At 69.2% G+C, this 112,979-nt stretch carries 105 protein-coding genes (1 of these 105 running past the window's edge); 51 read left to right on the top strand and 54 right to left on the bottom strand.

Annotated elements, in window-relative coordinates; translation table 11 throughout:
* From YU1_RS0113050 to fabI, 4 genes are all read left to right on the top strand, one after another.
* Positions 1 to 304 carry the final stretch of a DUF1217 domain-containing protein gene (locus YU1_RS0113050; RefSeq protein WP_029004459.1) on the top strand. The gene continues 479 nt to the left of window position 1, outside the view, so 304 of the gene's 783 nt are visible here — the last part of the coding sequence; its start codon lies beyond the left edge, outside the window; the stop codon is at positions 302 to 304.
* Positions 305 to 493: 189 nt separating this feature from the next.
* Positions 494 to 1,897 carry a bifunctional enoyl-CoA hydratase/phosphate acetyltransferase gene (locus tag YU1_RS0113045; RefSeq protein ID WP_029004458.1) on the top strand — a complete coding sequence of 468 codons (1,404 nt, stop codon included), beginning with the start codon at positions 494 to 496 and terminating at the stop codon, positions 1,895 to 1,897.
* Positions 1,894 to 3,084 carry an acetate/propionate family kinase gene (locus YU1_RS0113040; protein ID WP_029004457.1) on the top strand — a complete coding sequence of 397 codons (1,191 nt, stop codon included), beginning with the start codon at positions 1,894 to 1,896 and terminating at the stop codon, positions 3,082 to 3,084. Before YU1_RS0113045 ends, YU1_RS0113040 begins: the two co-directional genes overlap by 4 nt.
* Entirely contained in the window at positions 3,084 to 3,857 is a 774-nt protein-coding gene (gene fabI, locus YU1_RS0113035; RefSeq protein ID WP_029004456.1) for an enoyl-ACP reductase FabI, read from the top strand. Before YU1_RS0113040 ends, fabI begins: the two co-directional genes overlap by 1 nt.
* Before the next feature lie 9 nt (positions 3,858 to 3,866).
* Here the strand turns inward: fabI and edd are convergent, their stop codons facing one another.
* The 3 genes from edd to YU1_RS29300 all read right to left on the bottom strand — a co-directional run bounded on the left by edd (position 3,867) and on the right by YU1_RS29300 (position 10,125).
* Positions 3,867 to 5,708, bottom strand: a complete 1,842-nt coding sequence (gene edd / locus YU1_RS0113030; protein WP_029004455.1) for a phosphogluconate dehydratase — start codon at positions 5,706 to 5,708, stop codon at positions 3,867 to 3,869.
* Positions 5,709 to 5,842: 134 nt separating this feature from the next.
* The gene (locus YU1_RS29305) at positions 5,843 to 8,989 is read right to left on the bottom strand and encodes a multidrug efflux RND transporter permease subunit (protein ID WP_051356823.1); all 3,147 of its coding nucleotides are present in this window, start codon (positions 8,987 to 8,989) and stop codon (positions 5,843 to 5,845) included.
* Positions 8,986 to 10,125, bottom strand: a complete 1,140-nt coding sequence (locus YU1_RS29300) for an efflux RND transporter periplasmic adaptor subunit (protein ID WP_245263319.1) — start codon at positions 10,123 to 10,125, stop codon at positions 8,986 to 8,988. The genes YU1_RS29305 and YU1_RS29300 overlap by 4 nt, the downstream gene beginning before the upstream one ends.
* A 334-nt stretch (positions 10,126 to 10,459) precedes the next feature.
* Here YU1_RS29300 and YU1_RS29295 point away from each other — a divergent pair, with 334 nt between their 5' ends.
* The 7 genes from YU1_RS29295 (at position 10,460) to YU1_RS0112985 (ending at position 20,967) form a co-directional block, all read left to right on the top strand.
* Positions 10,460 to 10,978 (top strand): sigma-70 family RNA polymerase sigma factor, encoded by a 519-nt coding sequence (locus YU1_RS29295; RefSeq protein WP_245263318.1) that lies wholly within the window; start codon positions 10,460 to 10,462, stop codon positions 10,976 to 10,978.
* A 3-nt stretch (positions 10,979 to 10,981) separates the two neighbouring features.
* Complete coding sequence (locus YU1_RS0113010; protein WP_029004454.1) at positions 10,982 to 11,488, top strand: hypothetical protein; 507 nt, start codon at positions 10,982 to 10,984, stop codon at positions 11,486 to 11,488.
* The gene (locus YU1_RS0113005; RefSeq protein WP_029004453.1) at positions 11,485 to 11,994 is read left to right on the top strand and encodes a periplasmic heavy metal sensor; all 510 of its coding nucleotides are present in this window, start codon (positions 11,485 to 11,487) and stop codon (positions 11,992 to 11,994) included. The genes YU1_RS0113010 and YU1_RS0113005 overlap by 4 nt, the downstream gene beginning before the upstream one ends.
* A 36-nt stretch (positions 11,995 to 12,030) precedes the next feature.
* The gene (locus YU1_RS29290; RefSeq protein WP_035715243.1) at positions 12,031 to 13,311 is read left to right on the top strand and encodes an MdtA/MuxA family multidrug efflux RND transporter periplasmic adaptor subunit; all 1,281 of its coding nucleotides are present in this window, start codon (positions 12,031 to 12,033) and stop codon (positions 13,309 to 13,311) included.
* On the top strand, positions 13,308 to 16,397 hold the full coding sequence (locus YU1_RS0112995) for an MdtB/MuxB family multidrug efflux RND transporter permease subunit (RefSeq protein ID WP_029004452.1): 3,090 nt from the start codon (positions 13,308 to 13,310) through the stop codon (positions 16,395 to 16,397). Before YU1_RS29290 ends, YU1_RS0112995 begins: the two co-directional genes overlap by 4 nt.
* The gene (locus YU1_RS0112990) at positions 16,394 to 19,639 is read left to right on the top strand and encodes an efflux RND transporter permease subunit (RefSeq protein WP_029004451.1); all 3,246 of its coding nucleotides are present in this window, start codon (positions 16,394 to 16,396) and stop codon (positions 19,637 to 19,639) included. The genes YU1_RS0112995 and YU1_RS0112990 overlap by 4 nt, the downstream gene beginning before the upstream one ends.
* Before the next feature lie 122 nt (positions 19,640 to 19,761).
* Positions 19,762 to 20,967 carry a M14 family metallopeptidase gene (locus YU1_RS0112985; RefSeq protein WP_029004450.1) on the top strand — a complete coding sequence of 402 codons (1,206 nt, stop codon included), beginning with the start codon at positions 19,762 to 19,764 and terminating at the stop codon, positions 20,965 to 20,967.
* Between the two features lie 19 nt (positions 20,968 to 20,986).
* Here YU1_RS0112985 and YU1_RS0112980 read toward each other — a convergent pair whose 3' ends face one another.
* A complete protein-coding gene (locus YU1_RS0112980) occupies positions 20,987 to 21,547 on the bottom strand; it encodes a TspO/MBR family protein (protein ID WP_084539842.1) in 561 nt (186 codons plus the stop codon).
* 116 nt (positions 21,548 to 21,663) lie between these two features.
* On the opposite strand from YU1_RS0112980, the gene YU1_RS0112975 reads away from it, so the two are divergent.
* Entirely contained in the window at positions 21,664 to 22,080 is a 417-nt protein-coding gene (locus YU1_RS0112975; protein ID WP_029004448.1) for a DUF2177 family protein, read from the top strand.
* On the opposite strand, the gene YU1_RS0112970 is transcribed toward YU1_RS0112975, so the two are convergent.
* Positions 22,059 to 22,877 carry a DUF1295 domain-containing protein gene (locus YU1_RS0112970; RefSeq protein ID WP_029004447.1) on the bottom strand — a complete coding sequence of 273 codons (819 nt, stop codon included), beginning with the start codon at positions 22,875 to 22,877 and terminating at the stop codon, positions 22,059 to 22,061. The two genes, YU1_RS0112975 and YU1_RS0112970, sit on opposite strands and share 22 nt — an antisense overlap.
* 22 nt (positions 22,878 to 22,899) lie before the next feature.
* Positions 22,900 to 23,580: a ChrR family anti-sigma-E factor gene (locus YU1_RS0112965; protein WP_029004446.1), complete on the bottom strand. Its 681-nt coding sequence runs from the start codon at positions 23,578 to 23,580 to the stop codon at positions 22,900 to 22,902.
* Positions 23,581 to 23,785: 205 nt separating this feature from the next.
* On the opposite strand from YU1_RS0112965, the gene YU1_RS29285 reads away from it, so the two are divergent.
* Genes YU1_RS29285 through YU1_RS29280 form a run of 3 tightly spaced genes read left to right on the top strand, consistent with a single transcriptional unit; the run spans position 23,786 to position 27,163 of the window.
* The gene (locus tag YU1_RS29285) at positions 23,786 to 25,141 is read left to right on the top strand and encodes an NAD(P)/FAD-dependent oxidoreductase (RefSeq protein ID WP_051356822.1); all 1,356 of its coding nucleotides are present in this window, start codon (positions 23,786 to 23,788) and stop codon (positions 25,139 to 25,141) included.
* Complete coding sequence (locus YU1_RS0112955; protein ID WP_029004445.1) at positions 25,138 to 25,920, top strand: DUF1365 domain-containing protein; 783 nt, start codon at positions 25,138 to 25,140, stop codon at positions 25,918 to 25,920. Before YU1_RS29285 ends, YU1_RS0112955 begins: the two co-directional genes overlap by 4 nt.
* A gap of 13 nt (positions 25,921 to 25,933) precedes the next feature.
* Complete coding sequence (locus YU1_RS29280) at positions 25,934 to 27,163, top strand: SAM-dependent methyltransferase (RefSeq protein ID WP_084539841.1); 1,230 nt, start codon at positions 25,934 to 25,936, stop codon at positions 27,161 to 27,163.
* 111 nt (positions 27,164 to 27,274) lie between these two features.
* Here the strand turns inward: YU1_RS29280 and YU1_RS0112945 are convergent, their stop codons facing one another.
* The 6 genes from YU1_RS0112945 to YU1_RS0112920 form a co-directional block, all read right to left on the bottom strand.
* Positions 27,275 to 28,243 carry a cupin domain-containing protein gene (locus YU1_RS0112945; RefSeq protein WP_029004444.1) on the bottom strand — a complete coding sequence of 323 codons (969 nt, stop codon included), beginning with the start codon at positions 28,241 to 28,243 and terminating at the stop codon, positions 27,275 to 27,277.
* A complete protein-coding gene (locus YU1_RS0112940; RefSeq protein WP_035715300.1) occupies positions 28,240 to 29,511 on the bottom strand; it encodes a Zn-dependent hydrolase in 1,272 nt (423 codons plus the stop codon). The genes YU1_RS0112945 and YU1_RS0112940 overlap by 4 nt, the downstream gene beginning before the upstream one ends.
* Before the next feature lie 5 nt (positions 29,512 to 29,516).
* Positions 29,517 to 30,395 (bottom strand): alpha/beta fold hydrolase, encoded by an 879-nt coding sequence (locus YU1_RS0112935; protein ID WP_029004442.1) that lies wholly within the window; start codon positions 30,393 to 30,395, stop codon positions 29,517 to 29,519.
* Positions 30,396 to 30,488: 93 nt separating this feature from the next.
* The gene (locus tag YU1_RS0112930; protein ID WP_029004441.1) at positions 30,489 to 31,622 is read right to left on the bottom strand and encodes a pyridoxal phosphate-dependent aminotransferase; all 1,134 of its coding nucleotides are present in this window, start codon (positions 31,620 to 31,622) and stop codon (positions 30,489 to 30,491) included.
* Positions 31,623 to 31,691: 69 nt separating this feature from the next.
* On the bottom strand, positions 31,692 to 32,471 hold the full coding sequence (locus YU1_RS0112925; RefSeq protein WP_029004440.1) for an SDR family oxidoreductase: 780 nt from the start codon (positions 32,469 to 32,471) through the stop codon (positions 31,692 to 31,694).
* 69 nt (positions 32,472 to 32,540) lie between these two features.
* A complete protein-coding gene (locus YU1_RS0112920) occupies positions 32,541 to 33,254 on the bottom strand; it encodes a GntR family transcriptional regulator (protein ID WP_084539840.1) in 714 nt (237 codons plus the stop codon).
* A gap of 257 nt (positions 33,255 to 33,511) precedes the next feature.
* On the opposite strand from YU1_RS0112920, the gene YU1_RS29275 reads away from it, so the two are divergent.
* The 6 genes from YU1_RS29275 to YU1_RS0112890 are packed head-to-tail and all read left to right on the top strand — an operon-like array spanning position 33,512 to position 39,149.
* Positions 33,512 to 34,411 (top strand): ABC transporter ATP-binding protein, encoded by a 900-nt coding sequence (locus tag YU1_RS29275; protein WP_245263317.1) that lies wholly within the window; start codon positions 33,512 to 33,514, stop codon positions 34,409 to 34,411.
* A 38-nt stretch (positions 34,412 to 34,449) separates the two neighbouring features.
* Positions 34,450 to 35,196: a class II aldolase/adducin family protein gene (locus YU1_RS0112910; protein ID WP_035715239.1), complete on the top strand. Its 747-nt coding sequence runs from the start codon at positions 34,450 to 34,452 to the stop codon at positions 35,194 to 35,196.
* Between the two features lie 36 nt (positions 35,197 to 35,232).
* The gene (locus YU1_RS0112905) at positions 35,233 to 36,249 is read left to right on the top strand and encodes an ABC transporter substrate-binding protein (RefSeq protein WP_029004437.1); all 1,017 of its coding nucleotides are present in this window, start codon (positions 35,233 to 35,235) and stop codon (positions 36,247 to 36,249) included.
* A complete protein-coding gene (locus tag YU1_RS0112900; RefSeq protein WP_029004436.1) occupies positions 36,246 to 37,061 on the top strand; it encodes an ABC transporter permease in 816 nt (271 codons plus the stop codon). The genes YU1_RS0112905 and YU1_RS0112900 overlap by 4 nt, the downstream gene beginning before the upstream one ends.
* The gene (locus tag YU1_RS0112895; protein WP_156922106.1) at positions 37,058 to 37,837 is read left to right on the top strand and encodes an ABC transporter permease; all 780 of its coding nucleotides are present in this window, start codon (positions 37,058 to 37,060) and stop codon (positions 37,835 to 37,837) included. Before YU1_RS0112900 ends, YU1_RS0112895 begins: the two co-directional genes overlap by 4 nt.
* Positions 37,838 to 37,841: 4 nt before the next feature.
* Positions 37,842 to 39,149 carry an LLM class flavin-dependent oxidoreductase gene (locus YU1_RS0112890; protein WP_029004434.1) on the top strand — a complete coding sequence of 436 codons (1,308 nt, stop codon included), beginning with the start codon at positions 37,842 to 37,844 and terminating at the stop codon, positions 39,147 to 39,149.
* A gap of 6 nt (positions 39,150 to 39,155) precedes the next feature.
* Here the strand turns inward: YU1_RS0112890 and YU1_RS0112885 are convergent, their stop codons facing one another.
* The 16 genes from YU1_RS0112885 to YU1_RS0112810 all read right to left on the bottom strand — a co-directional run bounded on the left by YU1_RS0112885 (position 39,156) and on the right by YU1_RS0112810 (position 53,048).
* Entirely contained in the window at positions 39,156 to 39,947 is a 792-nt protein-coding gene (locus YU1_RS0112885; protein ID WP_029004433.1) for a VOC family protein, read from the bottom strand.
* Positions 39,948 to 40,091: 144 nt separating this feature from the next.
* On the bottom strand, positions 40,092 to 40,895 hold the full coding sequence (locus YU1_RS0112880) for a transporter substrate-binding domain-containing protein (protein WP_029004432.1): 804 nt from the start codon (positions 40,893 to 40,895) through the stop codon (positions 40,092 to 40,094).
* 83 nt (positions 40,896 to 40,978) lie between these two features.
* Positions 40,979 to 41,707, bottom strand: a complete 729-nt coding sequence (locus YU1_RS0112875) for an amino acid ABC transporter ATP-binding protein (RefSeq protein ID WP_029004431.1) — start codon at positions 41,705 to 41,707, stop codon at positions 40,979 to 40,981.
* Positions 41,691 to 42,344, bottom strand: coding sequence for an amino acid ABC transporter permease (locus YU1_RS0112870; RefSeq protein ID WP_029004430.1), 654 nt, complete (start codon positions 42,342 to 42,344; stop codon positions 41,691 to 41,693). The genes YU1_RS0112875 and YU1_RS0112870 overlap by 17 nt, the downstream gene beginning before the upstream one ends.
* Before the next feature lie 9 nt (positions 42,345 to 42,353).
* The gene (locus tag YU1_RS0112865) at positions 42,354 to 43,037 is read right to left on the bottom strand and encodes an amino acid ABC transporter permease (RefSeq protein WP_029004429.1); all 684 of its coding nucleotides are present in this window, start codon (positions 43,035 to 43,037) and stop codon (positions 42,354 to 42,356) included.
* Positions 43,034 to 43,798 carry a GntR family transcriptional regulator gene (locus tag YU1_RS29270; RefSeq protein WP_245263316.1) on the bottom strand — a complete coding sequence of 255 codons (765 nt, stop codon included), beginning with the start codon at positions 43,796 to 43,798 and terminating at the stop codon, positions 43,034 to 43,036. The genes YU1_RS0112865 and YU1_RS29270 overlap by 4 nt, the downstream gene beginning before the upstream one ends.
* Before the next feature lie 146 nt (positions 43,799 to 43,944).
* On the bottom strand, positions 43,945 to 44,745 hold the full coding sequence (locus tag YU1_RS0112855; protein WP_029004428.1) for an ABC transporter permease: 801 nt from the start codon (positions 44,743 to 44,745) through the stop codon (positions 43,945 to 43,947).
* Positions 44,745 to 45,602, bottom strand: coding sequence for an ABC transporter permease (locus tag YU1_RS0112850; RefSeq protein WP_029004427.1), 858 nt, complete (start codon positions 45,600 to 45,602; stop codon positions 44,745 to 44,747). Before YU1_RS0112850 ends, YU1_RS0112855 begins: the two co-directional genes overlap by 1 nt.
* Before the next feature lie 14 nt (positions 45,603 to 45,616).
* Positions 45,617 to 46,684 (bottom strand): ABC transporter substrate-binding protein, encoded by a 1,068-nt coding sequence (locus tag YU1_RS0112845; RefSeq protein ID WP_029004426.1) that lies wholly within the window; start codon positions 46,682 to 46,684, stop codon positions 45,617 to 45,619.
* A gap of 81 nt (positions 46,685 to 46,765) precedes the next feature.
* Entirely contained in the window at positions 46,766 to 47,296 is a 531-nt protein-coding gene (locus YU1_RS0112840) for a 4-vinyl reductase (RefSeq protein WP_029004425.1), read from the bottom strand.
* A 70-nt stretch (positions 47,297 to 47,366) separates the two neighbouring features.
* Positions 47,367 to 48,341: a dipeptidase gene (locus tag YU1_RS0112835; protein WP_029004424.1), complete on the bottom strand. Its 975-nt coding sequence runs from the start codon at positions 48,339 to 48,341 to the stop codon at positions 47,367 to 47,369.
* Between the two features lie 50 nt (positions 48,342 to 48,391).
* Positions 48,392 to 49,444: an ABC transporter ATP-binding protein gene (locus YU1_RS0112830; RefSeq protein WP_029004423.1), complete on the bottom strand. Its 1,053-nt coding sequence runs from the start codon at positions 49,442 to 49,444 to the stop codon at positions 48,392 to 48,394.
* 29 nt (positions 49,445 to 49,473) lie between these two features.
* Complete coding sequence (locus YU1_RS0112825) at positions 49,474 to 50,280, bottom strand: ABC transporter permease (RefSeq protein WP_029004422.1); 807 nt, start codon at positions 50,278 to 50,280, stop codon at positions 49,474 to 49,476.
* Entirely contained in the window at positions 50,280 to 51,209 is a 930-nt protein-coding gene (locus YU1_RS0112820; RefSeq protein WP_084539839.1) for an ABC transporter permease, read from the bottom strand. Before YU1_RS0112820 ends, YU1_RS0112825 begins: the two co-directional genes overlap by 1 nt.
* Before the next feature lie 11 nt (positions 51,210 to 51,220).
* Positions 51,221 to 52,294: an ABC transporter substrate-binding protein gene (locus YU1_RS0112815; protein ID WP_029004420.1), complete on the bottom strand. Its 1,074-nt coding sequence runs from the start codon at positions 52,292 to 52,294 to the stop codon at positions 51,221 to 51,223.
* A 49-nt stretch (positions 52,295 to 52,343) separates the two neighbouring features.
* Entirely contained in the window at positions 52,344 to 53,048 is a 705-nt protein-coding gene (locus YU1_RS0112810; RefSeq protein ID WP_029004419.1) for an isochorismatase family protein, read from the bottom strand.
* Positions 53,049 to 53,175: 127 nt separating this feature from the next.
* Between YU1_RS0112810 and YU1_RS0112805 the strand changes: the two genes are divergently transcribed.
* Positions 53,176 to 54,081, top strand: coding sequence for a LysR family transcriptional regulator (locus YU1_RS0112805; RefSeq protein WP_029004418.1), 906 nt, complete (start codon positions 53,176 to 53,178; stop codon positions 54,079 to 54,081).
* 80 nt (positions 54,082 to 54,161) lie between these two features.
* Here the strand turns inward: YU1_RS0112805 and YU1_RS0112800 are convergent, their stop codons facing one another.
* The 7 genes from YU1_RS0112800 to YU1_RS0112770 all read right to left on the bottom strand — a co-directional run bounded on the left by YU1_RS0112800 (position 54,162) and on the right by YU1_RS0112770 (position 62,907).
* Entirely contained in the window at positions 54,162 to 56,246 is a 2,085-nt protein-coding gene (locus tag YU1_RS0112800; protein ID WP_029004417.1) for a methyl-accepting chemotaxis protein, read from the bottom strand.
* A gap of 191 nt (positions 56,247 to 56,437) precedes the next feature.
* Positions 56,438 to 58,498 carry a phosphonate metabolism protein/1,5-bisphosphokinase (PRPP-forming) PhnN gene (gene phnN / locus YU1_RS29265; protein ID WP_051356820.1) on the bottom strand — a complete coding sequence of 687 codons (2,061 nt, stop codon included), beginning with the start codon at positions 58,496 to 58,498 and terminating at the stop codon, positions 56,438 to 56,440.
* A 4-nt stretch (positions 58,499 to 58,502) separates the two neighbouring features.
* Entirely contained in the window at positions 58,503 to 59,390 is an 888-nt protein-coding gene (nadC, locus tag YU1_RS0112790) for a carboxylating nicotinate-nucleotide diphosphorylase (protein ID WP_245263315.1), read from the bottom strand.
* Between the two features lie 101 nt (positions 59,391 to 59,491).
* The gene (locus YU1_RS0112785) at positions 59,492 to 60,223 is read right to left on the bottom strand and encodes an ABC transporter permease (protein ID WP_198018919.1); all 732 of its coding nucleotides are present in this window, start codon (positions 60,221 to 60,223) and stop codon (positions 59,492 to 59,494) included.
* A gap of 1 nt (position 60,224) precedes the next feature.
* Positions 60,225 to 61,001, bottom strand: coding sequence for an ABC transporter permease (locus tag YU1_RS0112780; protein ID WP_051356819.1), 777 nt, complete (start codon positions 60,999 to 61,001; stop codon positions 60,225 to 60,227).
* Positions 61,002 to 61,015: 14 nt separating this feature from the next.
* Positions 61,016 to 61,843 (bottom strand): ABC transporter ATP-binding protein, encoded by an 828-nt coding sequence (locus tag YU1_RS0112775; protein WP_029004413.1) that lies wholly within the window; start codon positions 61,841 to 61,843, stop codon positions 61,016 to 61,018.
* On the bottom strand, positions 61,840 to 62,907 hold the full coding sequence (locus YU1_RS0112770) for an ABC transporter substrate-binding protein (protein ID WP_198018917.1): 1,068 nt from the start codon (positions 62,905 to 62,907) through the stop codon (positions 61,840 to 61,842). Before YU1_RS0112770 ends, YU1_RS0112775 begins: the two co-directional genes overlap by 4 nt.
* Positions 62,908 to 63,253: 346 nt before the next feature.
* Between YU1_RS0112770 and YU1_RS0112765 the strand changes: the two genes are divergently transcribed.
* The 9 genes from YU1_RS0112765 (at position 63,254) to YU1_RS0112725 (ending at position 73,131) form a co-directional block, all read left to right on the top strand.
* Positions 63,254 to 63,685, top strand: a complete 432-nt coding sequence (locus YU1_RS0112765) for a MarR family winged helix-turn-helix transcriptional regulator (protein WP_035715234.1) — start codon at positions 63,254 to 63,256, stop codon at positions 63,683 to 63,685.
* A 178-nt stretch (positions 63,686 to 63,863) separates the two neighbouring features.
* Complete coding sequence (locus YU1_RS0112760) at positions 63,864 to 65,285, top strand: FAD-binding oxidoreductase (RefSeq protein WP_245263314.1); 1,422 nt, start codon at positions 63,864 to 63,866, stop codon at positions 65,283 to 65,285.
* Between the two features lie 50 nt (positions 65,286 to 65,335).
* Entirely contained in the window at positions 65,336 to 66,421 is a 1,086-nt protein-coding gene (locus tag YU1_RS0112755) for an ABC transporter substrate-binding protein (RefSeq protein ID WP_029004409.1), read from the top strand.
* Positions 66,422 to 66,608: 187 nt separating this feature from the next.
* Positions 66,609 to 67,709: an ABC transporter ATP-binding protein gene (locus tag YU1_RS0112750; protein ID WP_029004408.1), complete on the top strand. Its 1,101-nt coding sequence runs from the start codon at positions 66,609 to 66,611 to the stop codon at positions 67,707 to 67,709.
* 78 nt (positions 67,710 to 67,787) lie between these two features.
* Complete coding sequence (locus tag YU1_RS0112745; RefSeq protein WP_245263313.1) at positions 67,788 to 69,494, top strand: ABC transporter permease subunit; 1,707 nt, start codon at positions 67,788 to 67,790, stop codon at positions 69,492 to 69,494.
* 37 nt (positions 69,495 to 69,531) lie between these two features.
* Positions 69,532 to 70,452 (top strand): 4-hydroxy-tetrahydrodipicolinate synthase, encoded by a 921-nt coding sequence (gene dapA / locus YU1_RS0112740; protein ID WP_029004406.1) that lies wholly within the window; start codon positions 69,532 to 69,534, stop codon positions 70,450 to 70,452.
* Between the two features lie 194 nt (positions 70,453 to 70,646).
* A complete protein-coding gene (locus YU1_RS0112735; RefSeq protein ID WP_156922110.1) occupies positions 70,647 to 71,453 on the top strand; it encodes an IclR family transcriptional regulator in 807 nt (268 codons plus the stop codon).
* A gap of 94 nt (positions 71,454 to 71,547) precedes the next feature.
* On the top strand, positions 71,548 to 72,519 hold the full coding sequence (locus YU1_RS29260; protein WP_084539837.1) for a formyltransferase family protein: 972 nt from the start codon (positions 71,548 to 71,550) through the stop codon (positions 72,517 to 72,519).
* A 117-nt stretch (positions 72,520 to 72,636) separates the two neighbouring features.
* Positions 72,637 to 73,131 carry a YciE/YciF ferroxidase family protein gene (locus YU1_RS0112725; RefSeq protein ID WP_029004404.1) on the top strand — a complete coding sequence of 165 codons (495 nt, stop codon included), beginning with the start codon at positions 72,637 to 72,639 and terminating at the stop codon, positions 73,129 to 73,131.
* Positions 73,132 to 73,239: 108 nt separating this feature from the next.
* On the opposite strand, the gene YU1_RS0112720 is transcribed toward YU1_RS0112725, so the two are convergent.
* The 3 genes from YU1_RS0112720 to YU1_RS0112710 all read right to left on the bottom strand — a co-directional run bounded on the left by YU1_RS0112720 (position 73,240) and on the right by YU1_RS0112710 (position 75,737).
* Complete coding sequence (locus YU1_RS0112720) at positions 73,240 to 74,250, bottom strand: 3'-5' exonuclease (RefSeq protein ID WP_029004403.1); 1,011 nt, start codon at positions 74,248 to 74,250, stop codon at positions 73,240 to 73,242.
* Positions 74,251 to 74,319: 69 nt separating this feature from the next.
* On the bottom strand, positions 74,320 to 74,988 hold the full coding sequence (locus tag YU1_RS0112715; protein ID WP_029004402.1) for a spermidine synthase family protein: 669 nt from the start codon (positions 74,986 to 74,988) through the stop codon (positions 74,320 to 74,322).
* Between the two features lie 65 nt (positions 74,989 to 75,053).
* On the bottom strand, positions 75,054 to 75,737 hold the full coding sequence (locus YU1_RS0112710) for a GntR family transcriptional regulator (RefSeq protein WP_051356817.1): 684 nt from the start codon (positions 75,735 to 75,737) through the stop codon (positions 75,054 to 75,056).
* 237 nt (positions 75,738 to 75,974) lie between these two features.
* On the opposite strand from YU1_RS0112710, the gene YU1_RS0112700 reads away from it, so the two are divergent.
* The 6 genes from YU1_RS0112700 (at position 75,975) to YU1_RS0112675 (ending at position 80,670) form a co-directional block, all read left to right on the top strand.
* Complete coding sequence (locus YU1_RS0112700) at positions 75,975 to 76,790, top strand: transporter substrate-binding domain-containing protein (RefSeq protein WP_198018915.1); 816 nt, start codon at positions 75,975 to 75,977, stop codon at positions 76,788 to 76,790.
* A gap of 116 nt (positions 76,791 to 76,906) precedes the next feature.
* The gene (locus YU1_RS0112695) at positions 76,907 to 77,632 is read left to right on the top strand and encodes an amino acid ABC transporter ATP-binding protein (protein ID WP_029004399.1); all 726 of its coding nucleotides are present in this window, start codon (positions 76,907 to 76,909) and stop codon (positions 77,630 to 77,632) included.
* Positions 77,633 to 77,639: 7 nt separating this feature from the next.
* Positions 77,640 to 78,323 carry an amino acid ABC transporter permease gene (locus YU1_RS0112690; RefSeq protein WP_029004398.1) on the top strand — a complete coding sequence of 228 codons (684 nt, stop codon included), beginning with the start codon at positions 77,640 to 77,642 and terminating at the stop codon, positions 78,321 to 78,323.
* Positions 78,323 to 78,988, top strand: coding sequence for an amino acid ABC transporter permease (locus YU1_RS0112685; protein WP_029004397.1), 666 nt, complete (start codon positions 78,323 to 78,325; stop codon positions 78,986 to 78,988). The genes YU1_RS0112690 and YU1_RS0112685 overlap by 1 nt, the downstream gene beginning before the upstream one ends.
* A 58-nt stretch (positions 78,989 to 79,046) precedes the next feature.
* Positions 79,047 to 79,979, top strand: a complete 933-nt coding sequence (locus YU1_RS0112680; protein WP_029004396.1) for an N-carbamoyl-D-amino-acid hydrolase — start codon at positions 79,047 to 79,049, stop codon at positions 79,977 to 79,979.
* Positions 79,980 to 80,013: 34 nt separating this feature from the next.
* A complete protein-coding gene (locus YU1_RS0112675; RefSeq protein WP_029004395.1) occupies positions 80,014 to 80,670 on the top strand; it encodes a flavin reductase family protein in 657 nt (218 codons plus the stop codon).
* 20 nt (positions 80,671 to 80,690) lie between these two features.
* Here YU1_RS0112675 and YU1_RS0112670 read toward each other — a convergent pair whose 3' ends face one another.
* Positions 80,691 to 81,353 (bottom strand): aspartate/glutamate racemase family protein, encoded by a 663-nt coding sequence (locus tag YU1_RS0112670; RefSeq protein ID WP_029004394.1) that lies wholly within the window; start codon positions 81,351 to 81,353, stop codon positions 80,691 to 80,693.
* 55 nt (positions 81,354 to 81,408) lie between these two features.
* Here YU1_RS0112670 and hydA point away from each other — a divergent pair, with 55 nt between their 5' ends.
* The 11 genes from hydA (at position 81,409) to YU1_RS29250 (ending at position 92,555) form a co-directional block, all read left to right on the top strand.
* Positions 81,409 to 82,875: a dihydropyrimidinase gene (gene hydA / locus YU1_RS0112665; RefSeq protein ID WP_029004393.1), complete on the top strand. Its 1,467-nt coding sequence runs from the start codon at positions 81,409 to 81,411 to the stop codon at positions 82,873 to 82,875.
* Positions 82,876 to 82,960: 85 nt separating this feature from the next.
* Positions 82,961 to 83,848: a LysR family transcriptional regulator gene (locus tag YU1_RS0112660; protein ID WP_029004392.1), complete on the top strand. Its 888-nt coding sequence runs from the start codon at positions 82,961 to 82,963 to the stop codon at positions 83,846 to 83,848.
* A gap of 88 nt (positions 83,849 to 83,936) precedes the next feature.
* Positions 83,937 to 85,208, top strand: coding sequence for an amidase family protein (locus YU1_RS31980; protein WP_051356816.1), 1,272 nt, complete (start codon positions 83,937 to 83,939; stop codon positions 85,206 to 85,208).
* Between the two features lie 11 nt (positions 85,209 to 85,219).
* Positions 85,220 to 86,413 (top strand): CaiB/BaiF CoA transferase family protein, encoded by a 1,194-nt coding sequence (locus YU1_RS0112650; RefSeq protein ID WP_029004391.1) that lies wholly within the window; start codon positions 85,220 to 85,222, stop codon positions 86,411 to 86,413.
* Entirely contained in the window at positions 86,410 to 87,198 is a 789-nt protein-coding gene (locus YU1_RS0112645; RefSeq protein ID WP_029004390.1) for an enoyl-CoA hydratase, read from the top strand. The genes YU1_RS0112650 and YU1_RS0112645 overlap by 4 nt, the downstream gene beginning before the upstream one ends.
* A 56-nt stretch (positions 87,199 to 87,254) precedes the next feature.
* Positions 87,255 to 88,235, top strand: a complete 981-nt coding sequence (locus YU1_RS0112640; protein ID WP_029004389.1) for an ABC transporter substrate-binding protein — start codon at positions 87,255 to 87,257, stop codon at positions 88,233 to 88,235.
* 148 nt (positions 88,236 to 88,383) lie between these two features.
* Positions 88,384 to 89,238: an ABC transporter permease gene (locus YU1_RS0112635; RefSeq protein ID WP_051356815.1), complete on the top strand. Its 855-nt coding sequence runs from the start codon at positions 88,384 to 88,386 to the stop codon at positions 89,236 to 89,238.
* 8 nt (positions 89,239 to 89,246) lie between these two features.
* A complete protein-coding gene (locus YU1_RS0112630) occupies positions 89,247 to 90,002 on the top strand; it encodes an ABC transporter ATP-binding protein (RefSeq protein ID WP_029004387.1) in 756 nt (251 codons plus the stop codon).
* A 13-nt stretch (positions 90,003 to 90,015) separates the two neighbouring features.
* Positions 90,016 to 90,909 carry a polysaccharide deacetylase family protein gene (locus YU1_RS0112625; protein ID WP_029004386.1) on the top strand — a complete coding sequence of 298 codons (894 nt, stop codon included), beginning with the start codon at positions 90,016 to 90,018 and terminating at the stop codon, positions 90,907 to 90,909.
* Between the two features lie 3 nt (positions 90,910 to 90,912).
* Entirely contained in the window at positions 90,913 to 91,668 is a 756-nt protein-coding gene (locus YU1_RS0112620) for a short-chain dehydrogenase/reductase (protein WP_029004385.1), read from the top strand.
* Between the two features lie 83 nt (positions 91,669 to 91,751).
* On the top strand, positions 91,752 to 92,555 hold the full coding sequence (locus tag YU1_RS29250) for an EAL domain-containing protein (protein ID WP_245263311.1): 804 nt from the start codon (positions 91,752 to 91,754) through the stop codon (positions 92,553 to 92,555).
* Between the two features lie 18 nt (positions 92,556 to 92,573).
* On the opposite strand, the gene YU1_RS0112610 is transcribed toward YU1_RS29250, so the two are convergent.
* From YU1_RS0112610 to argC, 4 genes are all read right to left on the bottom strand, one after another.
* The gene (locus tag YU1_RS0112610) at positions 92,574 to 93,425 is read right to left on the bottom strand and encodes an HTD2 family dehydratase (protein WP_029004384.1); all 852 of its coding nucleotides are present in this window, start codon (positions 93,423 to 93,425) and stop codon (positions 92,574 to 92,576) included.
* Between the two features lie 11 nt (positions 93,426 to 93,436).
* A complete protein-coding gene (locus YU1_RS0112605; RefSeq protein WP_029004383.1) occupies positions 93,437 to 94,615 on the bottom strand; it encodes an acyl-CoA dehydrogenase family protein in 1,179 nt (392 codons plus the stop codon).
* Positions 94,616 to 94,759: 144 nt separating this feature from the next.
* On the bottom strand, positions 94,760 to 96,151 hold the full coding sequence (locus YU1_RS0112600; protein WP_029004382.1) for a GntP family permease: 1,392 nt from the start codon (positions 96,149 to 96,151) through the stop codon (positions 94,760 to 94,762).
* A 388-nt stretch (positions 96,152 to 96,539) separates the two neighbouring features.
* The gene (gene argC, locus YU1_RS0112595) at positions 96,540 to 97,592 is read right to left on the bottom strand and encodes an N-acetyl-gamma-glutamyl-phosphate reductase (RefSeq protein WP_029004381.1); all 1,053 of its coding nucleotides are present in this window, start codon (positions 97,590 to 97,592) and stop codon (positions 96,540 to 96,542) included.
* A 232-nt stretch (positions 97,593 to 97,824) separates the two neighbouring features.
* On the opposite strand from argC, the gene parE reads away from it, so the two are divergent.
* The gene (gene parE / locus YU1_RS0112590) at positions 97,825 to 99,855 is read left to right on the top strand and encodes a DNA topoisomerase IV subunit B (protein WP_029004380.1); all 2,031 of its coding nucleotides are present in this window, start codon (positions 97,825 to 97,827) and stop codon (positions 99,853 to 99,855) included.
* Between the two features lie 28 nt (positions 99,856 to 99,883).
* On the opposite strand, the gene YU1_RS29245 is transcribed toward parE, so the two are convergent.
* Positions 99,884 to 101,092 (bottom strand): MFS transporter, encoded by a 1,209-nt coding sequence (locus YU1_RS29245; protein WP_084539835.1) that lies wholly within the window; start codon positions 101,090 to 101,092, stop codon positions 99,884 to 99,886.
* 278 nt (positions 101,093 to 101,370) lie between these two features.
* On the opposite strand from YU1_RS29245, the gene YU1_RS0112580 reads away from it, so the two are divergent.
* On the top strand, positions 101,371 to 102,960 hold the full coding sequence (locus YU1_RS0112580) for a DEAD/DEAH box helicase (RefSeq protein ID WP_029004379.1): 1,590 nt from the start codon (positions 101,371 to 101,373) through the stop codon (positions 102,958 to 102,960).
* 127 nt (positions 102,961 to 103,087) lie between these two features.
* Here YU1_RS0112580 and YU1_RS31975 read toward each other — a convergent pair whose 3' ends face one another.
* The 10 genes from YU1_RS31975 to YU1_RS29230 form a co-directional block, all read right to left on the bottom strand.
* A complete protein-coding gene (locus YU1_RS31975; RefSeq protein WP_051356813.1) occupies positions 103,088 to 103,588 on the bottom strand; it encodes a TfoX/Sxy family protein in 501 nt (166 codons plus the stop codon).
* 30 nt (positions 103,589 to 103,618) lie between these two features.
* Entirely contained in the window at positions 103,619 to 104,395 is a 777-nt protein-coding gene (locus YU1_RS0112570; protein ID WP_029004378.1) for an ATP12 family chaperone protein, read from the bottom strand.
* A 16-nt stretch (positions 104,396 to 104,411) separates the two neighbouring features.
* Positions 104,412 to 105,131 carry an HAD-IA family hydrolase gene (locus YU1_RS0112565; protein ID WP_051356812.1) on the bottom strand — a complete coding sequence of 240 codons (720 nt, stop codon included), beginning with the start codon at positions 105,129 to 105,131 and terminating at the stop codon, positions 104,412 to 104,414.
* Positions 105,128 to 105,805: a zinc ribbon domain-containing protein gene (locus YU1_RS33995; protein ID WP_029004376.1), complete on the bottom strand. Its 678-nt coding sequence runs from the start codon at positions 105,803 to 105,805 to the stop codon at positions 105,128 to 105,130. The genes YU1_RS0112565 and YU1_RS33995 overlap by 4 nt, the downstream gene beginning before the upstream one ends.
* A gap of 205 nt (positions 105,806 to 106,010) precedes the next feature.
* The gene (locus tag YU1_RS0112555; protein WP_035715266.1) at positions 106,011 to 107,825 is read right to left on the bottom strand and encodes a TRAP transporter large permease; all 1,815 of its coding nucleotides are present in this window, start codon (positions 107,823 to 107,825) and stop codon (positions 106,011 to 106,013) included.
* Between the two features lie 136 nt (positions 107,826 to 107,961).
* Entirely contained in the window at positions 107,962 to 108,582 is a 621-nt protein-coding gene (locus YU1_RS0112550) for a TRAP transporter small permease subunit (RefSeq protein WP_029004374.1), read from the bottom strand.
* 302 nt (positions 108,583 to 108,884) lie between these two features.
* Complete coding sequence (locus YU1_RS0112545; protein ID WP_029004373.1) at positions 108,885 to 109,970, bottom strand: RluA family pseudouridine synthase; 1,086 nt, start codon at positions 109,968 to 109,970, stop codon at positions 108,885 to 108,887.
* 108 nt (positions 109,971 to 110,078) lie between these two features.
* Complete coding sequence (gene crcB / locus YU1_RS0112540; RefSeq protein ID WP_035715225.1) at positions 110,079 to 110,477, bottom strand: fluoride efflux transporter CrcB; 399 nt, start codon at positions 110,475 to 110,477, stop codon at positions 110,079 to 110,081.
* 82 nt (positions 110,478 to 110,559) lie between these two features.
* Positions 110,560 to 111,867 carry a replication-associated recombination protein A gene (locus YU1_RS0112535; RefSeq protein WP_029004371.1) on the bottom strand — a complete coding sequence of 436 codons (1,308 nt, stop codon included), beginning with the start codon at positions 111,865 to 111,867 and terminating at the stop codon, positions 110,560 to 110,562.
* A gap of 73 nt (positions 111,868 to 111,940) precedes the next feature.
* Positions 111,941 to 112,687 (bottom strand): PDZ domain-containing protein, encoded by a 747-nt coding sequence (locus YU1_RS29230; protein ID WP_084539848.1) that lies wholly within the window; start codon positions 112,685 to 112,687, stop codon positions 111,941 to 111,943.
* A 78-nt stretch (positions 112,688 to 112,765) separates the two neighbouring features.
* On the opposite strand from YU1_RS29230, the gene YU1_RS29225 reads away from it, so the two are divergent.
* Positions 112,766 to 112,979 (top strand): transposase (locus YU1_RS29225; protein WP_035713436.1); only part of this gene is annotated, 214 nt, incomplete at its 3' end.

Here is a 112,979-nt window from a genome sequence, read left to right as displayed (position 1 = left end):
CGCCTACGACATTCTGGCGGATACCGCGATGAGCCAGGTGGTCAAGACCGTGCTCGGGCTGCCGGACGAGCTCTCCAATGCCGACATCGAGGCCCAGGCCAAGGCCATCACGGAGCGGCTGGACGTCACCGATCTCCAGGACAGCGACAAGGTGGACAGCCTGCTGAAGCGCTTCACGGTGATGTGGGACGTGCAGAACAACAGCTCCACCGACCCGGTGCTGCAATTATTCGACAGCTCGTCGAGCGATTCCGTCAGCGCCGACACGCTCATGAGCATCGTCTCGCTGAAATACGGCGGCTGACGCCGCGCGCACGCCCGCTGCCGGGCCGGGAGTCTTCCGGTCCGGCAGCGCCGCCTGCGCGCCACTCCTTTCCGGCCGAAAGTGTTTTTGCCCTGGCGCAAGGCGTCACATGGCGCTTGTATCCACTGTTGTGCATCGCGGTAGAGTGCCCGGCGGCATTCGGGGCGACCATCGGTGGCGAGCGTGGTGATGACGAGCAACGTCCTGCAAAACAAGACCTTCGACGAACTCGCCATCGGCGACGCCGCATCGGTGACGCGCACCGTCAGCGAGGACGACATCAAGCTGTTCGCCGCCGTCTCCGGCGATGTGAACCCCGCCCATCTCGACGCCGCATATGCCGCCACCGACATGTTCGGCCATGTGGTCATCCACGGCATGTGGACCGGCGCGCTGATCTCCAGCATCCTCGGCACCGAGCTGCCGGGACCGGGCACCATCTATCTCGACCAGAACCTGCATTTCCGCCGTCCCGTCGCCCCCGGCGACACCATCACCGGCACGGTGACGGTCACCGAGAAGCGGCCCGACAAGAAGATCGTGATCTTCGACACGCGCTGCACCAACCAGGCCGGCGTCGAAGTGCTGACCGGCACGGCGACGGTGATCGCGCCCAGCGAGAAGCTCCGGCTGCCGCGCATGGCGGTGCCCGAGGTGGCGCTGCGCCCGCACAGCCGCTACGAGCAGTTCATCGCCGAGGCCCGCGCTTTGCCCACCATGGTGGTGGGCGTGGTGCATCCCTGCAACGCGGAGGCCATCCAGGCGGCCATCGAGGCCCGCGACGAGGGCCTGATCGAGCCGGTCCTGATCGGCCCGGAGCGCAAGATCCGCGATGCGGCGGAAAAAGCCGGAGTGTCGCTGGCCGGGCTGCGCATCGAGCCGGCCGAGCACAGCCATGCTTCCGCCGCGCGCGGCGTGGAACTGGCCACCAGCGGCCGGGTGACGGCGCTGATGAAGGGCAGCCTGCATACCGACGAACTGCTGGGCGCGGTGGTGGGCTCGGGCTCCGGCCTGCGCACCGAGCGGCGCATCAGCCACGTCTATGCCCTCGACGTGCCGACCTATCCGAAATCCCTGCTGGTGACGGACGCGGCCATCAACATCGCCCCCACCCTCGCCCAGAAGCGCGACATCTGCCAGAACGCCATCGACCTGCTGCACCGCCTGGGCGTCGCCGAGCCGCTGGTCGCGGTGCTGGCGGCGGTGGAGACGGTGAATGCCGACATGCCGGCGACGCTGGATGCCGCCGCGCTCAGCGTCATGGCCCGGCGCGGCCAGATCACCGGCGCCAAGGTGGACGGGCCGCTGGCCTTCGACAACGCCGTCAGCTTCGCCGCCGCCCGCATCAAGGAGATCGTCTCCCCCGTCGCCGGCCAGGCGGACATCCTGCTGGTGCCGAATCTTGAGGCGGGCAACCTGCTGGCCAAGCAGATGATCTATCTGGCGGGCGCGGATGCCGCCGGCCTCGTGCTCGGCGCGCGGGTGCCGATCATCCTCACCAGCCGGGCGGATTCGCTGCGGGTGCGGCTGGCCTCGGTGGCGCTCGCCAAGCTGTCCATCGCCGGCGGCGCCGCCGTGGCGGTGCCGGCATGAGCGGCCACATCCTGCTCACCTTCAATCCCGGCTCCTCCACCATCAAGCTCGGCCTGTTCTCGGCCGATGCGGATGCGGTGCGGCGGATCGGCAAGGGCGTCATCGACCTCAGGCACCGGCCGCTGGTGCTGAACATCGTCGAGGGCAGCAAGAATGCCGAGATCCCGCTGAAGGCCACCGTCACCGAGGACCTGCACGAGGTCATCGAGGAGACGCTGAGCTGGCTCGCCCACCATTTCGAGGTGAGCGAGCTGACCGCCGTCGGCCACCGCGTGGTGCATGGCGGCGATCATTTCGCCGAGCCGGTGCGCATCACCCCGGAGGTGGCCACGGCCATCGCCGACCTGGTGCCGCTGGCGCCGCTGCACCAGCCGCACAGCGTCCGGCTGATCGCGGCCATCAATGCCCTGCGCCCCCACCTGCCGCAGGTGGCCTCGTTCGATACCGCCTTCCACCGCACCCAGGCTGACCTGGTGCGCCGCTTCGCCTTGCCGCGCGACCTGTTCGACGCCGGCGTCAAGCGCTACGGCTTCCACGGCCTGTCCTACAAATACATCGCCTCCGCTTTGCCCGGCATCGCGCCGGAGGCGGCGAAAGGCCGGGTGGTCGCGGCCCATCTCGGCAGCGGCGCCAGCCTGTGCGCGCTGAAGGGCGGCCTCAGCGCCGACACCAGCATGGGCTTCTCCACCCTCGACGGCATTCCCATGGCGACGCGCTGCGGCGCGCTCGATCCGGGGGTGCTGCTGCACCTCCAGGGGCAGATGGGCCTGCCGCTCGGCGAGGTGGAGGACATGCTCTACCACCGCTCCGGCCTGCTCGGCCTGTCCGGCCTCAGCGCCGACAGCCGCGATCTTCTCGCCAGCGCGGCGCCGGAAGCCCGCGAGGCGCTGGACATCTTCGCCTTCCGCATCGCCCGCGAGGTCGCGGCCTTGGCCACCAGCATCGGCGGCCTCGACGCCGTGGTGTTCACCGCCGGCATCGGCGAGCACCAGCCCCGCGTCCGCGCCGCCGTCTGCGCGCACCTGGCCTGGCTGGGCGTCGCGCTCGACGACGCGGCCAATGCCGCCGACGCGCCGCGCATCAGCACGCCGGACAGCCGGGTCGGCGTGTTCGTCCTGCCCACCGACGAGGAACAGGTGATCGCCGACGAGACCTTCGGCGTCCTTCACAGCGCGGAGCAGGGCTGATGAACGCGGTGGTCAATCTCAAGGGAAAGCGCGGCCTCGTCATCGGCATCGCCAATGACAGCTCCATCGCCTACGGCAGCGCGAAAATGCTGCGGCAGGCCGGCGCCGAACTCGCCGTCACCTATCTGAACGCCAAGGCGGACCCCTATGTCCGTCCCCTGGCGGAAGCCCTGGACGCCAGCATCATCGTGCCCTGCGACGTGCGGGTGCCGGGCGAGCTGGAGGCGGTGTTCGAGACCATCGCCGCGCAATGGGGCACGCTGGACTTCGTGTTCCACTCCATCGCCTTCGCCCCGCGCGACGACCTGCACGCCAAGCTCATCGACTGCTCGGCGGAGGGCTTCGCCCAGGCCATGGACGTGTCCTGCCATTCCTTCGTCCGGGTGGCGAAGCTCGCCGCCCCGCTGATGACGACGGGCGGCAGCCTGCAGACGGTCAGCTTCTACGGCGCCGACCGGGTGGTGGAGCACTACAATCTCATGGGGCCGGTGAAGGCGGCGCTGGAGGCGGTGGTGCGCTATCTGGCGGTGGACCTCGCGCCGCAGGGCATCCGTGTTCACGCCCTCTCCGCCGGGCCGGTGAAGACGCGGGCGGCCTCGGGCATCGACCGCTTCGACGAATTGCTCGACCGGGTGCGCGAGCGCACCCCGGCCCACCAGCTTCTTACCGTGGAGGAGGTCGGCCGCGTGGCCGCCATGCTGGCGAGCGAGGCGGGCGCCCCGCTCACCGGCTCCGTGGTCTATGCCGACCACGGCTTCCACATCGTCGCCTGAGGTCTGCGCTCAGGCCGCGGTGCGGTCGAAGATGCTGGCGCCGCGATCGGCGCTGCCCACGGCGGCCCGCAGGGGGGCGAACAACTCGCGGCCGACGCCCACATGCGAGGCGGACAGGTCCTGCTGCGCCAGCGGCCGGGCCGCCCATTCGTCCGGGTCCACCAGCACGGTGAGATGGCCGTTCACGCCGTCGACCCGGATCCTGTCGCCGTCGCGGATCTTGGCGATGGCCCCGCCGTTGGCGGCCTCCGGGGTCACATGGATGGCCGAGGGCACCTTGCCCGAGGCGCCGGACATGCGCCCGTCGGTGACGAGGGCCACCTTCTGCCCGCGATCCTGCAACACGCCCAGCGGCGGCATCAGCTTGTGCAACTCGGGCATGCCGTTGGCCTTCGGCCCCTGGAAGCGCACCACGGCGACGAAATCGCCGGTCAGGCTGCCGGCCTTGAAGGCGGCCTGCAAGGCTTCCTGGGAATGGAACACCCGCGCTGGCGCCTCGATGATGTGGCGCTCGGGCGCCACCGCCGAGGTCTTGCTCACCGCCCGGCCGAGGTTGCCGTCCAGCACCTTGAGCCCGCCGGTGGCCTGGAACGGCCGGGCGGCCGAGCGCAGCAGCGCCTCGTCGCCGGAGGCCTCCGGCCCGTCGCGCCAGGCGAGGTTGCCCGCCCCGTCGAGCATCGGCTCGGCGGTGTAGCCGGAAAGGCCGGTGCCCCACACCGTCTCCACGTCCTCATGCAGCAGGCCGGCGCCGAGCAGTTCGCGGATCACGAAGGACATGCCGCCGGCGGCATGGAAATGGTTCACGTCGGCCTTGCCGTTGGGATAGACGCGGGCGAGCAGCGGCACCACCTCGGCGAGATCGGAGAAATCGTCCCAGGTCAGCGTGATGCCCGCCGCCGCCGCCATGGCGACGAGGTGCAGCGTGTGGTTGGTGGAGCCGCCGGTGGCGTGCAGGCCGACCACGCCGTTGACGAACGCCTTCTCGTCCAGCATGCGGCCGATGGGGGTGTAGTGGTTGCCCAGCGCGCTGATGGCCAGGGCCCGCTTGGCGCCCTCGCGGGTCAGGGCATCGCGCAGCGGCGTGTTGGGATTGACGAAGGAGGCGCCGGGCAGGTGCACGCCCATGATCTCCATCATCATCTGGTTGGTGTTGGCGGTGCCGTAGAAGGTGCAGGTGCCGGGGCCGTGGTAGGACTGGGACTCCGCTTCCAGCAGCGCGTCGCGCGTCACCTTGCCCTCGGCGAAGAGCTGGCGGATGCGGGTCTTCTCGTCATTGGGCAGGCCCGAGGTCATGGGACCGCCGGGCAGGAACACCGCCGGCAGATGGCCGAAGGACAAGGCGCCGATGACGAGGCCGGGCACGATCTTGTCGCAGATGCCGAGGAAAACGGCGGCGTCGAAGGTCTGGTGCGACAAGGCGACGGCGGTGGAAAGCGCGATCACCTCGCGGGAGAACAGCGACAGCTCCATGCCCGCCTCGCCCTGGGTGACGCCGTCGCACATGGCGGGCACGCCGCCCGCCACCTGGGCGACGCCGCCGGCGTCGCGGGCCGCGGCGCGGATCAGGTCGGGGAAGCGCTCATAGGGCTGGTGGGCGCTCAGCATGTCGTTATAGGCGGTGACGATGGCGAGGTTCCCGCCCTCCCCCGCGCGCAGTTCCAGCTTGTCGCCGGGGCCGCAGGCGGCAAAGCCGTGCGCCTGGTTGGCGCAGCCGAGCGCCCGGCGCCGGGGACCGGCCTCGCCGGCCGCCGCGATCAGGTCGAGATAGCGCCGGCGCGCGCCTTCGCTGCGCCGCGCGATGCGCGCCGTGACCTCGCCGACGCGGGCATTGAGTGTGGCTTGGATGGCCATGGGGGTGCCTCCTGGCTGATGCGTTCGCCGGACCCTACCCCCCGCCGCGCGGCCGGGCCAGAGCCCGCGCCGCACCGATTGAAACGATTTGAGGCGGCCGCCCGTTCCCGCCTGCGCGCACCATCGCCGCCGCGCTATTCGGCGGCGGCCGAATGCACCGTCACCGGCTCGGCCGCCGCCGGGGCGGGCTTGCCCTCCCCGGTGCGCCAGCGGCCGATGGCGCGGCTGAGCCGGCCCATGGCGAGATACACCACCGGCGTGGTGTAAAGCGTCAGCATCTGGCTGACGATCAGCCCGCCGACGATGGCGTAGCCGAGCGGCTGGCGCAGCTCCGAGCCGGTGCCGGAGCCGAGCATCAAGGGCACGCCGCCGAGCAGCGCGGCCATGGTGGTCATCATGATCGGGCGGAAGCGGGTGAGGCAGGCCTCGTAGATGGACTGCTCCGGCGCCATGCCCTCCTCGCGCTCCCGCTGGAGCGCGAAGTCGATCATCATGATGGCGTTCTTCTTCACGATGCCGATCAGCAGCAGGATGCCGATCAGCGCGATGACGCTGAGGTCGTAGCCCGCCACATAGAGGATCAGCAGCGCCCCGAGCCCCGCCGACGGCAGGGTCGAGAGGATGGTCAGCGGGTGGATGAAGCTCTCGTAGAGGATGCCGAGGATGATGTAGACGGCGATGATCGCCGCCAGGATGAGATAGGGCTGGGTGCGCAGGGAATCCTGGAACGCCTGCGCCGTGCCCTGGAAGGTGCCGATGAGGGTGATGGGCTTGCCCATCTCCAGCTCCGCCTTCTGGATCGCCACCACCGCCTGCCCGAGGGCGATGCCCGGCGACAGGTTGAAGCTCAGCGTCACCGCCGGGAACTGGCCCTGGTGGCTGATGGAGAGGTAGGCGGTCTTCGAGGTGTCCACCTTCACGAAGGCGGACAGCGGGATCATCTCGCCGGTGCGCGGCGACTTCACATAGATCTTGTCCAGCGCGGTGGCGTCCTGCTGGAGCTTGGGATCCACCTCCAGCACCACGTGATATTGCGACAGCTGGGTGAAGTATTGCGCCACCTGGCGCTGGCCGAAGGCGTCGTACAGCGTGTCGTCGATCACCTGCGGCTGGATGCCGAAGCGGGCGGCGGTGTCGCGGTCGATGGTCAGCGACACGGTGGGCGCGCTGGTCTGCTGGTCGGTGGCCACGTCCTGGAGCTCGGGCAGCGCCTTGAGCTTGGCCAGGATGCGCGGCGCCCAGCTGTTCAGCTCGGCGAGGTTGGCGTCCTGCAAGGTGTATTGATACTGCGTGCGGGAGGCGCGGCCGCCCACGTTGATGTCCTGCGCCGCCTGGAGGAACAGGTTGACGCCGGTGACCTTGGCCGTCTGCGGCCGCAGCCGGTTGATGATCTGCGTGGCGCTGGCGGCGCGCTCGTCGCGCGGCTTGAGGTTGATCCACATGCGCCCGGTGTTCACCGTCTGCGAGCCGCCGGTGGCGCCCACCGCCGCCGAGACGCTCTCCACGTCCGGGTCCTTGGCGACGATGGCCATCAGCGCCTGCTGCTTCTGCGACATGGCGGCGAACGAGATGTCCTGCGCCGCCTCGGTGAAGCCGGTGATGAAGCCGGTGTCCTGCTGCGGGAAGAAGCCCTTGGGGATCAGCGCATAGAGCGTGCCGGTGGCGGCGATGGTGAGGAACAGGACGCACAGCGTCACGGTCTGGTGGCGCAGCACCCATTTCAGACCGGTGTCATAGGCATGCAGCATGCCGTCGAAGAAGCGCTCGGCGGCCATGTAGGCGCGGCCGTGCTTCACCCCGTGCTCGTTCTTGAGGAACAGCGAGCACATCATCGGCGTCAGCGTCAGCGACACCACCACCGAAACCAGGATGGTGATGGTGACGGTGACCGCGAACTCGCGCAGCAGGCGGCCGACGATGCCGCCCATCAGCAGCACCGGGATGAACACCGCGATCAGCGACACGCTGATGGAGATGATGGTGAAGCCGATCTCGCCCGCGCCCTTGATGGCCGCGTCCATGGGCGAGAGGCCCTCCTCGATGTGGCGGTAGATGTTCTCCAGCATGACGATGGCGTCGTCGACCACGAAGCCCACCGCGATGGTAAGGCCCATCAGCGAGAGATTGTCCAGGCTGTAGCCCAGCAGGTACATCACCGCGAAGGTGCCGATCAGCGCCATGGGCACGGTGATGCTGGGGATGACGGTGGCCCAGACGTTGCGCAGGAAGGCGAAGATCACCGCCACCACGAGGGCGATGGTGAGCAGCATGGTGAGCTGCACGTCGTCCACCGAGGCGCGGATGGTCTGGGTGCGGTCGGTGATGAGGTCGACATTGATGCCCGGCGGCAGCGAGGCTTCCAGGCGCGGGATCATCGCCCGCACCCGGTCCACCGTCTCGATCACATTGGCGCCGGGCTGCTTGAAGACGATCAGCTGGATGCCGCGCTTGCCCCTCTGCCAGGACGCGAGGCGCTGGTTCTCCGGCCCGTCCACGGCGGCGCCGATATCGCGGATGCGGACCGGCGCGCCGTTCTTGTAGGAGATGATGACGTCGTTCCACGGCTGCGAGGCCAGCAACTGGTCGTCCGCATAGATGGTGAAGCTCTGCGTCGGGCCGTCGAAGCTGCCCTTGGGCGAATCCACCGTGGCGCTGGCCAGCACCGTGCGCACGTCCTCCAGGCTCATGCCCAGCGCCGCGAGCTTGGCCGGGTCCACCTGCACCCGCACCGCCGGCTTCTGCTCGCCGGTGATCGCCACCTGGGCGATGCCGGGGATCTGGCTGATCTGCTGCGCCAGGATGGTGTCGGCCAGATCATCCAGCTTGATCAGCGGATAGAGGTCCGACTGCACGGCGATGATGAGGATGGGCGAATCCGCCGGATTGACCTTACGGAAGGTCGGCGGACTGGGGAGGTTCTTGGGCAATTGGCCCGAGGCGGCGGTGATGGCCGACTGCACGTCCTGCGCCGCCGCGTCGATGTTGCGGTTGAGGTCGAACTGGATGGTGATGGAGACGACGCCGAGCGCGCTCGACGAGGTCATCTGCGTCACGCCGGCGATCTGGCTGAACTGGCGCTCCAGGGGCGTCGCCACCGAGGAGGCCATGGTCTCCGGGCTGGCGCCGGGCAGGCTGGCGGACACCTGGATGGTGGGAAAGTCCACCTGCGGCAGCGGCGCCACCGGCAGCAGCGGATAGGCCACCGCGCCGATCAGCACCATGGCCACCATCAGCAGCGTGGTGGCGATGGGGCGGCGGATGAAGGGGGTGGAGATGCTCATGCCCGCTTCTCGCCATTCTCGGCGGTGGTCGCGGCGGGCGGGACCGCCGGCGGCGGCGCGCCCGGCGTCAGGGAGACGCGGGCGCCGGGGGTGAGCCGGAGCTGGCCGTCCACCACCACCTGCTCGCCGCTCTTCAGGCCGCTGGCGATCACGGTGCTCGGCCCGAGCGCCGAGGCCACGGTGACGGTGCGCTTCTCCACCGTATTGTCCGGCTTCACCACATAGACGTACAGGCTGTCCGGCCCGCGCTGCACCACCTGGGACGGCACGGTGACGGCGTCGTGCAGCGTGTCCACCAGCACCTTCACGTTCACGAACGCGCCGGGCCAGAGCTTCTCGTCGTCATTGGGAAACGTCGCCTTGATGCGCAGCGTGCCGGTGTCGGTGTTGATCTGGTTGTCGATCAATTCGACCTTGCCCTCGCCCAGCCGGGTCACGCCGTCGCGCCGGAACGCCAGCACCGGCACCGGGCCGCGGGCCATGGCGGCGATCACGTCGTCCAGGCGGTCCTGCGGCAAAGCGAAGATCACCGAGACCGGCTTCAGCTGGGTGATGACCACCAGCCCGGTGGTGTCGGTGGCGTGGACGATGTTGCCCTGGTCCACCTGCCGCACGCCGGTGCGCCCGGAAATGGGGGCGCGGATCGTGGTGTAGCCGAGCTGCACCTCGGCATTGTCGATGGAGGCCTGGTCGCCCTGCACCGCCGCCTCATACTGCGCCACCAGCGCCTTCTGGGTGTCGAGGGTTTGCCGCGAGACGGCGTTCTTTTCCACCAGCGTGGTGTAGCGGTCCTGGTCCATCCTGGCGTTGGCGAGCTGGGCCTCGTCCTTGGCCTTGGCCGCCTTGGCCTGGGCGAGCGTCGCCTGATAGGTGCGCGGGTCGATCTGGGCGATGACGTCGCCGGCCTTGACCTCCTGCCCCTCGGTGAACAGCACCTTCTGCAACTCGCCGTCCACCCGCACCTTCACGGTGACGGAATTGAACGCCTGCACCGCGCCGATGCCGTTGGCATAGACCGGCACGTCCTGCACGCCGGCCGGGGCGGCCACCACCGGGATCGGTACGCTGGGGGCCTTGGCACTTGCCGCCGGCGTGGGGGCCGCGACGCCGAACCGCCACGCCAGACCGCCTGCCACCACGACCACCGCGGCCAGAACCCATAAAAAACGGCGCATACCGATCGACCCCGGAAGAGGAACCCACCCGTTCAACACCCGCGCGCGCGAAACCCTGCGCGGCCTGCGGCAGGTTCACGCATCCGTGATCACCTTCCCCAGCGCAGGGTTTCCGCCCGAGCCGGGTTAAAGGGGGTGCGGAAGGTCGAGAGGCCGATCCGCCAAAGAGCCGCCCACGTGGCGAAAATGAACCGGGGCGGACCGACGGGATTGAGGAGGAATGCGCCATGGTGCCATTCTGCGACCAGATGTGGCGTCGAGTTTGCGGATGCGAGAGCCAAGCGACGAAGATCTCATGGCGCGCATCGCGGACGGCAACGAGGCGGCGTTCCGCATGCTGTGCGATCGGCACGCCGCCCGCGCGGCCGCCCTCGCGCGGCGCTATCTCGGCAGCGATGCCGACGCCGAGGAGGTGGCCCAGGAAGCCTTCCTGCGGGTTTGGCGCGCGGCGCCCCGCTGGCAGCCCACGGCCAGCTTCCGCACCTGGTTCCACCGCATCGTCGTCAATCTCTGCCTCAACCACCGCCGCCGTGTGCCCCATGCCGCGCTCGACGAGGCGGGTGATCCGGCCGACCCCGGGCCCGACGCCGAAGCCGAACTGGTGGCGCGGCACGAGCGCGCCCGGCTCACGGCGGCCATCACCGCCTTGCCCGACCGGCAGCGCGCCGTGGTGCTGCTCACCTATTGGGAAGGACTGTCCAACAGCCGCGCCGCCGAGGTGCTGGGCACCACGGTGGGCGGGGTCGAGACCCTGCTGGTCCGCGCCCGCAAGGCCCTGCGGGCCCGCCTCGCGCCTCCGGCAGATGGGAGCTAGATCATGACCCTTTCACCCCGCTCCGGCCGCCCGCTGTCCCTGGCGAAACTGGAACATGCGCTGGCCTTGCACGGGCCGGACCTGGCCGACTGGCCGGCGGACCTGCGCGCGAGCGCCGAGCTGACCCTGGCGCGGGACACGGCGGCGCGGGCGCTGCTCGCCGACGCCGAGCGCACCGAGGCGCTGCTCCGCCGGCACCTGACCGGGGCGCTGACGCGCGAGGACGAGGCGTTCGGCCGCCGGGTGGCGGCGCGCCTCGCGACCCTTCCCCTGCCCGCGCAGGACCGCTCCTGGGCGCAGCGGATCGAAAGCTGGCTCGCGGCGGCGGAACTGCGCCCGGCCTGGCCCGGCGTCGCGGCCTTCGCCGCCATGGCGCTGCTCGGCTTCATCATGGGCTCGCATGTGGTGGACGCAGGCTTTTCCTACCGGCCGACGGTGCCCGCCGTGGCCGTGGCGGATGTCAGCGCCATCATGTTCGAACCCGATCCGATCGCGGAGAACGGCCTATGAGCGAGATGTCCCGGCCCAGCGGGCGGCGGGCGCCGTGGCGCCTGCTGCTCGTCGTGTCCCTGGCCTTGAACCTGTTCTTCCTCGGCGCCGCCGTCGCCCTGGTGATCCACAAGTCCGGCCGGCCCGGCCCCATGTCCGCCGAACGGAACCCCGCCGACCGCAGCCCGGCCGCGCGCATCGACCGCCTTGCCGCAACTTTGCCGCCACAGGATGCCAAGGAGGTCCAGGCCCAGTTCACGGCGGTGGAAGCCACCGTCGAGGCGGGCCGGCGTGCGTCCCGCGAGGCGCAGGAGGCGGTGCGCCGGGCGCTGAAGGCCGAGCCCTTCGACCCCGCCGCCGCCGATACGGCCCTGAACGCCCTGCGCGATGCCCGCAGGTCGATCTGGGCCGCCCTGCACGGCGCGGTGATGAAGGCGGCGGTCAACATGAGCCCGGAAGGCCGGGCGCGGCTCGCGGATTGGATTCCGCCGGATGATCCGGTGCGTCCGAAACCCGCGTCGCGCTGACGGCCAACCGAACCATCGTTCAATCAGGTACATCCCATGAATGACCCTCGCCCCCTCCGGGATTTGCAGGGAGAGCCGATTACCCTAGGGGAAGAAAAGCCGCCCCGCCGGCGCTTTCCATGGTCCGCGCTGATCTGCGCCGCGCTCATCGCCCTGGTGGCGGCGGGCTGGTGGATCCGCCCGCAGGAGGCAACCCCGCCGGGCGGCCGGCGGGCCTTCACCGGCCCGGTGCCGGTGGCCACCGCCACGGCCATCTCCGGCAGCCTGCCGGTGACGCTGACCGCGCTCGGCACGGTGACGCCGCTGACCACGGTGACGGTGCGCACCCAGATCTCCGGCCGCCTGACCAAGATCTTCTTCAAGGAAGGCCAGGACGTCAAAGCCGGCGATCCCCTGGCCGAGGTGGACCCGCGCCCCTACGAGGCCGCGCTCAAGCAGGCGCAGGGCCAGTTGGCGCGCGACCAGGCGCAATTGCGCAATGCCGAGCTGGACCTCACCCGCTTCAAGACGCTGGTGTTGAAGAATGCCGCCTCGCAGCAGTCGGTGGATACGCAGGACGCCCTGGTGCAGCAATATCAGGGCACGGTGGAGATGGACCAGGCGCAGGTGCGCACCGCCGAGCTGAACCTGGAATATTGCCACATCGTCGCCCCGGTCTCCGGCCGCCTCGGCATCCGCCTCGTGGACGTGGGCAACTATGTCCAGGGCGGCGACAGCACCGGCCTCGTGGTCATCGCCCAGCTGCGGCCGATCACCGTGGTGTTCTCCCTGCCGGAGGACGTGGTGCCCGCCGTCATGCGCCGCATGAGCGGCGGGGCCGAGCTTCCGGTCACCGTCTATGACCGCAACCGCCGGGCCAAGATCGCCACCGGCAAGCTCACCACCGTCGACAATCAGGTGGACGTGACCACCGGCACGGTGAAGCTGAAGGCCGAGTTCGACAATGAGGACGGCAGCCTGTTCCCCAACCAGTTCGTCAACGTGGACCTCTTGGTGAACACGCTGGACAGCATCGTGGTGATCCCCACCGCCGCCGTGCAGCGCGGCGCGCCGGGCACCTATGTCTATCTGGTCGGGCCGGACAATACGGTCACCGTCCGCAAGGTGACGCTCGGCCCGTCGGCCGGGGACAAGGTGGCAGTGAACGCGGGCCTTGCCGCCGGCGACAAGGTGGTGGTGGACGGCGCCGACAAGCTGCGCGAAGGCTCCAAGATCAGCGAGCCCGACGCGCCGGGCGCCCAGCCGCCGGCCGCCCGGCCGGCGCGCGACGGCGCGGGTGCGGCCGCGCCCCGCCGCCCGCAGGCGAGCGCGCCGTGAACATCTCCCGCCCCTTCATCGAGCGCCCGGTCGCCACATCGCTGCTGATGGCGGCGCTGCTGCTGGTGGGCATCGTGGCGTTCCGCTTCCTGCCGCTCTCGGCGCTGCCGGAGGTGGACTATCCGACCATCGCGGTGCGCACCTTCTATCCCGGCGCCAGCCCCGAGGTGATGACCTCGGCGGTGACCGCGCCGCTGGAGCGCCAGCTCGGGCAGATGCCGAATCTCAAGCAGATGAGCTCGGTGTCCTCGGCGGGGGCCTCCATCATCACCCTCCAGTTCGGCCTCGACCTGACGCTGGACGTGGCCGAGCAGGAAGTGCAGGCGGCGATCAACGCCGCCGGCAACCTCTTGCCCAGCGATCTGCCCGCCCCGCCCATCTATGCCAAGGTCAATCCCGCCGACGCGCCGATCCTGACGCTGGCGGTGACCTCCAAGACGCTGAGCCTGTCGGCGCTGGAGGATCTGGCCGACACCCGCGTCGCGCAGAAGCTGTCGCAGGTGCAGGGCGTCGGCCTCGTCAGCGTCGGCGGCGGGCAGCGGCCGGCGGTGCGCATCCGCGCCAACCTTCCGGCGCTGGCCGCCTATGGCCTCAATATCGACGACCTGCGCTCGACCATCTCCAACGCCAACGTCAACACGCCGAAAGGCAGCTTCGACGGGCCGATGCGCGCCTACACGGTGAGCGCCAACGACCAGATCAAGGACCCGGCGATCTATCGCGACCTCGTGGTGGCCTATCGCAAAGGCGCGCCGGTGCGGCTCGGGCAGGTGGCCGAGGTGGTGGACGGGGCGGAGAACGAGAAGCTCGCCGCCTGGATGGACACCACGCCGGCCATCATCCTCAACGTCCAGCGCCAGCCAGGGGCCAACGTCATCGCGGTGGCCAACGAGGTGAAGGCGCTGCTGCCGGAGCTGACCTCCAACCTGCCGGCGGCGGTGCAGGTGCAGGTGCTGATCGACCGCACCACCACCATCCGCGCCTCGGTGCTGGATACCGAATTCGAGCTGGTGTTCGCCGTCGGCCTCGTGGTGCTGGTGATCTTCCTGTTCCTGCGCAACGTGCCGGCCACGGTCATCCCCAGCCTGTCGGTGCCTTTGTCCATCGTCGGCACCTTCGCGGTGATGTATCTGGCCGGCTTCAGCCTCAACAACCTCTCGCTCATGGCGCTGACCATCGCCACCGGCTTCGTGGTGGACGACGCCATCGTCATGATCGAGAACATCTCGCGCTACGTGGAAGAGGGCATGAAGCCCTATGAGGCGGCGCTGAAGGGCTCCGAGCAGATCGGCTTCACCATCGTCTCGCTCACCGTCTCGCTGATCGCGGTGCTCATTCCCCTGCTGTTCATGGCCGACGTGGTGGGGCGCCTGTTCCGCGAGTTCGCCATCACGCTGGCCGTCACCATCCTGATCTCGGCCGTGGTGTCGTTGACGCTGGTGCCCATGCTGTGCGCCCGCCTCCTGAAGCCGCACGCGCCGGCGCAGGCGGAGCGCAAGCCGGGCTGGTTCGACCGGCTGGTGGCGTTCTACGGGCGCATGCTCACCGTGGTGCTGCGCCATCAGGCGGCGACCCTGATGATCGCAATCGCCACCCTGGCGCTCACCGCCGCGCTCTATGTGGGCATCCCCAAGGGCTTCTTCCCGGTGCAGGACACCAGCCTGATCCAGGGCGTGACGGAGGCCTCGCAGTCCATCTCCTTCTCCGCCATGTCCGAGCGCCAGCAGGCGCTGGTGTCGCAGATCCTGAAGGACCCGGACGTGGTCTCCGTCACCTCCTTCGTCGGCTCGGACGGCACCAACGCCACCTTGAACAGCGGCCGGCTCCAGATCGCGCTCAAGCCGCGCGACGATCGCGCCTCCGGCGTGCTGGAGATCATCCGCCGCCTCAACGACCAGGCCGCAGCGGTGCGCGGCATCGCGCTCTACATGCAGCCGGTGCAGGACCTCACCGTGGACGCCACCGTGGGGCGCGGCCAGTACCAATTCGTGCTGTCCGACACCGACGCCGGCGAACTGGCGAAATGGGTGCCGCGCCTGGTGGACGCGCTCGCCGCCCGGCCGGAGCTGGCGGACGTGTCCAGCAACCTCCTGGACAAGGGCCTCGCGGTGGACATCACCCTCGACCGCGACACCGCCGCCCGCTTCGGCATCACCACCGCCACGGTGGACAATGCGCTGTACGACAGTTTCGGCCAGCGCATCATCTCCACCATCTTCACCCAGACCAACCAGTACCGGGTGATCCTGGAGGCGGACCCGGCACTCCAGGCCAGCCTGAAGTCGCTGGAGCAGGTCTATGTGCCCGCCTCCGGCGGCGGGCAGGTGCCGCTCTCCGCCATCGCCACCATCACCGAGCGCACCGCGCCGCTCCAGGTGAGCCACCTCAGCCAGTTCCCGGCCATCACCTTATCGTTCAACCTCGCTCCCGGCGTGGCGCTGGGCGACGCCGTGCAGGCGGTCGAGCAGGTGGAGGCCGAGATCGGCCTGCCGCGCAGCATCACCACCTCGTTCCAGGGCGCGGCGCTGGCCTTCCAGGGGGCGCTGTCGAACCAATTGCTGCTGATCCTGGCGGCGCTGGTCACGGTCTATGTGGTGCTGGGCGTGCTCTATGAGAGCTACATCCACCCCATCACCATCCTCTCCACTTTGCCCTCCGCCAGCGTCGGCGCGCTGCTGGCGCTGCTCGGCACCGGCAACGAGCTCGACATCATCGGCATCATCGGCATCATCCTGCTGATCGGCATCGTGAAGAAGAACGCGATCATGATGATCGACTTCGCGCTGGACGCGGAGCGCACCCAGGGCCTCAGCCCGCGCGACGCCATCTACCAGGCCTGCCTGCTGCGCTTCCGGCCGATCCTGATGACCACCATGGCCGCCATCCTCGGCGCGGTGCCGCTGGTGCTGGGCGCCGGCGAGGGCTCGGAGCTGCGCGCCCCGCTCGGCATCGCCATCATCGGCGGACTGGTGGCAAGCCAGATCCTGACCCTGTTTACCACGCCGGTGATCTACTTGGCCTTCGACGGCCTCGCCAAGCGGATCGCCCGCTGGAGCGGCCTCAAGCCCGGCCAGGCGCTGCGGTGAACATCTCGGCGCCCTTCATCCGCCGCTCGGTGGCCACCACGCTGCTGACCATGGGCCTCGCGCTCGCCGGGGCGCTGGCCTTCTTCAAGCTGCCGGTGGCGCCGCTGCCGCAGGTGGACATCCCGACCATCATGGTCACCGCCTCCATGCCCGGCGCCAGCCCGGACACCATGGCGGCCACCGTGGCCACCCCGCTGGAGCGCCACCTCGGGCAGATCGCCGACGTCAGCGAGATCACCTCCAGCTCGACGCTGGGCCAGACCCGCATCACCCTGCAATTCGGCCTCAGCCGCGACATCGACGGCGCGGCGCGCGACGTGCAGGCGGCGATCAACGCGGCACGGGCGGACCTGCCGGTGGCGCTGCGCAGCAATCCCACCTATCGCAAGGTGAACCCGGCCGACGCGCCGATCATGGTGCTGGCGCTGACCTCCGACACGCTGAGCCGGGGCCAGCTCTATGACAGCGCCGCCACCGTGCTCCAGCAGAAGCTCTCCCAGGTGAAGGGCATCGGCCAGGTGACCATCGGCGGCTCCTCGCTGCCGGCGGTGCGGGTGGAGATCAACCCGCACGCTTTGTCGCAATACGGCATCGGCCTGGAGGACGTGCGCGCCGCGCTCGCCGCCGCCAACGCCAACGCCCCCAAGGGCGCCATCGAGGCGGGCGAGCAGCGCTGGCAGATCTACACCAACGACCAGGCCAAGGAGGCGGCGGCCTATCGCTCGCTGGTCATCGCCTATCGCAACAAGGCCCCGGTGCGCCTGTCCGACGTGGCGAACGTGGAGGATTCGGTCGAGAACCTGCGCAACGAGGGCCTGTCCGACGGCCGCCCCTCGGTGCTGATCCTGTTGTCGCGCGAGCCCGGCGCCAACATCATCGAGACCGTGGACCGGGTGAAGGACCTGCTGCCGGAGCTCAAGGCCTCGGTCCCCGCCGACATCGACATCACCCTCGCCCAGGACCGCACCGCCACCATCCGCGCCTCGGTGCGGGACGTGGAGCACGCCCTCGTCATCGCCGTGGTGCTGGTGGTGGTGGTGGTGTTCGCCTTCCTGCGCGACGCGCGGGCCGCGCTCATTCCGTGCGTCGCCGTGCCGGTGTCGCTGCTGGGCAGCTTCGCGGCCATGTACCTGCTCGGCTACAGCCTGGACAACTTCTCCCTCATGGCGCTGACCATCGCCACCGGCTTCGTGGTGGACGACGCCATCGTGGTGCTGGAGAACGTGACCCGCCACATGGAGGCGGGCAAGTCGCGCATGGAGGCCGCCCTGATCGGCGCGCGCGAGGTCGGCTTCACCGTGCTGTCCATGACGCTGTCGCTGATCGCCGTCTTCATTCCCATGCTGCTCATGGGCGGCATCGTCGGGCGCTTCTTCCGCGAATTCTCCGTCACTTTGTCGGTGACCATCCTGGTCTCCCTGGCCGTGTCGCTGACCACCACGCCGATGATGTGCGCCTACCTGCTGCGCGAGCGGCGGGCGGAGCGCGCACCGGGCCGGCTGGCGCGGGCCTCGGAACGGGTGTTCGCCGGGGTGATGAAGGGCTACGCGGTCTCGCTCGACTGGGCGCTCCGGCATTCGCTCTTCATCCTGCTGCTGCTCGGTGGCATCGTCGCCCTCAACGTCCACCTGTTCACGGTGGTGCCGAAGGGCTTCTTCCCGCAGCAGGACACCGGCCAGATCGTCGGCGGCATCCAGGCCGACCAGAGCATCTCCTTCCAGCTCATGCGCCAGAAGCTCGCCCGCTTCGTCGCCATCATCAAGGCCGACCCGGCGGTGGCCAGCGTGGTGGGCTATACCGGCGGCGGCCAGACCAATTCCGGCTATGTCTTCGTGGCGCTTAAGCCGCTGGAGGAGCGCGACGCCAGCGCCGACCAGGTGATCGCCCGGCTGCGCGGCAAGCTCACCAGCGTGCCCGGCGCCACCCTGTTCCTCCAGGCCATGCAGGACGTGCGCGCCGGCGGGCGCCAGTCCAACGCGCAATACCAGTTCACGCTGCAAAGCGACGACCTGGAGACGCTGCGGCTGTGGACGCCCAGGATCACCGAGGCGCTCAAGCGCATTCCCGAGGTGGTGGACGTCAATTCCGACACCCAGGAAAAGGGCCTGGAGGTGGATCTCGACATCAACCGCGACACCGCCGCCAAGCTGGGGCTCACCATGAGCCAGATCAGCAACACGCTCTACGACGCCTTCGGCCAGCGGCAGGTGTCCACCATCTATGCGCCGCTGAACCAGTATCACGTCATCATGGAGGTGGCCCCGGCCTATTGGCAGGACCCGCGCACGCTGGACGACATCCGCATCTCCACCAGCGGCGCGGCGCTGGCCGGCAGCGCCTCCACCGCCGCCATCGCCAATGTCACCGGCGTGGCCGACACCACCACGGATGCGGTGCGCAACGCCAATACCAACCGCATCGCCAACACCACGCGCTCGGGCACCTCCACCGGGGCGGCGGTGAGCACGCGCTTTTCACCCTCCGTGCCGCTGTCCGCCTTCGCCAGCTTCGGGCCGGGCTCGACGCCGCTGGCGGTGAACCACCAGGGCCTGTTCGCCGCCACCACGCTGTCGTTCAACCTGCCGGAGGGCAAGACGCTGGGCGATGCGGTGGAGGCCATCCACCGCACCATGGCGGAGATCGGCGTGCCGTCCACCGTGCACGGCACCTTCCAGGGCACGGCGCGGCTGTTCCAGCAGTCGCTGTCCAGCCAGCCCATGCTGATCCTGCTGGCGCTCGCCACCGTCTATGTGGTGCTGGGCATCCTGTACGAGAGCTACATCCACCCCATCACCATCCTCTCCACTTTGCCCTCCGCCGGCATCGGCGCCATCCTGGCGCTGATCGTGTTCAAGACCGAGTTCAGCCTGATCGCCATGATCGGCGTGATCCTGCTGATCGGCATCGTGAAGAAGAACGCCATCATGATGGTGGACTTCGCGCTGGACGCGGAGCGCAACCGGGGCCTCGCCCCGCGCGAGGCGATCCGCGAGGCCTGCATGCAGCGCTTCCGGCCGATCCTCATGACCACGCTCGCCGCCATCTTCGGCGCGCTGCCGCTGGCGCTGGCCACCGGCACCGGGGCGGAGATGCGCCAGCCGCTGGGCATCTCCATCATCGGCGGCCTGCTGGTGAGCCAGGTGCTGACGCTCTATTCGACCCCGGTGGTCTATCTCTGGCTCGACCGCCTGCGCCGGCGCGACCGCCGCGCGCCCGCGCTGGCCCGGCTCATGGGCAGCTAGGGACCGCGCGGAAGGCGGGCGCGCGCGGCGCGCCCTTATGCGTGAAGGGGAAGCGATCTATAGTCGGGGCGCAGGCCGCGGTCTGAACACGGCTTCTTTTTCGCACAGCGAGGGCCTCCGCCATGCCGAACGGACCCGAAGACCGCCTCGACCGCCGCGACTTCATGATGGCGTCATTTGCGACGGTGGGCGCATCGGCGGCCCTGGTGGCCAATGCGGCGTCCGCCAACGCCCAGGCGGCCGCGACGCCTTCCGCCGGCCCGGCGGCGGGCGGATCGTCGGCGACGGTCTATACCGGCGACACGATTGAGGGGAAGAAGGTCGTCAGCGCCCTCGACGTCAACGACCTGGAGGCCGGGCGGAAGCACCTGCTGTATTTCCAGGGCGTGGAGATGCCCGGCGGGCAGCACTGGTACGTGTCCGTGACGGTCGCCAAGGGGGCACGGCCCGGCAAGCGCGTCGTGCTGGTGAGCGGCGTGCATGGCGACGAGATGAGTTCCATCCATACGGTCCAGAGCGTGATGAACCAGCTCGATCCGGCGCGGATGGCGGGGACGGTGATGGCGGTCACGGACGTGGCCCGCCCGGCCCTTGAAGGCATGCAGCGCCGATGGCCCAATTCCGGCCGGGGCAACGATCTGATCGACATGAACCGGGAATGGCCGGGCAACGAGACCGGCGCGACCGCGCCCAGCCGCCACGCCGGGCTCCTGTTCAACCGGCTGCTGCGGCCCAATGCCGACGTGGCGATCGATTTCCATACCGGCACCACCGGCTTCGACGTCAGCGCGTTCAATATCGCCGGCATGGACGTGGCCGCAGTCAAGGCGATGGTGGAGCTGTATCCGGTCGGCCAGATCTTCGACAATCACGTCTATCCCGGCGTGCTGCACAATGCGTTCGTGGACGCCGGCATCCCCTCCTTCTGCGCGGAGGTCGGCGCGGCGCGCAGTCTCGACCTGGAGATGATCCAGCTGTTCGTGGAAGGCACCCTGAACGTCCTCAAGCACCACGGCATCCTGGCCGGGCCGATGGGGCGCACGGGCAAGGACGTGGCCGTCTTCGTCGGCAACAGCGCGTTCCCGATCCTCGCCACCCACGGCGGGCTGGTTGAGCATCTGGTCAGGTTGAACGACAAGGTCACGGCCGGACAGAAGGTGGCCATCCAGCGCAACGGCTTCGGCGAGGTGGTCGCGGAGTATACCAGCGGCGTCGCCGGCGAGGTCACCGGCCAGCGCAGCGACGCCCTGGCCGAGCCCGGCAATCCGCTGGTGTTCATCCTGTTCCATGCGGCGGCGCCGGGCGGCAGCGAGACCTACCCAGAGTGACGCTGCGCGGGCGCGCTGTTCAGCCGTTCAGCCGCCAGATGCCGAAGTTCAGCAGGCTGGCGAAGGCCACCCAGGCGGCGAGCGGCACCAGGCACCAGGCGGCGGGCCGGTCCACGCGGCGGAAGGCGGCGATGGTGGCGAGGATGAGCAGCCATTGCGGGATGATGTTCACCAGCCCGAGCAGCGGGCTGTGCAGGTGGAAGAACATCCACGACCAAGCGGCGTTGAACGCCAGTTGCACGAAGAACAGCACCAGCGCCGCCGCCCGCCCCGGCGTGCCGGCAGGCAGGCGCAGGATGCGCCACGCCGCATAGGCCATGAGCGCGAACAGCAGCGTCCATGCCGGGCCGAACGCCCAGTTGGGCGGGTTGTAGGCGGGCTTGGCCAATCCCGCGTACCAGGGCGCGAGATTGGGAAGGGTGGCGACCTGCCCGACGATGGAGGTCGCCGCCACCGGCACGATGGCCAGCGCCAAGGCACGCAGGCCCGCCAGGGACAGCAGCCCCGCCGGCTCGGCTGCCCCGTGCTCCGGTCGCGCGGGGTCCGGGGTCGCGCGCCCGTGGGCGTCCGGTTCGGTCATGGCTCGGATACTCCGTGGTTTCGTGCTTGAACGCCGCCGCCGCGCCGCTTGATCCGCAAGGCGCGCGGCGCCGTACCAAGGGCGTGGCGCGCGCCGCGGGCGCGGAAGGAGGACGAATGGGCATCTATGCGCTCGCTTATGCCGCGACGGCCGTCGTGTTCCTCGCCGCCGACGCGCTCTGGCTCACCGTCATGGGCGCGCGCTTCTACAAGCCGCTGATGGGCGACATGGTGCTGGAGGCGTTCCGGCCGGCACCGGCTGTCGCCTTCTATCTGATCTATGTGGCCGGAATCGTGGTGTTCGCCATCGCGCCCGCCCTCGGCAGCGGCCGCTGGACCACGGCGCTGCTCAACGGCGCGCTGCTCGGCCTGTCCGCCTATGCCACCTATGACCTGACCAACCAGGCGACGCTGAAGACCTGGCCGCTGGCCCTCACATTGGTGGACATGGCCTGGGGCACGGCGCTGACCGCCACCGCCGCCAGCCTCGGCTTCCTCATCGCCCGGGCGCTTCATCGGCTGCTGCCCGGCTGACGGGGCGGACCGGGGAAGAAGGCGTTGACCCGGGCCTGATAGGCGCGGAACGCATCGCCCCGCGCGCGCAGCATGTGCGCCTCCAGCGGCGGAATGCCGGAGACATGCACCAGCAGCACATACATGAAGGCCGGGCCGGACAGGGCGACGAGCCCGTAGGGATAGTGTGCGAGGCCCTGGAGCGCGATCGCCGCATAGCCCAGCCAGCCGAGCCACTGGAAGACATAGTTGGGGTGGCGGGACCAGGCCCACAGGCCGGTGTCGCACACCTGCCCGCGCCGGGCGGGATCGGCCCGGAAACGGGCGAGCTGGCGATCGGCGAGGCCCTCGCCGAGGATCGCGGCCAGCAGGATGAGGGTGCCGGCGGCGTCGAACGGCCCGAGGCCGGGCGCGGGGTTGCGCGCCGCCGCGAGGATGCTCAGCGCCAGCAGGACCGCGCTCGCCGCCTGGACCTGGAGGAACAGGAACAGCTGGCTGCGCGCCTGCGCGCCCCATGTGGCGCGCAGGTGCGCATAGCGCGGGTCGTCGCCCCCGCCATGGGTGCGGCGGGCGATGTGCAGGCCGAGCCGCAGCGACCACAGCGCCACCAGGGCGGCGACCAGCAGCTGGCGTTCCGTCATCGGCCCCGCCCCCGCCACCGGCGCCAGCGCGGCGGCGAGCCCGGCGGCGCCCAGGGCGAAGCTCCAGATGCTGTCGATCCAGCCGGAGCGGCCGCTCGCCAGCGCCACCGCCCAGGCCGCCGCCATGGCGAGGGAGAGGGCGAGCGCCAGCAGCAGGATCAGCAGCGGATAGGTCATGCCTGCCCCTTTCGCGCCCGGCTCACAGCCCGCCGAACGGCGCCGTCAGGCGCCCCAGCAGGCCGTGGAAGCGCATGCGCCCCTCCAGCGCGGTGACGCAGATGCAGTCCACGCCGGGATCGCTGATCGGCTGGTGGTCCACCTCGCCGTCCGCCTCGGAGAAGTCGCCCGGCAGGAAGCGGTCGTGGCCGTCGCAGAAGGAGCCGTGCAGCACCAGGGTGAATTCCGCGCCGCTGTGGCCGTGCTCGGGGATCTTGCATCCGGGGGCGATGCGCAGCAGGCGGGCGGTGGCGCGGGGCTGGGCGGGGACGATGATGCGGCAGGAGCGCACCCCCGGGCCCAGCCACATCCAGCGGCCGAACTCATAGGCCTTCAGCGAGGCCGGCAGGACGATGTCGCGCGGCTGGCGGCGCGGGAGCCGCCGGGCGGGCCGGGCCGGGGCCGGCAAGGCGGCAAGCGCGGCGCAATGTTCGAGCGCCTCGCCCGCCAAGGGGGTGGGCGGGAGCGCGTCGAGGATCGCCCCGCCGGCGGCGCGGAAGGCGGCGAGCCGGGCGCGGCACGGCGCGCACAGGGCAAGGTGGCTCTCCGTCACCACCGCAGGTCCCGCCGCGAGGCTGCCGGCGGCATAGGCCAGGAGGGTCTCCTCGCTCGGATGATGACGGCGCGGCGCGGTCTCGCCCGCCGTTCTGGCCTGCTGCTGCATGTCTCGCTTCGCGCCCTTGCGTGCCGGACGGCTGCCCGCCCCGCCCGGCGCAACCACCCGTTCTTACGCAGCCGCACTGCCGCTGGATCAAAGCCGGGCACAGGTGATCCGCGCGCGGCATGGTGCCGTAGGATGATGCGAGGCCGTTGCATCGCCGGCCCCGCCCGTCCGGGTGGAAGCGTTCTTCACATCAGAAGGCTGTGGCATGACCTTGGCGTCCTTCCCGGTGCCGACCGGCCCCGTTCTGCGCGTCGCGGTGGTCGGCAGCGGCATCTCGGGCCTCGCCGCCGCCTGGCTGCTGGCGCAGCGCCACGAGGTGACGCTGTTCGAGGCGGACGCCCGCGTCGGCGGCCACAGCCACACGGTGGACACCGCCGCCGGGCCGGTGGACACCGGCTTCATCGTCTATAACGAAGCCACCTACCCCAATTTGACGGCGCTGTTCGCCCATCTCGGCGTGCCGACCAAGGCCTCGAACATGTCGCTGGGCGTATCGCTGGACGGCGGGCGGCTGGAATATTCCGGCGACGGCCTCGCCAGCCTGTTCGCCCAGCGGCGCAACCTCGCGAGCCCGCGCTTCTGGCGGATGCTGCGCGACCTCGCCCGCTTCTACCGCGAGGCCCCGGCCCATGCCGGCCAGTTGGAGGAGACCACGCTCGACGACTATCTGTTCGCCGAGGGCTACGGCAAGGCGTTCCGCGACGACCATCTCTACCCCATGGCGGCGGCGATCTGGTCCACGCCGGCGGCGGCCATCGGCAGCTATCCGGCGGCGGCCTTCATCCGCTTCTGCGTCAATCACGGCCTGCTCCAGATCCGCGACCGGCCGGTCTGGCGCACCGTGGCGGGCGGCAGCCGCGCCTATGTGGAGCGGATCACCCGGCCGTTCGCCGACCGCATCCAGCTGAACCGCCCGGTGCGCGCGGTGCGGCGGGCGGCGGGGATGGTGGAGCTGGTGGACGGCGCCGGCACGACGCAGCGGTTCGACCATGTGGTCATCGCCACCCATGCGGACCAGGCGCTGCGCATGCTGAGCGACCCGACGCCGGCCGAGCGCGGTCTGCTGGGCGCCTTCCGCTACACCGGCAACGAAGCGATCCTGCACGGCGACCCGACGCTGATGCCGAAGCGCCGCAACGTCTGGTCGAGCTGGAACTACCTGTCGCAGACCCAGGGCGACCACAAGCTGCTGTCGGTGACCTACTGGATGAACCGCCTCCAGGGCCTCCCGGACGCGACGCCGCTGTTCGTGACCCTGAACCCGGCGCACGAGCCGGAACCGGCGTCGGTGCTGCACCGGGGCGACTATGCGCACCTCATGTTCAACAGCGCCGCCCTCGCCGCGCAGAAGCGCCTGTGGTCGCTCCAGGGGGTGCGCAACACCTGGTATTGCGGCGCCCATTTCGGCGCCGGCTTCCACGAGGACGGCCTCCAGGCGGGCCTTGCGGTCGCCGAGGCGCTCGGCGGCGTGCGCCGGCCCTGGCGGGTGCGGGACGAATCCGGGCGCATCTCGCTCCCGCCGCCCGCAGCCCCCGCCCGCGCGCTGGAGCCGCTGGCATGACCGGCGCCGCCTCCGCGCTCTATGCGGGCGCGGTCATCCACCACCGGCTGCGGCCGCGTGTGCACCGGCTCAATTACCGCATGTTCTCGCTGCTGCTCGATCTCGACGAGATCGACGGCCTCGCCGCCCGGCTGCGGCTGTTCTCGCGCAACCGCTTCAACCTGTTCTCCTTCCGCGACGCCGATTATGGCGACCGTTCCGGCGCGCCGCTGCGCGGGCAGGTGGAGGCGCACCTGCGCGCCGCCGGGCTGGAGGCCGCGGGCGGCGCGATCCGTCTGCTGACCATGCCGCGCATCCTCGGCTATGCGTTCAATCCGCTCAGCGTCTATTTCTGCCATCGCCGCGACGGCGCGCTCCAGGCCATCCTCTATGAGGTGAGCAACACGTTCGGCGAGCGGCACGGCTATCTCATCCCGGTCGGCGACCCCGACGCCGTGCCCATCCGCCAGACCACGGCCAAATGCTTCTACGTCTCGCCCTTCCTGGACATGGGGCTGACCTACAGCTTCCGCGTGGTGCCGCCGGGCGGGCGCGTGGGCATCGCCATCGCGGTGCGCGACCGGGACGGGCTGCTGCTCTCCGCCGCGCTGGCCTCCACCCGCGCCGAATTGTCCGACCGCGCGCTGGCCCGCGCCTTCCTCGCGTTTCCCCTGCTGACGCTGAAGGTTATCGGCGGTATCCATTGGGAGGCGCTACGCTTGTTCCTGAAGGGAATCGGCCTGCGCCGCCGCCCTGCCCCACCCGATCACCCGGTGACCATTTCCCGTCCCGAGACCTAGGAGGTCTGACAGTATGTCCGTCAACAGCGACAGCCGCCATGTCGAGGTGTCCGAGCCCAGCGGCCGGATGGCGCGGGGCATCGGTCCCTACGTCCTCAAGCGCCTGCTGTCGCGGCTGGAAAGTGGCAGCCTGACGGTGGTGTTTCCCTCCGGCGCCCGCCTGGAGCACCGCACCGCGCGCCCCGGCCCCGAGGCGACGCTGGCGATCCATGACTGGCGGGCGTTCCGCCGCTTCGCGGCGCGCGGCGGAGTGGGCTTCGCGGAAGCCTACATGGCGCAGGAATGGACCAGCCCGGACGTGGCGGCGCTGATCGAACTGGCGGGGGCCAACGTGGCGCGGCTGGAGGAGGCGTTCGGCGGCTCGCTGCCGGTGCGCCTGTTCCGCCGCATCGGCCACGCCCTGAAGGCCAACACCAAGGCCGGCAGCCGCCGCAACATCGCCTTCCATTACGATCTGGGCAACGACTTCTACCGCCTGTGGCTCGACCCCAGCATGACCTATTCCAGCGCGCTCTACGCCGCGCCGGACCAGTCGCTGGAGGACGCCCAGCAGGCCAAGCTCACGCGCATCGCCGAGTTGCTGGAGCTCGGCGGCGGGTCGCAGCGGGTGCTGGAGATCGGCTGCGGCTGGGGCGCGCTCGCCAGCCGCCTCGCCCGCGCGGGGGCCCATGTGACCGGGCTCACCCTATCGCAGGAGCAGCTCGCCTATGCCCGCGCGCTGGTGGCCGAGCAGGGCCTCGCGGAGCGCGTGGACCTGCGGTTGCAGGATTATCGCGACGTGGATGGCACCTTCGACCGCATCGTCTCCATCGAGATGCTGGAGGCGGTGGGCGAGCAATACTGGCCGGCCTATTTCGAGACGCTGAAGGCCCGCCTCGCCCCCGGCGGCGTGGCCGTGCTCCAGGTCATCACCATCGACGAGGCGCGCTACGAGGACTATCGCATCAGTCCGGACTTCATCCAGCACTACGTCTTTCCCGGCGGCATGCTGCCGACCAAGGCGATCATGGCCGAGCAGGTGGCACGGGCGGGACTGCGCCTGGAGGCGGTCGAGCCGTTCGGCGCCAGCTATGCGCTGACCCTGGCTGAATGGCGGCGGCGGTTCCACGCCGCCTGGCCGGAGGTGGAACGCCTCGGCTTCAACGCCACCTTCCGCCGGCTGTGGGACTATTACCTCGCCTATTGCGAGGGCGGCTTCCGGTCTGGGGTGATCGACGTCGCCCTGTACAAGATCCGCGCCTGAGCGCCCGCCGAGGCGAAGCGGGGCGGGGCTGGCGCCCTGCCCCCTTGCGGGGGAGGGAGGGCGCCGCGCGGGGCTGGGGGTGACCCTCTCTCTTGCGAAAGAGCCTGCCGCTCACTCCAGGAAGGCGAACCCCATGGTCCGGGCGTGATAGTGCAGGCCGCCGTCCTGGACGATGAGGAACAACGCCCGGCTGTCCCCGCCGTTGTGGTGCGAATGCGGCGCGCCCGGCGGCGTCACCAGGGTGGCGAAGGGCGACCACGGGCAGCGCTCGCCGCCCACCATGGAATAGCTGTCGTCGCCGTTCAGCACCAAGGTGATCGCCGCTGAATTGTGCCGGTGCGCCTTCTGGTGGCTGGCCGGCGGCAGGGTGTTCAGCGACAAGGTGAGCGTCGGCAGGATGTTGCGCGCCGCCTGCTGCCGGTCGGACGAGAAGATCAAGGCCACGCCCGACTGGCCCTCGGCGGGCTGGTGGCGATAGATGATCTCGATCTGCCGGGCGATCTCAGCGGCCGGATAGTGCACCATGTCCACCGGGCGCCGCGCGTCGTCCGGCGGCAGGTCGCCGTCGAAGGCCAGCTGCGGCTCGTTGCTGACGCCCCAGAGCACCGTGCGGCTGGTGGCGAAGAGCGTGGCGGGCGTTCCCGTCAGCAGGAAGACGTCGCCGGCGGAAAAGCCTATGGCCTCATCACCTTGCCGGGCCGTTCCGCTGCCGGAGATCACGTACCAGATGGAGCCGGTGGCGCGGAAATCGGCGGCCAGCGTCTCGCCCGCCGCGATCACCGCATAGCGCGCCAGCATCAGCGGCGTGGTGGCCGGGAACGGGCAATCCATGGCCGCCGACTGGTCGCAGGCGATGAAGCCGGTGGGTGCGTCGGGGGCGAGCGCCGCCGCCGGCTGCTGCGTGAACACGCCGCCGGGCACCGGCGGCAGCTTGATGTTGAAGGCGTTGCCCGAATTGAAATAGCGCGCCCGCGCCTGGGCGGCGTCGGCCGGGGCCAGCGCCTCCTGGGCGGGAAGGTCCGCCATGTCCATGGGTCGCGCGTCCACGGGCGACGTGGGGGATTTCGCGGCGGCGGTCATCTCGGGCCTCCTTCGGGAAAGGGAATGCCCGGCACGGCGTCGAGCAGTTCGGCCAGCACGTCGGCCAGCGCCTGGGCGCCCGCCGCCACATGGGCCGGCTCCGCCCACTCGCTCTCCGCATGGCTGACGCCGTCGCGGCAGGGAATGAAGATCATGGCGCTGGGCGCCAGTTTCTCCATGTGGCGGGCGTCGTGCCCGGCGAACGACAGGATCGGCATGGACGGGAAACCGTGCCGATCGGCGGCGGCGCCGATGCGGTCCATCAGGGCCGGGGAGAAGCTGTTGGAGGGAGCATCCGCCAGCAGGTCCGCCACCACCTCGCACGGCCCGGCGGCGGCCGCGCAGATGGCGCGGATGCGCTCCGCCAGCAGGTCCAGCACGGTGTTTTCCGGATGCCGCAGGTCGATGCTGAACACCACCTTGCCGGGGATGACCGAGGGGGCGTTCGGCTCGACACGCAGGCGGCCGATGGTGAACTTGATCACCGGGTCATGCCCGCCCACTGTCTCGTACAGCTCCACCGCCATGCGCGAGAAGGCGGCGAGCGCATCGTGCCGCTCGGCCATGGCCAGCGTGCCGGCATGGCCTTCCGCGCCGGTGATGGTGATCTGGAAGGTCTTCTTGCCCTGCATGCCGGTGACGATGCCGATGACCTTGCCTTCGGCCTCCAGGATCGGGCCCTGCTCGATATGCAGTTCCACATAGGCGCCGAGGGGAAAGCCCAGCGGGCGGCGCGGCAAATCCGGGAAGGTGGCGTGCAGGCGGTCCAGATCCGTGCCGACGCTGATGCCGGCGGGGTCGGTGCGGGCGCGGATGGCGTCCAGCGTGCGCCCGCCGGCGAAGGCCTCCGAGCCCATCATGCCGGGGGCGAAGCGGCTGCCTTCCTCGTTCAGCCACGCCACCACGGTGAGGTCGCGGGCGCGCGACAGGCCGGAGGCGGCCAGCGTCACCGCCGCCTCAAGGGCGGTGAGCACCCCGGCGGCGCCGTCGAACTTGCCGCCGGTGGGCTGGGTGTCCAGATGGCTGCCGGCCAGCACCGGCGGCAGGCTGCGGTCGGCGCCGGGAAGGGTGAGGAACAGGTTGCCGACCGGGTCGGTGCTGGGCTCAAGGCCGGCGGCCCGCGCCCAGCCGATCACCAGCCGCCAGGCGTCGAGCTCGCCCGGGGTGAGCGCCTGGCGGTCCACGCCGCCGTGCGGCAGGGCGCCGATCTGCGCCAATTCCATCAGGCGGTCCCACAGCCGCCCGGCATCGATGAGGGGATAGGTCATGGCGCTCAGCTCGTCCGCATGATCTGGCCGGGAATGGCGCGCGGATCGCGCGGCAGCCATTGGCCCGCCTCCACCTGGGCGATGAACTCCGCCAGTTGGGCGTTGAAGGCGGCGGGCTCCTCCAGGTTGAGCGTGTGGCCGGTCTTGGGGAACACGCTGAGGCCGGAGGCGGGAATGGTCTTCTTGAGGAAGATGCCGGGCTGGAGGCAATGGTCGTCCTCGTCGCCCACCATGATCAGGGTGGGCACAGTCATCGCCTTGAGGCCATCTTCCAGGTCCCAGAAGGACGGCCGGCGGGCCTGGACGCCGCGCATGGTCATGGCCGCGCCCAGGTCCGAATGGGTGGCGAGGCGCTCGGCGAACTCCTGCCAGCCCCGCGGGTCCTTGTTCTGGAACTGCACCCGGCTGGCACCGAGCGCATAGATCTTGGAGAATTCCTTGGCCCCGAGGCGCTGGAAATTGTCCGCCACCTCGCGGGAGACGCCCTTGAAATAGTCCTCGAACTCCTTCTCGCAGCCATAGCCGGCGCCGGCGATGGTGAGCGAGAGGGCGCGCTCGGGCGTGCGCAGGCCGAAATGCACCGTAGCGAAGCCGCCCATGGACAGGCCGACGATATGCGCCTTCTCGATGCCGAGGCCGTCGAGCACGGCCACCGCGTCGTCGGCGGCCAGCGCCTGGGAATAGCTCTCCATGTCGGAGGGGATGTCGGAGGGGGCATAGCCGCGCGCGGCATAGGTGATGCAGCGGTGGCGGCGGGCGAAGAAGCGCATCTGCGGCTCCCAGCTCGCATGGTTGCCGCCGAACTCATGGACGAAGAGGATGGGCGTGCCCTGCCCGGCCTCTTCCACATACAGGCGGATGCCGTCCTTCGTCGTCACGTGCATGTCTGGCCTCTGGTCGTGTCTGCCCGGTCCGCTGGCGGGACCGGCGCGGGGCGTGCTGAGCGGCCGATGAGCAAGGCCCACCGGCCGCGGGGTTCAGAACTGGGCGCCGATGTCGTTGAGGGTGCGGGCCTGCGCCACCAGGGCGGGCAGGCGGTCGCAGAAGGTGTCCACCCAGGCTTCCGGCACCGAGGTGGAGACCTTCACGAAGCGGTCACCGAAGCGCTCGGTGTGATAGGTGCCCTGGCGGATCATCATGTTCTCGCGGCGGGCGGCCTCCACCAGCGCCTCCGGCTTGATGCCGGCGCCGATGGTCTCCACCACCAGGAAGTTGCCGTGCGAGGGATAGATCGGCAGCGCCAGCCCCTCGATGCGGCTGGCGGCGTCCTTGATCTTGGCCTTGTTGGCGCGATCGATGCGGCGCACCTCGGCCATCCATTCCGGCTTCACCTGGAGCCCCGCCTGCGCCGCCCTTTGGGCGATGACGCTGGCGCCGAGCACGCTGGTGGCGGCCTCCGCGCAGCGGTCCAGGATCTTCGGGCAGGCGACCAAAGCGCCGATGCGCAGGCCGGCGAGGCCGAGCCATTTGGAGAAGGACAGGGATACCACCGCGCCCTCGGGGGCGGCGTGGAGGGCGGGATAGTGGCCGTCCGCGAAATCGCGATACGTACAATCATGTACCAAAAGCGCGCCACAGTCGCGGGCGATGGCGGCGAACGCCTCGATTTCCTCGCGGGTGTAGCGGATGCCGAGCGGATTGTTGGGGTCTACCAGATAGATGACGGCGGTGCGCTCATCCACCGCCGCCTTCAGCGCCTCGGGTGTCAGGCGGTAATGGCACGCGGTGTCGTAAATGGGGATTTCAATGACCAAAGCCCCCGCCTGACGGGCGAACAGGCAGGGCCACTTCCAGGTCGGGTCGGTGGTGACGAAGGTGGTGCCCGGCTTGCAGTAGGCCCGGCACACCATGGCCAGGGCCGACACCCCGCCCTCGGTGACCAGCGCCTCCGCCCCCGGCGTGCCGAGGTCGGCGACGATCGCCGAACGCAATGCCTCGAACCCCAGCGGAGGCGCATAGGCGTTGAATTCCCCGGCCTCGATGGCGGCGATCATGGCGGCCTTGACCGCCGGATGGGCGGGGATGTGATTGGTGTTCTGCCCCAGCCACATCAGGCCGGGCGTGGTGGAAAGCGCATCGAAATAGCGGTTGCGCTGGCGTGCGGAAGACATGGGGCGATCCTCAGGAGCAGGCCACCGACCACGCAGGGCGCCGGTCGGTGGAAGGCGGCCGGTGCGGCCTCAGATGACCGAGCCGCGGGCGGAGATGCCGCCGTCGATGGTCACGTTGGTGCCGGTGATGTAGCCCGCCCGCGGAGAGGCGAGAAACGCAACCAGATCAGCCACTTCCTCGGAGGTGGCGGGGCGCTTGCCGGGATATTTGTCGAACAGCTCTTCCCAGCGAGCCTCATCGCCGAGCATGTCGATGGCCTTGCGCTTCATGATCTTGAGCATGCGGTCGGTGGCCACCGGGCCGGGGTTGACGCCGACCACCCGCACCCCCTCGTTCAGGCTGGCGCCGCCCAATGCCTTGGTGAAGGACATGAGCGCGGCATTGCCGGTGGAGCCGGCGATATAGCTGGCATCCCAGTTCTCGCCGGAATTGCCGATGACGTTGACGATCACGCCGTCCTTGCCGCGCATCTTCTTATAGAAGGCGCGGGCCAGGGTGATGTAGCCGAACACCTTGAGGTCGAAGCCCCGGCGCCAGGCGGCGTCGTCCACCACCTCCAGCGAGCCGGCGGGGATGTCGCCGGCATTGTTCACCAGGATGTCCACATGGCCGACGGTTTCGGCCAGCTGTTCCATGGCTTCGGTGGACGACAGGTCCAGCGCATGCACGCTGACGCGCACCCCATGGGCGGCTTCCAGCTCGCGCTTGGCCTGCTCCATGGCCTCGCCATTGCGGGCGGCGAGGTGAAGATGGCAGCCCTCGGCGGCGAAGACCTGCGCCACGGCAAGGCCGATGCCCTTCGAAGCGCCGGTGATGAGAGCGGTTTTGTTCGTGAGGTCCAACTTCAAGGCTCGGTCTCCAGGGCCGGTTCGATATACAATTGCTAGCAATTTGCATACCAACTCGACTGCACGGGGTCAGCCGAAGGCCGCGAGGAAGTCCAAGAGATTGTCTCCCAGCAGGCTCACATGGTCGCGCATGGCCTTGTGGGCGCGCTCCGCATCATGCTGCTCCACCGCCTGGATGACGGCGGCATGCTCGCGCAGCGTGTCGGAAATGCGTGTGGGCATGCGGGTGACGCGGCGCCGATAGGCGGCCACCTGATTGCGCAGCCGGCGGGTCTGGTCGGCGAGGAAAGCGTTGCAGGACGCCTCATAGAGCGCCTCGTGGAACTCCTGGTTCACGTCATAGAACAGGTCCACGTCGCGCAGGGTCGCCACTTGTTCCAGCTTCTCGTGAATGGCGCGCAGCTTGTCCATCTGCTCGGGCGTGGCGCGCCGGGCCGCGAGGCGGGCGCACAGGCCCTCAAGCTCGGCCATCACCTGGAACATCTCGATCAGCGCATGGGCGCCGATGGAGCGCACGACCGCCCCCTGGCGGCCGCGCAGTTCCACCAGATTGCTGGCCGCCAGCAGCCGGAAGGCCTCGCGGACCGGCGTGCGCGACACGCCGAAGCGGGCGGCGATCTCCTGTTCGTCCAGCCGGCTGCCCGGCTCCAGGCGGCCGGCGGCGATGGCCGCCTCCAGTTCGCGGCGGAGGCGCTCGGCGAGGGTGAGGCCGGCGCCGCGAGCGGCGCTTTCCTGCTCAATCGGCGGGCACGCTGCCTCGCTTTGTGCACGAAAAATGTCCATACGCGCACCTAGATCCCATTCTCAGTATACATGACACGCGATCCGGTTCGCAGTCCGGCCGCTTCGTGTTCGGAACGTTGCAAGTCGCGGGCCGCCCGCCGCGCCAGACGTTGCGTCGCGCTCGGGCAGGCGCCGGAGGACGATGAGGCCCGGTTGTCGTCCCGATTGGCACGTCGATTGCTTTTCATAGCGAACCATACCCGCCTTCAGCGCATGCTGAATCCGGCTCTGATTATACATGCTGGGAAGGATTCCGTTTGACCATTGGACACAGCGGCCTGGCGCGCCTCGCGGCGGCCCCGGATGCCGCCTCCGCATCATCGGCACCGGCGGGGCCCTACCTGCTGGAGATGAAGGGCCTGTCGAAGCGGTTCGGGTCGGTGACCGCGGTCAGCGGGTTCGACGCCTCCATCGCGCCGGGCGAGTTCGTCACCGTGGTCGGTCCCTCGGGCTGCGGCAAGAGCACCCTGTTCAACATCGTCGCCGGCCTGGAAGAGCCCGACGCCGGCTCCATCCTGCGGTTCGAGGGCAAGGGCTGCCATGCCCATGAGCTGCTGGGCAAGGTGTCCTTCATGCCGCAGCGCGACCTGCTGCTGCCCTGGCGCACGGTGATCGACAATGCGGTCATCGCCATGGAAATCGAGGGCCGCTCCCGCAAGGCGTCCCGCGCCGAGGCGCGCGACATGCTGCCCGAGTTCGGCCTCGCCGGCTTCGGCGACCAGTATCCCCACCAGCTTTCCGGCGGCATGCGCCAGCGCGTGGCGCTGATGCGCACCTTCATGTTCAAGCGCGAGCTGATGCTGCTGGACGAGCCGTTCGGCGCGCTCGACGCCCTCACCCGCACCATGATGCAGCGCTGGCTGCTGGACGTGTGGCGCCAGCATAAGCGCACCATCCTGTTCATCACCCACGACGTGGACGAGGCGCTGTTCCTGGGCGACCGGGTGATCGTCATGTCCGCCCGCCCCGGCCGCGTGAAGCTGGAGTTGAAGGTGGACCTGCCGCGCCCGCGCTCGGCCGAGCTGGTCACCTCGCCCGAATTCATCCGCCTCAAGCGCATCGTGCTGGAGGCCATCGAGGAAGAGGCCATGAAGTCCTTCCTCGCCTCCGGCGCCGCCGCCCCGCAAACCGACGCCATGCCAGAGGTTCAGCCGTGACCGCCCAAAGCCTTGCAACTCCTGCCATTCCCGCCGGCATGGACGCCGCCGAATGGGACGTGCGGGTCAAGCTCGCCGCCTGCTACCGCATGGTGGCCAGGCTCGGCCTCGACGATTTGATCTACAACCACATCTCCGCCCGCGTGCCCGGCCATGAGGGCCAGTTCCTCATCAATCCCTACGGCCTGCTGTTCAGCGAGATCACCGCTTCCAGCCTGGTGAAGATCGATACCGAGGGGCGCAAGCTCCAGGACACCCCCTATGAGGTGAACCTCGCCGCCTTCGTGATCCATGCGGCGATCCACAAGACCAGCCACGACGCCGCCTGCGTGCTGCATACCCATTCGGACGCCAGCGTCGCCGTCTCGGGCCAGGAAGAAGGCCTGCTGCCGCTCAGCCAGTTCGCCATGCGCTTCTACAACCGGCAGGCGTTCCACGATTACGAGGGCGTCGCCATCGACCTCGACGAGCAGGAGCGGCTCGTGCGCGACCTCGGCGCGCACAAGGTGATGCTGATGCGCAACCACGGCATCCTCACCGTCGGCCGCACGCCGGGCGAGGCCTTCATGCTGCTGTATTATTTCGAGCGGGCGGCGAAGATCCAGCTGGCCATGCAGGCGGCCTGCGCCTCAGGCGTGAAGCTGGTCATCCCGCCGCACGAGGTCAATGAGCGCGCCGCCCGGCAGTTCTGGGAGCAGCATGGCGACATCCTCATCGCCGGCGAGCGGGAATGGCCCGCTCTGATGCGACAGCTCGACCGCGAAGACCCCTCCTACCGCCAATAAGAACACCAACCCGCCTTCCTTCCGGAGACACAGCTGATGACCAACAGACGTAATGTGCTTGCAGCGCTCGCCGCCGGCGTGGCGCTGCTCGGCGGCGCGGTCACCGCGGCGCCCGCCGCCGACCTCACCAAGGCGACGCTGCGCCTGAAGTGGCTGCCGCAAACCCAGTTCGCCGGCTTCTACGTCGCCGCCGCCAAGGGCTATTACAAGGACGAGGGCATCGACCTCACCATCAATCCGGGCGGCCCGAACCTTCTGGCGGAAAATCTGGTGGCCACCGGCGCCGACACTTTCGGCCTGTCGGGCGGGCTCGACAGCGTGTTCGCCGCCCGCGACAAGAACCTGCCCATCGTCTGCATCGGCATCGCCCACCAGATGACGCCGTTCGTGTTCGTCGCCCGCGCCGACGGCCCGATCAAGACCATCCAGGACTTCAAGGGCAAGACGGTCACCACCTGGTTCACCGGCGCCAACCACGTCCTCAACGCCATCCTGGCCAAGAACGGCATCGACCCCGCGCTCGTCACCATCCAGCCGCAGCAGGTCAGCGTGACGCCGTTCGTCGACGGCCAGGTCGATGTCATCACCGCCACCCGCTACAATGAGTACTACACGATCAAAACCCGCATGGGCGAAGAGAAGTTGCGCACCTTCGTCGCCGAGGACAGCGGCATCACCTTCCCGCGTGACACGCTGATCGTCTCCGAGACCACCGCGAAGGAGAAGCCCGAGCTGGTGAAGGCCTTCCTGCGTGCTTCCATGAAGGGCTGGAAGGACGCCTTCAACGATCCCAAGGGCGCCGTGGACACCGTGATGGCCATCGCCCCGACCCTGGACCGCGCCCACCAGGAATTCCAGCTGGCCGAGGCCAAGAAGCTGATGGTGGCCGGCAAGGTGCCTGAGAAAGGCCTGTTCTGGATCGACATGGACGCGGTGAAGGTCACCCAGCAGTTGTTCGTGGACGCCAAGGTGATCTCCAAGCCGGTGGACCTCGCCGCCACCTTCAACACCAGCTTCCTGGAAGCCATTCCGCTGGCGGATCGCAAGCCGTGAGCGCATCCCCCCTCACCCACCCGGCGGTTACGCCGGGTGGTTCCGCCGCGCTGCGCCTGCTCGGCCCCCTGGGCCGTCTGGCGCGCGGGCTCGCCATCCTCCTGGCGGTGTTCGCCGCCTGGGAGGCCCTGGTGGTGCTGTTCGGCATCCGCCCCTACTACCTGCCGCGCCCGACGGTCATCCTCGCCGCGCTGGTGCAGACGCCGGCGCCCTACATCCAGGGCTTCCTGCGCACCCTGAGCGAGACGCTGATCGGCTTTGCCTCCGGTGCCCTGTTCGGCATCGGCATGGGCCTCCTGTTCTTCCGCGCCCGCGCGTTGCGGGAGCTGGTCTTCCCGCTGTTCATCGTGTCGCAGACCATTCCGGTCATCGCCTTCGGCGCGCTGGTGGTGCTGTGGTTCGGCAACACGCTGTTCGCCAAGGCGGCCATCGCCTTCTACCTCACCTTCTTCCCGGTGACGGTGAACACCCTGCTGGGGCTGGAAAGCGTGGACCCGCGCCAGGAAGCGCTGCTGCGCTCGTTCGGCGCCAGCCCGCTCCAGCTCATGACGCGCCTGCAGTTTCCCACCGCTCTGCCGCAGATCTTCGTGGCGCTGCGCCTCGCCTCCTCGCTGGCCCTGGTGGGCGCGATCGTGGGCGAGTGGTTCGGCGACACGGTCGGGCTCGGCGTCCTGCTGCTGCAGGGCATGTATACGGAGAATGTGGTGAGCATCTGGGCCACCCTGCTGGTCTCCGCCCTTCTGGGCACGGGCTTCTATGCCGCCGTGGCCGGGGCCGAGCGCGTCCTCGTCTTCTGGGGGGCGGAACAATGAGCGCCGCTCCAGAGGTGATCGCCGCCGCCCCGCGCGCCGGCGGGTGCGCGCTCCAGCGCGGCGTGCTCGGCATCGTGCTGTTCGTGCTGGCCTGGGAAGGGATCGCGCGCGGCTTCCATCTGCCGTCCTATACGCTGCCGGCGGTGAGCGACATTCTTGCCAGCATCTATGCCAAGCGGTCGATCCTGTTCACCGCCGCCGGCTTCACCCTCACCGAGGCCGTGGTCGGCTATGTGATCGGCGCGCTGATCGGCGTCACGCTCGCCGTCGTCATCACCCTCGTCCCGCCCACGCGCGCGGTGCTGCTGCCGGCGGCCACCGCGATCAATTCCGTGCCGGTGGTGGCCTATTCGCCGTTGATCCTGCTGTGGTTCGGCATCGGCATGCCGTCCAAGTTCGTCATGGTGGCGCTGGCGGTGAGCTTCACCGTCTTCCTCTCCACCTTGGCCGGCTTCGACCGGGTGGACCGGCGCTCCGTCGACCTGCTGCGCAGCTTCGGCGCCGGGCGGCTCGCCATCTTGTGGCGGCTGCGCCTGCCGACCGCGCTGCCGCTGATGGCGGCGGGCCTCAGGGTCTCCACCGTGCGGGCGATCATCGTCGCCATCGTCACCGAGATGCTGGGCGCCTATGGCGGGCTCGGCTGGGTGATCTACCAGGCGGTGCTGCAGATCGATTTCGTCCAGGTGTGGGGCGCCATCTTTGTCGCCTCCGCCGCCAGCCTCGCCTTCTTCGGCCTCGTCGGCTTCGCCGAACGGCGCATCATCTTCTGGAAGTGATCCCATGACGCGGCAGATGCATCTCGGCCTGTTCCTCCTCGGCACGGGCAGCCACATCGCGGGCTGGCGCATGCCCGGCGCCGTGGACAGCTTCCAGGACATCGACGCGGTATGCGAGATCGCCCGCACCGCCGAGCGCGGCAAGTTCGACCTGATCTTCATGGGCGACAACCTGAATGCCGACCCCGCCGCCCACCCCTCCTACACCGCCCGGCTCGAACCGCTGACCCTTCTCTCGGCGGTGGCGCGGGCGACGAGCCGCATCGGGCTCGGCGCCACCGTCTCCACCACCTATTCGGACCCGTTCACCGTGGCCCGGGCCTTCGCCTCGCTCGACCATATCAGCCACGGCCGCGCCGCCTGGAACGCGGTGACCACCGCCGCCCCGGCCGCCGCGGCCAATTTCGGCACGCTGCACCCCGACCATGCCCGGCGCTATGAGATCGCCGGCGAGTTCCTCGACGTGGTGAAGGGGCTGTGGGACTGCTGGGCGGACGATGCCATCGTCGCCGACCGCGCCTCCGGCCGCTATATCGATCCCGCCAAGGTCAAGCCGCTCGACCATGAGGGCGCCTTCTTCAAGGTGAAGGGGCCGATCAACATCGGCCGCGCGCCGCAGGGTCATCCGGTCATCTCGCAGGCCGGCGGCTCGGAGCCCGGCCAGCAGTTGGCCGCCCGCACCGCCGATCTGGTGTTCGCCGTGGTGCAGGACATCGACGAGGCCCGCGCCGGCTATGCGGCGCTGAAAGCCCGCCTGCCTGCGCTCGGCCGCCGCCCGGAGGACGTCTGCGTGCTGCCGGGCGTGATGCCGGTGGTGGGCCGTACCGACCGGGAGGCGCGGGACAAGCTCAACGCGCTGATGAGCCATGTGAATTCCAGCAACGCCCTCGGCATGCTGTCGGAGCGCTTCGGCGTGGACATGAGCGCCTATGAGCTCGACGGCCCGATCCCGGAACTGCCGAAGGCCGACACCTATCATTCCTTCACCGGGGTGATGCTGGCCAAGGCCCGGCGCGAGCAGATGACGCTGCGCGATCTCTACAATCTGGTCGCCGCCGCGCGCGGCCACTGGGTGCTGTGCGGCTCGGCGGAAAGCATCGCCGACACGTTGCAGGACTGGTTCGAGACCGGGGCGGCGGACGGCTTCAACGTGATGCCGCCCTATTTCCACCAGGGATTCGAGGATTTCGTCGACCTCGTGGTGCCGATCCTCCAACAGCGCGGGCTGTTCCGCACCGACTATGCCGGCACCACGCTACGCGATCATCTCGGGCTGGCGCGTCCCGCCAACCCGAATTTCGCGGCGGCCTGAGCCGGTTCAGGCGGCGCAGCCGGCACCGGCCGGCGGCGCGACCACGGCGAACATCGCGCCCTGCGGGTCCCTCGCCTGGACGATCCAGGCGCCGCCGGGGACTTCCGTAGGCCCGGTCATGATGGCGCCGCCGGCGGCCGTGATGGCCTTGACCGCCGCATCGATGGCGGGCACCTGCGCGTAAAAGAGCCAGAATGGCGCCGGCACCGCCGGCGGCTTGGTGAACATGCCGCCGATGGACTGGCCGTCATGGTTGAAGAGCTGGTAGGTGCCCATGGGGCCCATGTCCATCGCCTCGCCCTTGGTCCAGCCGAACAGCTCCGCATAGAAGGGGAAGACGGCCTGCCAGTCGGTCGCCATCAGTTCGTGCCAGCCCACCGCGCCCATGGTTCCGGGCGCGGTCACCGGCGGCCCCTTGCCGTCGAACCAGCGGATCAGCGCGAAGACGGCGCCCTGCGGATCGGCGAGGACCGCGAAGCGGCCGACGTCGGGAATATCGTGGGCCTCGGCGTGGATCGTGGCGCCGAGGGAGGCGGCCTTCGCGGTGGAGGCATCCACGTCGTCCACCTCCACATACCCCATCCAGTGCGGCGGCACGCCGGCCTGCGCCAGCTCCGCCGAGAGGGTCATCATGCCGCCCACGTCGACGCCCTTCGCGGCCAGCAGGGTGTAGGACAGGTCGCCGACGCCGGCGTCGCGGCCGGTCCATCCGACCACGGTCTCATAGAAGGTGCCGGCGGCTTGCGTGTCGGTGGTGGCGAGTTGGTACCAGGCGAACCTGCCATGGGTCGGCGACATGGGCTTCCTCCCTGCTGGGCTTACGTCACGGAGGACGCACGGCCGAGCGGCATTCCGACATGGTTCGATGTATTTTTGAAGAAGCCCCCGTCAAAGAGACGGCGGCTCCGGGCCGAGCCCGGAGCCGCGCATTGTTCTGGGCGTTCAGTTCACCACGCGGTCGGCCAGGTCCTTCGGCAGTTCGCGGCCGTGGAACTTGGCGAACATGGTCGGCAGAGCACCGTTCGCCATGTTCTTGCGGATCCAGTCGTCGAGCCAGGCCTTCAGCTTCGGCTCGCCCTGCGGCAGGGCGATGCCCAGGTTCAGCTCGCGCATGACGAACTTGGTCTTGAGCGGGCGGTCGGGGCGCTTCTCGTTCATCAGCGCCACCAGCGGCGGCTGGGTGGAGACGATGTCCACCTGCCCCGACACCGCCGCCGAGATCAGCGTCGCATCGTCCTCGAAGCGGACGATCTCCGCGCCCTTGGCATTGGCGGTCACGAGTTGGTCGTTCACCGTGGCGCGGGTGAGGCCGACGCGCTTGCCGGTCAGGTCCGCATAATCCTTGATGGCCGCGCCTTCGGGCGCGGCGACGATGATGTCCAGCGTGGCGTAGGGGATGGAGAAGTCCACCACCTTCTTGCGTTCGGGGGTAATGCCGAGGCTGGCCACCAGGATGTCGGCCTTGCCGGTCTGGATGGTGGGCACGCGGGCGGCGGTGGTGATTTCCACCCATTCCACCTCGACGCCCATGTCCTTGGCCAGCATGCGGGCGGTTTCCACGTCCGAGCCGGTGGGCTTCAGATCCGGCCCGGCGAAGGAGAAGAGCGGCGTGCCGAGCACCACGGCGACGCGGATCTTCTTGGCCTTCAGGATGTCGTCCAGCTGGTCGGCCCGGGCGGCGGGCGCCACGCCGAGCATGAGGCTTGCGGCGGCAAGAGCGACGGCACCGAATTTCAAAAGTCGCATGGGATATCCTCCTTCTGTTTACCTTCCCTGGGTCCCGGTCTGCGCCGGGTTTGCGCATGTGCGCGAAAACGGAACGCGCCGGATCAGAGGTCGTGGGACATGAAGGCGCGCAATTCCGGGGTCTGCGGATTGGCGAGCATGGTGCCGTCGCCCACCTCCCACACCCGCCCCTGGTGCATGTAGACGATGCGGTCGGCGACCCGGCGGGCGAAGCCCATCTCGTGGGTCACCACCAGCATGGTCATGCCGCCCTTGGCCAGATCCTCCATGACGCGGAGCACCTCGCCGGTCAGTTCCGGATCGAGCGCCGAGGTCACCTCGTCGAACAGCATCACCTGCGGTTGCATGGCGAGCGAGCGCGCTATGGCGACGCGCTGCTGCTGTCCGCCGGACAATTGCTCGGGATAGGCCTGCGCCTTCTCCGCCAGCCCAACCCGCGCCAGGGCCTCGGCGGTCAGGTCCCGGGCCTGCGCCTTGCGTAGCTTCTTCACCGTCACCGGGGCGAGCATGATGTTCTCTTCCACCGTCAGGTGCGGGAAGAGGTTGTAGCTCTGGAACACGATGCCCACGTCCAGCCGCAGCTTGCGCACGTCGAGCCTGGGATCGTGCACCGGATGGCCGCACACGGTGATCTCGCCGGACTGGATGGTCTCCAGCCGGTTGACGCAGCGCAGCGCCGTGGACTTGCCCGACCCCGAACGGCCGATGACCGCGATGGCCTCGCCGCGCGCGACGCTCAGTGAGACGCCCTTGAGCACCTCCACCAGGCCGAAGCTCTTGTGAACGTCCTTCAGCTCAATGACGGCCGACATGGAGCTTCCTTTCGAGCACGCGGCTCCAGGCGCTCAGGGGCCAGCACACCGCGAAATAGAGCGCGCCGGCGATCCCGAACACGAGGAACGGCTGGAAGGTGGAATTGTTGATGATCTGGGCCGCGCGGGTCAGCTCGACGAAGCCCACCACGGAAGCGAGCGAGGTGCTCTTCACCACCTGCACCATGAAGCCCACGGTGGGCGGCGTGGCGAGGCGCAAAGCCTGGGGCAGGATCACCTTGGTGAGCGCCTCCCAGCGGGTCAGCGCGAGGCATTCGGCGGCCTCGAACTGGGTGCGCGGCACCGCCTCCACGCAGCCGCGCCAGATCTCGGCGAGGAAGGCGGCGGAATAGATCATCATGGCGATGCCCGCGGCGGCGAGCGGGGGCACCTGGATGCCGAAGATGCCGAGACCGAAATAGACCGCGAACAGGATCACCAGCAGCGGGATGCCCTGGATGATCTGCACCACCACGAAGGCGCCGAGCCGCACCGCGCGGAAGCGCGAGATGCGCAGCAGCATGACGCCGAAGGCGGCGACGCCTCCGAGCGCGAAGGCCAGCGCGGACAGGATGACCGTCCAGAGCAGGCCATCGAGCATGTAGCCGATATGGGCGAGGGTGAAGGGCTGGGCCATGGCGCGCTCCTAAAGGCTCGTGCCAAGGCGCCGGCGCCGCGTGAAGAGCGCGAGGCCGAGCAGCCAGAAGGCCAGTTTCAGGATCAGCGTCAGCACCAGATAGATCACCGCCACCACGATGAAGGTCTCGAACGAGCGGAAGGTGTTGGACTGGACGTTGTTGGCGATGCCGGTGAGTTCCTCCACCGAGATCTGCGAGGTCACCGAGGTGGCCAGCATCATCAGGATGTATTGCGCGGTGAGCGCGGGATAGACCCGCTCCAGGGCGGGCCGCAGGACGATGTGCCAGTAGATCTGCGGCGTGGACATGCCGAGGCTGTCCGCCGCCTCCAGCTGGCCGCGCGGCGTCGCATCCATGCCGGCGCGCACGATCTCCGCCGTATAGGCGGCGACGTTGAACACCATGGCTATGACCGCCGCCACGAACACCGGCAGCCGCAGCCCCGCCGAGGCGAGGCCGAAATAGATGAAGAACAGCTGGATGAGGAACGGCGTGTTGCGCACCGTCTCCACGTAGGCCCCGCACAACCGCGACAAAGCGCGGTTGTGCGAGCGCCGGCCGATGGCCACCAGCGTGCCGAAGGCCAGGCCGGACACGGTGGAGATGGCGGTCATCTCCAGCGTCACCAGCGCACCGTCTAGGAGCTGGGGCCAGTATTCGACCAGGGCGCCGAAGTCGAACTTGTACTTCATGGGCGAAGCCGGTCGGCTGCCGGCATGGACATGCCGGCCTCGCTGACGTCACCGTCGAAGAAGCCCGGATTGACGTCGCGCATCTCTCCCAGGCTGGCGCGCAGTCCCTCCACATGGCGGCGCATGGCGGCGGCGGCCCCATCCGGGTCGTGGGCGGCGATGGCATCCACCACGGCCCGGTGCTCCTCGATCACCCGGCCCATGCGGCCCGGCTGCGGCAAGGTGAGGTGGCGGAAGCGGTCCACCTGCGTCTTGAGCTGCTGCACCATGCGCCAGATGCCGGGATAGCGGGCGGCATCCGCGACAGCTTGGTGGAAAGCCTCGTCCGCGTCGTGGAAGCCGGCATGATCTTCGGCGGCGGCCACCTCCGCCTGGCGCTCCAGGATGGCGCGCAGGCCCGAGACGGCGCTGCCGCTGGCGTTGAGCGCGGCGGTGCGGGCGGTGACTTCCTCCAGCGCCATGCGGGCGACGATGGCCTCGGGCAACGCGCCGACGGGAATGCGGGAGACGAAGGTGCCTGATTTCGGCGCGATTTCCACCAGCCCCTCGTCGGCAAGACGCAGCAGCGCCTCGCGCACGGGGGTGCGGCTCACGCCATGGGCGGCGGCGATGTCCTTCTCGGAGATCACCGCGCCGGGCGCGCGGCGCAGCGAGACGATCTCGTCCCGCAGGTGCTGATGGATGATGTTGGCCGCGGTCAGCCCGCGGCTCCCCTCGCCGCCCCAGGTCATGGGGAGGCCAGCGGGTAGCCGGCGTCGCATGGTCGTTTCCTCACGCTCGCCGGGACGATCCGCCAGCCTGTGCCGGTCGCCGTCCCGTGTCGATGCGCAACTGGTATATCAGATATGTAAGCGGCGCAACCGGGGTTTCGACACCAACCCGGCGCTGTGCCGCTCGGTCCTGGCCGTCAGGCGATGGCGCCCTTCCCCGTCATCCCGCCTCGGAGGATGAGCACGCCCGAAAGGGCGGCGGTGATGACGAGGGTCAGCCCGGAGACCGCCGCGATGGACGGCTCCAGCTGGTAGGACAGGCTGGAGAAGATCTGGATCGGCGCGGTGGTCTGCCGGCTCGCCAGGAAGTAGGTGACGATGAATTCGTCGAACGAGGTGATGAAGGCGAACACCGCGCCGCCGACGATGCCCGGGCGGATCAGCGGCAGCGTCACCCGCCACAGCGCCACGCCAAGCGGCGCGCCGAGGCTGGCGGCCGCCTGCTCCAGCGTGCGGTCGAACGCCTGGAGACTCGCCCCCACGGTCACGATCACATAAGGGATGCAGAGCACCAGATGGGCAGCCATAAAGCCGCCCAGCGTGTCGTCGAAGCGCAGCGGCAGGAACACGCGGTAGATGGCCATGCCCAGCACCACATGGGGCAGGACCATGGGCGAGACGAGAGCGGTGCGCATGGCCTTGCGCACCAGCACCGGCCCGCGATCGAGGCCGATGGCGGCGGCGGTACCGAAGACCAGCGCCAGCGGCGTCACCACCCCGGCCACCAGCAGGCTGGTGCCCAGCGCCTTGCGCCAGGTGGGGTCCTCGAAGATGAAGGCATACCAGCGCAGGCCATAGGCCCGCGGCGGAAAGGACAGGTAATCCTCCGCCGTGAACGACTGCACCAGCAGGATGAGCTGGGGCAGGATCAGGAACGCCATCACGAGCACCGCGACCACGCTGACGATGAGGCCGAGCGGCCGTTTGTTATCCGGCATCACATCCCCTCCCCGCGCATGCGCTCGATCCGTCGTTCCGCCCGGCTGGACAGGCCCAGAACCAAGGCGATGAAGGCCAGCAGGACGATGGCGAACGCCGCCGCCCGGGGCCAGTCGAACTGGTTGCGCACCAGATCGGTCATCACCATGGGCAAGGTGGTGACGAAGCTGCCGCCCATGATCACCGGCGTCAGGTAGACGCCCATGGACAGGACGAACACCAGCGTCGTCCCGGCGATCAGGCCGGGAAAGCTCAGCGGCAGGGTCACCCGCCAGAACACCGTGGTGCGCGACGCGCCGAGGCTGGCGGCGGCATCCTCCAGGGACGGGTCGATGGACAGGAGAGAGGAGAACACCGGCATCACCAGGAAGGCGAGGTAGACGTGGGTGACGCCGACCACAACGCCGAAGGTGTTGTAGAGCAGCGGCAAGGGGGCATCGATCAGTCCGGCCTGGCGCAGCAGCGTGTTCACCATGCCTTCCCGCCCCAGCACCAGCAGCCAGGCGACGTTGCGCACCACGACGCTGGTGAGCAGCGGCGAGACCACAACGGCGAGCGCGACCAGGCGCAGCGCCGGCCCCGCCCGCCGCATGAACAGCGCCAGCGGATAGCCCAGCAGCACGCAGGCGAGCGTGATGAGCAGCGACAGGCGCACGGTGCGCAGGAAGATGCCCAGGGTCACGCCGTCGCTGAAGAAGGCACTATAATTGACGCCCGAGAGCGGCCCGTCCGAGCCGGCCCGCAGGCTTTCCCCCACCAGCACCCCGAGCGGGACGAAGAAGATCAGGGCATAGAGCAGCACGGTGGGGACCAGCAGCCCCCACCACGACAATCGCCGGCCCGCACGGAGCGCCATGGGGGTTCTCCGCCTCAGCTCTGCTTCCAGGCGTCCCAGCGCCGGCGCCAGTCCGGCAGGTTGTCGACGATCAGCTCGTAATTCTCCGGCACGGCGCGGGCCAGTTCCTCCGGCGTCGACACCACCACGCGCTTGGCGATCTCAGGCGAATAGACCACCTTCTTGTTGGGCGAGGCGTAGAACAGCTTCTCCGCCAGCGCCTGCTGCGGGGCGACCGTGCAGGAGAAGTCGATGAAGGCCTTGGCGAGATCCGGATTGCGCGCGCCGCGCGGGATGCAGAATGGATCGGCGCGGGTGAAAAAGCCTTCCTGCGGGCTGACGAAATCGATCGGCACGCCCTGGTCCTTCAGCGGATAGACCCTCCCGTTCCACACCGGCATGATCCAGACCTCGCCGGAGCGGATAAGCTGCTCGGCCTGGGCCCCCGTGGTCCACAGCGTCGCAAGGTTGGGACGCAGCTTGGTGAGATAGGCGAAGGTCTCGTCGTCCACCGGCAGCGGCTTGCCCTTGGCGACGAGGTTGACCATCTCCAGCGCCTGGTCGAACAGCGCCTCGTTGAGCGCCGCCTTGCCCTTGTACTGCGGGTCCCACAGGTCCGCCCACTTGGTCGGCGCCGTCTTGATCTTGTCGGTGTTGTAGGCGAGCCCGTAGCTCCAGAGCACCAGCTTCGGCCCATGCGGCGTGATGTAGCTGGGGTACAGGTTGGCGTATTCGGGAATGTCCTTGGCGTCGATGGTCTGGAACAGGTTGTTCCGCACGCCGAACACATAGTCCGTCATCTGCATGGGGATGACGTCGGCGTCGGGGCGGCCCGCATCCACCTGCGCCTTGATCTTGGCCATGGGAGGAGAGGAGCCTTGCATAGTCAGGACCTCGACCTTCACGCCCGCCTTCTGCGCGAACGGATCGATCCAGTGGTCCTTGATGACCTTGCCCAGCAGGCCATCGAAATTATAGACCACCAGCGTCTCGCCCGCCGCCAGCGAGCGGGTGATCACCGCCGGCGCGGCGAGCGGCGCGGCGGCGAGAGCGCCGAGGCCCCGGAGGGCGGCGCGGCGTGAAATGCGGACCTGATCCGTCATCGTCTGTTCCCCTGTTGGATGGAAGGCGTCGTGCGCGCCTTGAGGCGCGTTCTGGGACTTGGGCCTGGAAGGATCTGGAGGTCACGCCGCCTGGGGCGTGACCTCGAACAGGCAGAAGGCATGGCCTTCCGCCGCGCACTGCACTTCCTGCGATTGCAGCTTTCTCGGCGCACCGGCCTGCTCGCAGACGAATTCCAGCGCGCCCGCCAGCCAGGGGGCGAACATGTAGCAGAGCTTCCGGCCGGCGCTGCGGGTCTCGTCGGTGACGAATGAGGAATGGTTGAGCCGCACGGTCGCCGTGCCCGCCACCGGGTCGATGGCGAGGATGGAGAACTTGCCCCAGCCGCGCTGCGACAGGCGCTTCATGTAGTGGGCGAAGACGTCCACGCCGTCGAGCCCGTACACTTCGCTCTGCTTCTTGCACCAGACATAGGCCGACTTGTGCCCGGCCGGCGCGAGGGCGGAATTGAACGCTTCCGCCCCGAGCGCGCCCTCGATGGCGAAGTGGTTGTTGTTGTAGAAGTGCTGCGGCACCAGGATCATCGGCATCTGGTCGGCGTACCAGCGCCCAGTGTCGGGATCGACGTCGAGTTCGATTTCAGGCTTGGCCAAGAGACGGCTCCTTGCTTACAGGGACAGGTGGACCACGCCCTTGGTCAGGGCGCGGTCGAGCGTGCGGGGCTCAGCGGCCCCACACGTCCTTCAGCAGTTGCAGCCAGTTCCCGCCCATCACCTTCTCGATGCGCGCCGTGGACCAGCCGCGCTGCTCCATGGCGGCGGTGAGGTTCGGGAAGTCGCCGATCTCGCGGAAGCCTTCCGGATTGATGACCGCGCCGAAGTCCGTGAGCTTGCGGCCGAAGCCCTTGTCGTGGGTGATCCAGTCGAAGAAGGGCTTGTCGAAGCCCTGCGTGAAGTCGGTGCCCACGCCGACGATGTCCTCGCCCACGAGGTTGATGACGTATTCCATCGCCTCCACATAATCGGCGACGGTGGCGTTCGGCCCCTTCTTCAGGAAGGGCGGGAACATGGTCACGCCGACGAAGCCGCCCTTCTCCGCGATGAAGCGCAACTGCTCATCGCTCTTGTTGCGCTTGTGCTCCTTGAGGCCCGCCGGCAGGCAATGGGAATAGGCCACGCGCTGCTTGGAGGCGCGGATCACGTCCTCCGAGGTCTTCGGGCCGACGTGCGAGAGGTCGCACAGGATGCCGAGGCGGTTCATCTCGGCGACGACGTCATGGCCGAAATCGGAGAGCCCGCTGTCGGTGCTCTCATAGCAGCCGGAACCGACAAAATTCTGCGTGTTGTAGGTCATCTGGATGATCCGGATGCCCAACTCGTGGAACAGTTCGAGATACTCGATATGATCCTCGATGCCGCTGGTGTTCTGCCAGCCGAGGATGATGCCGGTCTTGTTCTCGGCCTTGGCCTTGAGGATGTCCGCGGTGGTGTAGACCTGCGAGATCAGGTCGCCATGAGCACGGAAATGCTCCTTCCACTTGGCGACATTACGCATGGTCTCGGTGAAGTTCTCCCACACGCAGCAGGTGCAGTTGGCGGCGGTCAGCCCGCCCTTGCGCATGTCCTCGAACACCGGGCGGCCGAAGTCGGAGATGATGAGGCCGTCGATGACGACCAGTCTGTCATGGAGCGTGGACACGGGAACACTTCCTTTTGTGAAAACGCGGGATGGAACGGGAGAAGGGATATTCAGAGCGGCACCAGGACGGCCGCCTCGGGCCGCCAGGACACGCGGACCATGTCCCCGGCGCTGAGCTGACGAGGGCCGCCGGCGGCGGGGGACGGGCAGCGGGCGGTGAGCGTCAGGCCGGACGGCGCGCGCACCTGATAGTCGATGACGAGGCCGCGATAGGTGGCAAGCTCGATGCGGCCCGCAAGGCCGCCCTCCCCGCCTTCGCCGGGCGCAAGCGCGATGCGCTCCGGGCGCACCGCGAGCGCCTGCTCGCCACCATTGTCCGCGACGCGCACCGGCACCACCTCGCCGCTGGCGAGGCGGAAGCCGCCCGCTTCCGGACGGCCGGCCAAGAGATTGGTCACGCCCATGAACTCGGCGACGAAATGCGAGCGCGGCGTGGCGAACACCTCGTCCGGCGTGCCCTCCTGCTCGATGCGGCCGGCGCGCATCACCACCACGCGGTCGGCCACCGAGAGGGCCTCGTCCTGATCGTGCGTCACGAAGATGGTGGTGATGCCCAGCGACTGCTGGATCTGCCGGATCTCCAGCTTCATCTCCTGGCGGAGCTGGGCATCGAGATTGGACAGCGGCTCGTCCAACAGCAGCACGTCGGGCTCGATCACCAGGGCGCGGGCGAGCGCCACGCGCTGCTGCTGCCCGCCGGACAGCTGCTTGGGCAGGCGCTCGGCGAGATGACCGAGACGGACCCGGTCCAGCGCGATCCTGACCTTCGCAGCGATGTCGGCCTTCGACAGCTTGCGCATCTCCAGCCCGAAGGCAACGTTCTGCGCCACGGTCATGTGCGGGAACAGCGCGTAGTTCTGGAAGCCGAAGCCCATGTTGCGCTTATGAGGCGGCAGGTGCGTGACATCGCGCCCGCCGACCGTGATGCGCCCCTCGGTGACGGGCACGAAGCCGCCGACCATGCGCAGCGTCGTGGTCTTGCCGCAGCCGGACGGGCCGAGCAGCGCCACCAATTCCCCCTGGCCGATGGACAGCGAGACATGGTCCACCGCCACCATGTGTTCGTAGCGCTTGACGATGGCGTTAAGGACAACCTCGGACATGGATGCACCCGCGTTCGGGGCCCGGACGCTCAAAAGGCGCGGGCGAGTTTGGCGTAGCGGTCGCTGACGATGAGCAGCGTGCCGATGATGAGGATCTGCACGGCGGCGACCGCCGCCACCGTGGAATCGAGGTTCCACTCCAGATAGGAGACCAGCGCGATCTGGAGGGTGGTACGGCCCGGCCCCACCAGGAAGATCGACTTCTCCAGATCGATGAAGGAGATGACGAAGGAGAACAGCGCCGCCGCCACGATGGCGGGGCGGATCATCGGCAGCGTGACCCGCCAGAACACCAGGAGCGGCGCCGCCCCGAGGGACGCGGCCGCCTCCTCGCAGGAGCGGTTGGCCCCGGCAAGGCCGGCGGTGACGAGCCGCACCGTCCAGGGCAGCGCGATGAGCCCGTGGGCGATCAGCAGCCCGCCCAGCGTGCCGGACACATCCATGTCCAGCAGCACCTCCAGCTCGATGAAGGCGATGAACAGGGCGGCGCCGCCGACGATGCCCGGCACGATCATGGGCGCCAGCAGCAGGGTCTGGATGGCATCGCGGCCGGGGAAGCGATAGCGCACCAGGGCGAGGCTCGCGGGCACGCCGAGCGCCAGCGAGATGGCGACCGCGCACAGCGCCGTCTCCACGCTGGTGAGGAAGCCGTTGCGGAACGCCTCCTGCTCCCAGGCCCGGACATACCAGGACAGGGAATAGCCGGTGGGCGGGAAGGACAGGATGCGGTTCTCGAAGAAGCTCACCCAGACGATCACGACCAGCGGGAGGAGCACGAAGCCCAGCACCAGGACGGAGATGCCCGCGTAGAGCCGGCGGATGGCGAGATGTCCCATCATTCGCTCCAGCGCCGGTAGCGCCGCTGCACCAGCACATTGGCGGTGGTGGTCAGCACCAGGGTGACAGCCATCAGCACGAAGGCCAGCGCCGCGCCGAACGGCCAGTTCATCGCCTTGGCGACCTGCTGGTAGACGGTGGGCGCCATCATGTGGAAGCTCGGGCCGCCGATCAGCACCGGCGTCGCATAAGCGTTCATGGACAGGATGAAGCAAAGCATGGTGCCGGCCAGGATGCCCGGCAGCGCCAGCGGCAGCACGACTCTGCGCAGAACGACGCCGTGGCTGGCGCCAAGGCTGGCGGCCGCGGATTCCAGGTTCTCGTCGATGCCCTCGATCACGCTCTGCAGCGTCACGATCATGAACGGCAGCATCACCGACACGAGGCCGATGACCACGGCGGTCGGGGTGTACATGAGCTTGAGCGGCGACAGGCCGAGGACCTGGAGACTGGCGTTGAACAGCCCCTTGTCGCCCAGGATCACCATCCAGGCGGCGGTGCGCACCGCATTGCCCATGAGCAGCGGCAGGATGATGAGGATGAGCAGGCGCGGCTTCCACTTCGGCCCCGTGTGCCGCACCAGCAGATAGGCGACGGGAAACCCCGCCAGCAGGCACAGCGCCGTGGACAGAGCCGACACCCACACCGTGGTGCCCAGCACCTCCTGGTAGAAGCTGTCGGTGAAGAACTTCTGGTAATTGGCGAGGGTCAGCGCCTCGACCATGAGCTGTCCCGGCACGAAGCGGTTGAGGCTGTAGCGGAACATCAGGGCGAGCGGCGCGACCAGGGCCAGCAGCACGAACAGCGTCGCCGGCCCGGCCAGCCCGACGGCGGGCGAGACGCGCCGGCCTGCCCGCGCGCGGGGCGCGGGCAGCTCCAGGTCCAACGGGACCTTGTCCGATGGGGCTTTGACGGTGGAGGCGGACATGGCGCGCGGACTCAGCGGGCGATGTTCTTGTTCCACCATTCCAGCCATTCGGCCGTGTTCTTGGCCACGTGCTCGTAATCGGGGAATTTCAGCGCCGCCGCTTCCGCCGCCGTGAAGTCGATCTTCGCCTTGAGCTCGGGGGAGAGGTCCGCCTTGGCATTGGCGGGCGCATAGAAGCTCGCGCCGGCAAGGCCGGCCATGGCCTTGGGGTCCAGCATGGCGTTGAAATAGATGTAGGCAAGGTCCGGGCTCGGCGCCCGCTTCGGCAGAGCCGCGCCGAACATCACGGCGATGGCGCCTTCGCCGGGATACTGGATCGCCAGCGGCGCGCCGTCATTAGCCCACTGCAGGCCACGCGCCTTGTAATTGACCGCGATGTCCACCTCGCCGGTGGCAAGGCCCGCCGCCAGTTGCTGGTGGGCGGCATAGAGGCGGGGCTGGGTGAGCTCCTTCAGCTCGATCAGCCGCTTCTTGCCTTCCTCGGTGTTGGTGACGGTGCCGCCCTTAATCAGACCAGCCATCATGATGTAGTTGAAATAGAGCTGGTTGGTGAGGCCGATCTTGCCGGCCCACTTCTTGTCCCACAGCTCCGCATAGGACTTGGGCGGGTTCAGCACCTTGTCCTTGTTGTAGATGATGGACACGCCGCTATAGAGCCACGGCACGAAGAAGGGCTTGGACTTCAGCGCCGGCACCACGTCGGTGTAATTGGGCACCTTGGCGAAATCGATGTCGGCCAGCACGTCCTGGCTGTTCAGTTCGACGCTGTCGCCCTCATTGATATGGATGACATCGATGCTGCCGCGGCGCAGGCGCTTCTCCGCGATCAGCTTGGCCTTGCGCTCCGGCTCCATGCCGAGGTCGCGCACGATCTTGATGCCCTGGCTTTCGACCAGCGGCGCCTCGACGAACTTGATGGTGCGCTCGTTCCAGTCTCCGCCCCAGTTGGAGACCACCAGCGTGCCTTCGGCGGCACCGGCGAGGCGCGGCGCGCCGAGGAACGCGGCACCGGCCCCGAGGCCGAGGCCCGCAAGGACGGCGCGGCGCGAGGGAGTGCCGAACAGAGTATCGTTGGTTTTCGTCATATCCGCCTCTGGATTATTTTATTGGGTGGACTGGCGTACGCGGGACGGGTCAGGCGGCTGCGCGCGTGCCCACCTCGTCCAGATAGGAAATGCAACGGGAGAGCGGTTCCACGTCGGCGAACTTGGCGTCGATGTCGAACAGGTTCCAGGCCACCGCGCCCGGCACGCGATCCCCGATGCATTCCTTCACCGCGATGGTGCGGAAGCCCTCGGCGAGACCGTCGCACAGCGTGGTGCGCACGCAGGCCGAGGCGGTGACGCCGGTGACGAGGATGGTGTCCACGTTGTTGGCGCGCAGGAAGCCGGCGAGATAGGTGCCGTGGAAGGCGGACGCCCGCTTCTTGATCAGCACCTGCTCGCCGGGAACGGGCTCGATGCGGCTGTCGATGGCCCAGAGCTCGGGCTTGTCCTGCGCCACCACCTCGACCGGGATCTTCTCGTGCCACAGGCCCATGTCCGTGGCGTCGCTGTCGCGGTCGGTCACCTGGTAGCAGGTGGTCACATGCACCACCGGGTGCCCGTTCCGCCGGCAGGCCGCCAGCAGCGCCTGCACGCCGGGAATGATCTCCTCGTCGATCTTCTCGCAGGTGAACGGATTGCCGGGCCGGGTCCAGGCGTTGGCGAGGTCCACGTTGATGAGCGCCGGGCGGCGGCCGAAGCCCACGCGCCGCTGGAAGCCGTTGCGCTGATAGAGTGCGCTGGCCTGGGCAAAGGCAGCCGAAAGGGCTGCGTCGAGTTCCGCGTCGAATGCCATCTCTGTCGTCCCCGTTTGGTGGGCGCGCTTTGCGTGCAGCGCTTGACCGCAACGATGGGGCCTGCGGATAGAGAAGGTGAAATTCTTATTTCGATGCTATTCATATCGTTCGTGATATGAATTATCGATGCGCTTCGATCTCCGCCACGTCCGCAGCTTCATCACTTTGGCCGAGGTGCTGCACTTCAGCCGCGCCGCCGATCGTTTGAACATGACTCAGCCGGGCATGAGCCGGCTGATCGGCGAGCTGGAACGGGAAGTGGGCGTGCCGCTGTTCCGCCGCACCACCCGGTCGGTGGAGCTGACCGAGGCGGGCAAGGCGTTCCTCGCCGAGGCGCGCCTCGCCCTTGAGCGGCTGGAGCGCGCCGTTTCGCTTGCGCGGCGTACCGCCAGCGGGGAAACCGGCGTGCTGCGCATCGGCTACATGGATTTCGCCATCAACGGCCGATTGCCGGAGTTCCTGCGCTCCTTCAGCCGCCTGCGTCCCGACATCCGGCTCGAACTGTCATTCATCGCAACGCTGAAGCAGCACGAGGCGCTGCTGGCGGACCGGATCGACATCGGCTTCATGATCGGTCCCGTGGACCAGCCGGGCATGGCGAGCTACACGTTCGACAGTGACCGCTACGTGGCGCTGCTGCCTATCACCCACCCGCTCTCCAACGTGCGCAGCCTCAAGCTGGCGGACCTTGCCGGCGAGCCGTTCGTGTTGGGCTCGGGCGAGAACTGGGGCGCGTTCCGCAACCAGTTCTTCTCGCTGTGCCACCGTGCCGGCTTCACGCCGGACATCGTGCAGGAAGCCTCCTCCTCCGAAGGCATCTTCGGGCTGGTCGCGGCGGGCGCCGGGGTGAGCGTCTATGCCAGTTGCGTGCGCAACGTGCAGCGGCGCGGCATCGTCATTCGCGAATTGGAGGACGTCTCCGGCAAGCTGCTCACGTGCGCGGCCTGGGTCACGCCGGTCCAGTCCCCGAGCGTCGAGGTCTTCACCAGCTATCTGTCGCAGATCTGGGGCGGTCAGCCCGCCGTCGGCTGACGGGTCCGCGCAGAAGAGATACGCACAAACAAAAAAGGGCGGCCCTGGGGCCGCCCTCCGGATGTGTCGAGCCGTGAGCCTCAGGCCGCGCGGACGGTGGCGAGGAAGCGCTCCATCTCCGTGCTCAGCGCGTCGGCCTGGGCAGACAGGTTTGTGGAGAGCGAGAGCACCTCGCCCGCCGCCACGCCGACGCTCTGGGCGGTCTGGGCGACGCTGGTGATGTTGCCCGTCACTTCGCTCGTGCCGGCCGAGGCCTGCGCCACGCTGCGCACGATCTCGCCGGTGGCCGAGCCCTGCTCTGCCACCGCGGCGGCGATCGCGTTGGAGTAGGTGTTCATCTCCTGGATGGTTGAGGCGATGGAGCTGATGGCCTCCACGGCCTTGCCGGTCGAGGACTGGATGGCACCCACCTGGCCGGAGATTTCCGCCGTCGCCTTGGCGGTCTGGTCGGCGAGTTCCTTCACTTCGGCCGCGACCACCGCAAAGCCGCGCCCGGCCTCGCCGGCCCGGGCCGCCTCGATGGTGGCGTTGAGCGCCAGGAGGTTGGTCTGGCCGGCGATGTTGGAGATCAGGCTCAGGATGTTGCTGATCTTGTTGGCGGCGTAGGACAATTCCTGGACGATCTCGCCGGTGGAGCGGGCCTCGTCGACGGCAGTCAGCGACACGGCCGCCGCCTGCTCCACCTGCCGGCCGATCTCCTGCACGGAGCTGCCGAGTTCCTCGGCCGAGGACGCGACGACGTTGACGTTCACCGCCGCTTCTTCCGCCGCCGCCGCCACGGTGTTGGAGCGGCCGGCGGTGTCGTCCGCGCTGCGGGCGAGCACATTGGACGAGGCCTTCAGGGCCTCGGCGGACGAACCGACCGCGCTGACGATGCCGCCGACGGTCTGTTCGAACATGTCCGCCAGTTCGTGCATGGCCTTGCGCCGCTCGGCCTCGGCCCGCTCGCGGGCGGCGACCGTCTCCGCCTCCAGCGCCGCGTTGCGGATGAGACTGTCCTTGAACACCTGGACCGAGGTGGCCATGGCGCCGATCTCGTCCTTGCGACCGACGCTCGGGATGACGGTGTCGAGCTGGCCATCGGCGAGGTGGCCCACCGCCTGCGTCATCTCCACCAGCGGCTTGATCGCCCGGCGGGAGACCAGAGCCAGCACGCCGGCCACGACCACCACAACCGCGACGAGACCGACGATGGCCCAGGTCAGATTGGTCCGCGCCGTGCTCTGGGCGACGTCGATGGCGGCATCGGCGCTGTCCAGCGCCGCGTCGCGCAGCTCGATCACCGGCCCCCAGATGCGGAAGGTCTTCTCGCGGAAGGCGGCGCCGTCGAGGGGAAAGTCGCCGCTTTCGAAATAGGGCATCATCTCGCGGCGCATGGTGGCGGCGAACTCGATATTTTCGCGCGCAACCTTCTCCAGCGCGGGGAGGAAGGCGGGCGAGCCATTGGTGACCGTGCGCAATTCCCACAATCCGCCCCAGACCTGCTCCACCCGGCCCTGAAGGACCAGGAAGTCGGTGCGGATCTCCGGGGTGACGGGCTTGTGCGCGGCGACGATGTTCTGCAGCAGGCCGGCGAGACGCCCGCCCTGGTCGCGCAGCTCGAGGACGTTGGCCGCGACGCTGCCCCAGGCATAGGCAAGACCGTTGGCGCCGGCGAGCAGACGCATCTGCGTGCCCATGGAGCGGGTCGCGATGCTGTTGATCGTGCCGGCGCTCTGCGTGACGACGGCGGTGGCGTTGCCGCGCTGGGCCACCGGCTGCGCCAGGCTCGCGTCGGCTGCGTCCCGCAGCGCTTTGTAGGCCCTCCGCAGTTCCTCGGCGGTGGTCACCATGGCATCCGCATCAGCCAGTTCACCGCGCGCCGCATTGGCTTCCGCGAGGATCTTGGCAAAGCCCTTCTCCGTCGCCGCGCGATAGTCGGCGAGATCCTTGCGGGTGCTCGCCTGCTCGGCGGTCATGGTGCCGAGGACCAGCACGGTCAGGCCGCGCTCCGCATTCATCAGCGGGGGGACGTCGGCCAGGGCGCGGATATATTGCAGGCGAAGGTCCGCCTGGTTCACCAGCGTCAGCCGGCCGTACTGGCCGATGGCCATGTTGAGCGATAGCGCGCAAGCGATTGCGGCGATGAGAAAGATGGAAAGCGATAGCAAACGTTTGATGGTCACGCGCATGGTCTCCGGTGCAGCGCCTTTCGGCGGTATGCAGGAACGGCATTTTCGCGTTGTGCGCCCGTAGACTTGCGCGGAGGTTGCGACCAATAGTGTCCGCGAGGAAATCTGCACCATCTGCCGGTGGATCGAACACAAAAAACCCGCCCCGAATACCTTCGGAGCGGGTTCGATTCGGGGCTTCGCTCTCAGCGGGAAGCTGCGCTTTCCCGGCCTGCGTCGAAGGTGAAGCCGTCGAAGGTGGCGGCCTGAGCCGCGGCGGCGTCCAGATCCGCCGCGGAGGATGCGTGGATCACGAACAACGGGTCGCCCGCACGCAGGTGATCGCCGCTGCGCGCCTTGAGATCGATGCCCGCGCCCTTGTCCTGCGGCGCGCCGGCGAGGCGGGCAATTCCAGCCACCGCGAAGCCGTCGATGTTCGTGATTGTGCCGGTGGTCGCGGCCACCACGGTGCGGGTGAGACGGGCCGGCCGCACCGGCTCGCTCCAACGGCCCTGGGCCTCGCAGATGCGCTCCAGCGCCGCCCGTGCCGCGCCGGAGGCCAGCAGCGCCTCGGCCCGGGCCCTGGCATTGGCCGGTCCGACGGCGGGGTCCCAGGCCAGGATGCGGCTGGCGAAGAATAGCGCCTTCTCGCGCAAGTCCGGCGGCGCGTCGGGATGCCCCTCCAGCACCCACAACACATCGCGCACCTCCAGCGCCGGGCCGATACCGCGCCCGATGGGCCCGCTGCCATCGGTGGGAATGGCCTCCACCGTCAGGCCGAGCCCTGCGCCCACCTGCTCGAACAGGCGCGCCATCTCTGCGGCTTCCGCCGCGCTCTTCACCCGGGCGCGGGCGCCGAACGGCAAGTCGATCACCACGTGAGTGGAGCCGGCGGCAAGTTTCTTGGACAGGATGGAAGCCACCGACCAGCGGGTCGAATCGAGCCCCAGCGGCCGGGTGATGGCGTTCATCACGTCATCCAGAGCGGAATGGCTGAGCCGGCCGTTCCAGGCGATGCAGCCGCGCGCCCGCTCCACCGTCCGGCGCACCTCGGCGGCGTCCAGATCGACCCGCGCCAGGGTCTCCATGGCATCCGCCGTGCCGGCGGCGGAAGTGATGGCGCGCGACGAGGTCTTCGGAATGGCAAGGCCGTGGGCGGCGACGATGGGCACCACGATCATGGTGATGCGCGAGCCGGGAATGCCGCCCATGGAGTGCTTGTCCACCACCATGGGCTCGCCCCAGACGATACGGTTGGCGAAGCTGGCCCGCACCTTGGCCAGTGCCAGAACCTCCCCGTCGGTCAGCCCGCGGTCGGCCGCCACCAGGAAGCCGGCCACCTCGCTGTCGGGATAGCGGCCCTCCACGATGTCGCCCACCACCTGGACATAGGCAGGTTCATCCAGCGCCTCGCCCCGGATCTTGCGGCGCAGGGCCGCGCGGCTCTCGGGAACGGGCGTGCGGGTCAGCACCAGTTCGGCGCCTTCCGGCAGGCCGAGGGCGGCGAAGGTCTCCTGCGAGAGGCCCACAGCGTCGTGTGCCAGCAGGCTGTCGGACACCAGGGCGATCTCGGCGCGGATGGAGCGTCTCTCCCCTGCCAGATCCACCCGGCCGGGGCCGAGATAGTCCGGCGCGGCGACGACGGTGCAGCCGCGCGCAAGAAAGGCGACGTTGCGCCGGCCGGTCTCGATGGGCATGCGCACCAGGCGCAGACGGGCAGCCTGCCCCTCCAGCGCGGCGACGAAGCGCTCGACACCGGCGCGCGGCGTGCTGTCGTTGGCCACCTGGATCACGGCGACGCCCGCGGGAAACGGCGGCACCTTGCGATCCAGCCGCGCCGCGATGTTCTCCGCCGCCTCCCGGCCGCGGCCAGTCAGGCGTTGCGCCAGCACCTCCGCCGGGGCGGTGATCTCCACCACCACGAGGTGGGGCACGTGGGCCGCCAATTCCGCCACCATGGCGCGGGAGCCGTTGGCCACCACGTGCCGGCCTGCCGCCATCTCGTCGAGAAGGTCGGCGCGCAAGCCGTAGCGCAGGCCATGGGCCTGCCACTGAAGGAGGAAGCCGCGAGCGGCGCTCACCGCTTCGAACTGGTCGACGCTCAGGGCCTCGTGCGCTTCCCCGCCCGCATCGGCGGGCCGGGTGATGGCCCGGCGCGCGAAAACGTAGCGGCCGGAGGGACCGAGAGCCGCCTTCGCCCCTTCGATCAGGGTGTCCTTGCCGGAGCCACTCGGCCCGACGACGAAGAAGAAGAGTCCCGATCCCATGACGTCACTCCGCCTCGTCGAGGCCGATATCCACCGCCGGCGCGGACTGGGTGATCTTGCTGGTGGAGATGTAGGTCACGCCGGTCTGGGCGATCGGGCCGATGGTGTCGAGGCGAATGCCGCCGGAGGCTTCCAGCGGCACGCGCCCGGCCACCAGTTCCACCGCCGCCTTCATGTCGGGAATGGACATGTTGTCGAGCATGATGACGTCGGCCCCGGCGGCGAGCGCCTCGCCCACCTGGTCGAGCCGGTCGCATTCCACCTCGATCTTGGTCAGCGTGGGCAGGCGCTTGCGGGCGCGGGCGACGGCGGGGGCGATGCCGCCGCAGACCGCGATATGGTTGTCCTTGATCATCACGCCATTATCGAGGCCGAGGCGATGGTTGAGGCCGCCGCCGCAGGTCACCGCGTGCTTCTCCACCATGCGCAGGCCGGGCGTGGTCTTGCGGGTGTCGATGAGGCGCGCCTTGGTACCCGCAACGGCGGCGACGTATTTCGCGGTCTCGGTGGCGATGCCGGACATGCGCTGCACGATGTTGAGCGCCGTGCGCTCGGCGGTGAGGATGCCGCGCGCCGGGCCACGGACGGTGAGCAGGATTGCGCCCTTCCCCACCACGTCGCCGTCCTTCACCTTGGTCTCCACCTCCAGGCGGCGGTCGTAGCGGGCGAACACGGCCGCCGCGATGTCGATGCCGGCGATGGTCATGGGCTCGCGGGCATTCATGTAGAAATGCCCCTGTTCGTCGGGCTCGATCATGACCTGAACGGTCAGATCGCAATAGCCGATGTCTTCGGCGAGCCAGAGGTCGATCAGCCGGTCAATCTGGAAAGGATCATACATCTTGGGCTTCTCCCATTGAGGCGAGCGGTGCTTGCGGGCGCGCGCAGACATGGCCGTCCTCGTGGACGGTCCCACGGGTCACCGGCGGGCATCTTTGTGTTCAGGCCGTACGGATCGACGGCGGCGGGCGGTTCAGCAGGCACACCTCCGCATCAGGGCTGCCTCGATCGGTCGAGGGCGAGGAGCAGGCCGTTCGCCGCCAGGGCGACGGCGGCGATGATCAGGGCTACCGCCAGGACGGTCGGCATGTCGCCGCGCTCCATGGCATGGGTGACCATGTAGCCGAGCCCGTTGCGGGCGGCGAACATCTCGCCGATCAGGACGCCGAGCAGGCAGAGCGAGACGCCGAGCCGGGCGCCGGTGATGACCTGCGGCAGGATGGCGGGCAGCACCACGCGCAACGCCGTCTGCCAGGAGGTGAGGCCCATCACCGCCGCGCTCCGGCGATAGACCGGCTTGAGCTGGAGGATGGCGTTCATGGTGAACAGGGTGAGCGGGATCAGCCCGTGCATGATGCCGAAGGCGATGCGGGCCGAGATGCCGAGGCCGAAGATCAGCAGCACCACGGGATAGAGCGTGACCTTGGGCAGGGAGTAGAGGTTGACCAGGATCGGCTCGGCCACCTGGCCGGCCAGCCGCTTCATGCCCAGCAGCACCCCGAGCGCGATGCCACCGACGGTGGAGAGCACCACCGCCACCGCAAACGCCTGCGCGGTCTGGGCCGCCTGCTTCCAGAAGTCCGGGTCGCGCAGCAGCACGCCCATTTCGACGAAGGTGGCGAGCGGCGAAGGCAGGCTGGAATTGGCCACCAGCAGATGCAGCACTTCCCAGGCCAGCAGGCCGCAGAGGATGACGAGGACGGGACCTAGGATGTGCCGCATCATCTCAGCGCCTCAGTCGCGCTTGCAGGCGGCGGTCGATCATGTCGAGGCCGGTGTTGATGAGCGTCACAGCCAGCACGATCAGCAGCATCAGGCCGTACATGGAGCGGTTGTTGAAGTTGTTGTAGGCATAGGCGATCGCGTAGCCGATGCCGGCACCGGAGAGGATGAATTCCGAAGCGATCACGCCGATGAAGGCATAGGCGACCGACAGCTTCACCCCGGTGAACAGGTAGGGCAGCGCCGCCGGCAGGCTGATCTTGAGCGCCCGCTCCACGGGACCCATGCGGAAGATGCGCGCGGTCTTGGACAGCACGGGAGGGATGCGGTCGACGCCGTTCAGGGTGGCGGTGATCATGGCCACGATGGCGAGCAGGACCGCGATGGCGATGATCGCCCCGCTGCCGACGCCGAACAGGATGATGAACACCGGATAGAACATGAAGGTCGGCACGGCGTAATAGCTCGCCAGCAGCGGTTCCACGGCGCTGCGCACCGCCGGCAGAGCATGCAGGATCGCGCCGATGAGGAAGCCGAGCCCGACGGCCAGCAATGCGGCCAACGCCACGTTGGAGAAGCTCACCAGGATGTCGCGGCTATAGGCGCCGCTGGCCAGGAGCTCCACGAGGCTCGCCGCCATGACGGAGGGCGGCAGGACGATGGTCATCGGCACCCAGCCGATGCGGCAGGCCAGCTCCAGCGCGCCGACCGCGCCGGCGATCACCGCGAGACGCAGCCACATGGCGTAGGTGGAGGCGGTGAACAGCGAGGCTAGGGCCATGTCTCCCGATCCCCCTAGCTGCCGCGCAGATGCTTGAGGGATTCCGCGCGCAGCTTCTCCCACAGATGGGCGGTCAGCTCGCCGAAGCGCGGATGCGAGACGATGCGGCTGTCGCGGTCGCGGGGCCAGCCGGTGTCGAGCACGTCGATGAACAGGCCGGGGCGTGCGGACATCACGCCCACCCGGTCGGACAGCATGGCCGCCTCGTCGAGGGCGTGGGTGATGAGCAGGACGGTGGCGCTGGTCTCGCGCCAGAGGCGCAGCAGCTCGTCGCCCATCAGCAGGCGGGTCTGCTGGTCGAGCGCGCCGAACGGCTCGTCGAGCAGGATGAGGCGCGGCTGCATCACCAGCGTGCGGGCGATGCACACGCGCTGGCGCATGCCGCCGGACAATTGCGCCGGATAGGCCTTGGCGAAGGCCTTCAGACCCATGAAGCCGAGCGCATAGTCCACGCGGCGGGCGATCTCCGCCCCGTCGACGCCAGAGCGGCGCAGGCCGAAGGCGACATTGTCCTCGACGCTGAGCCAAGGGAAGGACGCATCCTCCTGGAACACCACGCCCACGCCGGCCGGCACGCCGGTGATGGGCTTGCCCTCGAATTCCGCGGTGCCGGCAGTGGGGAAGGACAGCCCCGCCAGCACGTCAAGCAAGGTGGACTTGCCACAGCCGGACGGGCCGACCACGGAGAAGAACTCGCCCCGGCGCAAATCCAGATCCACCGGGCCCAGGGCGTGGACCCCCGTCCCGTTGCGGGGGCCGAAGATCCGGGTCACGCCGCGCAGGCGGGCATGGTGGTCATCGGGCGCCACGACCGGCACCTGGGCGAGGGCTGCCGCGCTCATTTCACCGCCTGGAGCGCCGGAGGCAGGTAGGAGGGATCAAGCAGCTTCGACCAGTCCACGTCGGCGGTGACCTCGCCGATCAGCTTCAGCCCGTCCACGGTGCGGTTCAGCTCGGGAATGGAGAACTCGCCCAGGCTCCACATGCGCGGGGCGATCATGTTCTCCACCGCGATCTTGGCGATCGGCGGATCGAGCTTGAAATCCTTGGCGATGATGGTCGCCGCTTTGGCCGGATCGGCGTAGAGCGCCTCCACGCCGGCGGCGCGCCCGGCGATGATGGCCTTCAGCTTGGCCGGATTGGCCTTGGCAAAGGCCCGGGTGGTGATGCCGACCGAAGTGGTCATGGGCGCCAGAACCTTGCCGTAATTCACCACCGTCCGGTACTTGTCGGCGCGGATGATGGACAGCGGCTCGATCAGCACGGCAGCGGCGACCGCGCCCTGCTCCAGCATGGTGAGGCCATTCACGTAGCCGCCGGAGGCGACGCGCTCGACCTTGGAGGCATCCACGCCCTGCTCTTTCAGGGCCATCAGCAGCAGCATCTCCGAGACGCCCTTGGGCGAGGTGATGGCGACCTTCTTGCCTTCCAGGTCCTTCAGCGACTTCACCGACGAGTCCGGCATGGTCACCAGCGAGGCCTCCGCCACCGAGCGGGTGCCGGTGTTGACGATGACGACATCGAGCCCCTGGCGCTGCGCCGCCAGCGCGGCGGCGATGGCCACCTCGCCATAGGGCGTATCGCTGGCCAGCAGGTTGCGCACGGTGGTGCCGCCGCCGCCCGAGCCGATGATGCTGGTGATGTCGACGCCGGCCTTCTTGAACAGGCCGTCGGCCATCGCCACCGCATAGGGCGCGCCATAGAGGCTGGTGCCCCATTGGGTGACAGAAATCTCGTCCGCCTTCGCCCCGCACAGGGACGCCCCGGCCACGGCGGCGGCGAGAACCAGCGATCGCAACGACTGATGGAACGACATGAAGCTCACCCCGCGATTATGGCCCTCGGCGCTGCGGGCGCCGGGCGGCAGATGACTGACGGCGGACGCCGTGGCTGGCGGGCCGTACATGGCTTGCTCTGCAACTACTCAAAATAGAGTACACACTTCTTATTTCGTCAACGTCCAATCTTCGACGCACCACCTCCCGCGTCAGATATAATTTGTGCAATGCATGGTCATTTCAGGTGCAGTGCGGCTAATTTTTCGCCGCCGACGATCTTCCCACGTTCTCCCTGTTGCAGATAACGTAGTGTGTGCACTACGATTACTGGATAAGGACGCCGAGCGGACCCTGACGGGACGTTCGTGGCAGGCTTGGCGCCCCCTGTCCACTGCATCGGTGACGCCCATCGTGCCGGCCACTCCCCTTCACGATCAACCTGCCGACGGGCCCGCCGAAGCCGCTGCCGGCACGATGGCCTATGACTTCCGCGAGCAGGTCGGCCACCTCCTGCGGCGGACCTACCAGCGCCACGTGTCCATCTTCCAGCACACCGCCTCCGACCCCAACCTGACCACCGTGCAGTTCGTGACCCTGTGCGCCATCCGCGATCATGGCCCGAGCTCGCAGAGCGAGCTGGTCCGCGCCACGGCGGTCGATCAGGGCACCATCCGCGGCATCATGGAGCGGCTGAAGGGGCGCGGGCTGATCTCGCTGTCCACCGACCCGCAGGACCGGCGCAAGGTCATCGCGACTCTCACCGAGAAGGGCAGCCGCACGCTCGACGAGATGGTGCCCTGCGCGCAGGCGATCACCGAACTGACGCTGCAGAACCTCAACGCCGCCGAGCGCGTGGCATTGATGTTCCTGCTGCGCAAGATGCTCGGCCCCGACGGCGAAGCCTGATCGACCGCGCCCCTCCTTGCCCGTCCGTCGCATGCACAGTTTGTACCCAGAAGCGGTGGCGCCTGCCTGCGCATGCAGCTTGTGTGCGGGGAAAAACGTATGTAGCGTATCCCAATCATTGTAATCGTATTGCGATTATTGAGACGGAATCACGATGATGCACGGTACGAGCTTGGACGTGACGGACGCACTGCGGGCCAGCCTCGGCGCCGACAGCGTGCTGACGGAACCGGCCGATCTCGCCGCTTATGTCCATGACTGGCGCGAGCGCTACACCGGGCCGGCAGCCTGCGTGGTTCTCCCGCGCAGCACGCAGGACGTCGCCGCCGCGGTGCGCATCTGCCGCGACTTCCAGGTTCCGGTCCTGCCTCAGGGCGGCAACACCAGCCTGTGCGGCGGCGCCGTGCCCGGCACGGAGGGCAAGCCGCCGGTGATCATCGCCCTCGCCCGCCTGCGCCGCGTGCGCTCGGTGGATGCGGCCAACAACACCATGGTGGTGGATGGCGGCTGCGTGCTGGCCACGGTGCAGGAGGCGGCGCGCGCCGCCGGCCGGCTCTATCCCATCAGCCTGGGCGCCGAGGGGTCCTGCCACATCGCCGGCACCATCGCCACCAATGCCGGCGGCACTGCTGTCCTGCGCTACGGCAACACGCGCGAGAACGTGCTCGGCCTGGAAGTGGTACTGCCCGACGGCTCCATCTGGGACGGGCTGAAGGCCTTGCGCAAGAACAACACCGGCTACGACCTGAAGCACCTCTTCATCGGCTCGGAAGGCACGCTCGGCATCGTCACCGGCGCGACGCTGAAGCTGCACCCGCTGCCCACCGCCCACGCCGTCGCCTGGATCGGCCTTGCGGATCCGCAGGCCGCCCTGGAGTTGCTCGGGCGCTTCCAGACCGCGTGCGGCTCCCGCCTTTCGGGCTTCGAGCTGATCAACCAGCTTCAGCTCGACCTGGTGCTCACCCGCGTCCCCGATCGCCGCAATCCGCTCGCCGGCAGCCATCCCTGGCACCTGCTGGTGGAACTGGCGGACAGCGGCGAGGCGGAGGAACTCTCGTCGGCTTTGAACCGCGTGCTGGAGGCCGCCCTGGAAGCCGGCCTCGTACAGGATGCCGTGGTGGCAGCGAGCGAGGCGCAGCGCGCCGCGCTGTGGGAGATCCGCCACTCCGTCTCCGAGGCGAACAAAAAGGCCGGCGTCGGCCTGACCACCGATTGCGCCGTGCCGGTCTCGGCCGTGCCAACCTTCATCGCGCAGGCCACGCACGCGGTCCGTGAGCTGGTGCCGGGCCTGCCGGTGATCGTTGTCGCGCACATGGGCGACGGGAATGTCCATTTCATTCCCTTCTTCTCGTGGGAGCAGTGGGGCGCCATCTCCGACCCGGACGCCATGGCCCGCCGGGTGCGCCATGTGGTGAACGAGGTCTCCCATGGGCTCGGCGGCACCTTCAGCGCCGAGCACGGCATCGGCCGGACGCTGGTGGGCGAGATGGCGCACTACAAGTCGCCGGTTGAGCTGGCGCTCATGCAGGCCATCAAGGCCACCATCGATCCCGATGGCCGCTTCAACCCCGGCCGGCTGCTGCCGCCGCGGGTCGCCTAGGTTTTCCGCGTCAGTCCCATCATCAACAACAACCTTCGAGGGGTCCTGTCATGACTGATCTTCCCGGTTCCGGCGCCTCCCGCCGCACGCTTCTGAAGGGCGCCGCTCTCGGCGCGGCCGCCGTCATGATGCCGGCGGTGTGGTCCCCCTCCCGCGCGGCGGGCAAACGCATCGTCGTGCGCGACGACGGCGGCATCTACACCAAGGCCTATGGCGCGGTGTTCTACAAGCCATTCACCGAGAAGACCGGCATCGAAGTGGTCGGCGTCCAGGCCAGCGCCGAGCCTACCGCCCAGATCAAGAGCATGGTGGAGACCAAGAACTACACCTGGGACATGGCCAAGATCAGCAAGCCGGCCATCCTGATGCTCACCACCGGCGACACGCTGTATCTGGAGAAGCACGGCCTGGAGTCCGACCCGGTCATCGCCACCATTCCGCAGCAATACATGTCGCCCTATGGTGTCGGCACCAACGTCTATACGACGGTGCTCGCGTATCGCACCGACGCCTTCAAAGGCAAGGCGGCGCCCAGCTCCTGGGCCGACTTCTGGAACGTGAAGGACTTCCCCGGCCGCCGCTCGGTGCGCAAGCATCCGTTCGACACCATCGAGGAGGCCATCATGGCCACCGGCGTGCCGACCAGCCAGGTCTACCCCTGCGACGTGGACAAGGCCTTCGCCAAGCTCGACGCCATCAAGCCGTATGTGGCGGTGTGGTGGACCTCCGGCGCGCTGGTCGAGCAGGTGCTGGCCAGCGGCGAAGTGGACATGATCCCCACCTGGGTCTCGCGTGCCCAGGCGGCGCAGGCCAAGGGCGCCCCGGTGGAGATCATCTGGAACCAGGGCATCTGGGGCGGCGACCACTGGTCGATCCTCGCCGGCACGCCCAATGCCGACGCCTGCCGCGAGTTCATCAAGTTTGCCTCGGACCCGAAGCGCATGGCGGCGCTGACCGAGTTTTTCCCCGCCGGCGTCACCCAGCCCGCGGCGTTCGACTACATCAAGCCCGAGATCGCCAAGAGCTGCCCGACCTATCCGGCGAACATCGCCAGCGGCCTGCAGATCGACGCCGCATATTGGCTGAAGAACCAGGCGGCGGTGATCGAGCGCTTCAACAGCTGGATCCTGAGCTGACCCCTCGCGGCGCCTGCTTCCCCAAGGCGCCGCGCTCCCGTACCGGCCGGATACCCCTATCCGGCCGGTACGGCCCCTGGTGGCTTCGCGTGTGTGCGGGTCCCCCTCATGCGGCGACGGCACCGGAACGTGGCGCGCCCGCCGTGCGCAGTCGCCCCCCTGTCGTTTCCTCGCCGGAGCAGGCCTGATGTCGTCGTCCAGTCTCACCGTCCACGGGCTTGCCAAGCGCTACGGCGAGTTCGTCGCCCTGGCCCCGACCAGCCTCGACGTGCCGGCGGGCGAGTTCCTGACCCTGCTTGGCCCCTCCGGCTCGGGCAAGACCACGCTGCTCAGCCTCATCGCCGGCCTCGCCACGCCGGACGAGGGCGAGGTGCGCATCGGCGGCGCCGACGTCACCTATCGCCCGCCCTATGAGCGCGATCTCGGCATGGTGTTCCAGAACTACGCCCTGTTCCCGCACATGACCATCGAGGACAACATCGCCTTCCCGCTCAAGATGCGGAAGGTGGGGGCGGCGGAGGCCCGCAAGCGCGCGGCGGAGGCGCTGGAAATGGTGCGCCTCCCGCATGTGGCCAAGCGCTTCCCGCGCGAATTGTCCGGCGGCCAGCAGCAGCGCATCGCGCTCGCCCGCTGCCTCGTCTACCGGCCCTCCATCATCCTCATGGACGAGCCCCTGGGCGCGCTCGACAAGAAGCTGCGCGAGCAGATGCAGTTGGAGATCAAGCGCATCCATCGCGAGCTTGCCACCACCATCATCTATGTGACGCACGACCAGGAAGAGGCGATGACCATGTCGGATCGCATCTGCCTGATGAATGCCGGCCGCATCGAGCAACTCGGCGCGCCGGGCGACCTCTATTTCCGCCCGCGCACGGTCTTCGTCGCCGACTTCCTCGGCGAATCCAACCTGCTGCCGGCCCGCATCTCCGCCACGGCCGGCGAGACCCTCGACATCGCGCTGGCCGCGGGCGCTGGCACGGGGCAGGCCATCAGCAACGGCGCGCCCCTCGCCGCCGGAGCGGACGTCACCGTGATGGTGCGCCCGCAGAACATCACCGTGCGGGCGCCGGTGGACGGCTCCGGCAAGCTGAAGGGCCGCCTCGCGGACGTGATGGTCACGGGCAGCCTCACCAAGCTCTATCTGGATGCGGTGACGCCCGGCCTGCCGCCGCTGATCGCCGCCTATCCCACCCGCAGCCTGTCGGACGAGCACCGGATCGGCGACCTGCTGGAACTGGATTGGCAGGCGGCGGACGCCGTCGCCATCGCCGATGCCGGGGCGCACTGAGCGATGGCCGCCCTCCCCCCGTCTTCCTCCGCGCGGGCCCGCGCCGCCGCGCGCAAGAAACGCCTCGGGCGCGCCCTTATGGCCGCGCCGCTGGTGGTGCTGCTCCTGGCCTTCCTGGTCTATCCCGTCGGCCAGCTCCTGGCGCTCAGCGTCTGGGGCAAGGCAGGCTTCAGCCTCGCCGCCTACCAGCAGCTGTTCGCCTCGCCGCTCTATTTCAACGTGATGCTCATCACGCTGAAGATCTCCTTCTTCACCACCGTCCTGTCCGTCGTCGGCGGCTATCCCATCGCCTATCTGATTTCCGTGGCAAGCCCGGAGCGCAAGGCGACGCTGCTGTTCTGGGTGCTGCTGTCGTTCTGGACCAGCTTCCTGGTGCGCGCCTTCGCCTGGATCGTCATCCTCGGCCGGCGCGGGGTGCTGAACCACCTGCTCACCTCGCTCGGCATCATCGATACACCGGCGGACCTGCTCTATAATTTCGGCAGCGTTCTGGTGGGCATGGTGCACGCGCTGATGCCGCTCGCCATCCTCACCATGCTGGCGGTGATGGAGAATATCGACCGCACCCTGCCCCGCGCCGCCTCGACCCTCGGCGCCCGGCCCGGCACGGCGTTCTGGAAGATCTATTTCCCGCTCTCGCTGCCCGGCGTGGCGGCCGCCGCCATCATGGTGTTCGTCACCGCCATCGGCTTCTTCATCGTTCCCGCGCTGCTGGGCGGACGGCGCGAGACCATGATCACCCAGCTCATCATCGACCAGGTGCTCCAGACGCTGAACTGGGGCTTTGCCGGCGCCATCTCCGTGCTGCTCCTGCTCGTGGTGCTGGTGGTGTTCGTGCTCTACGACAAGCTGCTCGGCCTCTCCTCCATGACCGGCACGTCCGCGCCGCGCGCCGCCACCGCCAGGCCCCAGGGTTTCGGCCATCGGATCGGGGATGCCATCCTGACCCTGCTGGGCGATGTCAGCGACCGGATCATCGCGGTGTTCCCGCGCGGCCGACGCGACGGCGCCAAGCCGCCCCGTCCGCTGGTGGCGTTCGTCTGGATCGTGCTCGTCCTCATGAGCCTGCCGGCGGTGCTGATGATCCCGCTGTCGTTCGGCTCGGGGGGCCTCAACTGGCCGCCGCAGGGCTTTACCTTGCAGTGGTACCGGGAAATGCTCGACTCTCCGGTCTGGGCGCAGGCGCTCACCCGCTCGCTGCTGGTCGGCCTCGGCACCGGCGTGCTGTCGATGCTCATCGGCACGCCCGCCGCCTTCCTGCTGGTCCGCGGCGACATGCGCGGCAAGGGTGCCATGCTGGCCTTCGTGCTGTCGCCCATCGTGGTGCCGCGCATGATCATCGCGGTGGGGCTGTTCTACATGTTCGCCCGCATCGGCCTCGTGGGCACCGCGCTCGGCCTCGTCCTCGGCCACACCGTGGTCGCCGTGCCCTATGTGGTGATGACCATGATGGCGGTGCTGCGCAACTACGACACCCGCCTCGACCTCGCCGCCCAGAGCCTCGGCGCGCGGCCGCTGGCGACGCTGCGCTACGTGACGCTGCCCATCCTCGGGGCGGGAATGATGTCGTCCTTCCTGTTCGCCTTCGCCACCTCGTTCGACGAATTGACCATCGCGCTGTTCGCCTCCGGCGGCCTCAACGCCACCTTGCCCAAGCAGTTCTGGGACGAGGTGACGCTTCAGGTCTCCCCCGTGATCGCGGCGGTGTCCACCTGCCTGTTCGTGTTCATCGCGGTGCTGATCTTCGCGGCCGACCGGCTCCGCCGGCGCAGCGTCGCGTCCTGACCGCCTCACCCGACCTCATGACAAGGTTCCTCGTTCCATGCTGACTGCCCCCCAATTGCGCGGCATCCTGCCGGCCACCCCGACGCCGGTGAACGCCGACGACACCATCAACGTGCCGGCCTCCAAGGCGCTGTTCTCCTGGCTGCTCCAGCAGGGCATCGACGGGCTGGTGCCGCTGGGCGGCACGGGCGAATACGGCGCGCTGGCGCGCTCCGAGCGCATCAGGTTCGCCGGCCTTGCCGCCGAGGCGATGGCCGGAAAGGTGCCGGTGATCGCCGGCGTGCTCGACACCGGCTTCCATGACGCCCTCCAGGCGGGACGCGAGTTCGGCGCGGCGGGCGTCGACGGCCTGCTGGTGCTGACCCCCTACTACACCAACCCCACCCAGGCCGGCATCCGGGACTATTTCCTGCGCTATGCGGACGCCTCGCCGGTGCCGATCCTGATCTATGAGATCCCCTACCGCACCCGCATCGCCATCCAGCCCGAGATCCTGCACGAATTGTCCCGGCACGAGCGGATCATCGGCATGAAGGCCTGCAATACCGACATGTACCACTTCCTCCAGACGGTGGCGGGGGTCGGCCCCGATTTCACCGTGCTGAGCGGTGAGGACAGCCTGTTTCCGCTGCATGTGGCGGCGGGCGCCAAGGGCGGCATCGTGGTGACCGCCAACCTGCTGCCGCGCGCCTGGCGCAAGATCTTCGACCTTGCCGCCGCCGGCCGCACCCAGGATGCGCTGGCGCTGCATCGCCAGTTCATCCCGATGATGAACATGGCCTTCGCCGAGACCAACCCCGGCCCGATGAAGGCGGTGATGGACCTCGTCGGCGTCGATGCCCCCCGCCTGCTGGCGCCGCTGGTACCGCCCGCCCCCGCGCTCGCCGCCCGGCTGCGCGAGGAGGTGAAGCGCCTGCTGCCGCAGTTCGAGGGCCAGCCCAGCGCCCTCGCCTCCTGACCCCTCCCCGGCCGGTTCGTGCGGACCGGCCGGGCCCGCGACGCGGCGCCCGTCGATGGAGATTGACGGACGCCCGGCTGAGCCCACAGAAAGAGCGTATGCGCAAGCCCACCCGGACCGCCGCTTCGAGCCCCTCGCCCAAGCCCCCCAAGAGCCCGGGCCGCATCGCAGCGCCTGCGCCGAAGGCCGCTGCCATGGACGCCGCCATGGATACGGGCGCGGACAAGCGCCGTTCCTCGCTGTTCGTCGGTTCGACGGAAAAGGCCTTCCAGGTGCTGCATGCCTTCGACGGGCCGCAGCGCTTCATGACGCTGGCCGATATCGCCCGTGCCTCCGGCCTCGACCGCAGCGCGGCGCAGCGCCTGGTGCATACGCTGGAGACGCTGGGCTACATCAAGCGCGTGCCCGACACGCGCAACTATGCGCTGACCTCCAAGGTGCTTCAGTTCTCCTACAGCTACCTGCGCGCCAACGAACTGATCGACCGGGCGCTGCCCTATCTGCTCGACATCAGCCGGCGCCTCGGCGAGACCACCAATCTGCAGGAGCTGGACGGGCCGGACATCGTCTTCGTCGCGCGCTTCCCCGGCCAGCACATGGCCCATATCGACATCGTCGTCGGCAGCCGGCTGCCCACCTTTTTCACCGCGTCCGGCACCGCCATGCTCTCGCGCATGAGCGAGGCGGAGCAGCGCGAGATCCTCGCCCGCACCGACCTCGCGCCGCTCACCCCCTTTACCGAGACCGACCCCGAGGCACTGCTGGAGCGGGTGCGGCGGGCGGGCGAGCGCGGCTATGCGGTGACGGTCAACGAGGCGGTGATGGGCGACATCTCGGTGGGCGCCGCCATCACCGACGAGCACGGCCGGCCGGTGGCGGCGATCAACATCTCCGTTCCCACCAGCCGCTGGACCCCACAGCGGGCCGAAGCGGAGCTGGCGCAGGAGGTGCAGGTGGCCGCCACCTCCATCTCCAAACCGAAGGTGCGCCTGCCCTCCTGAGCGATGCATCACCCCACGCCCGGTTTGATCGCGCTTGCTTTACCGCATGGTGGCAACCCGCTAGCTCCGGAGCGTCCCACCTTCCGGCAGGCCCATGACCGACAGTCCACCCCATGCCGATCTCCCGCCCGTACTGGCCGCCTCACGGCCGATGAACGACCGGCTCGCCGCCCATGCGGGACGCCGCTTCCTGTCGGTGGAGGGGGCGCGCTGGGGCGAGCTGATCCTGCCCGCGCCGGACGAGACATGCACCACCGCCGGCGGCCTGCGCGTGGTGCTGTTCGCCAGCTTCGAATATGGCTATCTGGCCCTGGACGCGGTGAAGGCCTATGCGGCGCGCTTCCCTGGGCGGATCACGCTGGCGGGCCTTGCCACCGACGACGCGGCGAACGCCAGCGCCCGCATCGGTCTCAAGAAACGCATCTGGAAATATGTCGACACGGACGAGCGTGTCGCCATGGAGACCGCCATGGCCGAGGCGGCGCTCAGGGCCGGCGCGCCGGCCTTCACCGGCGAGATCAAGACCGAAGGCTTCCGGCGCATCCTGCGGGAGGACTGGCGGCCCGACGTCATCATCAGTTGCGTCTTCGGACAGGTGATCGGGCCGAAGATCATCGCCATGCCCACCTGCGGCATCTACAATTTCCACCCCTCCGACCTGCTGCACGGCCATGGCGCGGGCCCTGCGCCCGACGAGGATCTGGACGCGCGCGGCGCGCGCACGACGGTGTGGAGCATCCACCAGGTTTCGCCGGAGATCGACACCGGCCCGGTCGTCGCCGTGTCCCCGCCCATCACCGTGCGCGACGCGCAAGGGCGGCTGCCGGAGAACCGCCTCGTGCTTTACGACAAGCTGCTGGAGCCGGTGGGAGCGCTGGCGGCTGGACTCACCGACGCGCTCTGGCGACGGCATGCGACGGGCGCGCGCGGCCCGCTCGACAGGCTGGACATCGCCCCGGCGCTGCCGCCGGACCTCGCCGCGCGCATGCTGGAGCCGGTGCATGCCGGCGCCCACGACGAGAGCCTGCCCGCGTTCGATGCCGCGATCCTTGAGCGCTACGCCTGAGCCGGCCCGGACCGCTGCCCGTCATTTATTTCACCCAAGCTCAAGCGCATCCCGGAACGAAGCCGCAGTCCCAAGGTTTTACCGGCAGACCCCTGCGGAACAACCGAGGAAGCGCAGATGACGAGCAAGACCAAAGACCTGACGGCCCTGTTCCACGAGACGCTCAAGGACATCTATTTCGCGGAGAAACAGATTCTCCGGGCGCTGCCGAAGATGGCGAAGGCGGCGCAGACGGACGCTCTTCGCCAGGCCTTCGAGCATCATCGCGACGAAACCCAGGGCCAGATCGAACGCCTGGAACAGGTGTTCGAACTGCTGGGCAAGTCGCCGCGCGGCAAGGCCTGCGACGCCATCGTCGGCATCATCGACGAAGGCAAGGAGATCATGGAGGACTTCTCCGATACCGAGGCGCTTGATCCCGGCCTGCTCGCCGCCGCGCAGGCGGTGGAGCATTACGAGATCAGCCGCTACGGCACGCTGAAGACCTGGGCGACGCAACTCGGCCTTCCCGATGCCGCCAAGCTGCTGGACGCGACGCTGCAGGAGGAGATGAAGACCGACAAGCTGCTGACGCAGCTCGCCCTGCAATCCGTCAACCGCAAGGCGGCCTGAGCGGCGGCGCCGCCAGCCGAAAGTTCGCGCTTTCCAGACCCGCGCTTCCGAGCGCGGGTTTTGCCATGCGCGACACGGCTCGGGTGCTGATCCTGATCCCCTTGCGCGTCAGGCCTTGTAGCGGTCGAAGGCGGTCATCTTCTGCACATAGGGCTCCACGTCGCGCAGATAGATTTCCTGCTGGAGGAAGCTGATCTCGGCCTCCAGCGCCTCGTCCTCCACCTCGCGCCACCAGGATTTCGGGCGGCCGTCCGAGCCGTCGTTCCAGCGGTAGCCGCGGGCTTTCAGCGCATCCTTCATCTCGAACGGGCTGCTCTCGGCCCACACCCGATGGCGCGGCCGGCGGGCGGTCTCCAGCAGGCGGGCGAAGGCGGTGCCGGGCGCCTCCTTCAGCGGCGCCGCGAGCACCTCCAGCAGCGCGTGGCAGTCGTCCACGGCGCGGTGGCCGTTGTGGAACATGCCGCACTGGCCGATGAGATAGCCGAGCTTCACGCCCTCGAAGCCGAAATCGCCCCACGGCACCTCCGCCACCGAGCAGGCCCAAGCTTTGCCGTCGAAGCCCTCCGCCAGATGCTCGCAGAACGGCCGGTCGAAGCGCGCGTTATGGGCGATCACCAGCGAGGCCGGCGCCATGAAGCGCGCCACGGCGTCGAGATCGATGGCATGGCCGGCCACCATCTCCGACGTGATGCCGGTGAGCTTGGTGATGGTGGCGCTGATGGGCACGGACGGCTCGCGCAGGGCGCTGAACGTATCGATGACGTCGCCGATGGCGCCATCTTCCCGATAGGTGAAGGCGACCATGCCGAGCTCGATCACCTCGTCCTTGGCATGGTCGAGGCCGGTGGTCTCGGTATCCACGATCACCGCCAGCTTCTCGCCGAGTTCCAGGGCGCGGGGCACCACCGTGCGCGGCTGGAGCTTGCGCAGCACACGGTAGCGGCCGGTGGCCTCCAGTTCGCAGGCATAGGCTTCGTGGTGCGCATCATAGGCGACGTCCGGGCCGGTCTTCGCCGGGCCCTTGGCCCGCACCTTGCGGCGGGGCTTCGCCAGGGCGGCCAGCTCCTCGACCGCCTCGTCCACCGTGAGCAATGCGAAGAAATCGGCCTGTTGTGCCATGCCGTGCCTCTGCCGACTCAGTGCGCCCGACGGGATCATACGCGAGCGGTGGCCAGAAATTGCGACAGCTCAGGCTGTGGCACACCAGATCATGTGCCTGGCACCCCGGTTGCGGCCAGTGGCGCGCACCGGCACTTCCTCGACGCGGAAGCCGGCGCGACGCAGCCGCTGGGTGAAGCGCGGATCGGGTGCCGAGGACCACACCGCCAGCACGCCGCCCGGCGTGAGCGCCGCGCGGGCCGCGCCGAGCCCGCGCGCATCATAGAGCCGGTCGTTCTCCGGCACGGTGAGCCCATCCGGCCCGTTGTCCACATCCAGCAGGATGGCGTCGAAACGGGCACGGGCCCCGCCGATCAGCGCCGCCACGTCGCCAGTGTGGACAGCGACGCGCGGGTCGTCCAGGCAGCCGCCGAACACCTCCGCCATGGGGCCGCGCGCCCAGTCGACGACGGCCGGCACCAGTTCCGCCACCAGGATCTCCGCCGCGGGCGGGGCGACGGCGAGCGCCGCGCGCAGGGTGAAGCCCATGCCCAGCCCGCCGATCAGCAGGCGCGGCGCCGGCCGCTCCGCGAGGCGCGCACAGGCGAGCCGCGCCAGCGCCTCCTCCGAGCCGCTGAGACGGCTGTTCATCAGTTCGGTCGCGCCGAGCATGATGGAGAATTCGGCGCCCCGCCGCTTGAGGCGCAGGTCGCCGCCGCCGGGCAAGGGGGCGGTGTCGATGAGGGTCCAGGGGATCACGGGCGGTCTTCCGGCATGCGGGCGCCACCATACACGGCAGCGCCCGGGGGCAAAGTCCCCGTCGCTCAGCCGCGCGGCGCGAAGATGCGCTGCTTGAGGTCCTCGATCACATTGGTCAGATGCCGTTCCATCGCCGCGCCCGCCGCCGCGCTCCGGCCCTCGGCCAGGGCATCGATGATGGCGAGATGTTCGGCGCTGATCTCGCGGATGCGCCGCGGCCGCCGCTCAAGGCCGAACAGGCGCGAGCGCTGCCGCACCTGCCGGATCAGTTCCGCCAGCAGCGGGTTGCCGCTCGCCTGCGCGATGGCCTCATGCAGGATGTCGTCCACCGCGTCGAGCTCGGCCCGGCTGAGCGGCTCCGCATCCGACGCTTCCGCGGCATGCAGGATGGCCTCCATGCGGGCCCGCAGCGGCGCCAGCGTGGCGGCGGGCACATGGCCGGCGGCGAGGCGGGCGGCCTCGCTCTCCAGCGTGACGCGCACCCGCAGCGCGTGGCTGTAGTCCTCCAGCGTCACGGTCTTCACCTGGAGCGCGCCTTCGCCACGGCGGATCAGCAGCCCCTCGCCTTCCAGGCGGAACAGGGCATCGCGCAGCGGCGTGCGCGAGACATCCAGCGCCTTCGCCAGCTTGCGCTCCTGCACCACCGCCCCCGCCTCCAGCTCGCCGCCGAGGATCATGTCGAGCAGCCGGCGATAGGCCACCTCGGTCAGGCGTGGGGTCGCGGGGCCCGCGTCTGCGTCCGTGACCATGACCAAGGTCTCCTGCCGGTTTTGAGGCATGGCCTGCTCAACAATTGCGCATGCCATGTAATTGACCGAAGTGGAATACCACCGGCATACTCATTCCCGCAACCCTTGCGAAGCCACGCCGCGCAAGGCGTGGCCGACCCGGCGGGGCAGGATGGGCATGGTCCGTTCGCCCCTGTCCACGCACAGGACGATCCATCGATGCGCCATCTCCTTTCCCTAACCCGGGCCGTCGCCGTAATGGCCACCCTGGCCGTGCTGCCGCTCTCTGCCGCCTCCGCGCAGGACGCGGGCCTCAAGACCGGCGTGGACGGCACCTTCGCCCCGCATGCCATGCCCAACCTCTCCGGCGGCGTGCAGGGCTTCAACATCGACCTCGCCAACGAGCTGGCGAAGCGGCTCGGCAGCAAGATCACCATCGACGCCACGCAATTCTCGGGCCTCGTCCCCGGCCTCCAGGCCGGCACCTATGATTTCATCGCCGCGCCGGTGACCGTGAACAAGGATCGCGCCGAGCAGCTTCTCTTCACCGAGGGCTACCTCAACACCGACTTCCAGTTCGTGGTGAAGAAGGACACGCCGGACATCACCAAGCTTGAGGACCTGAAGGGCAAGGTCATCGCGGTGAACAAGGGCTCGGCCTATGATTCCTGGGCGCGCGATCTGGCCGACAAGATCGGCTGGACGGTCGAATCCTACGGCACCAATTCCGACGCCATCCAGGCCGTGCTGACCGGCCGCGCCTATGCCAATGTCGCCGGCAACACGGTCTCGGCCTGGGCGGTGAAGAACAACCCGGCGATCAAGCTGTCCTACCTGCATTCCACCGGCCTGGTGTGGGCGGTGCCGGTGCGCAAGGACAATGTGGCGCTGCGCAACAAGCTCGATGCCGCGCTCGAATGCATGAAGAAGGACGGCACGCTCGCCGCCATGCACGAGAAGTGGTTCGGCGCCAAGCCGGCGCCCGGCTCGGCCGCCGCCACCATCTTCCCCGGCTACGGCGTGCCCGACATGCCCGGCTACGACAAGGCCGAGCACCCGCTCTCCTGTTCCTGACGCTTCCTTACTCCTGACGCCTGCGGCGCGGGGCGAGACCCCGCGCCTGTCCTGTCTGACGATCGGCATTCACAGTGGCTGAACCTCTTCCCTCCGCCTCCCCGCGCGCCGAGCCCATGCTCGACATCCGCGCGCTGCGCAAAACCTTCGGCGCGGCGGAGGTGCTCAAGGGCATCGACCTGAAGGTGGCGCGGCAGGAACTGGTGTTCATCATCGGCCCGTCCGGCTCCGGCAAGAGCACCTTCCTGCGCTGCATGAACCGCCTGGAGGAGCCGAGCGACGGCTCCATCTATGTGGACGGCATCGACCTCCTGAGCCCCAAGACCGACATCAACGCCATGCGCCGGCGCATCGGCATGGTGTTCCAGTCGTTCAACCTCTATCCGCACATGAGCGCGCTCGGCAACGTGACGCTGGCCCTGCGCAAGGTGCTCGGCCGCGGCGCGGCGGAGGCCGACGCCATCGGCCTCGCGGCCCTGGAGCGCGTCGGCCTCGCCGAGAAGGCGCGTTCCTATCCGAGCCAGCTCTCCGGCGGCCAGCAGCAGCGCGTCGCCATCGCCCGCGCCATCGCGCTGGAGCCGAAGGTGATGCTGTTCGACGAACCCACCTCCGCGCTCGACCCTGAGCTGGCAGGCAGCGTGCTGGCGGTGATGCGCGACCTCAAGATCGCCGGCATGACCATGGTGGTGGTGAGCCACGAGATGCGCTTCGCCCGCGACGCCGCCGACCGCGTGGTGTTCATGGAAGCCGGCGAGGTCGTGGAGCAAGGCCCGCCCGAGCACCTGTTCGGCGCCGATGCCCACCCGCGGGTGCGGGCCTTCCTCACCGAAATCACCCGCTGAGCCGCCCATGACCAGCGGCGAGCTCTTTCTCGAAACCTTCTTCAACCCGGTCATCATCGTCCGCTACCTGCCCGCCATCCTGAAGGGCATGGTGGTGACGGTGGAGGTGGCGGCCTGCGTCATCGTCACCGGCATCGCGCTCGGGCTGGCGCTCGCCGTCATCCGCAGCTTCCGCTGGCGGACGGTGAATTTCCTCCTCGTCGTGTGCGTGGACATGCTGCGGGCGCTGCCGCCGCTGGTCATCGTGCTGCTGGTCTATTTCGGCCTGCCCAACATCGGCCTCACCTTGCCGAGCTTCGCCGTGCTGTGGCTGGTGCTCTCCCTGGTGCTGGGCGCCTTCGCGGAGGAGGTGTTCTGGGCCGGCATCGTCTCGGTGCGCAAGGGCCAGTGGGAGGCCGGGCGCTGCACCGGGCTCACCGAATTCCAGACCCTGCGCTGGATCGTGCTGCCACAGGCCATCCGCCTCACCGTGCCGCCGCTGACCAACCGCACCATCGCCATCACCAAGAACACCGCGCTCGGCACCGTCATCGGCGTGCCGGAGATCCTCAACCAGGCCACCACGGCGCAGAGCTTCTCCGGCAGCGCCACGCCGCTGATGATGGGCGCGCTCGCCTATCTGGTGCTGTTCGTGCCGGTGGTCATCGCCGGGCGCTACATCGAGGCCCGCTTCACCTGGAGGCGTGCCTGATGGACGCGATCCTCCAGCAGTTCTTCAATCTCGACATCATGCGGCAGGCCGCGCCGCTGGTGTTCCAGGGCCTCGGCATGACGCTCCTGGTCTGCCTCGCCGTGGTGCCGCTCGGCCTCATCGGCGGGCTGTTGGTGGCGCTGGGCAGCCGGGCGCGCTCACGCCTCGCCAGGGCCCTTCTCGCCGGCTTCATCGACGTGCTGCGGGCGTTGCCGCCGCTGGTGCTGCTGATCGCCATTTCCGCCGGCCTGCCGTTCGCCGGCATCCGCCTGTCGCCCTTCGTCTGCGTGTGCCTGGCGCTGTTCCTCAACACCTCCGCCTATTATGGCGAGGTCTATCGCGCCGGCCTCGACAGCGTGTCGCACGGCCAGTGGGAGGCGGCGCGCTGCACCGGGCTGAACGCGTTCCAGACCATGGCCCATGTCATCATTCCGCAGGCGGTGCGCAACGTGCTGCCCGACCTCGTCTCCAACACGGTGGAGGTGGTGAAGCTCACCTCCCTGGCGAGCGTCGTGGCACTGCCGGAACTGCTCTATTCCGCCGACATGGCCCGCTCCGTGACCTTCAATTCGTCGCCCATCGTGCTGGCGGCGCTCATCTATCTCGTCCTGTTGTGGCCCGTGGTGCGGCTCATGAGCCGCCTTGAACACAAGCTGGGGACGTGACCCGTTCCGACCGAAGAGACGCGCGGCGGTTTTCGGCGCCGCGCCAGGAGTGACGTTGATGCGTGAAATCAAGGTTGCGGCGGCCCAGCTCGGCCCCATCCAGAAGGCCGAGGGGCGCGACGTGGTCGTCGCCCGCATGCTGGCGCTCATGCGCCAGGCCAAGGCGGAGGGCTGCACCCTCATCGTCTATCCCGAGCTGGCGCTCACCACCTTCTTCCCGCGCTGGTACCACGAGGACCGCGCCGAGGCGGACGGCTGGTTCGAGGCCGAGATGCCGGGCGCGCAGACGCAGCCCCTGTTCGACGCCGCCCGCGAAATGGGCATGGCCATGAGCTTCGGCTATGCCGAGCTCACCCCGGACGGACACCATTTCAACACCTCCATCCTGGTGGACACCCAAGGCGCCATCGTCGGCAAGTATCGCAAGATCCATTTGCCGGGCCATGTGGAGTACGACCACGACCGGACCCACCAGCATCTGGAGAAGCGCTATTTCGAGCCCGGCGACCTGGGCTTCCCGGTGTGGCGCACCATGGGCGGCATCTTCGGCATGGCCATCTGCAACGATCGCCGCTGGCCGGAGACCTATCGCGAGATGGGGCTGCAGGGCGTGGAGATGATCGTGCTCGGCTTCAACACCCCCTCCGTCAACGGCCAGAAGGGCACCGAGGGCCTCGCCCAGCGCCTGTTCCACCACAAGCTCTCGGTGCAGGCCGGCGCCTACCAGAACTCCACCTGGGTGGTAGCCGTGGCCAAGGCCGGCGACGAGGACGGCCATCACCTGATGGGCGGCACGCTGATCGTGAACCCGGACGGCGAGATCGTCGCGGAATCCAAGACCGAGGGCGACGAACTGGTCATCCATGCCTGCGACCTCGACGATACGGTGTTCGGCAAGCAGACCATCTTCGATTTCGCCCGCCACCGCCGCATCGAGCACTACGGCCGCATCACCGCCCAGACCGGCGTGATCCTGCCGCCCGAAGACTGAGCCTTTCCTGCCTATCCCGACAAGGACGCGACCCATGACGACGGCGGACCTGAGCTTCGATTTCGCGGACGTTCACCCGGACACACGCTACAAGCTGCTCACCGGCCTCGTCGTGCCGCGGCCCATCGCCTGGGTGGTCACCAAGTCGACGGAGGGCGTGGTGAATGCCGCGCCCTTCTCATTGTTCAACGTCATCTCGGAGGACCCGCCGCTGGTGGTGTTCAGCGTGGATACCAAGCCCGGCGACCGGGTGAAGGACACGCTGGTCAACGTCCATGCCACCCGCGCGTTCGTGGTGAATCTCGTGGACGCGGCCACCGCCCAGGCCATGAACAATTGCGCCATTCCCTTCCCGCCGGAGGAAGGCGAGCCGGAGGCGCTGGGCATCCCGCTGGTGCCGGGCACCCACGGCCCGGTGCCGCGCCTCGCCATCGCCCCGGTGGCGATGGAATGCCGGCAGGTGACGACGCTCAATTTCGGGCCGCGCCGCGACCTGGTGATCGGCGAGGTGCTGGCGCTGCACACCCGCGCCGGCGTGCTCGACCCCAAGACGCTGCGCACGGACTATGACGTCTATCAGCCGGTCGGCCGGATGGGCGGCACCATGTATGCCCACCTCAACGACCGCTTCTCCATGGAGCGGGAGAGCTATGACGAGTTCCGCGCCCGCATGGCGAAGGAACCGGCATGACACGCCGGTTCCGCCGGGCGTCAGGCCAGCGCGATCTGCACCGCGCCGATGGCCATGGTGACGGCGGCCTGGACCGGATCGACCACCGGCACGCCCAGCGCCGCCTCCAGCGCCTTGCGGTGCCGCGCCATGCCGGCGCAGCCCATGACGATAACGTCGGCGCGGTCCAGCTCCACCAGCTCGCCGCCCACCTGGATCATCCGGGCCAGCGTGCCCTCGCCCGAGGCGCTCTCCGCCACGCTCATGTTGAGCGGACGCTCGCCGGCGAAGCGCTCGGCCAGGCCCATCTGGCGCACATAGCGCTGGTGGCGCGGCATGGAGCCGGCGCCGATGGCGATGACGCCGAAGCGGTCGCCACGCGACAAAGCGGTGAGCAGCGCGCTCTCGGCGATGCCGAACACCGGGCTTCTCGTCCCCTCGCGGCACACATGCAGGCCGGGATCGCTGTAGCAGGCGATGACGAAGGCGGCGGCGGCGCGCTCCCGTTCCACCAGGCGCCGCAGCGGGATGGCGACCTCGTCCACATGCTCCTGCGTCTCGACGCCGAACGGCCCTTCCTCCAGCGTGAGGCAGCGGATCACCGGCCCGTCGGCGAAGCGCAGCGGCGCCAGCGCGGCATCGAAGCCGGCCGTGACGGCGGCGTTGGAATTGGGATTGACCACAACGATCTCGGGCCGCGCCATCTCTTGGTCCCCGTTCTGTCTATTCTGGAATCCTATTAGTCCCGGAGTTGGGTATATGTCCACGAAACCTTACGATCTTGTGCTGCGCGGTGGCACCGTGGTGACCGCGAGCGGCGCCTTCCAGGCCGATGTGGCGGTGGCGGGCGAGACCATCGCCGCCATCGGCCGCGACCTCGGCCCGGTCGCGAGGGAGATCGACGCCAAGGGCAAATATGTGCTGCCCGGCGGTGTCGACAGCCACGCCCATATCGAGCAGGTGTCCGCCGGCGGCCTGCTCAACGCCGACACGTTCGAGAGCGCCACCACCTCCGCCGCCTTCGGCGGCACCACCTCGGTGATCTCGTTCGCCGCCCAGCACGTGGGGCTGAAGCTCAACGAGGTGCTGGACGCCTATCACGGCCTCGCCCGCAAGGGCGCGGTCATCGACTACGCCTTCCACATGATCATCGCCGACCCGACCGAGGAAGCGCTGGCGGACCACCTGCCGAAGCTGATCCGCGACGGGCATGCCTCGATCAAGCTGTTCATGACCTACGACCGGCTCCAGCTCAATGACGAGAAGGTGCTGGACGTGCTGATGGCGGCGCGGGAGAACAAGGCGCTGGTCTGCGTCCATGCCGAGAACCACGGCATGATCGCCTGGACCGCCAAGCGCCTGCTGGCCAAGGGCTATACCGCGCCCAAGTATCATGCCATCGCTCATCCGCGCGCATCGGAGGAGGAGGCGTTCCACCGTCTCATCACGCTGGCCGCCTTCGTCGATCAGCCGATCATGATCTTCCACGTCTCCACCGCCGAAGGCGCTGCGCGCATCCGCCGGGCGCGCGGCGAAGGCTTGAAGGTCTATGGCGAGACCTGCCCGCAATATCTGTTCCTGACCAATCAGGACATGGACAGGCCGGGCCTGGAAGGCGCGAAGTTCATGTGCAGCCCGCCGGCCCGCACCGCGCCGGACCAGGAGGCGCTATGGCAGGCGCTCGCCCAGGGCGACCTCCAGACCATCTCCTCCGACCACGCGCCCTACCGCATGGACGAGACCGGCAAGCTCTCGGCCGGGCCGAACCCGGATTTCAAGCACATCGCCAACGGCCTGCCGGGCCTTGAAGTGCGCCTGCCGCTGCTGTTCGACGCCATGGTGTCGAAGGGGCGCCTGGGCATCGAGGAATTCGTGGCGCTGACCGCCACCCGCCCGGCCAAGATCTACGGCCTCCACCCGCGCAAGGGCGACATCATGATCGGCGCCGATGCCGACATCGCGGTGTGGGATCCGAAGAAGGAGGTGGAGATCACCGACGCGCTCATGCACGACCGCGTGGGCTTCACCCCGTTCAACGGCCGCACCGTCACCGGCTGGCCGGTCACGGTGCTGAACCGGGGCCGCGTGGTGGTGGAGGACGGCGCGCTGAAGGCCGCCCCCGGCAGCGGGCAGTTCCTGGCCCGCGCCGCCGGCCCGGCGGCCGAGCCCACCGGCCGGCGCGGACCGGAATTCGACCCGGCGCTCAGCTTCGGCGCCCGGCTGTGACGGCCGCCCCGGCGCCGCGCATTGCGGGGCGCCGGGCCTGCGGGCATCCTCGCGCGCCGCGCGTCGGCGCGAGATGAGGGACGCCATGCTGCACCACGACCTGCAATCGCTGCGCCTGTTCGTCGCCGTCTGCGAGACGCGCAGCCTCTCCAAAGCCGCCGAGCGCATCAACATCGCCTTGTCCGCCGCCAGCCGCCGCCTGCGCCTGCTGGAGGAGGAGGCGGGCATGCCTTTGGTGCGCCGCCTGCCGCACGGGGTGGAGCCGACCATGGCCGGCCAGACGGCGCTGGCCTATGCGCAGTCCGTGCTGATGCTGGCGGACCGTTACGTGGCGGGCCTCGCGGACCATCTCTCCGGCGCGCGCGGGCGGGTGCGGGTGTCGGCGTCGAGCTCGGCGCTGGTGGAGCGCCTGGCGCCGGATCTGGCCGCCTTCGCCAGGCGCCACCCGGACATCCGCATCGATCTCGACGAGCGGCCCACCGCCGACACCATCACCGCCGTCACCCGCAAGCAGGCGGACCTCGGCGTCATCGTGCGCGGCCAGCCGGTGGACGGGCTCACCTGCCATCCCTATTCCACTGACCGCCTCGCGGTGGTGACCCTGCGGGACCACCCGCTCGCCGGCCGCCGCAGCGTCGCCTTCGCCGATCTGATGAACGAGGACTTCGTGGCGCTGGAAGCCGGCACCGCCGTGAACCGGCTGGTGATGGAGCGGGCGCGGGAGCTCGGCCACTATCTGCGGGTGCGCGTGCAGGTGCGCAGCTTCGAGGTGATGTGCCAGATGGTGAGCCACGGCCTCGGCGTCGGCATCCTGCCCGAGGCCGCGCTCCGTCCGCTGGCCACCGCGCTCGGCCTCGCCCTGATCCAGCTGGAGGATCCCTGGGCGGTGCGCGAGATCGCCATCTGCGTGCGAGAGAATGAGGAACTGCCCAGCGCCACCCGGCGGCTGCTGGAGGAATTGCAGGGAAGCTAATTCGCAAAATACGAAATCAGCCTGCTTTCTTTTCTAATTCCACGAACACGACAAAGCCCCTTAGTCTCTCTTTGGCGGAGAAACGGGCATGGACGAATTTCAGGCATCGAACGGAACGGAAGGGCGCGCGGCAGCCATCGCCGAGGCTTATGCCCGCTGCCTCCGGATCGCCGCTGACAGCCGCGCCTTCGTCGACCTCGTCGAACCGGCGGACGGCGGCATATTCCCATACGCCATCAAGGACATGGTGGACGTCGCCGGGCGCGCCCCGAGCTATGGCCTCGACCCGGCGCCGAACGCCGCCCCCGCCGCCACCGCGCCGGTGGTCAGCGCCATGGCCGCCGCCGGCGGCCGGGCGGTCGCCTTCACCCAGATGACGCCGCTGGCCTTCGACCCCTCCGGCGCCAACCGCTGGCGCGGCCGCCCGCTCAATCCCTGGGATCCGGCGCGGATCTGCGGCGGGTCCTCCTCCGGCTCCGCCGTCGCCGTGGCGGCGGGCGCGGTGCCGCTGGCGCTGGGCTCGGACACCGCCGGTTCCCTGCGCATTCCCGCCCATTGCTGCGGGGTCAGTTCCTGGAAGGCCACGCGCGGCCTCATCCCCCTCGATGGCGTGCTGGCGCTCGCCCCGACGCTCGACACCCTGGGGTTCCTTGGCCGCGATGCCGCCTGGCTCGACCGCGCGGCAGCGATCTTCGCCCCGTCGGCCCAGCCCGCGCCCCGGGAGCTGTGTGTCGCCAGCGACCTGCTGGCGGCCTGCGATCCCGACATCGCCGCCGCCTTCTCCAATGCAGTGGACGCCCTCACCGGCATCGGCCTCGACCTGCTGGACGTGCAGCTCGCGCCGCTGGTCGCCGCCACCGACGCACCGGTGCTCGATCTTCTGCTGGGCGAGAGCGCCCGGCAGTTGGAGGCCATTCCGGCCGCCACGCAGGACCCGCTGTTCGCTACCCGCCTCGCCAAGGGGCGGGCCATGGACGATGCTCATCTGGCCGAATGCCGCGCCGCACTAGCCGGCGCGGACGGGATGGCGCGCGACATCTTCGGCGGCTGCGCCCTGCTGCTGCTGCCGGCCATGCCGTGCGTCACGCCCACCATCGCCGCCTGCGATCCGGCGACGCCGGGCTTCTCCGGTCGCACGCTCTACCGGCTGTCCGCCTTCACCCGCTTCGCCAGCGGCCTCGGCCTGCCGGTGGTCACCTTTCCCATCGGGCGGGACGGCAACGGCATGCCCGTCGGCGCGCAACTGGTCGGGGCGCGGGGAACCGATCGCGCGCTCATCGCGCGGGTCCATCACATCCAGTCGCGCAGCGACTGGCACCGGGCCACGCCCGACACCACCCCAAAGGAGTGCATCGCGTGAGCGTGCCCGCCCTGGCCCCGGCCACCCCGTCGTCAGCCCTCAGCAGCCTGCGCATTCTCGACCTGACCCGGGTCCGCGCGGGGCCGACCTGCTGCCGGGTGTTCGCGGATTTCGGCGCCGACGTGATCAAGATCGAGGCGCCGGACGGGGTGGACCCCAACGAGACCATGTCCGGCGCCCGCGACGGCTATGACATGCTGAACCTCCACCGCAACAAGCGCTCGCTGACGCTCAACCTGAAGCGCGCGGAGGGGCTGGAGGTCTTCCTGAAGCTGGTGGAGAGCGCCGACGTGGTGGTCGAGAACTACCGGCCGGACGTGAAGACCCGCCTCGGCATCGACTATCCGGCGCTGAAGGCCCGCAACCCGCGCATCATCCTCGCCTCCATCTCCGGCTTCGGCCAGGACGGGCCCTATGCCGGACGCGCCGGCTTCGACCAGATCGCGCAGGGCATGGGTGGCCTCATGTGGGTGACGGGCCTGCCCGGCCAGGGGCCGGTGCGCGCCGGCGTCGCGGTGGCCGATTCCACCGCCGGCCTCTATGCCGCCACCGGCATCCTGGTGGCGCTGCGCGAACGCGACGTCTCGGGCGAGGGGCAGTGGGTGCAGACCTCACTGCTCCAGGCGCAGATCGCGCTGTGCGACTTCCAGGCCGCCCGCTACCTGGTGGACGGCACGGTGCCGCCACAGGCGGGCAACGACCATCCCTATTCCACCCCCATGGGCGTGGTGGAGACCGCCGACGGCTTCATCAATCTGGCGGTCGGGGGCGACGGCCAGTGGCGCGACCTCTGCCGCGCCATCCAGCGCAGCGACCTCGCCGCGCATCCCGACTACGCCACCCAGCCCCAGCGCCTCGCCCATCGCGAGGCGGTTTGGGCGCTGCTCACCCCGATCTTCGCCGCCGACACCTCGGCCAACTGGCTGGCGCGGCTGGAGGAGGTGGGCGTGCCCGCCGGCCCGATCTACCGCATGGACGAGGTGTTCGAGGACCCGCAGGTGCGCCATCTCAACGTGGCGCAGAGCGTGGCGCATCCCCGCCTCGGCGCGGTGACGCTGGTGGGCCAGCCGATCGGCCTGTCGCGCACCCCGCCGGCCATGGTGGCGCCGCTGTCCGACAAGGGCGCCGATTGCGACGCCATCCTCGCCGAGATCGGCATCGACGCCGGGCGCATCGCGACGCTGCGGTCGGAGGGCATCATATGAGCAGCGGCACCCTGGCCTATGCCGTCGAGGGCGGGCTGGCGCGCATCACCATCGCCCAGCCGGCGAAGATGAACGCCATGACGTTCGAGATGTGGACCGCGCTGCCGGAACTGATCGCCCGCGCAGCGGCGGACCCGGCGATCCGCGCCATCGTCCTCGCCGGCGAGGGCGAGAAGGCGTTCTGCGCCGGCGCCGATATCTCGCAGTTCGGCGAACGCCGCTCCGATCCGGACGCGGTGGCGGCCTATGACGCGGCGGTGGCGGAGGGCATGACCGCCCTCGCCGCGGCCGCCAAGCCGACGCTGGCGCTGATCAAGGGCATCTGCTTCGGCGGCGGCTTCGGCCTCGCGCTCGCCTGCGACATCCGCCTCGCCCGCGCCGACGCCCGCTTCCGCGTCCCCGCCGCGCGCCTCGGGCTCGGCTACGGCTTCGAGGGCGTCAAGCTGATCGCCCGCAAGCTCGGTCCCGACGCGGCGGCGGACATCCTGTTTTCCGCCCGCATTCTCGACGCGGCGGACGCGCTGCGCCTCGGCGTAGTCGGCCAGGTGTGGGCGCAGGAGAGCTTCGCCGCCGACAGCGCGACCTATCTCGACCTCGTCGCCGCCAACGCGCCGCTGACGGTGGCCGCCGCCAAGCGCGCCTTGGTGGAATTGGCCCGGCCGGAGGCGGAGCGCGACGCGCAGGCGGTCGCCGCGCTGGTCTCCGCCTGCTTCGCCAGCGCCGACTATCGCGAGGGGCAGGCTGCCTTCAAGGAGAAGCGAACGCCGCGCTTCTCGGGCGCCTGAGGCCCCGCCATCCCTTCCGCCGCGTCCCCATAAGAACACTTCCAGAGGACCTTTCCATGCAGCGTCGAACATTTCTCGCGGGCCTGTCCGGCCTCCTCCTTGCCGCTTCCGCCACCGGCGCGCTCGCCCAAAGCGCGCCGCTCTCCCCGCCGGTGACGCTCACCGTCGGCTATCCGAAGGTGGCGCATCTGGCGCCCATGATCCTGATCGCCGACACGCTGAAGGCCCAGGGCGTGGAGCTGAAGCTGGTGGAGTTCGCCCGCTATGCGGATGCGCGCACCGCGCTCCAGGCCGGCTCGCTGGACATCGCCGCCATCGGCCCGGCGGATCTCGCCATCTCGCTCGCCAACGGCTCCACCAGCATCGTCGGCATCATGGGCGTCGGCGCCTCGCCGAAATATGTCATCGGCCGCAAGGGCGTGAAGCTCGACAGCTGGGACGACATCAAGGGTAAGAAGATCGCCATCGCGCCCGGCTCGGCGGTGTGGTTCCAGTTCGCCGCCACGCTGATCGAGAAGGGCATCCCCTACAATTCGTTCCAGGCCATCAACATCCAGGGCGGCGGCGCCAATTTCGACCAGGCGCTGGAGAAGGGCGAGGTGGATGCCATCGTCACCTGGGAGCCGTTCGAGAGCGTGCCGGTGATGAAGGGCTACGGCTTCTTCGCCAAGAACCTCGACTACAGCGCCTCCAAGTCGGTGGGCGCGGAGCTGGGCATGCTGGCGGCCAACAAGAGCGCCATCGCCGGCAAGGACGCTGCCGTGCAGCTGTTCGTCACCGCCTATGTGCAGCAGATGAAGGCGCTGGAAGCCTCCCCCGCCGCCTTCGGCAAGGCGATCGAGACGCTGACCGGCCTCGATGCCGACATCTCCCTGCGCATCGCCGAGATCATCAAGCTCGGCCCGGTGGTGACCCCCGACCAGTTGAAGCGGCAGGCCAAGGCGTTCAACGAATTGGGCGTGATCCCGAAGGACGTGTCCGGCGAGATCGACGGCGCCTGGAACGGCACCTATTTGGCCAAGGCGGTGAAGTCCTGACCGGCGCGCCCTGGCCAAACTAGAGGCGGATTTTCCGCGCGGACTGTCCGGTCCGCGCGGGTCCGGCTCTCGCGCGGGCACCCATCTCTCCCCGGGTGCCCGCGTGCCTTTCGATCCGTGCTGAAACGACGCGTCCGCGGAGCGGCTCATGACATCCATCACAACGGCCTCGCGCCCGCGCCGCCCTTGGGGCCGCCTCGCCCTTCCCAAGGCCGGCGCGCTCGTGCTCGCGCTCATCCTGCCCATCCTTCTGGTGGCGCTGTGGCAGCTGTCCGGCACCAATGGCGCGCTGTTCGGCGGCGCGCTGCCGACACCGGACCGGGTGTGGACCGCCTGGGTGAAATGGGCGTTCGCGCCCAAGGGCATGGGGCTCAATCCCTATCAGGGCACATGGGCGGAGAGCGTGATGTTCTCCACCATCCGCGTCGCCAAGGGCTTCTCGCTGGCCATCATCATCGGCGTGCCGCTGGGCATCGCCATCGGCTGGTGGAAGCTGTTCGCCATGGTGGTGGACCCGACCATCCAGTGGCTGCGCCCGGTGCCGATCACTGCCTGGCTGCCGATCTCCATCGCGGTGTTCGGCATTTCCGATTTCGGCTCGGTCTTCCTCATCACCATCGGCGCCTTCTACCCCATCGTCATCAACACCACCCACGGCACCCGCGACGTGGAGAAGAACTGGATCCGCGCCGCTTTGATGATGGGCGCCTCGCCGCTCACCGTGCTGCGCCGGGTGGTGCTGCCGGCGGCCCTGCCCTCCATCTTCACCGGCCTGCGCATCGGCCTCGGCATCGCTTGGACGGCGGTGATCGTGTCCGAGATGATCGCGGTGAAGTCCGGCCTCGGCTACGTGCTGTGGGACGCCTATTACGTCGGCCGCATGGACATCGTCATCGCCGACATGATCTCCATCGGACTGCTCGGCTATCTGTCCGATGTCCTCATCGTGCGCGTGGAGCATTGGGTGCTCCGCTGGCGGCGCCTGCAATCCTTCAACGCGTGAGGCGCGCCATGGGCACCGTTTCCATGACCGGCGTATCCAAGGTGTTCGGCGGCCCGCAGGGCGTGCGCGCCCTGGACGATGTGGACGTCCACCTCGCCGAGGGCGAGTTCATGGCCCTGCTCGGCCCGTCGGGCTGCGGCAAGTCCACTTTGCTCAATATGCTCGCCGGCTTCGAGGCGCAAAGCGCCGGCGCCATCAGCTTCGACGGCCGCAGCGTGGTGAAGCCGGGGCCGGATCGCGGCGTGGTGTTCCAGGAGGCGGCGCTGCTGCCCTGGCTCACGGTGTGGCAGAACGTGGTGTTCGGCCCGCAGGTGCAGGGGGTCTCCCGCTCCGACTACGAGCCGCGCGCCAGGGAGATCCTGCGCGTGGTCGGGCTCGATGGTTTCCACGATGCTTTGCCGGCGCAATTGTCCGGCGGCATGCGCCAGCGCGTGGGCATCGCCCGCGCCCTCGTCATGCAGCCGCGCGCGCTTTTGATGGACGAGCCGTTCGGCGCGCTGGACGCGCAGACCCGCCTCTCCATGCAGCAACTGCTGCTCGAGGTGTGGCAGCGCTTCAAGACCACCGTGCTGTTCGTGACCCACGACATCGACGAGGCGATCCTGCTGGCCGACCGGGTGTGCATCATGACCGCCCGGCCCGGCCGCATCGTCCGCGACATCCCCATCACGCTGCCGCGCCCGCGCTCCATCGACGACCTGCTCACCCCGGAGTTCGTGCACTTCAAGGCCGAGATCATGGCCGAGATGCGCGGCGCGCACTGACGAGGCACACGCCATGGCCAACCCGCGTATCCCGTACCGCTTCTCCACCACGCGACCGCCGCTGCCACCGCTGGATGGCAAGCGCATCCTCGTCCATCTGGTGGTGAACGTGGAGCATTGGCAGTTCGACCGCGCCATGCCGCGCACCATCATCACACCGCCGCACGGCCAGGGCTCGGTGCCGGACGTGCCGAACTTCTCCTGGGCGGACTACGGCATGCGCGCCGGCCTGCCGCGCATGCTCGACCTGCTCAACAGCCGGGGCCTGCCCGCCTCCACCAGCTTCAATGCCGGCGTCATCGACGCCTATCCGCAAGCGGCCGAGGCCATGCTCAAGGCGGGCTGGGAATTCATCGGCCACGGCCTGCATCAGAAGGCGATCCAGAATACCGACGGCGACGCGGAAGTCGAGATGATCGCCGCCGCCTTGGACAAGATCGCCGGCTTCACCGGCGCCCGGCCGCGCGGCTGGCTGTCGCCCGGCCTGCGGGAGAGCGAGCGCACGCCGGACCTCCTGAAGGCGCAGGGCGTGGACTATGTGTGCGACTGGGTGGTGGACGACGTGCCCAGCTGGATGACCACCACCCATGGCCCGCTGGTGGCCATGCCCTACAATCTGGAGATCAACGACAGCATCGTCTACGCCATCGAGCGCCACGCCACCGGCGAGATGGAGACGCGCCTGAGGCACACGCTGGCGCTGTTCGAGCAGGAGTGCGCGGCCCGGCCGCGTGTGCTGGCCATCGGCCTGCACCCTCACCTCATCGGCGTGCCGCACCGCTTCCATGAACTGGTCGGCATGGTGGATGCCCTCGCCGCCAGTCCCCATGTGGGCTTCGCCACCGGCAGCCAGCTGTGCGACTGGTTCACCACCGCAACGCCTGCCGCAACGCCTTTGGAGGCCTGAGCCATGGACCTGGACCTGACCGGGCGCCGCGTCCTCATCACCGGCGGCTCGAAGGGCATCGGCGCCGCCTGCGCCCGCATGTTCCTCAGCGAGGGGTGCACCGTCATCCTCGCCGCCCGCGACGCCGCCAAATTGGCCGCCACCGCCGCCGAGCTGAGCCCGCTCGGGCCGGTGGAGACCTCGGTGGAAACCTGGGCCGGCGACCTGTCGCAGGGCGCCGAGCGCGAGCGGCTGCATCATGAGGCGGGCGGCTACGACATCCTGGTCAACAATGCCGGCGCCATCCCGCGCGGCGGCCTGCTGGAGCTCACCATGGCGCAGTGGGAGGCCGCCTGGGCGCTGAAGGTAATGGGTTTCATCCACATGACCCAGCTTGCCCTGGGCGCCATGAAGGACAGGGGCTCCGGCGTCATCGTCAACATCATCGGCGCCGCCGGCCGCAACCCGCGTTACGGCTATGTGTGCGGCGCCACCGGCAATGCCGCGCTCATGGCCTTCACCGAGGCGGTGGGCGGCAAGGCGCCGGACTTTGGCGCGCGGGTGTTCGGCATCAATCCCGGCGGCACCCGCACCGAGCGCATGGTCACGCTGGCCGCGCAAGAGGGAAAGACCATCGTTGAGGCCGGTGCCAACGCCCCCTTCGGCCGGCTCGCCGAGCCGCTGGAGATCGCCCGCACGGCCGTCTTCCTGGCGTCACCGGCCTGCGGCTATGTCAGCGGCACGGTGCTGGACCTGGACGGCGGCGCCGGCACCCGCTGACCCGCCTGCCGCTTTCCATGCTGCGCCGCGGAACGAATGCCGATGCGGCGGGTTGACCCATGTTGTTCCCGCGCGGAACGCAGATGGATTGGCAGCGCATGGTGAGAGTTGGGACGCGGCGGAAGGCCGAGGAGACGCAGGGCGCGGCACCCGCGCGGACGGGACCGCACCGCAAGCGTGAGGAACCGGGCACCGCCTTCAGCATGGCCTTCCAGCCCATCGTCGCGCCGCAGACCGGCGAGATCTGGGGCTACGAGGCGCTGGTGCGGGGCGAGGCCGGCGAGAGCGCCGCCTCCGTCCTCGCGCAGGTGGAGGACGAGGCGCTCTATCGGTTCGACCAGGCCTGCCGCGAGCGGGCGATCGAGATGGCCGGCACGCTGTTTCCCCATCCGCGCGTGAGGCTGTCCATCAACATCATGCCCAATGCGGTCCAGGAGCCGGGCGCCTTCATTCCGGCGACGCTGGCGGCCGCCCGCCGCGCCGGCCTGCGGCCCGAACAGCTCACGCTGGAATTCACCGAGACAGAGCGGTTCGTGAACACCGGCCTCACCAACAGCATCCTGTCCCACTACCGCGACCTCGGCATGATGACGGCGCTGGATGATTTCGGATCGGGATATTCCGGCCTGCTGCGCCTCGCCGCGCTGCATCCCGACCTGCTGAAGATCGACATGGCGCTCATTCGCGACATCGACGCCGACCAGCGGCGGCAGGCCATCGTCGGGGCCATCCTCGGCCTGGCGCGTGCCCTCGGCATCGCGGTCATCGCCGAGGGCGTGCAGACCGCCGCCGAATACCGGACGCTCAGCGAGATGGGCGTACAGCTGTTCCAGGGCTTCTATTTCGCCTGCCCGAAGATCGGCGCGCTGCCGCCGGTCAGGCTCTGAGGCCCCGCCGGGCCGGCGTCAGGCCGCCTCGGCCTTCATGCAGGGCTGGCCGTCGCTGTCCGCGGTCCAGAGCGCGAGGCCGTCGGCGGTCTCCACCGCATTGAGCGTCATGGGCGGCCCGTCGAAGATGGGGCGGACGCTGCGGAAGGCGAAGCTCTTCGGCTTGCGGCCGAACAGGCGGCCGGCGAATTCCGCCAGCAGCGTCGCTTGCAACGGCCCGTGCACCACGAGGCCGGGATAGCCCTCCTCCTCCACGCAATAGCTGCGGTCGTAATGGATGCGGTGGCCGTTGAAGGTGATGGCGGAATAGCGGAACAGCAGCACCGGCGAGGTGTCCACGCTCTCCTGCCATTGCGCCGCCGGCGCCGCCTGCCCCATGCCCGATCCGCCGGCCGGCGCGTCGGCGCCGCGATAGACGATGTCCTGCCGCTCGCGCACCGCCAGCCCGCGCGGCGAGACGATCTCATGCGCGACGGTGACGAAGCACAAGGTGCCGGTGCGCCCGTCCTTCACCACCACGTCGGCGATGCGGGACCGGCGGGCCACCACGTCGCCGACCTTGAGGTCGTCGTGCCATTCCAGCTGCCCGCCCGCCCACATGCGGCGGGGCAGCGGCACCGGGGGCAGGAAGCCGCCGCGCGCGGGATGGCCGTCCGGGCCCAGCCCGTCCATGGGCACGGCGGGCGGGGCGAGGCACCAGTGGGCGGTCAGCATCGCCGCCTCGCCCGGCGCCGGGTCTCCCGCCGGCTGGTTCAGCGTGACCCGCATCTCGCGCAGGCCGCGGGCGGTGACGAGGTCGCTCACCTCCTCGGTGCGGCCGATCCAGGAGCGCAGGAGGTCGATGTCGAGGGCGGGTACGGCGGCTGACATGGCGGGCGCCTTCAGTAGGAGCGCGGCAAGCCGAGCACGTGCTCGGCGATGTAGCTGAGGATGAGGTTGGTGGAGATGGGCGCCACCTGGTAGAGCCGGGTCTCGCGGAACTTGCGCTCCACGTCATATTCCTCGGCGAAGCCGAAGCCGCCATGGGTCTGCACGCAGGCTTCCGCCGCCGCCCAGGAGGCGTCCGCCGCCAGCATCTTGGCCATGTTGGCCTCCTCCCCGCAATCCTTGCCGGCCTCGAACAGGGTGGCGGCGCGGTGCACCATCAGTTCGGCCGCGCGCATCTGCGCATAGGCCTTGGCGATGGGGAACTGCACGCCCTGGTTCTGGCCGATGGGGCGGCCGAACACGACGCGCTCCTTGGCATAGGCGGTGGCCTTCTCGATGAACCATTTGGCATCGCCCACGCATTCGGAGGCGATGAGGATGCGCTCGGCATTCATGCCCGAGAGGATGTAGCGGAAGCCCTTGCCCTCCTCGCCGATCAGGTTCTCGGCGGGCACCTTCATGTTGTCGAAGAACACTTCGGTGGTGGAATGGTTCATCATCGCCCGGATCGGGCGGATGGTGAGGCCGTTGCCCTTGGCCTCGCGCATGTCCACCAGGAAGACCGAGAGCCCGTCGGTGCGCTTCTTCACCTGGTCCTTCGGCGTGGTGCGGGCGAGCAGCAGCATCAGGTCGGAATATTCGGCGCGCGAGGTCCACACCTTCTGGCCGTTGACCACGTAATGGTCGCCCTTTTTCTCGGCGAAGGTCTTCAGCGAGGTGGTGTCGGTGCCCGAGGTCGGCTCGGTGACGCCGAACGCCTGGAGCCGCAGTTCGCCCGAGGCGATCTTGGGCAGATAGGCGTTCTTCTGCTGTTCGCTGCCGTGCCGCAGCAGCGCGCCCATGATGTACATCTGGGCGTGGCAGGCGCCGCCGTTGCAGCCGGCGCGCTGCACCTCCTCCAGGATGGCGGCGGCGGCGGAGAGCGGCAGGCCCGCCCCGCCGTAGCTCTCCGGGATCAGGGCGGCGAGGAAGCCGGACTGGGTGAGCGCGTCCACGAAGGCTGAAGGATAGGCGCTCTCGCGATCGAGCTTGCGCCAGTATTCGCCGGGAAACTGGGCGCACAGCTTTTGCACCGCCTCGCGGATGTCCGGATAGGACTGGTCGACGCGGGGGTGTTCGGCTTCCTGGCTCATGTCCGCTCCATCACGGGGTTCGCGAGCCCCCTCCTAACAAGCCGGAGGCCTATAGGGGAAAGTGCTATTTGCGATCGCCGCCAGAGCCTTCGCCTATATCCGCGCGCCGTCCAGGGGAAAACCGCCGGACGGCGCGCGGGCCGCTCAGTAGAGGCCGGTCAGGTAGAAGAAGCCGATGACGAAGAACACCGCCAGCGTCTTGATCAGGGTGATGGCGAAGATGTCGCCATAGGACTGCTTATGGGTGAGGCCGCACACCGCCAGCAAGGTGATGACGGCGCCGTTGTGCGGCAGCGTGTCCATGCCGCCGGAGGCCATGGCGGCGACGCGGTGCATCACCTCCATGGGGATGCCGGCGGCATTGGCCTGGGCGATGAACTGCTCCGACATGGCGGCGAGCGCGATGGACAGGCCGCCGGAAGCCGAGCCGGTGATGCCGGCCAGCGTCGTCACCGAGATCGCCTCGTTGATCAGCGGGTTGGGGATGGCGGCCAGCGCCGTCTTGATGACCAGGAAGCCCGGCAGCGCGGCGATGACGGCGCCGAAGCCGTATTCGGTCGCGGTATTGAGCGAGGCCAGCAAGGCCCCGGCGACGGAGGATTTCGAGCCCTCCGCGAACTGCGCCGCCACCGTGCGGAAGGCGAACAGGAAGACGGTGAGGATGCCGAGCAGCAGCGCCCCCATCACCGCCCAGATCGCCGCCACCGAACTGGTGGGCAGGGTGAGCGCCGGCTGGCCCTCGATCAGCGTGGCGGTGGCGGTCGCCCCGAACCAGCCGGGGATCATGCGGGCCAGCAGCAGGTTGCCGACGCCCACCACCACCAGCGGCAGGATGGCGATGAGCGGATTGACCATCGCCTTGGCGTCGTCGAGCTTCGGCTCGTTGGTGTGGCCGGTGCCGTAGCCTTCGCCCGAGGCCAGCGCCCGGCGGCGGCGGAACTCCAGATAGCCCACGCCCACCACCAGCATGAAGGCGGTGCCCACCAGCCCCAGGATCGGCGCGGCATAGGCCGTGGTCTTGAAGAAGGTGGTGGGGATGATGTTCTGGATCTGCGGCGTGCCCGGCAGCGTATCCATGGTGAAGGAGAAGGCGCCGAGCGCGATCACCGCCGGCAGCAGGCGCTTGGGAATGCCGATCTGGCGGAACATCTCGGCGCCGAACGGATAGACCGCGAACACCACCACGAACAGCGAGACGCCGCCATAGGTCAGCACCGCGCCCACCAGCACGATGGCCAGCACCGCCTGGCTGGGGCCGAGGATCTTGATGATGGCCGAGACGATGGAGCGGGAGAAGCCCGACAGCTCGATGACCTTGCCGAACACGGCACCGAGCAGGAAGACCGGGAAATAGAGCTTAATGAAGCCGACCATCTTGTCCATGAAGAGGCCGGAGAAGACGACGGGCACCGCCGTCGGGTCGGTGAGCGCCACGGCCGCCATGGCGGCGACGGGGGCGAACAGGATCACGCTGAAGCCGCGATACGCGACGAACATCAGAAAGGCGAGCGCGCCCAGGCAGATGAGAAAGCTCATCCCGGTCCTCCTTGGAGCCACGCGCAGCAATGGGCACTCCGGCCCTGGCGGCTGGCGTGGCGGTCCTCCCAGCGAACCGGCCGACCGCTGGGGCCGCCTGTCCGCCGCATGTGAGCCCGCTCCTGAGGAAACGGACCCGGCGAAGCGGCTCTTGGGCTGCGCCCGCGCCGTCTTGGTGTTGCGGTTCGTGCTTCGTGGGCCGGACAGCCCGTCCACGGACCGCGCGGGGGTGACCGCGCGGCACATCTCACCCGCGGGCGGCCGAAGCCGCCCACGGTTTCACAATAAGGTAAGCTTAGCTGCCAGAACAACCGTCCCGAGAACACGGGCCGGAGGCAAAGGTTCCGCACGCGACCGGCTGAGGCGCGGGTCGCCCCGCGCCACCGGATCAGGGCATGAGGGCGATCTGGTCGATGCCCAGCGCCTCGGGGAAGCCGAGCACCAGGTTCATGTTCTGGATCGCCTGGCCGGAGGCGCCCTTGACCAGGTTGTCGGTGGTGCAGATCACGATGGCGCGGTCCGCCTGACGGTCCGCGACCACCCCGATATGGGCCCAGTTGGAGCCGCGCACATGCCGCGACTGCGGCACCTGGCCGAAGGGGAGCACGTGAACGAAATGCTCGCCCTTGTAGAAATCGGCGAGGATGCGGTGCAGGTCCTCGGCGCTGGCCCCGGTGGTGCGCACATAGATGGTGGCATAGATGCCCCGGTTCATGGGCGCGAGGTGCGGCACGAACATGGGCTGCACGGTGCGGCCGGCGGCCTTGGAATATTCCTGGTCCAGTTCGCCCATGTGGCGGTGGCCGGAGACCGCATAGGCATGGATGCCCTCGGAGACTTCCGAGAACAGCATGGCCTCCTTGGCCGAGCGGCCGGCGCCGGACATGCCGGTCTTGCTGTCCACCACGATGCTGTCCGCATCGATGGCGCCGGCTTCCAGCAGCGGCACGATGGGCAGGATGGCGGTGGTGGTGTGGCAGCCGGGGTTGGCCACCAGCCGGGCCTTCCTGATGTCGTCGCGATAGAGCTCAACGAGGCCGAACACCGCCTCCTTCTGGAGGTCCAGCGCGCCATGGACGTGGCCGTACCACTTCTCGTAGGCGCCCGGGTCCTTGAGCCGGAAGTCGGCGGACAGGTCCACCACCTTCACGTTCGGCGCCTTCTCGAACACGCCCTTGATCACCGTCTGGGTGGTGGCGTGCGGCAGCGCGCAGAACACCAGGTCCACGCCCGTGAAGTCCACGTCGTCGATGGTCACCAGCGTCGGCAGCTTGAACGGCGCGAACTGCGGGAAGACGTCGGCCATGGACTGGCCCGCCTTCCGGTCGGCGGTGAGCGCCACAAGCTCCACGCGCGGGTGTCGCAGCAGCAGGCGCACCAGCTCAGAGCCCGTATAGCCCGAGGCGCCCAGTACCGCGATCCGTGCTTTCGCTTCCGACATGACACTCTCCTGCCCGCATCCGCGGGACCGACGTGAGATGGCCTCACCACCGACCAGCACCGCATGGCGCCTGCGCCATAAAGAGGCTGGCCTTGTGAGGGCGAAGGTCTGTACACCCTTCCCATGTCCGGTAAAAGACGGGAAACGCGCAAATGCGTTTCTGGTCTGTTCCCCCTTCCCCGCCGCGCTGGCATCATGGCCAGGGCGATTCGCGTGAGACTAGATCCGCTTCATGGCCAATTCCGACGACGACCTCTTCTCCAATCCTCCCCCCGCGCCGCGCGCATCGCGCAGCAAGGCGACCGTCGTCCCGGCCATGGCCGAGGACTACACCGCCGCGCATATCGAGGTGTTGGAGGGTCTGGAGCCGGTGCGCCGCCGGCCCGGCATGTATATCGGCGGCACCGACGCCAAGGCGCTGCACCATTTGTTCGCCGAAGTGGTGGACAATTCCATGGACGAGGCGGTGGCCGGGCACGCCACCTTCATCGAAGTGCAGCTCTCCAGCGACGGCTCGCTGACCGTCACCGACAACGGCCGCGGCATCCCGGTGGAGGAGCACCCCAAGTTCCCCGGCAAGTCGGCGCTGGAAGTCATCATGACCACGCTGCATTCGGGCGGGAAGTTCGACAGCAAGGTCTATGAGACCTCCGGCGGCCTGCACGGCGTCGGCGTCTCGGTGGTGAACGCCTTGTCCGACGCCTTCGAGGTGGAGGTGGCGCGCAACCAGACGCTCTATCGCCAGACGTTCTCGCGCGGCGCACCGCAGGGCAAGCTGAAGGAAGTCGGCCGCATCACCAACCGGCGCGGCACCCGCATCCGCTTCCATCCCGACCCGGAGATCTTCGGGCCGAGCGCGAAATTCGAGCCCGGCCGCGTGTTCCGCATGGCGCGGGCCAAGGCCTATCTGTTCGGCGGCGTGGAAATCCGCTGGTCCTGCGATCCCGAACTGCTCGCCGGCACCACCGGCGTGCCCGAGAAGATGACCTTCCGCTTCCCCGGCGGCCTGCGCGATTATCTGGCCGCCGACATCGAGGGCCAGCCCCTGGTGCATGGCGACATCTTCTCCGGCCGGGTGCAGAAGCCGGGCGGCCACGGCTCCGCCGAATGGGCGGTGGCCTGGGTGGCGGACGCCGACGGCGGCATCTCGTCTTACTGCAACACCATCCCCACCCCGGACGGCGGCACCCATGAGAACGGCCTGCGCGCCGTGCTGCTCAAGGGCCTGCGCGAGCATGGCGAGCGCACCGGCCAGGGCAAGCGCGCCGCGCTTTTGACCGGCGAGGACGTCACCGCCGGCTGCGCCGCCATGCTCTCGGTGTTCGTGCGCGAGCCGGAATTCCAGGGCCAGACCAAGGAGCGCCTCGCCACGGCGGAGGCCGCGCGCATCGTCGAGCAGGTGATCCGCGATCCGTTCGACCACTGGCTCGCCGCCAATCCGGTGCAGGCGACGCGATTGTTCGACCATGTGGTGGAGCGCGCCGAGGAGCGCCTGCGCCGCCGGCAGGAGAAGGAAATCTCCCGCAAGACCGCCGTGCGCAAGCTGCGCCTGCCCGGCAAGCTGGCGGACTGCTCCAACACCGAGGCCGCCGGCTCGGAACTGTTTATCGTCGAGGGCGATTCGGCCGGCGGCTCAGCCAAGCAGGCGCGCGACCGCCGCAACCAGGCGGTGCTGCCGCTGCGCGGCAAGATCCTCAACGTGGCCAGCGCCGGCCGCGACAAGCTCGCCGCCAACCAGCAACTGGCCGATCTGATGCAGGCGCTCGGCTGCGGCACGCTCTCCCACTACCGGGACGCGGACCTGCGGTACGAGAAGGTCATCATCATGACCGACGCCGACGTGGACGGCGCCCATATCGCCTCGCTGCTGGTGACCTTCTTCTACCGCCAGACGCCGAAGCTGATCGAGGAGGGCCACCTCTTCCTCGCCGTGCCGCCGCTCTACCGCATCTCTCAGGGGCCGAAGACGCTCTATGCCCGCGACGACGCCCACAAGGACCAGTTGCTGAAGAAGGAGTTCAGCGGCCGCGGCAAGGTGGAGATCGGCCGCTTCAAGGGCCTGGGCGAGATGATGCCGGCCCAGCTCAAGGAGACCACCATGAGCCCCAAGACCCGCACCCTGTTGCGGGTGGGCATCGAGGAGGCGGCGCGGGCGCTGACCGAGGATCTGGTGGAGCGCCTGATGGGCAACAAGCCGGAGGCGCGCTTCGCCTTCATCTCCGAGCACGCCGCCTTCGCCGGCGAGGAACTGCTCGACATCTGACCGGATGGGAGCGCCGCAGCGCCCCCCGTCAGACGTGCTCCAGCGGCTGGCCGGCGCGGGCGGCGGCTTCCTCCGCCTCCCGCCGCACCTTGGCCGCCAGCGGGGCGAGGCGGGACGCCGGCCACGCCAAGGCGAACATGGCGAGGCCGGCGGCGATGAACAGGCCCGACACCGAGCCGAGCCCCGCCACCACCATCCCGCCGACCACCGCGCCGAACGCCTGCCCGGCGAAGAAGGCGGTGGCATAAAGCGAAACGCCGGAGCCGCGCGCGGTCGGCGCCAGCTCGGTGGACATGATCTGCAGCGTGTTGTGGATGGTGTAGAAGCCGAAGCCCATGACCGCGAACAGGCCGACGACCACCGCCAGCGACGGCGCGAAGGCCACCCCGATCAGGCAGCAGCCGACGATGCAGGCGCCGGTGGCGCCCATGCCGGAAAGGCCGAGGTGCTTCACCAGCACCTGCACCGCCGCCGTATAGGCCACCCCGCCGATGGCGAAGGCGCCCATGGTGAAGCCCGCCTCCACCGCATTGCCGAAGCCGTGGGCGACGAACAGCGGCGCCACGAAGGGGAAGACGCCGAAAATGATGCCGCCCTCGATGGCGGACACGGCGAAATGGCGGATCGAGACCGGATTGCGGAACACCGCCGCATAGCCCTCCAGCGTGGCCTGGACGGAGAGCTTCTGGCGCGTGCCCAGTTCCTTCAGGAAGACCATCGCCCCCGCAGCGGCCAGCGCCGAGACGGCCGCCGCCACCAGGAACACCACCCGCCAGCCGAAATAGGTGGAGATGGCGCCGGAGATGATGGCCCCGCCCAATTGGCCCAGCACCACCGCCAGCAGCAGCCGGCCGAGCGCCACGGTGCGCTGCTCGAACGGCACGCGGTCGCCCACCAAAGCGAAGGACACCGGGATGATGCCCCCCGCCCAGCCGCCGGCGAAGATGCGCGCGGCGAGCAGGAATTCGTGGTTCGGCGCGAAGGCGCAGGCCAGATGGCCGAGCGTGAGGCAGCTCAGGGTGATGCGGATGAGGCGCACGCGGCCGAAGGCGTCGCCCACCGGGCCGAACACCAATTGCATTGCGGCATAAGGAAGCGTGAAGGCGGTGGCCAGCAAGGCGGCGGCGCGCACCGAAATGCCAAGGTCAGCGGCCACCAGATTGAGCATCGGATCGACCGCGCGGGCCGTAAACGCGCTGGCGAAATCGGCCAGGCCAAGAATAATCAGAAAAGACATCGGCACTACACTGGGCACGCGAGGGCGCCCGGTGCGCCGTCCACGCCTTGTCTCGGCTGGCTGCGGCGCGGGGTCAAGCCACGCCGGTGCATGGCATGCGCTGCTCCTCACGAGCCAGCGCATGCCAGAAACATTGACACAGCGCACAATGCTTCTATTTTCTCTGTGTCGTCCGAACTGTATTCGACTCCAAGCGCGCCGACCGACGACCACTCGTTTGGGCCCGTACACGGCATGGGACCTTCGATCAGCGGGGCGCTGCCGCATTAAGCGACCCAATGCTATTTTCCGAACTCGGCCTGAGCGAAAAAGTCCTCTCGGCCGTCACGGCCACGGGCTATACCCAACCCACGCCCATCCAGGAGCAAGCGATCCCGCACGTTCTCGCCCGGCGAGACGTTCTCGGACTTGCCCAGACCGGCACTGGCAAAACCGCGGCCTTCACCCTTCCGATGCTCACCCTGCTGGAGCAGGGCCGGGCGCGGGCGCGCATGCCGCGCACCCTGATCCTCGAGCCGACGCGCGAACTCGCCGCGCAGGTCGAGGAGAATTTCACCCGCTACGGCAAGAACCATAAGCTGAACGTGGCGCTGCTCATCGGCGGCGTGTCCTTCGGCGACCAGGATTCGAAGCTGCTGCGCGGCGTGGACGTGCTGATCGCCACCCCCGGACGCCTGCTCGACCATGTGGAGCGCGGACGGCTGCTGCTGTCCGGCATCGAGGTGCTCGTCATCGACGAGGCCGACCGCATGCTGGACATGGGCTTCATCCCGGACATCGAGCGCATCTGCAAGCTGGTGCCCTTCACCCGCCAGACGCTGTTCTTCTCGGCCACCATGCCGCCGGAGATCCAGCGCCTCGTCTCGCAATTCCTGTCCAACCCGGTGCGGGTGGAAGTGTCCAAGCCGGCGACGGCCGCCACCTCCATCACCCAGCTCCGCGTGGCCTCCGGCCGCGAGGACTTCGAGAAGCGCGACACCCTGCGCGAATTGATCCGCGGCGCCGACGCATTGCAGAACGGCATCATATTCTGCAACCGCAAGCGCGACGTGGCCGTGGTCCACCGCTCGCTGCAGAAGCACGGCTTCAATGTCGTGTGCCTGCATGGCGACATGGACCAGCACGCCCGCACACAGGCGCTGGACCAGTTCCGCACCGGCGAGGCCACCTTGCTGGTGGCGTCCGACGTGGCCGCGCGCGGCCTCGACATTCCGGCGGTCAGCCACGTCTTCAATTACGACGTGCCGCACCATGCGGAGGACTATGTCCACCGCATCGGCCGCACCGGCCGCGCCGGGCGCACCGGCACCGCCATCATGCTGGTGACCCACGACGACGCCAAGTCGGTCGCGGCCATCGAGAAGCTGATCGGCAGTTCCATCCCCTGGCAGGGCGAGCCTCTGGGCGAGGCCCCGCCGCGCGAGAAGCGCAGCCGGGGCGGCGAACGGGGCGAGCGCGGCGGCCGGGGCGAGGAGCGCTCGGAGCGCACCAAGCGCTCGGGCCGTGGCCGCACCGACCGCGAAGCCTCCGGCGAGCGCGAGCCGCGCGCCGAGCGGGAACCCCGTCCCGAGCGGGAACCCCGTGCGGAACGGGAACCGCGCGCCGAACGCGCCCCCCGTGCCGAGCGCGAGCCGCGTGCGGAGCGCGAACCCAGGGCTGAGCGGGAGCCGCGCGCCGCGCGTCCCGAGGGCGAGGCCCGCGCCGAGCGCCAGCGGACGCCGCGTGCCGCCCGCCCCGAGGCGGAGCCGGCCCAGGCCAGCCGCGAGGCGCCCCGTGGCCGCCGCGAGCGTCCGGCGGCGAGCGAGCCGGCCGACATGTCCCATCTGCCCGCCTTCCTGCTGCGCCCGGTGCGCATCAAGGCGAGCTGAGCCTTTCACCCGCCCGAGGGGACGACCCCAGACGGGCGGGTGACATCCTCGCAAAACGCGCCTTCGGGCGCGTTTTTTTATGTTTCAGGATGCCCGCCGGCCGTGCGCGATCGCAGCGCCCGCTCGCTCAGCCGCGCGCCTTGCCCTGCCGCCCCGCGCCGCCGGAGGTCTTGGCGGGGGGCGTTTTCCGCGCCTTGCCCGGGCCGGGGCGCGCCGGCGATCCTCCGCCCAGGCCCAGCAGGTCGAGATCCGGCGGCGGCCCGTGCGGGGCGGCGCCTTCCGCAGGGGCCTTCGCCGTCTTGCCGCGCGGCGCGCGGGCGACCGCGCGGGACACGTCCAGGGCGCGGCGGAACAGGGCGTCGCGCAGTTCGTCGTCATCCAGCGCCGCGTCGGGCAGCGTCCAATAGGGCAGCCGCACCTGGCGTCCCCTGGCCTCGTAGCCGAGCGGCCGCGAGCCCTGCCCCGCCAGATCCTCGGAAAAGGCCGCGTCCGCCTTCACGAACAGCGTGCCGCGCGTCTCCAGCGCGAACATCAGCCCGTCGCGGAAGATGCCGTGCCCGCCGAACATCCGGCGCACCTGCACCGGGCCCAGGGCGACGAACATCTCGGCAAGCTCGTCCTTGTCCATGGCGCTCCCCGGCTCCGCGTCGTGACCACCCTAAGCCCGCGCCAGCTCCAGCAGCCGCGCGGCGGCGCGCATGTCGCGCTCGCGGGCGGCGCGGCGGGCGGTGGCCTCCGCATCCTCGCCCCAGCGCTCGATGGTCCAGTCCTCGTCCACATGCGCCGCGCGCCAGGCCGCGTCCGCATCGAGCCGCCCGGCGGCCAGCGCCACGGCGAGGAAGGCCGAGCCGGTGAGCGCGGTCAGCGTGCTCAGCGCGGCGAGCGCGAGCGCGTCCGCGCGCGGCAGCAGGGCGGCGACGCGGGCCACCATGTCGGCCGGCTGCTCCACATGGCGGATGCCTTCGGCCAGGAAGAAGCGGGCGCCGTGCGCCGTGTTCAGCCAGTCCAGCACCGGGTCCCACTGTTCCGCCTGCCGGGCGACCAATGCCTCCGGCCCCTCGGCGCGATAGAGCAGCAGGTCGCTGCCCATGTAGCGCACGATCTCGTCCGCCACCGCGTCGCGATTCTGCGCCACGCCGTCGAGGGCGACATTCACCAGCCGGGTGAGCGGCATGCGCACGGGATCGATCTCGGCGCCCTGCGCCGCCCATTCCTGCACCAGCGCGTCGGCCAGCGCCTGCGTCGGCACGGCGAGGCGCGCGCGCGCCGGGGTCCGCACCGGGCGCCCGTCCAGCAGGATCTCGAAGCCGCCCTCCCCCGGCCGGGTCGAGACCTCCTTGTAGAAGCGCTTCGGCAGCGCCCGCCGGCCCTCGGCGCGGATGGAGGCGGCCGGATCGATGGGGTCGCGGTCGAGATCGTTGAGAATATCGCGCATGTCCGCTCCTGCCCGTTCAGACCGTCACGGGCGCGCCGCCGGGGACCAGCGCGGCGATGGCGGCCGGGATGTCGCGGAAATCGTCCACGATCCGGTCGGCCCCCGCCGTCACCAGGCTGCCCACGGGATGATAGCCCCAGCTCACGCCTATGGCATGGGCGCCGGCGGCCTTGGCCATCTCGATGTCATAGGTGGTGTCGCCGATCACCACGGTGCGGGCGCCGGAAATGCCCATCTCCTCCATGGCCTGGAGCACCATGGCCGGATGCGGCTTGGAGGGCGCGTCGTCCGCCGTCTGCACGGTGGCGAACCAGCCGTCCATGGCGTTGGCCGCCAGCACCCGCACCACGCCGCGCTTCGCCTTGCCGGTGACCATGCCCAGCAGCATGTCGTCGCGCCGGCGCAGGCCGTCCAGCGTGTCGCGGGAGAACGGGAACATGGGCTCCGGCGGCTCGCGGTCGCGCAGCACCATGAAGGCGCTGCGATAGGCTTCCACCATCTCCTCCACCGGGAAGGCCGGGTCGCCCGCGCCGAGAACCGTGAAGGCCTCGCGCAGCGACAGGCCGACGATGGACAGCACCCGGGCGCGATCCGGCACCACGAGGCCCCGGCCGGCATAGGCGTCCACCATGGCGGCGACGATCATGTGCTGGCTGTCCACCAGCGTGCCGTCGCAGTCGAACAGGGCCAGCACCGGGTCCGGGGCGGCGGCGGGAGAAGTGGGGGCGAGGCTCATTTCTGGGTCAGCTTGTCCGTGTCCACGTCATAGGTCCAGGTGGCGCCGGTGGAGTCGGCGAAGGTCACCTTCTGGAAGCCGCGCGCCTTGCACTGGCGCGGAAACGGCCCGCCCGCGATCAGTTCCACCGCCGTGCGGGCGGGGAAGTTGAACTTGAGGTTCATCACGGTGGCGTCGTCGCCGCCCGCGGTGACGGCGATGTCGAGGCCGTTCTCCTTGAAATTGTCCTGCGTGGTCTTGGCGAACTCGCGCCGCGAGGCGGGATCGCTGGGCACCGCCGGCAGCGCCGGGCGCCCGCCGGGCGGCAGCGCCTGCAACGGGGCCTGCGGCGGCGGGGGCGCGGGCGGCGCGGCGGCCTGAGCGGGGGCCGGCGGCACCGGGGTCGGAGCCGGCGGCGGCTCCGGCGCGGCGGGCGCAGGTTCGGGCGCGGCGGGAATGGCGGCCGGAATTGCCGCTTCCTGGCGGGCGACCACCTTGTCGCCGGGCTTGGGGCTCAGCAGCAGCCAGACGCCGGCGCCGGCGGCGAGCGCCACCAGCACGCCCAGCACACCCACCAGCACCGGCAGTAGGCGGCGGCGCGGGCGGGCCAGTTCCAGGCCGCATTCGGGGCAATGGGCATCTTCGGGATGGACATGCGCGCCGCAGCCGGGACAGGTCTCGGGCTGTGGGGACATGGGCACCTCCGGCGTTTCTCACGGGTCCGCGACGCTGCGCGCGCGTGGCCCGGCGGCCCGCGCGACGTGCGCCTGAGCGCGCCTGTCTAGCAGACAGGTGCGGCCGGTGCGACTGCCCAAAACGCAAAGCCGCCCGGCGCGGGCCGGGCGGCGGTAGCGGCGCAGGGCATGGCGCCCTGCCCTGGTCCCGGTGCGGACGCCGGGCCTATTTCGGCGCGCCGAAGTCCAGCGACGGCGGCGGCGGGGCGTCGAGACTCGGGGAGAGGTTGTCGAACTGCTTCTCCACCGCCCCCTGGTCGAGCTGCACGGCGCTGCTCTTGTAGTGCGTCACCATGCCGGGAAACAGCAGCACCAGCGCCACCATGATCAGCTGGATGCCGACGAACGGCACCGCGCCCCAATAGATCTGGCCCGTGGTCACCGGCTCCATGCGCTTGCCGGTGAGGCGGTCGAGATAGGGCACCTTGGGCGCCACCGAGCGCAGGAAGAACAGGGCGAAGCCGAACGGCGGGTGCATGAAGGAGGTCTGCATGTTCACCGCCAGCATGACGCCGAACCAGATCAGGTCGATGCCCATCTTGTCCGCCGCCGGCCCGAGCAGCGGGATGATGATGAAGGCCAGCTCGAAATAGTCGAGGAAGAAGGCCAGGAAGAAGACGAGGATGTTCACCACGATGAGGAAGCCGGCCTGGCCGCCGGGCAGCGAGACCAGAAGCTCCTCCACCCAGCGGTGGCCGTCCACGCCGTAGAAGGTCAGCGAGAACACCCGCGAGCCGAGCAGGATGAACAGCACGAAGGCGGACAGCTTGGCGGTGGAATAGGTCGCCTGCCGCACCAGGTCGAACTTCAGCCGGCCGCGCCCCGCGGCCAGCAGCAGCGCGCCCACCGAGCCCATGGCGCCGCCTTCCGTCGGCGTCGCGACGCCGATGAAGATGGTGCCCAGCACCAGGAAGATCAGCGCCAGCGGCGGCACCATGACGAAGATCACCTGCTCCGCCAGCTTCGACAGCAGGCCGAGGCGCAGCACGCGGTTGATCACCGCCACCACGAAGGCCAGCGCCACCGTCATCGACATGGCCAGCACCACATAGTCCGAGCCGATCCGCATGCCGGAGCGCTCCATCACGACGATGGACAGGCCGATGGCGATGGACAGCGCGATGTAGAGCGAGCCGGTGAGCAGGCGGGCGGTGCCGCTCATGACGAAATAGAGCAGCACGAAGGAGACGATGCCCCACACCGCCATGTTGGCGGCGCCGGGGATGAGGCTCGCGGTCAGGCCTGGCAGCGAGCCGGTGGCGATCAGGGCGGCGAAGCCGGCGGCGGTGACGGCGCCGAGCGGGCGGGTCGGGCCGCGCTTCTGCTGCGGATCGCGCAGCGTCTGCGCCTCCAGCGGCAGGCCGGGAGCGGCGCTGGGAAAGAAGGTGGAGACGAGGAAGATGTAGACCGCATAGAGGCCCGCCAGCAGCAGGCCGGGCACGAAGGCGCCCTCGTACATGTCGCCCACCGAGCGGTTGAGCTGGTCGGCCATGACGATGAGCACGAGCGAGGGCGGGATGATCTGCGCCAGCGTGCCCGAGGCGGCGATGACGCCGGAGGCCACGCGCCGGTCATAGCCGTAGCGCAGCATGATGGGCAGCGAGATCAGGCCCATGGAAATGACCGAGGCCGCGACCACGCCGGTGGTGGCGGCGAGCAGCGCGCCGACGAAGATCACCGCATAGGCAAGGCCGCCGCGGATCGAGCCGAACACCTGGCCGATGGTGTCGAGCAGGTCCTCCGCCATGCCGGAGCGTTCGAGGATCAGGCCCATGAAGGTGAAGAAGGGCACCGCGAGGAGCACTTCGTTGTTCATGGTGCCGTAGACGCGCTCGGGCAGCGCCTGGAGGAAGTCCGGCCGGAACAGGCCGAGCTCGATGCCGATGACGCCGAACACCAGGCCGTTGGCGGCCAGCGCGAAGGCCACCGGATAGCCGAGCAGCAGGAACAGCACCAGGGCGCCGAACATGATCGGCGCCATGTTGTGGGTGACGAAGGCGCGGATGCCGCCGTCCGCCGCGAAGGCCAGTTCCGTGCCGGCGAAGGTCAAGGCGACGGCCAGGGCGCACAGAAGGCCCGTCTTGAAGACGCGGTTCTTGGTCATTGGGCGCTTCCCGTCAGGACTTGGGGGCTTCGGGCATCAGCAACTTGGCGGCTTCCGCCTCGGCCAGCAGGCGCGCGGCCTCGGCCTCCGCCGACGCCAGATGGCCGCCGGTCCCCTCGTGCGGGTCCTCCATCCTGCCGGTGAAGATGGCGACGCGCTTGATCAGCTCGGACACCGCCTGGATCAGCAGCAGGGCGAAGCCGATCGGCACCAGCAGCTTGGCCGGCCATTGCGGCAGGCCGCCCGCGTTCAGCGACTGCTCGTTGATGCGGTAGGAGTTCAGCGCGAACGGGATCGAGGTGTAGAGCAGCACGATGGCGAACGGCATCAGGAAGAAGATGGTGCCGAAGATGTCGATGCCGTCGCGGACCTTCTTGCGCAGGCGCGAATTGATGATGTCGATGCGGATGTGCTCATTGTCCATGAGCGTCCAGGGCGAGCACATCAGGAACACCGCAGCGAACAGCACCCATTGCAGTTCGAGCCAGGAGTTCGAGCTGACATCGAACAGCTTGCGCACGATGGCGTTGAGCGCGGAGACCAGGACCGCCGCCAGGATCAGCCACGCCACGGTCTTGCCGATGCGCGCGTTGACGGCGTCGATTGCCCGGCTGAGCGCGAGCAGAAAGGTCATCGGCAATTCCCCCCGGCGATGCGGATTCCCGCTTCTGGTCTGGGCCGCAAATCATCAGTGACGCGCGACGGCCGATCATGCCGCGCCCGTCGAGCCGCGCACCATAGGCAAACACCCGCTTTCCGCAAGTCTCGCCAAAGGTCTAATAAAAGGAGAGCGGGCGGCAATTCTTGCTGCGATGCAGCATCACCCGGCAGATCCTCGGTTATCCGGCTTGGTCCAGGCTTGAACGGCCCGCGTGCCGCCGCGGCGCAGGTATTCTGCGCCGATGAGGCGGCCGGGGGCGCCCCCGGCGCCCGCCGTCAGGATTCGGGGGAATCGAGAATCGGGTCGTACTGGCTGGCGTCGAAACCGAACACCGCCCAGGACTGGGCCATGTGCGGCGGCAGCGGCGCGGAGACGTCGATGAAGCCGGTACCGCTCGGATGCGGGATGACGAGGCGCCGGGCGAGCAGGTGCAGCTTGTTCTGCAATCCGCCCGGAAACTCCCAGTTCTCGATGTTGAAATACTTCGGATCACCGACGATGGGGTGGCCGATATGGGCGAGATGGGCGCGGATCTGGTGGGTGCGCCCCGTCACCGGCTTCAGCGACAGCCAGCTCATCTTCTGCGCCGCCTGCTCCACCACGGCGTAATAGGTGATGGCGTGGCTGGCATCGTCCTCGCCGTGGCGGGCGACGCGCATGCGCTCCTCGCTCTCCTCGCGGGCGAGATAGGTGGAGATGCGGCCCTGGCGCGGCTTGGGCACGCCGGGCACCAGCGCCCAATAGATCTTGCGCGCCTCGCGGGAGCGGAAGTTCTTGGCCAGCACCGAGGCGGCCAGCCGGCTCTTGGCGATGAGCAGGCAGCCGGCGGTGTCCTTGTCGATGCGGTGCACGAGGCGCGGCTTCTGCCCGCCCTTGGGGGTCAGCGCGTCCAGCATGCCGTCGATATGGCGGAAGGTGCCCGAGCCGCCCTGCACGGCGATGCCGGCGGGCTTGTTCAGCACTAGGACGTCCTTGTCCTCGAACAGGGTGATGGAGCGCAGGAATTCGGCGTCGGTCTGCTCGCGGCGGGCGGCGGCGCGCACCGCATGGGCCGGCGCGGGGGCATCGCCCTCCCCGCGCGGCGCGCCGGCGCGGCCGGGCTTCGGCTCGGCGCCGGCGGGCGCGGCGGGCGCGCTCGCGGCGGCTTCGCCGGTGTCGGGGCCGAGCGGGGGAATGCGCACGCTCTGGCCGGGCTCCAGGCGGGTGGAGGTCTTCACCCGCCCGCCGTCCACGCGCACCTGCCCGGTGCGCACCAGCTTCTGCAGGTGGCCGAAGGAGAGATCGGGGAAATGCGCCTTGAACCAGCGGTCGAGCCGCAGCCCGGCCTCGTCCGCGGTCACCTGTTTCAACTCGACCGCCATGCGCGGGACACCCTTTATCCGTTCAGCGCCTATCGGTCACAGATCGGCCGTCCCGTCCAGAGCTAAGGCGGAATGCGGGGCATGCGCGGGCGCTTTCGCGCCGCGAGCTCATCCCAAGGCGCGGATGAGGCCCATGCCGGCGAACACGCCGACGAGGCACAGCACCAGCGATCCGAGGGCATAGGTCGCCGCCTGGCCCATGTCGCCGCGCTCCACCAGCAGCGCGAATTCCAGCGAGAAGGTGGAGAAGGTGGTGAAGCCGCCGAGCACGCCGGTGGTGAGCAGCATCCGCATGTGCGGCGTCCACAGCCCCCCTTCCCCGGCGCGCAGCGCGAACAGCGCGGTGAGCACGCCCATCAGGAAGCAGCCGAGGATGTTGATGGCCATCGTCGCCCAGGGGAACGACAGGAAGCCGAACAGCCGGACGCTGGTGATGTTCACCAGATGCCGCATCAGCCCGCCGAAGCCGGCGCCGAGAAAGACCAGGATGGCCGGGGTCACGCACATCTCCCTCGCTGCGCCGCACACCCATCCTGCATAGAAGCGGGAAAACGGCGCGGCAAGGGCCGGCCGGGGCGAGGCCGCGCCCTCAGCCGGAATTGCGATCGGCCTTCACCCGCGCCCAATAGTCGAGGCGCTTCTTCACCTCGCGCTCGAAGCCGCGCTCGTTGGGCACATAGAGGTCGGGCCGGTTGTCGCCGGCCAGGGCGTCGGGGAAGAATTCCTGGCCGGCATAGGCGTCGGGATAATCGTGGTCGTAGCGGTAGCCGGCATGGTAGCCGAGCTCCTTCATGAGCTTGGTCGGCGCATTCAGGATCGACTTGGGCGGGGTGAGCGAGCCGGTGGTCTGCGCCAGCGCCAGGGCGGCGTTGAAGGCGGCATAGGCGGCGTTCGACTTCGGCGCGGTGGCCACATAGGCGATGGCCTGGGCCATGAACAGCCGCCCCTCGGGCCAGCCCACGCGCTCGAACGCGGTCCAGGCGGCCACCACCTGCGGCATGGCCTGCGGGTCCGCCATCCCCACGTCCTCGGAGGCGCAGCAGGCGAGCCGGCGGAAGATGGTGCCGGGGTCCTCGCCCCCCACCATCATCCGCGCCGCCCAGTACATGGCCGCGTTCACGTCCGAGCCGCGCAGGCTCTTATGGAAGCAGGAGAGCAGGTTGTAATGCTCCTCCTGGCCCTTGTCGTAGATCGGCGCGCGCTTCTGCACGGTCCGGGCGAGGCCGGCGACGTCCAGGTCCGGCCCCTTGGGCAGGGCCAGCAGCTCCTCCACCAGCCCGATGAGATAGCGCCCGTCGCCGTCCGCCATCTCCAGCACGGCGGCGCGGGCGTCCGCATCCAGCGGCAGGCGGCGGCCGGCATGGGCCTCGGCCCGCTCCACCAGGCGCGCCAGATCCGCCGTCTCCAGCCGGCGCAGGGTATAGACCTTGGCCCGGGAGAGCAGCGCGGCGACCATGGAGAAGCTGGGGTTCTCCGTGGTGGCGCCGATCAGGACGATGGTGCCGTCCTCCACATGGGGCAGCAGCGCATCCTGCGTGGTGCGGTTGAAGCGGTGCAGCTCGTCCACGAACACCGCCGTCTGCCGGCCGGCGCCCTGGCGCAGCTGCCTGGCCGCCTCCACCACCTTGCGCAGGTCGGCGACGCCGGACAGCACGGCGGAGAGCTGCACGAACTCCAGCCCCATGCCCTTGGCCACCAGCCGGGCGATGGTGGTCTTGCCCGAGCCGGGCGGCCCCCACAGGATGAAGGACGACAGGCGCTTGCCCTTCACCATCCGGCCGATGGGGCCGTCGGGGCCGAGCAGATGCTCCTGGCCGATGACGTCCTCCAGGCGCTGCGGGCGCAGCTCCTCCGCCAGCGGACGCGGCGCGGCGTCATCGAACAGCGACAGGCTCATCCACTCTCTCCCGGCGGCCGCCGGCCGGCGGCGCCTCGATGCCTCAAGCGGGGCAATCCCCCCGCCCCCCGACTCAGCCGCCGAGCACGGCGGTGATGGTGCGCCCGCCGCGCGCCACCGTCACCCGCCAGGCGCGGTTGGGCGTGCGGGTGGCCGCCACGAGGTCGGCGGTGCGGGTGATGCGGGCGCCGTTCACCTCCAGGATCACGTCGCCGGGGCGGAAGCCGGCGGCATCCGCCGGCGAGGTCTCGGCCACGTCGGAGACCACGACCGCGCCGTCATCCACGTCGAGCCGCAATTCGTCGGCGACGGCGGGGGAGACGTTCATCACCCGCGCGCCGGCGAAGGGCGAGCGGGAGGCGATCACCACCTCCTCGCGCGGCACCGTCTCCGGGGGCGGCTCCAGCGCGACGACAAGGTCCTGGGCCTTGCCCTGGCGGTTGAGGCCGAGCGTCGCCTTGCCGCCCAGAGGCCGGGTGCCGAAGCGGTAGTTGAGCGATTCCGGGTCGTCCACCCCCTGCCCGTCCACGTTGACGATCAGGTCGCCCACCTTGAGCCCGGCCTTGGCCGCCGGCCCGCCTGTCGCCACCGACTGCACCAGCACGCCGGTGGGCCGGGCGAGGCCGAGGCTCTCGGCGATCTCCGGCGTCACCCGCTGGAGCTTGGCGCCGAGCCACGGCCGGCGCACGGTCTTGCCGCCGGCCTTGGCCGATTCCACCACCACCTTGACCATGTTGGCCGGGATGGCGAAGCCGATGCCGTGCGAGCCGCCGGAGCGCGAATAGATGGCGCTGTTGATGCCCACCAGTTGGCCGTCCATGTCCACTAGGTAGTGTGGACTCTTGGGGTTCCCGGGCTGAATGATCTGTGATTCAAAGCTGCCTTTGATGAGGCAGCGATGGGTGTTCTTGATCGACTGGTGCTTGGGGATGAGCAGTGGGCGCGGATAGCGCCGCACATCATCGGCGACGAGCGGACGCGCGGCTCTTCGGGCCGGGACAATCGTATGTTCATCGAGGCGGTGCTGTGGATCGTGCGCACCGGCTCGCCTTGGCGCGATCTGCCGGAGCTGTTTGGAGAATGGAACACCGTCTTCCGTCGCTTCAGCCGCT

The sequence above is a fragment of the Azorhizobium doebereinerae UFLA1-100 genome (assembly GCF_000473085.1).
GTDB lineage: Bacteria > Pseudomonadota > Alphaproteobacteria > Rhizobiales > Xanthobacteraceae > Azorhizobium > Azorhizobium doebereinerae.
The sequence above is the reverse complement of the archived record's forward strand: the minus strand, read 5'-3'. Positions and strand labels throughout refer to the sequence as shown.

Bases quoted from the DNA above. Each gene is read 5' to 3' on its own strand.
- YU1_RS29290 (WP_035715243.1), top strand. From the start codon at position 12,031: ATGAATGACCCTCGCCCCCTCCGGGATTTGCAGGGAGAGCCGATTACC.
- YU1_RS0112605 (WP_029004383.1), bottom strand. From the start codon at position 94,615: ATGAGCCAGGAAGCCGAACACCCCCGCGTCGACCAGTCCTATCCGGAC.
- YU1_RS0112865 (WP_029004429.1), bottom strand. From the start codon at position 43,037: ATGAAGTACAAGTTCGACTTCGGCGCCCTGGTCGAATACTGGCCCCAG.
- YU1_RS0112810 (WP_029004419.1), bottom strand. From the start codon at position 53,048: ATGGCATTCGACGCGGAACTCGACGCAGCCCTTTCGGCTGCCTTTGCC.
- YU1_RS0112965 (WP_029004446.1), bottom strand. From the start codon at position 23,580: ATGCAGCAGCAGGCCAGAACGGCGGGCGAGACCGCGCCGCGCCGTCAT.
- YU1_RS0112820 (WP_084539839.1), bottom strand. From the start codon at position 51,209: ATGTCCGCCTCCACCGTCAAAGCCCCATCGGACAAGGTCCCGTTGGAC.
- nadC (WP_245263315.1), bottom strand. From the start codon at position 59,390: ATGTCTGCGCGCGCCCGCAAGCACCGCTCGCCTCAATGGGAGAAGCCC.
- YU1_RS0112945 (WP_029004444.1), bottom strand. From the start codon at position 28,243: ATGACCGCCGCCGCGAAATCCCCCACGTCGCCCGTGGACGCGCGACCC.
- YU1_RS0112890 (WP_029004434.1), top strand. From the start codon at position 37,842: ATGACGCGGCAGATGCATCTCGGCCTGTTCCTCCTCGGCACGGGCAGC.
- YU1_RS29270 (WP_245263316.1), bottom strand. From the start codon at position 43,798: ATGCGACGCCGGCTACCCGCTGGCCTCCCCATGACCTGGGGCGGCGAG.
- YU1_RS0112635 (WP_051356815.1), top strand. From the start codon at position 88,384: ATGACATCCATCACAACGGCCTCGCGCCCGCGCCGCCCTTGGGGCCGC.
- YU1_RS0113005 (WP_029004453.1), top strand. From the start codon at position 11,485: ATGAGCGAGATGTCCCGGCCCAGCGGGCGGCGGGCGCCGTGGCGCCTG.
- YU1_RS31975 (WP_051356813.1), bottom strand. From the start codon at position 103,588: ATGGACAAGGACGAGCTTGCCGAGATGTTCGTCGCCCTGGGCCCGGTG.
- YU1_RS0112955 (WP_029004445.1), top strand. From the start codon at position 25,138: ATGACCGGCGCCGCCTCCGCGCTCTATGCGGGCGCGGTCATCCACCAC.
- YU1_RS0112785 (WP_198018919.1), bottom strand. From the start codon at position 60,223: ATGATGCGGCACATCCTAGGTCCCGTCCTCGTCATCCTCTGCGGCCTG.
- YU1_RS0112710 (WP_051356817.1), bottom strand. From the start codon at position 75,737: ATGGTCACGGACGCAGACGCGGGCCCCGCGACCCCACGCCTGACCGAG.
- YU1_RS0112640 (WP_029004389.1), top strand. From the start codon at position 87,255: ATGCAGCGTCGAACATTTCTCGCGGGCCTGTCCGGCCTCCTCCTTGCC.
- YU1_RS29285 (WP_051356822.1), top strand. From the start codon at position 23,786: ATGACCTTGGCGTCCTTCCCGGTGCCGACCGGCCCCGTTCTGCGCGTC.
- YU1_RS29260 (WP_084539837.1), top strand. From the start codon at position 71,548: ATGACCGACAGTCCACCCCATGCCGATCTCCCGCCCGTACTGGCCGCC.
- YU1_RS0112570 (WP_029004378.1), bottom strand. From the start codon at position 104,395: ATGCGCGATATTCTCAACGATCTCGACCGCGACCCCATCGATCCGGCC.
- YU1_RS0112735 (WP_156922110.1), top strand. From the start codon at position 70,647: ATGGACGCCGCCATGGATACGGGCGCGGACAAGCGCCGTTCCTCGCTG.
- YU1_RS0112620 (WP_029004385.1), top strand. From the start codon at position 90,913: ATGGACCTGGACCTGACCGGGCGCCGCGTCCTCATCACCGGCGGCTCG.
- YU1_RS0112555 (WP_035715266.1), bottom strand. From the start codon at position 107,825: ATGGCGCCGATCATGTTCGGCGCCCTGGTGCTGTTCCTGCTGCTCGGC.
- YU1_RS0112600 (WP_029004382.1), bottom strand. From the start codon at position 96,151: ATGAGCTTTCTCATCTGCCTGGGCGCGCTCGCCTTTCTGATGTTCGTC.
- YU1_RS0112825 (WP_029004422.1), bottom strand. From the start codon at position 50,280: ATGGGACATCTCGCCATCCGCCGGCTCTACGCGGGCATCTCCGTCCTG.
- YU1_RS0112875 (WP_029004431.1), bottom strand. From the start codon at position 41,707: ATGTCGGCCGTCATTGAGCTGAAGGACGTTCACAAGAGCTTCGGCCTG.
- YU1_RS0112675 (WP_029004395.1), top strand. From the start codon at position 80,014: ATGACGACGGCGGACCTGAGCTTCGATTTCGCGGACGTTCACCCGGAC.
- YU1_RS31980 (WP_051356816.1), top strand. From the start codon at position 83,937: ATGGACGAATTTCAGGCATCGAACGGAACGGAAGGGCGCGCGGCAGCC.
- YU1_RS0113040 (WP_029004457.1), top strand. From the start codon at position 1,894: ATGAGCGGCCACATCCTGCTCACCTTCAATCCCGGCTCCTCCACCATC.
- YU1_RS0112985 (WP_029004450.1), top strand. From the start codon at position 19,762: ATGCCGAACGGACCCGAAGACCGCCTCGACCGCCGCGACTTCATGATG.
- fabI (WP_029004456.1), top strand. From the start codon at position 3,084: ATGAACGCGGTGGTCAATCTCAAGGGAAAGCGCGGCCTCGTCATCGGC.
- YU1_RS29230 (WP_084539848.1), bottom strand. From the start codon at position 112,687: ATGGACGGCCAACTGGTGGGCATCAACAGCGCCATCTATTCGCGCTCC.
- YU1_RS0112880 (WP_029004432.1), bottom strand. From the start codon at position 40,895: ATGCGACTTTTGAAATTCGGTGCCGTCGCTCTTGCCGCCGCAAGCCTC.
- crcB (WP_035715225.1), bottom strand. From the start codon at position 110,477: ATGTGCGTGACCCCGGCCATCCTGGTCTTTCTCGGCGCCGGCTTCGGC.
- YU1_RS0112975 (WP_029004448.1), top strand. From the start codon at position 21,664: ATGGGCATCTATGCGCTCGCTTATGCCGCGACGGCCGTCGTGTTCCTC.
- YU1_RS29250 (WP_245263311.1), top strand. From the start codon at position 91,752: ATGGATTGGCAGCGCATGGTGAGAGTTGGGACGCGGCGGAAGGCCGAG.
- YU1_RS0112830 (WP_029004423.1), bottom strand. From the start codon at position 49,444: ATGTCCGAGGTTGTCCTTAACGCCATCGTCAAGCGCTACGAACACATG.
- YU1_RS0112805 (WP_029004418.1), top strand. From the start codon at position 53,176: ATGCGCTTCGATCTCCGCCACGTCCGCAGCTTCATCACTTTGGCCGAG.
- YU1_RS0112755 (WP_029004409.1), top strand. From the start codon at position 65,336: ATGACTGATCTTCCCGGTTCCGGCGCCTCCCGCCGCACGCTTCTGAAG.
- YU1_RS29305 (WP_051356823.1), bottom strand. From the start codon at position 8,989: ATGAGCATCTCCACCCCCTTCATCCGCCGCCCCATCGCCACCACGCTG.
- YU1_RS0112565 (WP_051356812.1), bottom strand. From the start codon at position 105,131: ATGAGCCTCGCCCCCACTTCTCCCGCCGCCGCCCCGGACCCGGTGCTG.
- YU1_RS29245 (WP_084539835.1), bottom strand. From the start codon at position 101,092: ATGTCTTTTCTGATTATTCTTGGCCTGGCCGATTTCGCCAGCGCGTTT.
- YU1_RS33995 (WP_029004376.1), bottom strand. From the start codon at position 105,805: ATGTCCCCACAGCCCGAGACCTGTCCCGGCTGCGGCGCGCATGTCCAT.
- YU1_RS29280 (WP_084539841.1), top strand. From the start codon at position 25,934: ATGTCCGTCAACAGCGACAGCCGCCATGTCGAGGTGTCCGAGCCCAGC.
- YU1_RS0112680 (WP_029004396.1), top strand. From the start codon at position 79,047: ATGCGTGAAATCAAGGTTGCGGCGGCCCAGCTCGGCCCCATCCAGAAG.
- YU1_RS0112670 (WP_029004394.1), bottom strand. From the start codon at position 81,353: ATGGCGCGGCCCGAGATCGTTGTGGTCAATCCCAATTCCAACGCCGCC.
- YU1_RS0112935 (WP_029004442.1), bottom strand. From the start codon at position 30,395: ATGCACGTGACGACGAAGGACGGCATCCGCCTGTATGTGGAAGAGGCC.
- YU1_RS0112550 (WP_029004374.1), bottom strand. From the start codon at position 108,582: ATGACCTTTCTGCTCGCGCTCAGCCGGGCAATCGACGCCGTCAACGCG.
- YU1_RS0112970 (WP_029004447.1), bottom strand. From the start codon at position 22,877: ATGACCTATCCGCTGCTGATCCTGCTGCTGGCGCTCGCCCTCTCCCTC.
- YU1_RS0112775 (WP_029004413.1), bottom strand. From the start codon at position 61,843: ATGAGCGCGGCAGCCCTCGCCCAGGTGCCGGTCGTGGCGCCCGATGAC.
- YU1_RS0112720 (WP_029004403.1), bottom strand. From the start codon at position 74,250: ATGGCACAACAGGCCGATTTCTTCGCATTGCTCACGGTGGACGAGGCG.
- YU1_RS0112930 (WP_029004441.1), bottom strand. From the start codon at position 31,622: ATGTCTTCCGCACGCCAGCGCAACCGCTATTTCGATGCGCTTTCCACC.
- YU1_RS0112815 (WP_029004420.1), bottom strand. From the start codon at position 52,294: ATGACGAAAACCAACGATACTCTGTTCGGCACTCCCTCGCGCCGCGCC.
- YU1_RS0112870 (WP_029004430.1), bottom strand. From the start codon at position 42,344: ATGGCCCAGCCCTTCACCCTCGCCCATATCGGCTACATGCTCGATGGC.
- YU1_RS0112545 (WP_029004373.1), bottom strand. From the start codon at position 109,970: ATGGCGGTCGAGTTGAAACAGGTGACCGCGGACGAGGCCGGGCTGCGG.
- YU1_RS0112660 (WP_029004392.1), top strand. From the start codon at position 82,961: ATGCTGCACCACGACCTGCAATCGCTGCGCCTGTTCGTCGCCGTCTGC.
- YU1_RS0112910 (WP_035715239.1), top strand. From the start codon at position 34,450: ATGGACGCCGCCGAATGGGACGTGCGGGTCAAGCTCGCCGCCTGCTAC.
- YU1_RS0113045 (WP_029004458.1), top strand. From the start codon at position 494: ATGACGAGCAACGTCCTGCAAAACAAGACCTTCGACGAACTCGCCATC.
- YU1_RS0112725 (WP_029004404.1), top strand. From the start codon at position 72,637: ATGACGAGCAAGACCAAAGACCTGACGGCCCTGTTCCACGAGACGCTC.
- YU1_RS0112770 (WP_198018917.1), bottom strand. From the start codon at position 62,907: ATGTACGGCCCGCCAGCCACGGCGTCCGCCGTCAGTCATCTGCCGCCC.
- YU1_RS0112765 (WP_035715234.1), top strand. From the start codon at position 63,254: ATGGCCTATGACTTCCGCGAGCAGGTCGGCCACCTCCTGCGGCGGACC.
- YU1_RS0112700 (WP_198018915.1), top strand. From the start codon at position 75,975: ATGGCCACCCTGGCCGTGCTGCCGCTCTCTGCCGCCTCCGCGCAGGAC.
- YU1_RS29295 (WP_245263318.1), top strand. From the start codon at position 10,460: ATGGCGCGCATCGCGGACGGCAACGAGGCGGCGTTCCGCATGCTGTGC.
- YU1_RS0112850 (WP_029004427.1), bottom strand. From the start codon at position 45,602: ATGGCGCTCCGTGCGGGCCGGCGATTGTCGTGGTGGGGGCTGCTGGTC.
- YU1_RS0112980 (WP_084539842.1), bottom strand. From the start codon at position 21,547: ATGACCGAACCGGACGCCCACGGGCGCGCGACCCCGGACCCCGCGCGA.
- YU1_RS0112610 (WP_029004384.1), bottom strand. From the start codon at position 93,425: ATGTCAGCCGCCGTACCCGCCCTCGACATCGACCTCCTGCGCTCCTGG.
- edd (WP_029004455.1), bottom strand. From the start codon at position 5,708: ATGGCCATCCAAGCCACACTCAATGCCCGCGTCGGCGAGGTCACGGCG.
- hydA (WP_029004393.1), top strand. From the start codon at position 81,409: ATGTCCACGAAACCTTACGATCTTGTGCTGCGCGGTGGCACCGTGGTG.
- phnN (WP_051356820.1), bottom strand. From the start codon at position 58,498: ATGGGATCGGGACTCTTCTTCTTCGTCGTCGGGCCGAGTGGCTCCGGC.
- YU1_RS0112905 (WP_029004437.1), top strand. From the start codon at position 35,233: ATGACCAACAGACGTAATGTGCTTGCAGCGCTCGCCGCCGGCGTGGCG.
- parE (WP_029004380.1), top strand. From the start codon at position 97,825: ATGGCCAATTCCGACGACGACCTCTTCTCCAATCCTCCCCCCGCGCCG.
- argC (WP_029004381.1), bottom strand. From the start codon at position 97,592: ATGTCGGAAGCGAAAGCACGGATCGCGGTACTGGGCGCCTCGGGCTAT.
- YU1_RS0112625 (WP_029004386.1), top strand. From the start codon at position 90,016: ATGGCCAACCCGCGTATCCCGTACCGCTTCTCCACCACGCGACCGCCG.
- YU1_RS0112920 (WP_084539840.1), bottom strand. From the start codon at position 33,254: ATGGACATTTTTCGTGCACAAAGCGAGGCAGCGTGCCCGCCGATTGAG.
- YU1_RS0112630 (WP_029004387.1), top strand. From the start codon at position 89,247: ATGGGCACCGTTTCCATGACCGGCGTATCCAAGGTGTTCGGCGGCCCG.
- YU1_RS0112885 (WP_029004433.1), bottom strand. From the start codon at position 39,947: ATGTCGCCGACCCATGGCAGGTTCGCCTGGTACCAACTCGCCACCACC.
- YU1_RS0112690 (WP_029004398.1), top strand. From the start codon at position 77,640: ATGACCAGCGGCGAGCTCTTTCTCGAAACCTTCTTCAACCCGGTCATC.
- YU1_RS0112685 (WP_029004397.1), top strand. From the start codon at position 78,323: ATGGACGCGATCCTCCAGCAGTTCTTCAATCTCGACATCATGCGGCAG.
- YU1_RS0112695 (WP_029004399.1), top strand. From the start codon at position 76,907: ATGCTCGACATCCGCGCGCTGCGCAAAACCTTCGGCGCGGCGGAGGTG.
- YU1_RS0112895 (WP_156922106.1), top strand. From the start codon at position 37,058: ATGAGCGCCGCTCCAGAGGTGATCGCCGCCGCCCCGCGCGCCGGCGGG.
- YU1_RS0112535 (WP_029004371.1), bottom strand. From the start codon at position 111,867: ATGAGCCTGTCGCTGTTCGATGACGCCGCGCCGCGTCCGCTGGCGGAG.
- YU1_RS0112750 (WP_029004408.1), top strand. From the start codon at position 66,609: ATGTCGTCGTCCAGTCTCACCGTCCACGGGCTTGCCAAGCGCTACGGC.
- YU1_RS0112580 (WP_029004379.1), top strand. From the start codon at position 101,371: ATGCTATTTTCCGAACTCGGCCTGAGCGAAAAAGTCCTCTCGGCCGTC.
- YU1_RS0112645 (WP_029004390.1), top strand. From the start codon at position 86,410: ATGAGCAGCGGCACCCTGGCCTATGCCGTCGAGGGCGGGCTGGCGCGC.
- YU1_RS0112940 (WP_035715300.1), bottom strand. From the start codon at position 29,511: ATGACCTATCCCCTCATCGATGCCGGGCGGCTGTGGGACCGCCTGATG.
- YU1_RS0113010 (WP_029004454.1), top strand. From the start codon at position 10,982: ATGACCCTTTCACCCCGCTCCGGCCGCCCGCTGTCCCTGGCGAAACTG.
- YU1_RS0112845 (WP_029004426.1), bottom strand. From the start codon at position 46,684: ATGACGGATCAGGTCCGCATTTCACGCCGCGCCGCCCTCCGGGGCCTC.
- YU1_RS0112780 (WP_051356819.1), bottom strand. From the start codon at position 61,001: ATGGCCCTAGCCTCGCTGTTCACCGCCTCCACCTACGCCATGTGGCTG.
- dapA (WP_029004406.1), top strand. From the start codon at position 69,532: ATGCTGACTGCCCCCCAATTGCGCGGCATCCTGCCGGCCACCCCGACG.
- YU1_RS0112745 (WP_245263313.1), top strand. From the start codon at position 67,788: ATGGCCGCGCCGCTGGTGGTGCTGCTCCTGGCCTTCCTGGTCTATCCC.
- YU1_RS0112855 (WP_029004428.1), bottom strand. From the start codon at position 44,745: ATGCCGGATAACAAACGGCCGCTCGGCCTCATCGTCAGCGTGGTCGCG.